Below are 115,343 nucleotides of genomic sequence, written 5' to 3' on the forward strand. Positions count from 1 at the left end.
TAATATACCCAATTGAAATATAAGGCGCTGTGTAAAATATAAGGACGGGCGTACATACCGCGGCAGTTTCCACCAGATCTTTTTAAACCAGGCCTTACGCTCATTGGGCGATCCCCAAAACGCGGGCTTCTCTGCCTGTAATGCTGGCAACTGCATACGTTCTACTTCCTGCTGCGCTACCAGGTCGCTATAACGGTTATGCTTGTCTATCCAAAAGCTGATGTTGTTTTCTTTGAGATTTTCCTCGAGCAGATAACCATCTTTCCAAACCTCGGTTTTCCCCGGTACAACAAAGCGGTGATCCATTTTTTCGGTGGTGTCAGAGTATCCTATGCCATACCTGAACATCTTTAGCAAATAAAACGGGTAATAGCCACCGTGTTTTATCCAACGGCCTTTGAAAAAGTTTTTGCGGTTAAAGTAGATGCCGTTTAGGCTGGCATGGTCCTCGTCTTTAAAATCGAGTAAACGTCGTTTTAATTCGGGGGTTACAATTTGATCAGCATCAAGGCAAATGACCCATGGCGTTTCTACGGGGCAATTTTTTAATGCAAAATCCCATTGCGAGGGGTGGTTCTCAAAGGCGTTGTAAAGAAGCTTCGCGCCAAATTCTTCACCAATTTTAACGGTAGCATCTGTACTGCCCGAGTCTACAATAAATACCTGCGCATTCAGATCTGCTATGGATTGAAGTAGGCGTGGTAAGTGCTGCTCTTCGTTATACGTTAAAATAATAAATGAATAAGTCGCGTTCAATTTAACCGGGCTTTTAGGATCATTGATTTATAAAAATACGGAACTCTTCCGCAGCCAATAAACTCTACATTTGAAAAGCCTGCATCTGTCAGCGCTTTGCTTAACGTCTTTCTCGACCACATTTTTATATGCCCGCCGTGCCACATGGGGTCCATGTGGGTATCCCACTTATTAAACAGGCTAAGCGCCAGGTTTTTTAAATAGCCGTGGTAGGGAGTGGTAATTATAATTTCGCCGCTGCCGGCAAGCTGTTGTTTGCAGAAATTGATAAACCCCTCCGGGTCATACAAATGCTCAATAACTTCTGTTGATATGATGGTATCAAATTGCTGGCCCTGTAATTCGTCGGGCAACTTACCGGTAGACAGATCCTGCAGGAAAAACCTGTCGGGACTGGTTTCGCGGGCTATGGCTATGCCTTCGGTAGATGCATCTGTTCCGAACGCGTTATAACCCATCTTTAACAGCAAATTGGCTAAATATCCGTTGCCGCAGCCCAGATCAAGTATGCACTTGTTTTTACTTTTATCCAATAAGGATAGTATAGGCTGCTGTAAATAGGAAAAAGTATGCGCGGGGTCACTAACGTAGAAACCGTAATCTTTATAATCAGACATGGTTGATAACTTGCTGGTACATATCTATATATTTTTTGATCAGTTGATCTTCATCAAAATCACGGTGAATTATTCCCGGGGCATCAAGGCTGATCTGTGCTAACTGGTCTGTTTTTGTTATGGCGATATCATTAATGGCCCCGCTTATTGATTGCGGCGTTGTTTCACAGACCCAACCCAATTTATTTTTAACCACATAAGCTGCCAGGCCAACCTGTTCGCTGATCAAAACCGGGGTGCCTGAGCTAAGACTCTCGATAACCACGTTGCCAAAATTTTCATTATAGGAAGGTAATACCAACAAGTCGTGATCGGCAAAAACATCAAACTTGTTTTCGTTTTGAAAACCTATCCAACTGATGTTACTTTCGCTTTGGTTATACCGTGCAATGTTCTTTAATAGGTCAATATAAGCATTGTCGCCATCACCGGCAATGGTTAAATGGTAGGGAATGGTCAGCAATGGCAACGCGTGTAACAAAATATCAAGGCCTTTTTTTTCTTCTATCCTTGAAAAGAAAAGCAGTTTCAAAACCTTACCGGCTGTTTTTTGGGGGATTGACGATGGGGCGATCTTAACAAAATTCGGGATGTCAAATATGCCCTTTGGGATAATAATTTTTGACAGGTCCTTCAATTCAGCGTTAGACGTGGCATGCAGGCATGACCGGCTTAACAAGCGTTTTCCCAGCAAATTATGCAGCAACTTTTTGGCGAGATTATTTTTGTTGGTAAATGAATAACTGCTCAATGTCCCCCGTGGTGAAATGATCACCGGTACATTACGGCTTACTGCCACAAATGCTGACAAGACTGAAACTAAATTCCACCAGAACAAGGGGATTAGCATGTCTACCGGAGATATTATCGGAATACTGAACTCTGACGATTATTTTGCGTATAACGATGTAATTAGCAGTGTTGCAGCCGCTTTTGCAGACCCTGATGTGGATATTGTTTACGGCGACCTGGATTATGTAGATCCAAACGGTAGGGTAGTACGCGAGTGGCGATCGGGAGCTTATACAGAGGGGATGTTTAACTACGGATGGATGCCGCCGCATCCGACATTTTATTGCAGGCGGGGATTGTTTGAAAAATTGGGCTACTATGATCTGCAATATGGTACCGCTGCCGATTACGAATTGATGCTAAGGTTTATGCATGCAAATACGGTTAAAGTGCATTACCTTAATAAGATTATGGTGAAGATGACTACAGGCGGGGCGAGTAATAGAAGCTATTCAAATCGGATCAAAGCGTGGCGGTCGGATTTGAAAGCAATGAGGAAAAATGGGGTGTCAATTCCCCTTATGTGCATAATTTTTAAACCCTTACGAAAAATATTTCAGTATATTTAAAAAAGGCAATATTATTGTAACGCGAATGTTACAAATTGACTTCAAACGTTAACGATTATGCTAACAACTTTACTTGTTGCTATTGATGCAGATGCTTTGGGATTAAATTCAATAATGGATTTTTTTTACCACTACCAGGTCGCTTATTATTTGTGTATTCTGGGCTTTGCAACTCTACTTTCGGCCATCGCTATCCCTTCAATTTTACATGTCGCCCGCGCCCGCCATTTATATGACGATATTGGCCATTTCAGAAAACAGCATGATCATGGCATACCCCGTCTTGGCGGCGTAGCCATCTTTGTAAGCTTTGCCGTTACTGCCTTGGCGGTTAGTTTAATTGATAAAAACTTCCCGATAATTTATATCCTGATAGCCAGTATCGTGCTGTTTATCATGGGATTAAAGGATGATCTTTCAGGCGTGAACTTTAGTACCAAATTCCTGGTGCAGTTTATTGTAGCATTGATATTGGTAGTACTTGGCGATATCCGTTTAACAAGTATGTATGGCGTGTTTGGCATCTATGACCTGCCTTTAGTAATGGGCTCTGCATTAACCGTTATAGTCATTATCATGATCATTAACGCGTTTAACCTGATTGATGGTATTGATGGTTTGGCGGGTGTTACCGGCATTATGGTCAACGGCATATTTGCCATCCTGTTTCTGTACACAAAGCATTATGAACTGGCAGTTATTTCTCTGATTTTAGTTGGTGCCATCATCGGCTTTTTACGTTATAACATCAGCCCTGCCCAGATCTTTATGGGCGATACCGGGTCACTATTTATTGGGTTAATATCCGTGGTAATGGCTATTAAGTTTATAGAATTAAATAAGTTTTCCACACCGGGTGTACCGCAAATTTACTCTGCCCCGGCATTGACGGTAGCTATCATGGTAGGGCCTATTTTTGATACTATGCGTGTGTTTTTTGTACGCATTATGAGCGGCTCGTCGCCATTCTCGGCAGATCGTAACCACATTCATCACCGTATTTTAAGGTTGGGTTTTAACCATACCCAAACTACGCTGATACTGGCCGGGCTTAACCTTGTGTCTGTCGCGTTTGCGCTTATGTTCAGCACGCTTGGTAATTTTACGTTGATCATTATCATCTTCACGATATCCATGCTGTTTAACTGGGGCGTAACTTTCATGATCCGCTCAAAAGAGCGCGAAGGGCTTGCCTTGCGTAACTTGTTTATTTAGCACCTAACTCCCTTAGTCTAATCTGAATGTTTGTTTCTGATTAAAGTTTAGACTTACACACCTATTTTAGTTAAATTTGCGTTCTACCTATTTATTGAACGTAATGAGAATAGCTATAAATGGATTTGGCAGGATAGGGCGCATATTTTTACGCAACATTTTAGCTAAACCCGATATTGAGGTTGTAGCCATAAATGATCTGACAGATACACGTACGCTTGCACATCTTTTCAAGTATGATTCTGTACACCATGGCTTTACGGGCACAGCGACTTTTGATGAGGAACACCTTTTCATCAACGATAAAAAAATAAAAATATTAGCGCAACGCGATCCCGAACAACTACCCTGGAAAGCGCTTGACATTGATCTGGTTATCGAATCCACAGGTAAATTTACTTCAAGGGAAGGTGCTGAAAAGCATCTAAAAGCAGGTGCAAAGCAGGTTATTATATCCGCACCATCAACAGATAAAAATGTGCCTACGGTTGTTTTAGGCGTTAATGACGGCAAGGTTGATCTGCGGTCGGCTGTTTTATCAAATGCATCATGTACCACCAATAACGTAGCCGCCATGGTAAAGATCCTGGACGAAAACTGGGGTATTATTGATGGTTATATCACAACCGTACATTCCATGACCGGCGACCAAAGCCTGCACGATACACCGCATAAAGATCTGCGCAGGGCAAGGGCTGCTTCGGCTTCTATCATCCCTACATCTACAGGTGCTGCAAAGGCAATTACTTCTATCTTCCCGCACCTGGATGGCAAATTAGGTGGCGCGGGTATCCGTGTGCCTGTTTTAAACGGCTCGCTGACTGATTTTACCTGTATTTTACGATCACAGCCTACCGTGCAGGATATTAATCACGCCTTTAAACAGGCAGCGCAGGGTGATATGAAAAATATATTGGAATATACCGAAGACCCTATTGTATCCACAGATATTATTGGTAACCCGCACAGTTGCGTGTTTGATGCCCAGTTAACCTCGATAGTGGGCGGATTGGTAAAAGTGGTTGGCTGGTATGATAATGAAATGGGCTATTCAAACCGCCTGGCAGACCTGGTTGAGAAAATACATCTACTACATGATTAAATTTATAACTGTTGAAGAGTTGTTACCCTTACGTAACACCGTGTTGCGCGACGGAAAATTAACAGCGAATGAGTGTCGTTTCCCTACTGATACTATTGATGGTAATTTCCACCTGGGATATTTTATAAAAGGCGAGCTGGCCAGCATCGGTTCATTTCACCCGCAAAGCTATGGGCAGTTTACCGGCACCGGCTACCAGATCCGCGGTATGGCCACGGCCGAAAAATTTCAAGGGCAGGGGGTAGGCACTAAACTACTCAACTTTGCTATTGCCTACCTGCACGGACAAAAGGCCAATTACGTTTGGTGCAACGGCCGTAAAAAGGCTATCAAGTTTTACCAGGATATAGGTTTCGAGATCGTATCGCCCGAGTTTGAAGTTCCGGCTATAGGCCCGCACCACGTTATGTATGCTAAGATCCAGTAGTTATTAACTGTTTTTGCCTTTATATTCAGCTAAAATTACCTACTAAAAAGACCTTTTTTAATTTTTACGTTCGGAAATCAGAATTAAATGCTGATTTTGGCGGACTTTTAAAAAAGACCATAATAGCATGAAAACTATAGATCAAATAAAATTTACCGGTAAAAAAGCGCTTATCCGCGTTGATTTTAACGTCCCGTTAGATGAAAATGGCAAAGTTACAGACGATAACCGTTTAACAGCAGCTATACCAACTATTAAAAAAATATTGACCGATGGTGGCGCTGTGATATTAATGTCGCACCTGGGCAGGCCAAAAAACGGACCTAATGAAAAGGACTCGTTAAAACATGTTATCCCTAATTTGTCAGATCTGTTAGGTCAGCATGTTGAATTTGCTGATGATTGCATTGGCGAACAAGCTGTTGAAAAAGCCAAAGCGCTGTCAAACGGCGAGGTTTTACTGTTAGAGAACCTGCGTTTTTATAAAGAAGAAGAAAAAGGCGATGTTGAATTTGCTAAAAAATTAGCCGCTCTTGGCGATGTCTATGTAAATGACGCGTTTGGCACCGCTCACCGTGCACACGCTTCAACGTCAATTATTGCACAGTTTTTCCCGGACTCCAAATACTTTGGTTATGTAATGGCCGGCGAATTAGCCAATGCCGAAAAAATACTGAACGGTGCAGAAAAACCTTTCACTGCCATTATGGGTGGTTCAAAGGTATCTGATAAGATCGAATTGATCGAGAAGCTATTAGATAAGGTAGATAACCTGATCATTGGCGGTGGTATGGCTTATACTTTTGCCAAAGCCAATGGCGGTAACATCGGTACTTCATTGGTTGAGCTGGATAAACTGCAACTGGCTTTAGACCTGGTGCAGAAAGCAAAAGATAAAGGTGTTAACCTGTTATTGCCTTTAGATAACGTTACTGCCGACGATTTTTCGAACAATGCCAATACCGGTGTTGCTAAAACAGGCCAAATCCCTGATGGCTGGATGGGTTTAGATATCGGCCCTGAAACTGTAGCGCTGTTTAGCAAGGTTGTTGAAGAATCAAAAACTATCCTTTGGAACGGCCCGATGGGGGTGTTTGAAATGGAGAAATTTTTGATAGGTACAAAAGCCATTGCAGAAGCGGTTGTTAAAGCAACCCACAACGGTGCTTTCTCGCTAATAGGTGGCGGTGATTCTGCAGCAGCGGTATCTAAATTCGGCCTTACCAAACAAGTTAGCTACGTATCAACAGGTGGCGGTGCATTGCTTGAGTACATGGAAGGTAAAGAATTGCCGGGTGTTAAAGCGATAAATGACTAAACACTAAGTAAAACATATTATAAAGGCTCCGATGGATCGGGGCCTTTTTTGTGAATTTAGCCCCGCGCGTCATTATGGGCGATAGCATATTGATTTCTACATAAGCCCATCAAACGGTTTTCTTGTCGCTTGGTGTCGCTAATGGCCTAGTTACTTTACCTTAGAGTGAGTGTTGCGCAACACTCACTCAAGGTAAAAAAACAAAGCCTACCTGCGGCTAAGAGCGCTACGAAGTATCACTGATTCGCAAAAAACTCATCAATAGCCTTCACAGCGCTTTCATACCTGTCTTGCCCGGTACCGCTGATAACTATATAATTGGCATTTAACGCATCCAGTTCTTTGTACCATACATCCATAAAATGTTCGCGGAGGTGTGGGAAATCGCGCAGGGGGTCATCCTGCCATGGCAGGTCGATATTAAGCAGTAGGTAAAGATCATATTTATGATGGGGCAACGCGTCCAGTACTTCCTGTGGTGATTTTCCGAACATCTGGTCACTCCAGATCTTCACGGTGATAAATGTAGTGTCGCAGATCAAAATGCCGTTAGCTTTTGGTAAAAGAGTTTTCTCAAGCACTATTTGTCCATGAAACATATTGATCTCATCCTGCCAGGTAGGGGGGGCGGTTAGTTTTTCACAGTATTCACGGGCATACTCAGGTACCCAAACCGTTTGGTAATGTTCGGCCAGGAAAGCCGACATGGTTGATTTTCCCGTTGATTCAGGGCCTACTATGGCGATCTTTTTGATTTCGGATGTCGGATGTTCGATGTCGGATTTTTGAGTTGCAGACATTTAAGAAATGCAATTAATGATTGCTAATTTACGATATAAATAAATTCGAAATTGAACATCCGAAATTTGATATTAAATACCTTGCTTTTTCCAATCTCTTTTCCAGTCAAAATATCCCATTAAAGCTATTGCCACATAAATGGCATACATTACCGCAGTTAAATGCAGGTCCTTATAAATATAAACACCAACGTATACCACATCAACAAACACCCAGATTAGCCAGTTTTCTAATACCTTCCTGGCCAGGAAAAACTGGGCTACCAGGCTACAGGCTGTGCAAAAGCTATCCAAATAGGGGTACGATGCCGTGGTATATTTTAAAACCGAACCCAACAGGAAAGTAAACAAAATTATCGCAGCTACAGACAGCAGGCCTTCTTTTCTTTTGATGCGCATTACCGGAGTTTTATCTTCTGAAGCCGGTTTTTTGCTCCAGTAATACCAGCCATATATATTGGTAGTTAAAAAGTAAAACTGCAGGCCCATATCGGCAAACAGATGGCTGTCAAAAAAGATAAAAATATAGATGACTACGCTGATGATGGCGAACGGCCAGTTCCAGATAATGTTTTTGGCGGCCAGGTAAACGCATAATAAACCGGTAATAACCCCAATTACTTCAAGTATTGATTGTTGTTGCCACCAGGTTTGCAGCGCGTGTATAATTCCCATTGCCAAATATAAAAAAACAGCCATGTTTTAATGTGGCTGTTTGCTATTATGAGTTACCCGCAGGCTATAATTCTTAAAAGTTTTTAGAAAGATGAAATTAATTTCATTTAAGGCAAATAAAAATAGGTTTTGTTGATTAAAAACTTCTAAATTTATGCCTAAGATTTAAACAAGTCCGGCAGATATGCTTTTTTGTGTGAGAAAAAGCAAAGGCCGGGCACAATACTAAAATTTAATTGTTAATTTTTTTTGTGAAAAAAGCCGTTCCTTTCATAGGGGAACGGCTTTTGTTCTTTAGTGCACGTCGGTAGGTACTTTAACGTTCTTCTTAAACGGCTGCAGATAAAGCAGCGGGATAGAGAACAACATTACCAGCCCCGAAATGTAATAGGCGTCATCATAGGTTAATAATAATGACTGTTTGATCACTCTGCCTTCAATTGCCGCATATGCCATATGTAAGGCATCATAAGCCGACTTACCTTTTGCTAAAAAGGTTTGCTCCATAGCGTTTAAATTTTGTATGAAGGCGTTATTATAGGGGTTAACATTACTCAATAAATTGCTACGGTGAAAGCTGGTGCGTATGTGGATAATGGTAGTTAATACCGCTATACCAAACGAACCGCCTAACTGGCGCATCATGTTATTTAAACCCGTACCCTGGCCAAGCTCAGGCCCTTTCAGGTCGGCAATAGCCAGCGTGGTAAGCGGCACAAACAACAACGCCATACCCACACCTCTTATCAGCAGCGGAACCAATACATCAGCCTGCCCGGTGCTTAATGTCGAGTTGCTTAGCATCGTAGTAAATACAAAGAACAAAAACATACCGCCCGTTGCCATAAATTGCGCCGGGATACCTTTGTTAAGCATCTTACCGATAAAAGGCATCATCACAATGGTACATAAACCGCCCGGGAATAAAAGCTCGCCCGTTTGCTGTGCCGAGAAACCGAGCAGGTTTTGACAGAATACCGGGAACACAAACACCGATCCGTACAAACCAAAGCCCAGCACAAATGAGGTAAACATACCTACCGCAAAGCTTCTGTGCCTCAATATGGCAAAGTTTACAATCGGGAAGTCGATACTCAATTCGCGCCAGATAAAAAGCAATACGCCTAATATAGCTGTTATGGTAAGCACCAGGATATAGGTTTTTGCAAACCAATCTTCCGATTCGCCTTTTTCAAGGATGGTTTGTAAACTACCAACCGCAATGGCCAGCAGTATAATGCCCCACCAGTCGACGGGTTTACCCTTGGCCTCCTTGGGTGTTTCATTAATAAATGTGAAAGCACAGAAAGCTGCAAGCGCGCCTACCGGTATGTTTACATAAAATATCCACCGCCATGAAAAGTGGTCGGTAATATAACCACCAATGGTTGGGCCAACAGTAGGCCCAACTACCGCACCTAAACCAAACAGTGCCGTAGCCGTACCAATTTGCTCGCGCGGCCAGGTTTCAACCAATATCGCCTGTGATGTTGAGATCAAACCACCGCCCGCCAGCCCCTGCAGGATCCGGAATATTACCAGTTCATCTAAACTTGTAGCGTTACCGCACAAGAACGAGGCAATGGTGAATACTATAATTGAAGTAATAAAATATTGTTTACGCCCAAAGCGGCTACCCAGCCACCCGGACATGGGCAGCACAATTACGTTTGCTACCGCATAACCGGTAACTACCCAGGCAACATCCTCAAGGGTTGCACCCAGGTTACCCTGGATAACCGGTAAGGATACGTTTACTATCGTGGTATCTATCAGCTCCAATAAAGAGGCTACGATAACCGTAATAGTAATGATCCATTTTTTAAAGCCAGTTTCAGCCATTATTTTTAATATAAATTTTATTTAGTCTTAAGTCTGTAGTCTTTAGCCCTGAGTTATAAGACGAATAATAAACTTTCGACTAAAGACTACAGACTTAAGACTACGGACTAACGACTAATAATTAATCTTTAGTAATAACAGATACGTTCACGCTCATACCCGGGCGCAGTTTATCCAGAACGTCTTTTGACGCGTTTATTTTAATTTTAACAGGGATACGTTGTACTACCTTTACATAGTTACCGGTAGCATTATCCGGAGGCAATAAAGAAAATTTAGCACCTGTAGCAGGAGAGAAGTTGTAAACTGTTCCTTCAATTTTCAGATCAGGATAAGCGTCAGTCTCAATATCAACCTTTAAGCCGTTGTGTATTTTCTCTAATTGTGTCTCTTTAAAGTTTGCAGTGATGTACAGGCTGTTGTCATTAACAATGTTGAACAATGTCTGCCCGGCTTGTACCAACTGGCCCAACTGCACATTCTTTTTTGACGCGATACCGCTTGCTGGCGATTTTACATCAGTATAGCTTAATTGCAGTTTAGCATAATCAACATCAACCTGGCGTTGGTCAACACCCGTGTGGGTAACCTTTAACTGATCGCGGGTGGTACCAATTTGTTGTACCGCTGCTTTGTATTGATCTTTAGCGGCAGCTAAGCTGGCTTGTGCAACTTCAAGATCTGATTTTGACTGATCAAATTGTTGTTGGGTAATAGAACCGTCTTTTACCAGATTTGCATAACGCTGATAATCTTTCTCAACTTTATCTAAACGTGCTTGCGCAGATACTACACCTGCTTTAGCAACTGCCGAGTTTGAAGCAGTAGTGAAAATTTGCGACTGGCTAACACCTATGCCTGCGCTTGCACCAACCTGTGCAGATTGTGCCTGCTCTAATTTGATCTTGTAATCGCGCGGGTCAATTTTAACCAGTACCTGGTCTTTGTTAACGTGCGTGTTTTCTTCAAAATAAATGCTGTCAACGTATCCGCCAACGCGCGCTACAACCGGGCTGATATCGCCATCAACTTGTGCATCGTCCGTATCAACGTGTTTGCCGTAATATATGTATTCTTTTATACCGAAAATTATACCACCTAAAAGTATAACCCCTAAAATTATAGGTAATACTTTATTAGGTTTTTTTGCTGGTGCGTTTTCGTTTGTGTCTTGCTTTGCCATTTTGTGTTGTGTATTATTTGTTAAGTTTTCCGGTTGATTTTAATAAAGTATAATAAGCCAGTCCAGCATCGGCTTTAGCCAATTCTAAATTGATCTGGGCCTGGTATAGTAAAGTTTCCGCATCGGCCTTATCTGTTGCTGACGCGATGTTGCTTTTGTATTTAGAGGCCAGGATATTGTTGTTCTCGCCGGCTTGCTCTATTGATGTTTGCAGCAATTTGATCTTATCTACAGCGGTCACATAGTTGTGATAGTTCTGGTTAACCTCGTTTTTAATATTATCAATGGTGATGCCTTTATTAATATCAACCTGTTCACGCTGTATACGGGCCTCTGCCAGTTTGTTTTTATTGGTCCATAAAGCACCAAAGTTCCATGACGCGGTTAAGCCTACCGTAACAGGGGTTATAAAGTTGCCGCTCTTAGGTAATGGGTTAGCGTTAACATCAACATAATAACCGCCTACAGATGCTGCCAATGTTGGTGTTGTATTTGCGCCAACGGTTTTGATATTGGTTTCAGCATATTTGGTACGCAGATCAAGCTGTTTAAGCTCCTGCCTGTTGTTCATCGCTGTATCGATAAAATAGCTTAGCGGGCCAAGGTCTTTGTTTGCGTCTACTATCTGGTCAATGTTTAACTGCGTAGATTCTGGCAGGCCCAATAAAATGTCAAGGTCATAAGTAATGATCTTACGGTTGCTTTCAAGGTCTATGCCGGTAAGCTCAATGTTTGAGCGTTGCAACTGGAAACGCAGAACGTCATTTTTAGTAACCAAGCCCTGCTCAAAAAAGCGTTGCGACTGGTGGATCTGAGCATCTATAGTTTCCAAATTTTGGTTAACTACCTTTTTGCTTTGCAGTACTTTATACAGGTTATAGTACGCGTTGATGATCTCGTAAGTGATCTGGTCTTTATCCTTATCAGCGTCAAGGCGTGATATGCTGGTCAATATCTGTGTAGATTGTTGCGCGTATCTTAATTTATGACCGCCAAAAATAGTTTCGTTAAGCGACGCGATACCTAAATAAGCATCGGCACCTTTAGGCAGGTGGATATCGCTGCTGCCAAAAGCTAAGGTATTTGCAGGTATTTCTGCACGGTTATAAGCAAAGCTTAAACTACCTGTAGGCAAAGATCTGTCTTTTGCCTGGTTGTATTGCGAAACCGCCTCGTCAATTTTTGACTGCGATAATTTTAAGGTCTTGCTATTATCCAGCCCTAATTTTATGGCTTCGCTTAATGTAATGGTCCTGTCCTGAGCGGCTGCTCTTTTAGACACCAAAGACATCAGCAATATGGATAGCAAAATTGCTAACAGAGGTATCTTGCAAAGATGTAGTTTGTGAGATGTATTCAATTGTATATTCATATTAGTTGTGTAAGTATGCTTTTAATAAGTTTTTCATAAAGCTTTTTATCTGCGGCTTAAGCTTTGTCTCGATCATGTTGTCATCCTGGATATCGTATCCAAGTAATGGCGATGACATCATGGGTGTATTGATGATATAATTTTTTGTGCCATATAACGTGGCTATTACCATCGGGATATCAATATCTGTTTTAAACTCGCCGTTGGCAATGCCTTCAGTCAGGATCTTATTAAGCTCGGTAACGTTCTTCATTAACATATCCCGCAGTTTGTCAGACAGATCCGTCCTTCTATTCATACCCATTTCCTGGTATAATAGTTTTTGAAAACAGTTGTTATTTACAACCTTTTCACCGTACATATCAATGTAGGTTTGCATTTTCTCCCAGGCGCTTATGCTGTCGTCATTGCCCAGGTTTTGTAAAATATCTTGAAACGATGATATTTTACGGTTAAAAATCTCAAGAAACAATCCCTCTTTCGAGCCAAAATAATAGTTCAGCATCGCCATATTCACACCGGCCTCACTCGAAATTAAACGGGTTGATGCGCCGTCAAAACCTTTTTCTGAAAACACGCGTTCTGCTACGTCCAGAATATAGTCTTTCTTGTCTGTCTTTTCTTTCTCCATAATCTTTGATAGGACAAAGTTAATCAAACGATTGATTAAAGTAAAATTATTTTTATGTTAAATTCATAAGTTGTTGATTATCAATTATAAAAAATTAATCAATCGATTAACTAAGTAGGTAGACTTTATTTTATTTGACTGTTTTCCATATCATCAATTATTTGATAACACAAAATTAGGTACGCTATTGACAACGGTATGTCAGCAGGAAATTAAAAGGATTGGTGTTTACTCACCCCGCCCAGCGCAGCGTCGGCGGGGTGAGTCGCTACGCTGATCACCCCCTAAACCCAAGCGGCGTATCCTTAGTCTGTTTCTTAAAATAATTAGAAAAATGAGCAACATCGTCAAAGCCGAGGGTATAGGCAATCTCTGCTACACTCCAGTTGGTTTGTTTAAGCAGGATGCGAGCCTCCTGGATAATTCTGTTACTGATGATCTCTGTAGTGGTATTGCCGGTTGCTTCTTTTAAAACTTTATTGAGGTGATTAACGTGCACGGCAAGGCGGTCGGCATAATCTGCAGGCGACCTGAGCGCCAGCCGTTGGTGCGGCGATTCTAAAGGAAATTGTCTTTCCAGTAACTCAATAAATAAGGATGAGATGCGCTGAGACGCGTTTTGTGCGGTGCTAAGCGCGGACATGGGCTGTAGTTTCTGGCCATAGTGAATCAGTTCCAGCACCAGGTTGCGTATCAGGTCGTATTTATATTTGTAATCGGCGGATAGTTCTTTCAGCATTTTTCTGAAGATGTAGGCTATCTCTGCAACTTCCTGTTCGTCAAGTTGAAAAACGGGTAATTGCCCGGGCTGGAATATCGGCAGATCTTCCAAATGCACGCCTGATTTTGCGGTCGAAAGGAAATCAGGCGTAAAAATGCAGAACATCCCCGTTTGGTTGCTATCCGCGGGTACCCAATGGTAGGGGATCTTGGGCGTTGCAAAAAGCAGCGCGTCCTGTTCAATATCAATTACTTTATCAGCATACTCGGCCCGACTTTTGCCTTTTAACCAGCTGATCTTATAATAAGCCCGGCGGCTATAAGGCATAACCCGGCTGCCGGTTTTCTTATCAAATAACTTTTCGGCTTCAAAGACATTAAAATGGCCTATCTCCTTACTGATATCATGCGGAAGCGTGCCGCCATGCCGCTGGTAGAAATCATCTAAAGAAGAGTTACTGATCATATTGTGTTTGTAAATATCAAATTTAGTAAAAACTAAAAAGGTTGTCACCCTAAACAGAGGATGACAACCTTACCATATTATACCATCATTCCGCCCGAGATCTCTATGCGCTGACCATTAACCCAGCGCGCGTCTTCGGTACATAAAAACGCGACTACCCCGCCGATATCTTCGGCTTCGCCTGGCCTGCCTAACGCTGTGATATCGCTTACGCGTTTTTGCAGTTCTTCATTTGCCCTCAGGTGCCCGCCACCGAAATCGGTTAACACCGCACCCGGTGCAATGGTGTTGGCCCTGATACCTCTAGCCCCCAATTCTTTCGCCAGGTAACGGGTAAATACCTCGACAGCGCCTTTCATAGAGGCATAAGCTGATGAACCGGGAAATGAAACGCGCGTAAGGCCGCTTGATACGTTAACAATGCCGCCGCCATCATTCAATAGCGGGATTGTTTTTTGCGTTAAAAAGTAAACACCTTTAAAGTGGATATTTAACAATTCGTCAAAAAAATCTTCGGTTGCTTCTGTTACCAGTTTATAACCGCCGGTACCGGCATTGTTAATTAAAAAGTCGATATGGTCTGTGCCGAACTTATGGGTTAACGTATCTGTTAACTGATCAATAAAGGCATCGAAGCTTTTAATATCGCCGGTATTTAGTTGTAGTGTTGCCGCTTTTTGGCCGGTTTGTTCAATTTGGCTTACCACATCCTGTGCTTCCTGCGCTTTGCTGTTATAGGTAAGTATTACATCTATCCCTTTTTCGGCAAGCCTTAAAGCCATGTCCTTGCCCAAACCACGACTGCCGCCGGTTACCAGGGCTATTTTATTTTTTTGTTCCATTTGTACTGTGTTTTGATAGTACAAAGATGGTGGCAAAATAAAGGCCAGTGTTTGTAGCAATCAATCCATTATTTGCAAAATTCAAATAATGGATTGATTATTCGGTTCGTTTACAACAGATCCAATACCTGTTGTGACGATGCTTTGGTATCTACCTTGTCAATAACATTTTTGATATTGCCTTCAGGGTCGATGATAAAGGTAGTGCGCACGGTGCCCATATATTTTTTGCCGTACATATTTTTCTCTGCCCATACGCCGTAAGCCTCAACAACGCTGTGGTCGGTGTCTGCAATCAGCGGGAAGGGAAGGTTATGCTTGGTGATAAATTTTTTATGTGATTTTTCATCATCGGTACTTACGCCTATCACTTCAAAGCCTTTACCCAATAATGATTGATAATTATCCCTGAAATCGCAGGCCTCGGCAGTACAGCCCGGGGTGTCATCTTTTGGATAAAAGTACAAGATCACTGTTTTGCCTTTAAAATCTGATAAAGAAACCGTGTTGCCGTTCTGATCTTTTGCGGTAAAGTCCGGGGCTTTGTCGCCTGCTGTAAGTGTTGCCATTATCTGTTAAAATCTGCTGTGAAAGTTGAATAATTGTTTTTAGCGTCGCCAACGATTAGCTCAAATTTATGTTTGCCCGGCGGCACGCTTCCATCAAAGGTATAACTTAGTACTTTAGTTTTAAAATCCCATTCCATTAAAACCCAGCGGCCGTCTATTTTGCCGTTATAGCTTTTTACTCCCGACAGGTTATCGCCGATCCTGAAGAAAATACCCTTGGCGGCCCCCAGGTTGCTGCCATCATGAATGTTTAACGGTACAATCCGCGGTGCTTCGGTATCCAGTTTAATATAAAAATCGCCAAATGCTTTTGCGCGGCCTTTCACATAACCGTCCTGGTAAATACAACTGTCGCATATGCCGCCGGTACCTATAATTACGGCTTTGTCGGCCTGGCTGCCCAGGTCAACATCGGGTTTTATCCAAATATCATATTTATCATGAATAGGGGTGAGCCGGTTATGAATACGGTGTGTAACCGAATACGCGCCGGGCACTATTGGCAAAGTAGCATATTTGAAATCTACATCGTCATATAAATTGCCCGGCTCAATAATAACTTTTACCTTATCGTTACTAAACTCGTTGCGCTGGTTATAGTGGAAAATTGTTTTCGGATAGTCCGGCTTAACAATGGGTAGGCCAAACGCTTTTGATTTTACCTTTAAAGTTATAGTGGAGGCATTGCCGGCGACATCTTTGACCACGTATTCTATTTCATGTTCTTTATTATCAATGAAATTAATAATGCCACGGTTTATAGATTGCGGGTAAAGCGAAATGTTGCTGCCCGGCGGAATAAAACATTTTTGTATGAAACGATGGGAGGTTAAAAAGGTAGGGTAATCTATATAGCTGTTTATAGCATGCGTTTGGTCAAAGCCAAAGCGTTCAGCTGCAAAAGTATAAACTGTTTTACCATCCAGTTTTAATTCTACAGAATATACACCGTTAGGATTGTTTGAGGCGCTGTTTCTATCGGTAGTTGAAATTCCAAAACCCACATTACCACTTAACTCTATAACCTTTGGGATTTTTAAGTGATAATTGCCTGCTGCGCCGACAGCCGCTAAAAATTGGCGGGAAGTATATTCACTGAATGGTTGATCATCTAAAAATTGATAAATACCTACGGCTGTAATAGTAGGCGGCACTTTATCGGGGATGGTTATCCCAAAAAGCTGCGGATTAATGGTTTGTTCTGATTTTGTATCCCTAATCTCAAAATGCAGGTGCGGGCCCGCAACGGCACCCGATTGGCCTGAAATAGCTATCACATCACCCTTACACACATTCACCTGGCCCGGTGGCAGGTTAAAATCTACATCAAATTGCTGGTGTTGGTATTGGTAATCGCGCAGCACCTTGGTTATTTGCGGGCTAAACTGCTTGTTGTGCATATAAACGGTAGTGTAACCATTAGGATGATCGATGTAAACGATATTACCGCCGCCGCCAAATTGTACACGGATGCGCGATACATAGCCATCGGCAGCCGCGTGTACCGGGTAGCCGCTTTGCTGGTTGGTCCTGAAATCTAAGCCCGAGTGAAAATGGCTCGGCCTTAATTCGGCAAAGCCGCCTGCCGTGCTGGGCGCTATATCAAGCGGATAACGGAAATAGCCTTTTGGATATTCCCTGCTTTGGATGGTTTGGGCTTGAGTGATAAACCGACAGCCAATTATAAGTAAGATGGTAACAAAATATTTATTCATTAAGTAGAGTATACAATAGGGGGTTATGGTTTTGTTTAGTTTATCCGGTGACTCACCCGGCCGACGCTTCGCTGGGCCACCCTCTCTTCCGCAAGCGGAAAAGAGGGTTAAAGTGATTTACTAACCTGTATTACCATCTTTCCGCCAAAGGCGAAGAGAGGGTCGACAAGCGTAGCGATGTCGGGGTGAGTTGTCGCCGCCAGGCAAATTATTTCACGTAAAAGTCAATCAATTTTTGATCTTCTAAATAGCCTTCAAGCCGGTCGCCTATATTTACTTTGGCAACACCCTGCGGGGTGCCGGTAAATATCAGGTCGCCTTTTTTCATGGTGATGTATTTAGAAACAAAAGCTATGATATACTCAAACGAAAAAAGCAGGTTTTGCGTATTGCCAACCTGGCGGCTTTGCCCGTTAACATCCAGATGGAAGTTAAGGTTGTAGATATCAGCGAACTGCGTTTTAGGTACAAAATTGCTTACCGGGGCCGAGCTGTCAAAGGCTTTGGCCAGTTCCCAGGGCAGGCCTTTTTCTTTGTGTCGCGATTGGATATCGCGTGCGGTAAAATCAATACCCAATGCAATTTCATCATAATAGTTGGCGGCAAACTTTTCGCTGATATGCTTGCCTTCCTTGCTGACTTTAAGTACTATCTCCAGTTCGTGGTGTACATCTTCAGAAAAATCAGGATGATAAAAAGGCTTGTTGTCTTTTAGCAAAGCGGTATCCGGCTTTAAAAATATTACCGGGAGAGTGGGGACGGGGTTATTCAGTTCTTTGGCATGTTCTGCATAATTGCGGCCAATGGCGATGATTTTCATGTACGAATTATTGAATTATAGAATTACGGAATTGTAAAGTTAAAAGGAATTAAGTCAATAATTCACTCAATCAATAATTCAATAATTATAAAAGAGATATCCGTTTGATCACCGATTCGGTGCCGGCAACAACGCGGATAAAATAGAAGCCCCGGTTTAGCTTGTTGCTTAACGGGCGGTTAAGTACCTGTTCGCCGGGTTCAACACGTTGCGAGAATAAGGTGATTACATCGTTACCCAGTACGTCAACCATTTTTATGGTAACGTTAGAGTTGCGTGACAGCGTATATTTTACGTTGATCTGGTCGGCCATGATAGGGTTTGGATAAACCTCTACGCTGCTCAGCAATTTGTCGTCTGCCCTTGGCACAACCAGTTTTGTGCTTGATATAATGCCCGGATGGATCGGTGGCAGCGTAAAATTAAGCGGGCTCTTCTTTGCTTTTTTCTTTAAAGGAAAATAGTTGATGGTATCGGTTTTGGGTAATCTCTTTGGCGACTTGGGTGATAAGGCAAAGGCACAATTCAGGGATATTGCCATAGCAAGTATTAGTATCCATGAAAAAGTGTAAGTAAAGTTTCGCCTCATGCTTTACAATTAGTTTTATTTCACAAAAGTATAAATAAACAAATCACCAAATCCAATTTCGACCCCATAATTGTACGATTTAACAATTTTTAACAATGAAGATTATTTACCTAACAATTAATTTGACTATACGTTTGCAGATTTTTAATCTGCGAGTCAAATTTTTTAATATTTTTGTGCGTTTAAATAAAGATAGTGTCGCATCATAAAGATCTACAAAAACTGACAGCCGCCGGGCTGCTTATCAGTTTAGGAATTATCTACGGAGATATCGGTACCTCTCCACTTTACGTTTTTAAAGAAATCGTCGGTACCCAACATATTTCAGATATCTTAGTTTTAGGTGGCGTATCCTGTATTTTTTGGACGCTAACAATGCAAACCACGCTAAAATATGTTGTAATAACTTTACGCGCCGATAACAAAGGCGAGGGTGGTATTTTCTCTCTCTTCTCCTTAGTGCGCCGAAAAGCTAAATGGCTCATTGTACCTGCAATTATAGGTGGCTGCGCTTTGCTTGCCGATGGTATTATTACTCCCCCAATTACAATCTCGTCGGCTGTGGAGGGCCTTGTGCCCGAGTTTCCTCACCTGCATACCATGCCGGTAGTTATAGCCATTATAGGCGGTTTGTTTTTGATCCAACAGTTTGGCTCATCAACAGTAGGTAAGGCTTTTGGCCCTATCATGTTTATCTGGTTTACCATGATGGGCGTTTTAGGCATCAGCTTTATCGTTCAGGATCCGTCTGTTATAAGAGCACTAAATCCATATTACGCTTTTAAATTATTAACCAGTAGTAACTATCACGCATTTATTATACTGGGCGCGGTTTTCCTGTGTACCACGGGTGCAGAAGCTTTATACTCAGACCTTGGCCACTGCGGGCGTAAAAACATCCAGGTAAGCTGGGTTTACGTTAAAACCTGCTTAATATTAAATTACCTGGGCCAGGCTGTATGGCTGTTACAACATAACGGACAAGTGCTTGACCTTAACCTGATGAACCCTTTTTACAAGATCATGCCGGATAACTTCTTGATATTTGGTATTGGTATTGCAACAGTTGCGGCGGTTATTGCCAGCCAAGCTTTGATCTCGGGTTCATTTACTTTAATTGCAGAGGCTGTACGCCTAAACCTATGGCCAAAAGTTAAAATTCATTATCCGAGCGAGCAAAAGGGCCAGCTTTACGTATCAAGCGTTAACTGGTTATTGTGTGCCGGTTGTATAGGCGTAGTGTTGATATTTAAGCATTCTGACGCAATGGGTGCTGCATACGGCTTAAGTATTACAGTAGCCATGTTAATGACCACCATTCTGGTTTCACGCTTCCTGCGCAGAAAGAAAGTTCCTTCTTATATTGTAAATGTATTCTTGTTAGTTTACCTGCTTATAGAAGGTACATTCCTTTATGGCAACCTGAACAAATTTGTTGAAGGTGGTTGGTTTACTTTATCTATCGGTGCCATCTTGTTTTCAGTTATGTGGACTTGGCACGTTGCCCGTAAGATCAGGAACCGTTACGTTAAGTTTGTAGAGATAGACGATTATTACAACATCATAAAAGAATTAAGTGACGACGAAACCGTACCTAAATACGCGTCGCAACTGATCTATTTAACCAGTGCCAATTTTAACTCTGAAGTTGAATCAAAGATCATTTACTCTATATTGCAAAAGCAGCCTAAACGCGCCGACGTTTACTGGCTGGTACACGTTGACGTAGTTGATGAGCCTTATAAAAAAGAATATGAAGTTGACATACTGGTACCTAATAAGCTGATCAGGATCGACTTTAAATTAGGGTTCCGTGTTGAACAGCAAATTAATTTACTGTTCAGGCGTGTTGTTGAGGACCTGGTTAAAAATGGCGAGGTGGATATTACCAGCCGTTACCAATCATTGAATAAACATAAGATCGTTGGTGATTTCAGGTTCGTGGTAATTGAGAAAGTGCTTTCACGTTCACATAACCTGTCGCTTTATGAAAAAGGCGTAATGGCTTTCTATACTTATCTTAAAAAGATCAGCTTGTCAGAAGAGCGTGGCTTTGGGCTTGACCTGAGCTTTGTTACCATTGAGAAAGTACCTTTAATGCTGGCTGCTCCTGAAACAGTAGATATCACCCGTGTCATTTAGTATATTAAATAGTTATTAAACTCATATTATTTTAGTATTAATACAGATTGTAAAAAATAATTTGCAATTTGTATTAGTACTAAATGAAGAAGATATTATTAGCCCTTTTTTGCCTTATTTCTGTTGAAGCCGGTGCGCAGCAAATTGTCGACACCAGCAGGAGAAATTTGGGCGACACCATCAAAAAAGATCTTTTTACAGCGCCCGATACGGTAAAGCATCTGCACAGCAAAGCGGCGGCATTTGTGGTACCTGCGGCTTTGATCGGCTATGGCGCGCTATCTTTCGCGGTTCATCCTATCCGGCGGTTTGATTACTTTATTCATGATAATGTTACCGAGCATTATCCAACATTTCATTCGGTTTTAGAGAGCTATTTTCAGTTTTCGCCCATTGCGGCGGTATATGTTTTAAACCTGGCAGGGGTTGAGGGTAAAAACCGCTTTGTGGACAGGAGCGCGTTACTGGTATTGTCTTATGGGATAATGGCCGGTACCACAACCATAACCAAGCACCAGACACACCGGCTGCGGCCCAATAACGGTAATTATTTATCATTTCCGTCGGGCCATACCGCCACAGCATTTACCGGGGCCGAATTTTTGGCGCAGGAGTATTCTGAAAAATCTGTTTGGTATGGTGTCGCGGGCTATACGGTTGCCGCAGCGACAGGCGTTTTCAGGATAGGTAACCGCGACCATTGGTTTAGTGATACCGTTGCAGGGGCAGGTTATGGTATCCTGTCGACCAAATTGTCATACCTGATTTATCCTTATATCAGGGATTTTTTAACACATAAAGGCAAATCAGGTAAAACCGCTATGCTCATGCCGACTTACCAGGACGGTACACCCGGCTTATACTTAACTATGCAGCTATAGTTTTATTTGTACCTGATCTTGTAGACCAAAATGATCCCTGCAAATAAAAAAGTTATCGCGTTAGCAACAGCTACCGGCAGGCTGGGATACATAATGCCGTACATCAGCCATAAAAAAGTACCTATAGTAAACACCACGTACATGGACAGGGAAATACCCGAGGTGTCTTTTGTGCGGATGGTTTTTACCGCTTGCGGCAAAAAAGAAATGGTTGTGCTGAAGGCAGCTAAAAAACCTATGATCTCGATATAGTTCATAACTGATAATTGTGCGGAATATGGTTGCACAAATATAGTGTATTATTTACACTATATCATATTTATCTGTTTGTTTATCAGGCTTCTTTACCTAACTTACTGTTTTTGTAGCTATAGCTGAAATATATTACCAAACCTATTACCAGCCATATTAAAAAGCGCAGCCAGTTGGTGTAGCCTAACTGCGTCATCAGGTAAAAACAGCTCATTAAACCTAATACAGGTATCAATGACAGATTCTTTATAAACGCCAATACAGTTAATACCGCAGCCAGTATAATGAATAAAAACATCGGGAAGTTTTCGTGCGCGTTATCGCCGGAGAATAGCTCGATGATAGGTTTCCAAAATACTACCATGCCAATGATAAAAATCACCGGTACAATGTATTTTGAATTAACGTAAGGCAGGTGAAAACGCCCTTTATGGGCAGATTCTCTTGGCAGTAATAATACCCCCCCACAAACCAGTACAAACGCAAATAAGGTGCCTATACTGGTTAGGTCGGTTACTTCTGTTAAATTCATGAATAGGGCAGGCACCGCAACTACAAAGCCTGTAACAATAGTAGCAAATGATGGTGTATGATATTTGGGATGGATGCGTGAAAAAGCTTTTGGTAACAAGCCATCACGGCTCATACTCATCCAGATACGCGGCTGGCCTAACTGGAATATCAGCAACACGCTGGCGGTAGCCACTACCGCGCTGATGGATATGACATAGCTGATCTTATTTAAATGTACCTTGCCAAACACAAACGCCAATGGATCGGCAACCTGCAGGTCCTTATAATTTACCATGCCGGTAAGTACCAATGCCACCAGGATGTATAACACGGTACAAATAATAAGAGAATAGATCATGCCGCGGGGCAGGTCGCGCTGCGGGCTCTGGCATTCTTCTGCAGTGGTTGATATGGCATCAAAGCCGATATAAGCAAAAAACACACCCGAAACGCCCTTCATCACACCGCTAAAACCATTAGGCATAAAAGGGTGCCAGTTGGCAGGTGTTACGTAAAAGAAACCAATAATGATAACCGCTATAACAATAGCTATTTTTAAATATACCATGACATTAGTAGCTCTTTTTGTTTCACGAATGCCTACATACACCAGGTAGGTGATCAGTATGACAATACCCAAAGCAGGGATATTGGCTATTAATTTAAAATCTCCAAATCCCGGAGCTGTAGCCCAAGCCGCGGCCGATTGTTTCATGGCATCGGTTATTTGCGCTACATTGCCAGCGGCGGTTAGCTGCTGCACGTGTTCATGCGCCCTAAATGCCGAATAATAATCCATGGTTAAATACGCAGGCATGTGTATGCCGAAACCTTCTAACAGGTTTAAAAAATAACCGCTCCATGATATGGCTACTGCTATGTTGCCTATGGCATATTCCATTAACAGATCCCAACCAATTATCCAGGCGATCAGTTCGCCAAAGGAAGCATAGGCGTACGTATAAGCGCTGCCGGCAACCGGTATGCGCGACGCAAATTCGGCATAACATAAGGCAGAAAATCCGCAGGTAATAGCTGTAATAACAAAAAGGATACTGACAGCAGGGCCACCATAAAATGAGGCCTCGCCAATGGTTGAAAAAATCCCCGCGCCAACTACGGCGGCTATCCCCATGAGGGTAAGGTCCCTTACGTTTAGTTCTTTTTTTAGATGAGAGGCCGAGTGTTCGGAGTCGCTGAAACCGCTTGCTACGTCGGCTAATATTTTACTGATGGATTTTTTACGGAATATACTTTTCGACATTCTTTTTTATTTGTGTCCCAAACCCAAACATAACCATTTTTTTGCAGTGATTAAGTATATGCTTACTTTGCACCCATGAATATCGGAATAAAGGCTGTTTTATACAACGTACGTTTCTTTTTTATACCATATCTTATCCTGATAGCCGCCTGTTTGATCATCAAGCTAACCTTTACCCGCGAGGAGATCTACTTTGCGGTCAACGCCCGTTACAGCAACTGGGCGGATTGGCTTGCTCCATACCTTACCGATTTAGGCAACGGCTGGACGACTGTCGCGCTTTCTGCAATTATTCTGCTGTTTAGTTACCGTAAGGCATTTATATTGGCGAGCGCTTACGCGGTAACATCTTTATCGGCACAGGTGCTTAAATTTGCTTTTGACGCACCAAGGCCCAAGTTATATTTCCATGACCAGCTTTCACGTATCCATTTTGTTGCGGGTACGGATCAATTGAGTTTACATAGTTTTCCTTCGGGGCATACGGTTACCGCGTTTTCTACCGCAATACTGATCACCTATTGGTGTAAAAATAAAACCTGGGGATTGCCGCTATTGCTACTTGCCGCATTAGTTGGCTACTCGCGGATGTATTTGAGCCAGCATTTTTTTGAGGACGTAACAGCCGGGTCTGTTGTGGGCGTACTGCTAACCGTGATATGGATCTGGTGGGCAGAGAACTGGAAATTTTTAAAGTCCCCTAAATGGAATAGGGGACTGTTAAGCAATTAATCGTTTTCAACAAGTTCAAGTCTTCTTTTACGTTGTACATAAAGTACACCAAATACTATGACCAAAACACCTCCACCTATCAAGCCAACCATTAACACCGGCGACATGCCTTTGGCGTTTGATATATATTGGTCATGACGCTCTAATTCGGGCGAAAGCTTGATAGAGTTTACAAAAGCCTTATAATCGCCGGCGATCATGTCTTTACGGGCATTTGGGTAAACATACTCAAAAACATAGCTTGCCGCATTAGTGTATAACAGCACAATGTTCCTGAACTGGATATCGCCCTGGCCATTATCAGTTTGGAGCGTAAAAGCTTTGGCTTTTAATTTGCCTATTGTGGTATCACGAACAAACTGCGCGCTGGCGTTGCTTGATTCGTCTTGTATACTTTTTACGTTTTCTTTTAACACGTTATCAAGGTCGCGTTCTTTTTGTAAAGGCGCGGTGTTTTTAGCGTTAGGGGTACGCATTACAACCACATAACCCAATGGCGAATTAGAAGAAAATATCTGCTGGCCCAAAGTATCTGTTTTTTGATACGTTGCGGGTAATGATACAGTAACCTTACTGTCAATTGCTACCGGTTTTAAAGCCTGGCTAAAGCCGGAAACGGCAGCCAATATCAATGTTGCGGAAATTAAAAATATCTTTTTCATACCCATAACTGCCCTAAAACCGTACCAAAAATTGATTTATGGGCGTTTTATGACATTGGTATAGGCAAGCCCTATAAACAAAAATTGCGAAGTTTTTAAAACTTCGCAATTTTGAAAAATATTTATATAAATGTGAATTACAGGTAGTTGTGAATTATAACTTTGCTATTTCGCCTTTAATAAAGTCGGCAAGTTCTTTTACGTAAGCGGCGCTAAAATCAAATTTAATACCCGCGGTTTCGTAAATTTCTTTGATGTTTTTGGTGTAACCTAATTTTAGGGCACTCAGGTATTGCTCAAGCGCTTTCTCCGGGTTTTCTTTGTAGTTTTTATAAACCGCGATAGCACCCAACTGCGCGAAACCGTATTCTATGTAATAGAAAGGGATCTCGAAGATGTGCAGTTGTTTCTGCCATAAATTTGCTTCTGCTTCTTCAAGGCCGCTCCAATCGGCAAAGCCGGCGCCAAATGGCTCATAGATCTTTAGCCATGCTTCGGCACGTTCTGATGCCAGGTGGTCGGGGTTTGTATAGATCCAATGTTGAAACTGGTCGACAACAGCTACCCATGGTAATGTTTTTAATACGTCAACTAACTGGTCGCGTTTGGCGCGTTTCAGATCTTCTTCATTATCAAAAAACACGTTCCAGTTATCCATTGAGATCAGTTCCATCGACATGGAAGCCAGCTCAGCAACTTCCGACGGGCAATGTTTAAAGTCATTCAGTTCAAGGTCGGCAGTTAAAAAGGTATGTACCGCGTGGCCGCCTTCATGAACCATGGTAGTCAAGTCGCGGAAAGTATTGGCCGAGTTCATGAAAATGAAAGGTGCCCCGGTTTCTGAAAGCGGATAGTTATAACCGCCCGGTGCCTTGCCTTTGCGGCTCTCCACATCAAACAAGTTATTATCCTTCATGATCTCTAAACGCTCGCCCAGGTAACTGTTGATGTTGCGGAAACACTGGATAGATTTTTCGATCAGTTCTTCGCTGTTATTAAATGGTTTTAAGGCCGGTTTGCCTGATGTGTTCACATCCAGGTCCCATGGGCGCAAAGTTTCCAGTTTTAAAGCTTCTTTGCGCAGTTCGGCATGTTCGCGCAGGATAGGTACAATTTCAAGCTCAATAGCTTCATGAAAAGCATAGCAATCCTGTGGGGTATAATCAAAACGACCCAATGCCTGGAACATATAATCGCGGTAATTCTCAAAGCCGGCATTTAGGGCTACTTTATGCCTTAACACCCGCAGGTGATCAAACAGGTCATTCAGTTTTTCTTTTTCCTGCAGGCGGCGTGCTGTTATCTTTTCCCAAACTTCCTGGCGTTTGGCACGGTCGGTATCTTTTAAAAATACAGCGGCTTGTTCAAGAGTATATTCCTGCTCGCCCATGTGTACAGACATGCTACCGCTGATAGACTGGTACTTTTGCTGCTCCACCTGGATCTCGGTTTGTATCGGGATATTCTCTTCCCTGAACAGTTCCAGTGATTTTTTAATGCCGCGCAGGTAAACAAAATATTTGGCCTTATCTAATTGGTCAAGGTATGGGCTGTCCACCAGTTTTTTATTAAGTTCGTTACTATATGGGGCCGTTTTTGGCTCAATTTCGGTAGCGAAATATTGAAAGCTTTGCAATTTTTCTTGGCTGTTGGTGTCGCAGGTCATACGGATATAGCGCCAGGCAAAATCTTCTTCCAGGGCGGCTTCCAGTTCGCTGCGGTCATGCAGCCAGTGCTCTAATTCTTCAACAGAATTGATAGAACGTTCAACCAAATCCTTGTATAATGGTTCAAGTGTTTCCCATTTAATTTCAAGGTCGGCCGGAATATATGTTCTTGTTTTTTTGTGGATCATGGTATTTGATTTTAGTCCCGATAGTTATCGGGATGCTGATGTGCAAATGTGCAAATTAGTTGGGATGTGCGGAAACAGGAAGATGTAAAATTAACAGTGTGCGGGATTGTGCGCAGCCACAGGGTCCTCTGTCGAGAGACCCTGTGGGGACGATAAAAATATTTATATTTGGAGTAGGCCACCTTAACAAGTAAATCGAAATGAGTATCATAATCACAATCGTATCCATATTAGCGGGCATCATTGCCTTGATCATGATCATTGCCCTTTTTATGAAAAAAGGATATAAAACCTATAGTGAGATTATCATTAACGCGCCGCTGCCAAAAGCTTTTGACTATATAAAACAGATCAAAAACCAGGACAACTTTAATAAGTGGGTGATGGTAGACCCTGATATGAAAAAAGATTTCAGGGGAACTGACGGAACGGTTGGATTTGTTTACGCATGGAACGGAAATAAACAAGCAGGTGAAGGCGAACAGGAAATTAAAGCAATTACAGAAGGGAAAAATATTGAAATGGAAATTCGGTTTATAAGGCCTTTCGCAGGAATTGCTCAGGCAGAGATGACAACTGAATCCCTGTCGGATAATCAAACGAAAGTAAGCTGGAGTACTGCCAGTACCATGAAATACCCAATAAACATTATGCTACCCATGATAGTAAAAATGCTGGAAAAAGATATGGCTGCAAGCTTGACTATGTTGAAGAATGTTCTTGAAAAATAGTCCCCTCAGGGTCCTCTGCTGAAAGATCTTGAGGGGACCTAAATAACTTACCCCTTATACAAAGTCTCCGACATATGTTTCATACCATCCGTATAGCTGGTTGGTTTAAAGTTGAAAGCCTTTTCAAATTTGCTGCTGTCGAAAATATAGTCATTGCTGTACTGGTAATACATCTCAACAGAGCCCATGATCACTTTGTTAAATAAGCCGAGAAGGAACAGCAGCCATTTTCCTACCCTCATATATTTTGGCTTGGTTTTATAAGTATTGGCAGCTAATTCAATAAACTGTTTCCCGGTCATTACAGGCGCGGTTGGCAGGTGCCATACCTGGTTATCACTTTCAGGGTGCTGACCCAGCAGGTACATGGCCTTGCCCATATCGGGGATATAGCTAAAGTTGTGTAGCTTATTAGGATCGCCAAGCCATTGTGCGCTTTGTTTTTTGGCATATTTGTCTAACACCATCATATCAAAAAAGCTGTTCATGGAGTTGGTGCCGTAAAAATCTGCGGCGCGGGCAATGCTGGCCTGTATATTCCCGGCTTTAACCTCGTTCATTAGCATATCGGCAATGCCTGCGCGGATCTTGCCTTTCTCGCTGACAGGGTTGTAGGGTGTTTCTTCTGTCATTAGGCCTTTAACCAGGCCGTACATGTAAACGTTGTCGAAAAATATCAGTCTTGCCTTATTTGCTTTGGCGATGTTAATTACGTTCTGCATAATTACCGGCCACTGCTCGCGCCAGATATTTTTATCATAAACCAGGCCCGCACACAAGTATATCACTGTCGATCCAGCTGTGGCGGCCTGCAACTCGTTGTAATTAAGCAGGTCGGCTTTTTGCCAGGTGGTGGTTGGTTTGGCTGGAGTGATGGGTTTACGGCTTACAAGGCGTATGGTTTCGTTATTGTTTTCTAATTCGCGGGTTAGTGCGGTTGCTACAGGCCCGCCGGCTCCTAATATAGTATGCATGATCTTTCTTGTTTTAGTGTATAACAAAATTAGATCAGCATTGATGGCCAAAACGTTAACTTAAGATAAGAATTTTTGATATCGGATTTCGGATTTTCGATTTCGGATTTATCCTTACCTGCTTTGTCAATCAATAATTCCGAAATCACAATTCCGAAATCCGATATCACTTAGCCAAGATCAACCGCCTTCTTATCCGCGAAAGCGAAACCGGGGTAATGCCTAAAAAATTGGCTATGTAGTGTTGGGGCATGCGTTGCAATATTTCGCGGCCAGTGCTTAACAGGTTAAGGTATCGTTCTTCAGGGCTTTGGGTAATGAAAGATGCTACACGGTCTTCATAACAGCACAGGTAATGCTCTGCAATAAGGCGGCCAAAGCGTTCCATTTTATAGGCCAGCAAGGGGTTGTTCAGCATGGCATCCATATCTTTTTTGCTGATATTGATAAGGCGGGTATCTTCAAGCGCCTGGATATAGGTTAAGCTGGGCTGATTGGTAAGATAACTTTTATAAGAGCTTACCCACTCGTTCTCAAAGCTGAAATAGCCGGTAATATCCTGCCCGTCCTTAATATGGAAATAGCGTACCGAGCCGGTTACGATGAACGCTACCTTGTCGCATACTTTATCATAAGCGGCAAAATATTGTTTCTTTTTAAGGGTGCTGAAGGTAAGGTGCTGTGTAAAGACTATCCACTCGGCCTCGTTAAATACCACAAACTTTTCAAGAGCTTTTCTGAATATAACTAAGGCGGCCGAGCTATCCATGATCTATAATCTTATCCCCAAAAATAAACCATGCACCAGCAATGTCCTATCCAGTAAAAATAAACTGGCAAATACCACGCTGGCAATACCATTGGTGGTCATAAAGGCAAAGTTTACGCGGCTCAGGTCGTTTGGTTTTACCAGCAGGTGCTGGTAAGTAAGCATCACGCAAAAAAACAATATTCCTACATAATACAGTAAACCAACAGTTGTATAAATAGCGGGCAATACAATAAATACGGCTGATAAAATATGCAGTAATGTAGACAGTCGTAACGCGTTTACTTTACCCAAATAAGCAGGGATAGAGTGCAGGTTTTCATTGCGGTCAAAATCTTCGTCCTGCAGGGCGTAGATAATATCAAAGCCGCTCACCCAGCATAATACAGCTAATGAGAAGAATATCGGCAGCAAAGCAAATTCGCCGGTAACCACCAGATAAGCGCCGATAGGGGCAAGCGATAAACCTAATCCTAACACCAAATGGCAAAGCGCGGTAAAGCGTTTGGTAGCGCTGTAACCCAATACCACCAATAAAGCCACCGGCGACAGGTAAAAACAAATAGAATTGATAAACCAGGTGGTGCCAATAAACAAAAGGCAATTGGTTATAGTAAATATTAATGCCGATGTCGCGCTGATACGGCCCGCAGGTATATCACGTACCTTGGTGCGTGGATTTTTAGCATCAATATCCCTGTCCAAATAACGGTTAAATGCCATGGCCGAGTTACGGGCAAACACCATGCATAAAACCATCATCAGCAGTTTTTGCCATTCAAAAGCATGTTGAGTAGTAGTAATCGCCAAAAAAAAGCCGATAAAGGCAAACGGCATTGCGAAGATGGTGTGTGAGAAGGTTACTAATGATAGATATTTTTTCATTCTGTATGTAATAATGAATATCGAATTTTGAATCACGAATGTCGAAGTAGCACTTCATTATTCGTTATTCAAAATTCGTTGTTCGATATTGTTTTATTATTTAGTCAAATGTCTTATAATCAGGCACTTCAAAATTCTGGTTAACGCTACCGATAAACCCTAAGATCTCATCACGCCCGGTATGTTCTTCGGACGAGGTGATGAATACCTGAGGCACTTCATCAAATGTTTCAAGCAGAGCCCTTTTAAACTTGGCGATACTTTGATCTGTTTTTACGGTCGACTGCTTATCTGCCTTGGTAAATACCAACACAAACGACAGTCCTTTTTCACCCAGCCAGTTGCAAAACTCAATGTCTATTTTTTGTGGATCAAGGCGGCTGTCTACCAATACCATTACGCATTGCAGGCTTTCGCGCTTGTCCAGGTATTGTTGGATAAACTTGTTCCAGTCGGCTTTTTTGGTTTTTGAGGCACGGGCATAACCATAGCCCGGCAGATCGACAATATACCAGTTATCGTTTACCAAAAAATGGTTGATGAGCTGTGTTTTACCCGGTGTTTGCGATGTTTTTGCAAGGCCTTTTTTGCCGGTAAGCATATTGATCAGCGAGGACTTGCCCACATTTGAGCGGCCAATAAAAGCATATTCCGGCTTTACCGGCGGGGGTAGCTTGGAGATCTGGGTGTTGCTGCAAACAAATTCGGCAGATTTAATTACCATTTGGCAAAGGTAGTGAATAGTGATTAGAGGTTAGTGATTAGAGATTAGTTATTTAAAATTGATTTAAAGCTTATCATATAAATGTCAACATTAATCAGATATTTATGAATCAATACAAATGTAACTAAATTTAGATGTTTAAACATTTATTAGGATGTATTTATTACTAATCTCTAATCACTAACCTCTAATCTCTAAAATATGGCAGACTATAAAATCCCCGCACAAACCCGCATAGGACACGTACATTTAAAGGTTAGCGATCTGCAACGGTCAATTGATTTTTACTGCGGCTTGCTTGGTTTTGAAAAGATGCTGATGTACGGCGACCAGGCCGCTTTTATATCAGCCGGAGGTTATCACCACCATATCGGTTTAAATACCTGGCAAAGTAAAGGCGCGTCGCCTGCGCCTGAATATGCGCCGGGGCTGTTTCACACCGCCATATTATATCCTGAGCGTAAGGATTTGGCTGCGATCCTGAAAAGGCTCATCGACACCAAATATCCCATAACCGGCGCGTCAGATCATGGCGTGTCTGAAGCTATTTACCTTGACGACCCCGATCGTAACGGCGTTGAGTTATACTGGGACAGGCCGCACGAGGATTGGCCCCTTGATGCCAATGGCCAGCTGACTATGTACACCCGCAGGTTAGATATTGAAGGGTTGTTGGCACTTAATTCGGAAGCTTAAAATTGTAATTCCCATAAAAGATCAAATAAATTATAAAATATATGTAGTTAACTACATATATTTGTACGTAAATAATTTTTTATGGAAAATATAATAACTATCAGGCCAATTTATAATGAATATTGCGAACAGGTAATAGAGCTGATCTTATCTATTCAGCAAAAAGAATTTGGCTTAAGTATTACTATTGATCAGCAGCCCGACCTGCGTGACCTTGACGCTAATTACCACAACGGAGGCGGCACCTTTTGGGGCGCTTTTGTAGGCGAAGAACTGGCAGGTACCATTGCCTTAATAAATATTGGACATAACGCGGGCTGTATCCGCAAAATGTTTGTTAAAACAGCTTACCGTGGCAAGGAGTGGGGCACCGCGCAAAAACTGCTGGATGTATTATTGCAATTTTGTAAGGATAACCATATAAGCGATGTGCAATTAGGTACTGTTGAACCCCTAAAAGCCGCCCACCGGTTTTATGAACGCAACGGCTTTGAGCGGATAGCTAAAGAAGATCTGCCACCTTATTTCCCGTTGATGTTAACCGATACACTATTTTACCAGTTACATTTAAGCAAATAAAATTATGAGTGTAATAGACGACTTAGGTATATTAGCCATTGCCACCCGCATGCAGCGCCTTGCCGAAAGAATGCGCAAGGACGGCCTGTTGATCTACAAAGCGCACGGTATTGATTTCGAGCCAAAATGGTTCCCGGTTGTTTATACCCTGCATTTAAAATCGGCAATGAGCGTGGTCGAACTGGCTAACGAGATTGGTTACAGCCACCCATCCACCATCAGTTTGTTAAAAGAGCTGGAGAAATTAAAGCTCATCAGATCGGCCAAAGACAAAACTGACGAACGGAAACGTTTACTGCAGCTAACCGACAAGGGTAAGGCCCTGATCACACAAATGGAACCTGTTTGGCAGGTAATGATAGCCGCCACCACCCAGCTTATTGATACCCAAAATAACCTCATGAAAGCCATGGAAGAGGTTGAACAGCAGTTAGAGATACAAAGCTTTTACCAGCGCGCCAAAGTTATTATGGCCACTAACCAGGCTAAAGCCTGATTTTTTGAATATTATATCATGACAATAACCATAAGAAATATACAACCCGGCGATAACGTAGAATTAGCCCGGATCATCCGTGCATCATTAGTTGAATTTGATGTGCCCAAACAAGGGACGGTTTACTCTGATCCTACAACAGACAAATTATTTGAATTATTTGACACCACACCCGGCAGCTGCTATTTTGTAGCCGAAGAAGACGGCGTTTTGCTGGGCGGATGCGGTGTGTACCCTACTGATGGTTTACCAACCGGCTATGCCGAACTGGTAAAGCTATATCTGAACGCAGCCACCCGCGGCAAAGGCATAGGTAAATTGTTAATGGACAAATGTTTTGCCGCCGCTGCAGATCTGGGCTATACGCATTTGTACCTCGAATCTTTCCCCCAATTGTCTAAAGCGGTAAGCCTTTATGAAAAAACAGGCTTTAAAATGCTGGATCATGCTTTGGGTAACTCAGGGCATTTTGCCTGTACGATCTGGATGGTGAAGGATCTCGCCTGACGGCGCAGTGATTAGAGATTAGTTAATTAGAGATTAGTTCCGTCAAGTCAAAATTCAATTATCTGATATGCAATAATTTATAACTATTTTACCTATAAATTTACTAACTTATACGCTGGCTCATTTTGTCCCACTTGTTTTTAATAAAAATCTAATAATCAATAGTTTAAATCAAAATGCTGTCCCACTTGTCTCATCTGTCTCACACTCACGTGGGACAAAACACCACTACAATTTATCCCGAAAATCAACCGGTTACTTAACATCAATCTCTAATCACTAAATAACTATCTTTGCGCAATTACTATGAGCAAAACCGTTATCCCATACACCCAGGAGCAGGGCACCAAAAAAGAGCAGGTGGCCGATATGTTTAATAATATATCAAAAACCTACGATTTTTTAAATCACTTTATGTCGTTGGGTATTGATATTATCTGGCGCAAAAAAGCTATCAACGAGTTAAAGAAAGATCAGCCCAAACTGATCCTTGACGTGGCCACCGGCACAGGTGATTTTGCTTTCGAGGCATTGTCTATCCTTAATCCTGATAAAATTGTAGGGGTTGATATTTCGCAGGGGATGCTGGATATCGCCAAACAAAAAATAGCTAAGCGCAACCTAGGCCATAAGTTTGAAATTAAACTGGGCGACTCTGAAAAACTACCCTTTGATGCCGATGGATTTGACGCGGTAACAGTAGCCTACGGTGTGCGCAATTTCGAAAACTTAGAAAAGGGACTTGCCGATATCAACCGTGTTTTAAAACCGGGCGGTAAAGCGGTGGTGCTCGAGTTCTCAAAACCAAAGGTATTCCCGATAAAACAATTGTATAAATTCTATTTTAACTACATCACCCCGGGCATAGGTAAACTTTTCTCGAAAGATTCAAGGGCGTATTCTTACCTGCCCGAGTCGGTAGCCGCTTTCCCTGATGGCAAAGATTTTATTGCCGTAATGGACAAGGTTGGTTTTAAACATACCAAATGCAGGCCTTTAGCGTTTGGTATTTGTTCAATTTACACGGGCGTTAAATGATAAAACCTAAGTACCTTTTAGCTATACTGATGCTTTTTGCAGGTAACTGCCTGCTTGCGCAATCGGTACCAAGCTGGGGGGGCGGGGCAGATCAGAAAGATCTGAGCTTTGGTTTTAGCTTTAGCTATGTAAGCAACTACTTTAAAATAGATAAATCACCCAACTGGCGCGCGCCTTTTTTTGATACCGATGGTACACAGGTAACCAGCCCTTTAAAAACCATCAGCTCGCCAAACTCGCAGGGTTTCGCGGTGGGCTTCCTGGCCAGATACAGGCTTACAGATCACCTGGAAACACGTGTGGCCCCATCATTTGTATTTGCCGACCGTACCTTGAGCTATACTTTTGAAGATCCCTCACAAAATACCCTCAAAACAGTGCAGGCCACAACGCTTGATGTGCCCTTGTCGCTTAAACTAAAGTCTGACAGGATAGGCGATTTCAGGGCCTATGTATTAGGCGGTATCAAGTACTCGCAAAGCATCGGTTCAAAAGCAAATATCGACGCAAATACCGCGCCTATTGACAAGCATGTAAAAAATATCAGCGGCTATGCATCTTACGAAGCCGGGTTGGGCTGCGATATTTACTTCGAGTTTTTTAAACTATCGCCGGAGATCAAGCTATCCAACTCGCTGGGCAATGTTTTGATGCACGAAAATCACCCGTACTCGGCACCTATCGATAAATTATCGCTGCATACGCTGATGTTTAGCCTGTACTTTGAATAAAGGGCGGTTTTAAACTATAAAATATTTTATTCCCGATGAAAAAAACTAATTTCGCATTGGATACTATCGGATACCTATGGCTAAAATAGCACTGATTACCGGGGCCACCGCAGGAATAGGCGAGGCCTGCGCAGAATTGTTCGCACGCGAGAACTATAACCTGGTACTAACCGGCCGCCGGCTTGACAGGTTGGAAAAATTGGCCGGACGCCTTAATAAAAAACACAATACAGAAGTAGCGGTTTGTGCTTTTGATGTACGAGACCGCGAACAGGTGATCAGCAATTTTGAAAATCTGCCCGCAAAGTGGAAAAAGGTTGACGTACTGATTAACAATGCCGGCCTGAGCCAGGGCCTTGACCCCATACAAAACGGTAACCTTGACGATTGGGACACCATGATTGACACCAACATAAAAGGTTTATTATACGTAAGCAAGGTGGTATCGAACTGGATGATAGCAAACGGCAAGGGCCATATTGTAAACATCGGTTCCATTGCAGGTAAAGAGGTCTATCCAAACGGCAATGTATATTGTGCCAGCAAGCACGCTGTGGATGCATTAAATAAAGGGATGCGTATCGATCTGGTGCAGCATGGTATTAAAGTTACCGCCATACACCCGGGAGCTGTTGAAACAGAGTTTTCTGAAGTGCGTTTTAAAGGTGATAAAGAACGGGCCAAAAAAGTGTATGACGGTTTTGACCCGCTGATGGCCGAAGATATTGCCGAAACCATATGGTTTGTAGTATCGCGCCCAAAGCATGTTAACATAAACGACCTGTTAATTATGCCGACAGCACAAGCAAACGCTACTACGATAGTGAGAAAATAATTTGATGTGCAGATGCGTGGATATGCAGATGTGCAAATAATAAATCCGAAATTGAACATTCGAAATCCGAAATAAAAAGAAGATGTCATTAATTACACAAATAGACCAGGATATAAAATTAGCCATGCTGGCTAAACAGCCCGAGCGTTTGCAGGGCTTACGTGCCATAAAATCGGCACTGTTATTGGCAAAAACAGAAAAAGGCGCCGCCGAAGAATTGACGCAGGAAGCCGAGATCAAGGTATTGCAGAAACTGGTTAAGCAGCGTAAAGAGTCGGCAGATATTTATAAAGCACAGGGCCGTGATGATCTTTACCAGATAGAGATAGGCGAGATGCAGGTTATTGAGCCTTACCTGCCGCAACAAATGACCCGTTTTGAAATTGAAGGCGTAGTGCAGGAAATAATTGAACGCATTGGTGCCACTTCTATACAGGATATGGGCCGCGTGATGGGCCTTGTCAATAAGGAGATGGCCGGCCAGGCAGACGGCAAAACCATTTCAGAAGTTGTGAAACAATTGCTGGGATAATTTATTTGATATTATAGTTGCAGGTAAAGTGCAATAAGCTATTTTTATAGCCGATATACAGGCTCAGGCCTACATTTAGGGTTTACATTTACAAAAAAATATATATGAGTTTCGTGCTTAAAGAGGAACATGATTTTAGTTACATCGATGAGGGCGAAGGACCGGTGCTGTTGTTGTTGCACGGCTTAATGGGCGGGCTAAGTAATTGGGAAGAGGTTATTGAAGAATTTAAGCCAAGGTACAGGGTTTTATTACCCATGCTGCCTGTGTATGACCTGCCGGTAATAACAACAGGGGTAAAAACGTTATCAAAGTACCTGCATAAGTTTATCAAGTATAAAAAGCTTGAAAATATAGTTCTTTTAGGTAATTCACTGGGTGGCCACGTAGGTTTGATCTATGTGCTGGCTCATCCTGAAAAGATCCGAGCGCTGGTATTAAGCGGTAGCTCGGGTTTATATGAAAATGCTTTTGGAGGCTCTTTCCCGCGAAGGGAAAGTATGGATTTTGTAAAAGAAAAGGTTGAATACACTTTTTATGATCCAAAAATTGCTACTCCCGAATTAGTTGACGAAGTTTACAAATTAGTGAACGACAGGCACAGCGTGATCCGGTTGTTAGCAATGGCAAAATCGGCCATACGCCATAATATGAAAAAGGATCTGCATAAAATCAATATGCCGGTTTCTATAATATGGGGTAAGAATGATAAAATAACACCGCCCGAAGTTGCTGAAGAATTTCACCAGCTTTTGCCGGATTCTGAATTACACTGGATAGATAAATGCGGCCATGCTGCCATGATGGAGCATCCGCAGGAGTTTAACCGCTTATTAAAAGGGTTTTTAAGTAAAATAGGAGTATAATATGTTTGCAGGCGAATTGATAGCTGACGCGATACCACCGGTACACACCTCTGATAGTATACAGAAGGTGCTTGACCGTATGGTAGAGTTTCGCGTACGCCATTTGCCTATTGTAAACGAAGAGCAGTTTTTAGGCTTGCTTGCCGAAAGCGATATTTTACCCGAGGTAGATAACCAAACCCCCATAGGCGCTTTGGCATTATCGCTGGTTAACCCCTATGTACGAGAAGATCAGCATGTGTATGATGTTATCCGCTTGTTTTATGAGCAGCAACTTAGCGTGGTACCGGTTCTTGATATTAAGAAGAATTACCTGGGCTTAATACCCATTAATAAAATGAACGAGTATTTTGCTACCATCACATCGGTTTCGCAGCCGGGCGGTATCATTATGCTCGATATCAATAATAAAAACAATTCGCTGGCGCACATGGCGCAGATCGTCGAGTCAGACAATGCCCAGATCCTAAGTTCATACGTGCGCACCTTCCCTGATTCGACCCGCATGGAGGTTACGCTAAAAGTAAACAAGCAGGATATCTCTAATATAATAGCTACTTTTTTACGGTACGAATATGATGTGAAAGCCACATTTAACCACACCGATAATAACGATAACTCGATGGACAGGTATGATTCATTGATGAATTACCTTAATCTTTAGCGTTCATTGGTTCAATGGTTTATTAGTTCGTTAATAATAGCTAATAAATTGTATGGCCTAATAAGCAAGGCACCAATAAACTAATGAACAATTGAACTATTGAACTAAATGAAAATAGCAGTATACGGCAGGCAATTTAATGATCAGGCAGTAATCCCTTTTATACAACAGGTGTTTGACGCGTTATCACTGCATAATGTCGAGATCTATGTCCATCGTCAGCTTAATAATTACCTTGCTGATAAAATCAATACTGTTAATTACAGCGTACTTAATGAAGGTGACCAGATAAAAGGCTTTATAGATGCCTTTATAACTCTTGGCGGCGACGGCACATTGCTGGATATGGTTAGCGTGATCCGCGATTCAGGCGTTCCGGTTATCGGTATCAATTTTGGCCGCCTGGGCTTTTTGGCCAGTGTAAATAAAAATGATATCGCGGCGGCGATATACGCGGTTGTAAACGGCAAGTTTACCCTGGATAAAAGGGGGTTGTTAAGCGTAGAGTCTGAACTGAATATATTGGGTATGGATAATTTCGCGCTTAATGATATTACCATCCATAAGCGCGACGATTCGGCCATGATCACCACCAGCATGTACCTGGATGGCGAGTTTTTAAACTCATATTGGGGCGATGGCCTTATCATCGCGACAGCAACAGGTTCTACAGCTTATTCATTAAGTTGCGGCGGTCCAATTATATTCCCGGAATCTAACAGCATTGTTGTTACCCCCGTTTCCCCGCATAATTTAAATGTGAGGCCAATTATATTACCGGAATGCAGTGTCTTATCCTTCGAGGTTGATTCGCGCGGCGCCAATTATATTTTATCCTGCGATTCAAAAACCGAAGTGATAGACAAACCTATGCGCTTTAAGGTTGAAAAAGCAAGTTTTGAGTTGAATCTTATCCGTTTAAGTAATGAAAGTTATTTATCAACGTTAAGAAACAAACTATTGTGGGGCCTTGATGCCCGCAATTACTAAATTTGTTGAATGTCTAAATCGTTACTTTTTATTGTACTGCTGTTCATCTCCTTTAATTTACGGGCACAAACCTGGGAGTTGGGCGGTTTTTTGGGCGGTGCCGGCTACATGGGCGATTTAAACCAGAACAACCCGCTAAAGGTGTCGGGCTTTGCGGGCGGCGCTTTTGTTAAGCGCAATTTCGACGGATACTTTTCGGCTAAATTAGGATATACTTATGGTGTCATCAGCGGTGCGGACAGTACCTCTAAAAGCCAGCAGGCACGCAACCGCAACCTGAGCTTTACCACACCATTGAGCGAGTTAAGCTTAACCGGAGAGTTTAACTTTATGGAATACATTCCTTCAGTTAGTAAAAGTCTTTACACACCGTATATTTTTGCAGGGATAGCCTACACGGGTTATACGCCGAAAGCCAAATACCAAGGCCAGACTTATGACCTGCGCGAACTACAAACCGAGGGTAATACTTATCCAAATAGTACCATAGCCATACCTTTTGGCCTTGGGATTAAATACAACATAGCCGGCTGCTTAAGTTTAGCTGCCGACCTTGGCTACCGCACCGCTTTAACAGATAGGTTAGACGACGTTAGTGGCCTTTATCCTGATAGAAGTAAGTTGCCGAGTGCCATATCTGTTGCCTTGTCCGATCGATCTGCAGGGCAAACAGCTGTAGCCGGCACGCAACGCGGCGATCTGAGACCAAGGGATACCTATTTATTTGTAGGTTTTTCTTTGTCATATACCTTTATATCACAAAAGTGTTATTACTAATTTCAGGGCTGTAATGCCACAGGCGTTGATCTTTCGGATCGACCGCCAGTTCTTAAAAAAGAAATCAACACAACACCCACACACTCATAACTTAAGCTAAAAGACGCCATTTTTTTGTGTAAACTTTCTTTTTGCCTGCATACTAAAAAAGTACAAAGTAAGTTTTACCTTTGTCACCTGAAAAATTGGGCATTATTTAATAAAAGCATTTATTATAGTGCGTGTTATTAAATCATAATCTTTATGAGAAACACACATTATAGCCTATAGTGGCTTTTATTAACCGGCAAAAGGAAATGAGTTATAAGGATCAGATTGATTTGTTAAAATTACCACAGCATATAGCTATCATAATGGATGGTAATGGCAGATGGGCAAAAGAAAAAGGCAAATTAAGAGTATTTGGTCATCATAATGGTGTGGCTTCTGTACGGGATGTAGTTGAAGGCGGCGTAAACCTTGGGGTAAAATACCTTACGTTATACACCTTTTCTTCAGAGAATTGGAACCGCCCCAAGCTGGAGGTTATGGCCATTATGGAATTGATGGTTAGTACTATCCACAAAGAGATCAAAAATTTCATGGACAAAAATGTTCGCCTTAATGCCATAGGCGATCTGGACATGCTACCCAAAAAATGTTACGAAGAGTTACAAAATGCCATTGAAACCACAGCCGGCAACACCGGGCTTGTATTAACACTGGCATTAAGCTACAGCTCTCGCCGCGAAATTGTATATGCTGCTAAATCAATAGCTGCTAAAGTGCAAAGCGGTGAAATACGACTTGAAGATATAGACGAAAAACTTTTTGAAGACAACTTATATACCGGCAATATACCAGACCCGGAGTTGTTGATCAGAACAAGCGGCGAGTTTCGTATCAGTAATTACCTGCTGTGGCAAATTGCTTATGCAGAGCTATACTTTACTACTAAACTATGGCCCGATTTCAGGAAAGAGGATCTTTATGAAGCCATACTTGATTACCAAAAACGCGAGCGTCGTTTTGGTAAGACAAGTGAGCAGGTTAACTAAATTTTTTCTTTTAACAAATTTTAACAACTGTATAAATTATTTTTAGCCCACTAAAATATCCGAATGAATAAATTTCTTTTTGCTATACTTTTCTCCGTAATAAGTACTTGTGCGCTGGCCCAGGTCAGGAATACCGTCCCGACTTACAGGCCGTCGTCATCATCATCATCTGATACTTTAAGCTATTTGAACCCTAAAGAATATATCATTGGTGGCGTAACTATTACAGGTACTGAGCACCTGGATAAAGAAGTATTGCTTCAAATATCAAAAGTAAACAAGGGCGATAAAATGCTGTTACCCGGCGAAGCCAGTGCAGCCATTGTTAAAAATCTTTATAAAGAGAATTTATTTGACGATGTAAAGTTGTACGTAACCAAGCTAAACCTTGATACCGCTTACATCGAGATAGCCGTAAAAGAATTACCGCGTTTGTCAAACCTGCGTTTATTAGGCATCCGCAAGGGCGAAATAGAGGATATCAATAAGAAATTAGACAGCAAGGGTAAAATTGTAAATACCAATTTAATAAATACCACTACTGCAACCATCAAGCGTTTTTATAATGAAAAAGGCTTTTTGAACGCTACGGTAACTATTAAACAAAGGCCTGATCCCGGAGACGCGAACAGTTTGATATTAGATGTTACTATTAATAAAGGCAGAAAGGTAATGATCAACTCGGTTACCTTTGAGGGTAATAAAGACTTTTCGCAGGCAAAGCTTAGGGGTTTCTTATCTAAAACACGTACCCGTAAATTCTATAACATATTTGGTTCTAAAAAATTCAAGGACGATAAGTACACCGAGGATAAGCAAAACCTAATCGATAAGATGAAAGAGCACGGTTACTTTGATGCTGCTTTAGTAAAAGATACGGTTACCAAACATGATTATGAAACTGTTGACGTAAAGATCAAAATTTACGAAGGACAGAAATATTATTTCGGTAATATTAAATGGTCTGGCAATGCTAAATTTAGTGATGCTTACTTAGCCGCGTATCTGCGTATTAAAAAAGGTGATGTATTTAGTGAAGAGGCATTAACCAAGCGCTTAAGCGGCGGTGGCCCAAGTGGCGACGACATTTCATCATTGTATTTAAATGATGGATACCTGACTTACAATGCCGATCCGGTAATTAACATCCGCCATGATACAGTTGATTTGGATATCAGGGTGTTTGAAGGTCCGCAGTACACCATCAACCGTGTAACGGTTAAAGGTAACGATGTAACCAACGATAAAGTGGTTATACGCGAACTGGAAACATTACCGGGCCAGAAATTCAATAAAGCGGCCCTGATTGAAAGTACGCGTGTAATTGGCCAGTTGGGTAACTTTGATGACACTAAAACTGAACCAAGGCCGGTAAACATTAATCCGGCAGATGGTACGGTCGATCTGATCTATAACGTAGTTGAAAAACCGTCAGACCAGGTTGAGCTTTCAGGTGGTTTTGGTGGCGGCCAGTTTGTGGGTACACTGGGCCTTACCTTCAATAACTTTGCTATAAAAAATATTTTCCACCTTAAAGACTACAAACCACTGCCAAAAGGCGATGGTGAGAAGCTAAGCTTAAGGGGCCAGTCAAGCGGCAGGTCATACCAAAACTATTCGTTTACGTTTTCTGAGCCATGGTTAGGTGGTAAAAAGCCAATTTACTTCGCGGTATCAGCCTACACCCAGTTAAGTTCAACCGGGCAGTATTATGCCAAAACAGACCCTAACTATAACCACTTACGCATAAACGGTGTTGGTGTTACTTTAGGTAAGCGTTTAAAATGGCCTGACAACCACTTCCAGTTAAATTACTCATTAAACTTTGACCACTACGCGTTAGATAATTATCCGGGTTACCTGTTCCAAAACGGTACTTCTTATAATATCAAGTTAACGCAGGAGCTTTCACGTAACTCGTTAGAAGGTTCGCCGGTATTCCCTACAGGTGGTTCAAATATCAAGTTTACATTACAAGGTACGCCGCCTTACTCGCTGTTTAACAGCATCAACTATAAGCTGCCGCCAACACAAGAGCAATTATACCATTTTGTAGAATATTACAAAACCAAGTTTGACGCGCAATGGTACATTGGCCTTGGCGGTAAATTTGTATTGATGAGCCAGGCCCGTTTTGGTTTTCTTGGCGAGTATAACTCTATCGTACCGGGATCGCCGTTTGAGCGTTTTAAATTGGGTGGTGACGGTATGCAGAGCTACCAGTTTTTACAGGGTAGTGATATCATTGGTTTACGCGGTTATCAAAACTTTTCTATCGTGCCGGTTGGGTCACACTACAATGCCGATACCAACCCGGGTAGTGCTATCTACGATAAGTTAACATTTGAAATACGTCACCCTGTTATTACCAGTTCATCTGCAACTATATTCTTACTGGTATTTGCTGAAGGCGGTAACGTTTGGGATAAATTCTCGCAATTTAATCCTTATAACGTTAGAAGATCAACAGGTATTGGCGCACGGATTTTTTTACCTATTTTTGGTTTACTTGGTTTGGATTATGGCTACGGTTACGATCCTATCCCGGGCATACCGTCGGCTAATAAAGGGCAGTTTAGCTTCTCTATTTCACAAAGCCTGAGCGGTGGCTTTAACTAAATAGAAAAAAAATTGATGAAAAAGGTAATTTTAGTATTCGCTTTTACGTTTTTAGCATGCGCAGGCGCATTTGCTCAACGTTTTGGTTATGTTGACTCTGATTACATTTTAAAACACATGCCTGAGTACGTATCGGCACAAAAACAGTTAAGCGCGCTATCAGATCAATGGCAAAAAGAGGTTGACAACCGCTTCCAGGAAATTGACAGGATGTACAAGGCGTACCAGGCAGACCAGGTGTTAATGTCGGCAGATATGAAAAAACGCCGCGAGGACGAAGTGGTTACCAAAGAAAAAGCCGCGAAAGATTTTCAACGTCAAAAATTTGGCCCGGACGGCGAGCTGGAAACAAAAAGCAGCGCCGTGATGAAACCCATACAAGACAGGGTGGCCAAAGCAGTGCAAGCCGTTGCCGAAGACCAGAACCTGGATATGATATTTGATAAAAACAGCGAGGTTATAATGCTGTATGCTAATCCGCGTTACGATAAGAGCGCCGATGTGATAACACGCCTGGGATTAAAGCCCGGAGTATTTGCTAAATAAAATTATTATATATATAATCGCACATTAATTAAATTAAACAGAACAAAAGAACAATGAAAAAACTATTTAAAGTTGCTTTAGTCGCAGTAGGCATGATGTCGATGGGCAACTTTGCCAAGGCACAAACAAAAATTGCATACATCAATACTAACGATTTGATTCAGGCAATGCCCGAACTTAAAACCGTTAACACCCAGATAGACGCTTACAAAAAAACATTTTTAGATGTTTTACAAGGTATGGGCAAAGAGTTGCAGGACAAAAGCGCTGATTACCAGGCTAAACAAGCAACTATGACCGACGCGGTAAAAACTGCTAAACAAAGTGATTTGGCTGACTTACAAAAACGCGCTCAGGATTACCAAAATGACGCGCAACAAAAAGTTGAAGCTAAAGGCCAGGAATTGATGAAACCAATCCTTGATAAAGTTCATAACGCTATTGCTGAAGTAGCTAAAGAAAAAGGATTTACTTATGTATTAGATTCATCACAAACAGCTTTATTGGTGTCTCCACCGGCTGATGATCTGATCGCCCCGGTAAAAGCTAAATTAGGCTTAAGTGCAGGTGCGCCAGCTGCCGGTACAAAATAATTTAAATAACACATTTATAAAAAGCGCCTCATTATACGGGGCGCTTTTTTTATTTTTGGTCATATTTGGGGGATTGCACTGATATAGATCACCAATCTTCAAACTTCAACAACCAATCTTTAACAGAAATGCAGCCCATAGGTATATTTGATTCAGGCATTGGCGGGTTAACCGTTTTTCGTTCTATCGCAGAGCAATTACCGGGGTATGATTATATTTATTTGGGCGATAACAGCCGTGCGCCGTATGGCAACCGCTCGTTTAAAACCATCCATCAATATACCTGGGAATGTGTACAATGGTTATTTAAGCAGGATTGTCCGCTGATCATTCTGGCTTGTAATACCGCATCGGCAAAGGCATTGCGTACCATCCAGCAAAAAGATATGCAGGGCCTTGACCCTTCAAAACGGGTTCTGGGCGTAATAAGGCCTACAGCCGAGGTTATAGGCGATTATTCGGCAACAAAAGAAATAGGCGTATTAGGTACTAGCGGAACGGTACAGTCAGAATCATACCTGATAGAGATCCAGAAATTCTTCCCCAAACTCAAGGTTTACCAGCAAGCCTGCCCCTTATGGGTGCCCTTGGTTGAAAGCGGCGAGTATGAAAAGCCCGGGTCAGACTTTTTTATAAAAGAATACCTTGACCAGATCATGGTGCAGTCTGCCGATATTGATACCCTTTTATTAGCCTGCACCCATTATCCTTTATTGCAGGATCAGATAAAAGCGCATTTACCTGCCAACGTAAATGTGGTAGCCCAGGGCGATATCGTAGCCAAAAGCTTGGCAGATTACCTGCAGCGTCACCCCGAACTGGAACAAAAAATAAGCCGCAGCGGTACCCGTGAATTTTACACAACCGACGACACCACAGACTTTGACCGTCATGCCTCACGCTTCTTTGCCGCGCCGGTAACGTCATCATTTGTATCGGTTACAGAATTTAGTTGTAATAAGTGAAATTGGCTTTAAGACCATACTTTCACCAATTTTAATTAATTCCTACCAGTTTGGTCAACTTTATGGTGGTAATCCAACTCAATCAATTCAAAATTTCTTAAGTTTGCAGCTAAAGCAAACCGGTTGAACTTTTATATTACATATTTCATTATTGCGATAGGCTTATTTGCTTTTGTAGCCGTATTTACATTGTTTGGCGTATATGCCGAACGCAAGCTTTCTGCCTTTATACAAGACAGGCTTGGCCCTACCGAAGTGGGCAAATTTGGTTTGCTGCAAACGCTGGCAGATATCATAAAACTTATTCAAAAAGAACTGATCATACCTGCCCCTGCCGATAAAGTACTTTTCCTGATGGCGCCAGTAATTATTTTTGTGGCAGTTTATCTTGGTTTCGCGGCCCTGCCGTGGGCTCCGGGTCTTGCCCCGGCCAATATCAATATCGGTCTGTATTATATTTTAGCTATTATCTCTATTGAAACATTAGGTATACTGATGGCTGGTTGGGGATCAAACAATAAGTATTCTATTTTAGGTGCCATGCGGTCGGCTGCGCAGATCATCTCTTATGAGATCCCGGCGGGGTTTGCGCTGATATCTGTAGTTATGATAGCGCAAACGCTGAACCTGCAGGATATTTCTTTACAACAGGGAATCTTATCCGCAGAAAAAACAAAATTTTTAGGTTTTTGGGATGTATCAGCGACGGGAGGGATACTGTCATGGAATATTTTCAGGGCACCGCACCTCATCGTCGCCTTCGTGATATATTTTATAGCGTCATTAGCTGAGAGTAACCGTGCACCGTTCGATATTCCGGAAGCAGAATCTGAATTGGTAGCAGGCTTTCATACCGAATTTACCGGGCTGCAGTTCGCGCTGGTGTTCCTAGCAGAATATGCCATGATGTTTTTGGTATCAATGGTTGGGGTGATATTGTTTTTAGGTGCGTGGAATACACCGCTGCCCAACATGGGAGCAGTGCAATTGGCGACATGGACAACCGGAACGGCATGGGGAATATTCTGGATCCTGGCAAAAACCTTAACACTGGTAGTGATACAGATGTGGATAAGGTGGACCTTACCCCGTTTACGCGTTGATCAGTTAATGAATTTATGCTGGAAGGTGCTGACACCCCTGGCGTTTTTATGTATGCTGATATCGGGGATATGGCGGTTATGGTTGATGTAGTGTTGATTTCGAATTTCGGATGTTCGATTTCGAATTTAAAAGTTAAAAATTAGTGAAGTGCAGATCGGTGTAATCAAACAAAGATCGGTGAAATCATAAAATGAATAGAGCAATAAACGGATTTACTACAGCATGGAAGGGCTTAACGCTTACTTTCAGGCACCTGTTTGCGGGTAACGCTAAGCGGGAAGTAATATCTGTGCGCGATGATAATTATTTTAAGCAACTGGACGAACGTACCAATACTATCCAGTACCCGCACCAAAAACTGCCCGTACCCGAAGTGGGCCGTTACCAGCTGGATGTGGAAATGGATGATTGTATTGTATGCGACCTTTGCGCTAAAATTTGCCCGGTTGATTGTATCACTATAGAGTCGATAAAATCTACCACCGGTTCTATTGGCGAAACATCTGATGGTTCAAAGAAACTACTGTATGCCGCTAAGTTTGATATTGATATGGCCAAGTGCATGTATTGCGGCTTATGTACCATAGTTTGCCCCACAGAATGTATTGTAATGACCAATCAGTACGACAAAAGTGTTTTCGAACTGAAGAACCTGAACTACGAGTTTTCTGAAATGTCGCCCGAAGACGCTGCCGAAAAAAGGCAGTTATTAGAAAATCAACTGGCCGAAAGGCAGGCCGCGAAACTGGCTGCCCTAAATAAAAAGGAGGGCAGTGCATGAACATAGCGCAAGTCATTTTCTATGTAATGGCCTTTGTGGTTATAGCATCGGCATTGTTTGTGGCAAGTAGCAAAAATTTGGTGCGTTCTATATTTATGTTCTTTATCACGCTGTTTGGCCTTGCAGGTTTGTATGTACTGGCTTTGGCCGATTTTGTGGCCGTCACCCAGATCGTGATCTATGTAGGCGGGGTATTGGTATTGATACTATTTGCCTTTATGCTGTCTGGCAAAGAAACGCTGGGTATTTTACAACAACAGAAAGGTAAATTTATTAGTGTGAGCAAGTTGCCCGCATTACTATTGGCCGCGCTGTTTTTTGTGGTGATGGTAAATGTAGTGCTTAAAACAGATGTAAATAATTTGCCTTGGATAAAGCAGGTTACCGCGGCAAATGCAGCCATAAAGCCAAATGATCTAATGATAGACAACATCGGCATCAATTTAATGACACGATATCTGCTGCCGTTTGAAGCTATATCCATTTTATTGATGATGGCCCTGGTTGGCGCAGCGCATTTGGCAAGGAAGGAGCGTGGGGCTATATGATCACACTAACTGATTTCCTGATTGTCAGCGCGGCGTTGTTTTGCATTGGTTTATACATGATCATAACCAAGCATAACGCCATACAAATTTTAATAGGAATAGAGTTAATGCTTAACGCCGCTATTTTAAACCTGGTAGCATTTGGCAAATTTGATAAAATAGCCAATGGCGGGCAAGTGTTTGCCTTGTTTGCCATTGTACTGGCAGCAGCCACAACGGCGGTTGCTTTGGCCATTATACTTAACGTTTATAAAAAATACAGAACCATTGATCCGGGTAAGATCGATGGGTTGAAGGATTAGTTATGCGCTCAGGGATAGAAGCAATAAGCAGAAGCACAGGCATGTGCGACTCCCCTCTCAAAAGGGGGAAGGGGTGTGTCCTTTTGCGCGCATCAAGACACCCCTGCAGCCGCACAGTCAAACACGCCCCCTCTCAAGAGGGGAGCTTTATGAATATTATTAAATACAATATTTGAAAACATCCATACCATACCATGATGTATTAACTAATTACTTTGCAGTAGCAACGGTATTGTTGCCGCTGTTTGCCTGTTTGGTAAATTGCTGTTTGCCGGGTAAGCGCAATAAAGTATCGGGTTGGATAGCTACTGCGGCTATTTTGGTAAGTTGCGTGCTGTCTGTAATTGTGTTTACAAAAATATGGAACGGTAATGAGGTTTATGTACAACGGTTGTGGTTTACCATAGGCGATACGCAGTTATACGGCGGTATTTACCTTAATAATTTATCAGTTGTGTTATTGATGCTAGTATCGCTTATTGCATTACCGGTACACATCTATTCGACTGCCTATATGAAGCATGATGAAAATCACGACCGTTATTTCATATACCTCGGCCTGTTTTGTTTTAGTATGCTGGCGCTGGTAGTGGTCAATAACATGATCCTGTTATATGCTTTCTGGGAGCTGGTAGGCTTTTCATCATACCTGCTGATAGGCTTTTGGTTTACGCGCGATAAGGCAGTACAGGCCAATAAAAAGGCATTCCTGATGAACAGGATAGGCGATGTTGGTTTACTTACAGCTATCATGGTCCTGTTTGCACAGTTTCACACGTTTGATATACCTGACCTATTTAGCAATGGCGGCCTGGTTAGTCAATCTACTATACAGAATGGTATATGGGTTACCCAAGGCGGTGGCTTACCGGCCGTTTGGCAATACATTGCTTTCGGCGGGATCTTTTTAGGTTTAGCGGCCAAATCAGCACAGTTCCCGTTACATACCTGGTTGCCTGATGCCATGGAAGGCCCCACATCTGTATCGGCATTGATTCATGCCGCCACTATGGTGGCCGCAGGTGTGTTTTTGTTAGGCCGCTTTTATCCACTGTTTAACACTACCGAATTGGATATACTGGCCGTAGTCGGTTGCTTTACCGCATTTATGGCGGCTACCATCGCGCTTACGCAAAATGATCTGAAACGTATCCTGGCTTACTCAACCATATCGCAATTGGGCTTTATGGTGATGGCCATGGGGATAGGCGCTTACGCATCGTCATTATTCCATTTGGTTACCCACGCGTTTTTTAAATGTGCTTTGTTTTTGGTAGCCGGTATCGTGATCCACGAAATGCAGCATATTAAAGAAGATAACGACCTTGATATTGATCCGCAGAATATTTTATACATGGGCGGCCTGCGTAAAAAACTGCCGCTGACGTTTTGGGTTGCCGTTATTGCCGGTTTCGCGTTGATAGGTTTGCCGTTTACGTCAGGCTATTTATCAAAAGATGGCATTTTGGTCCAGGCGGTCGATTGGTCCGACAGTAAAAGTGCTGTATTCAGGCTTATCCCCATAGGAGCAATTGTTACTACCTGGCTTACCGCTTTTTACGTCATCAGGCTGATAACAAAAGTGTTTTGCGGCGATTTTAGGTTAGAGCAGTTCCATCCCCATGTTAAATACCATGTTAGCGATGGTGGCCTGCAATACAAGTTGCCCTTGGTGTTATTGGCTGCAGCTTCATTGTTCCCCATTTTTTCATTAAACCCGGTGCTTTATGAGCGTGCGTGGTTGTTTGAAGGCTTTGGTTCGATCCATTTAGAGCGGGTAAATATTTACCATACTATTGTGCCTGTAGGTGTAAATATATTGAGCTTGTTTTTAATGTATTGGGCATGGTCGGTTTACTCGGGGCGTAAGTTGATGGTGTTTAAACAGACCGGCTTTTTGTTCCATTTGTCTTACCGCGAGTGGTACATCGATAAATTTTACAATAAAGTAATTGTGGGTGCGGTAATGGCGCTCAGCAGTGCATTATCATGGATAGACCGCAAAGTTATTGATGGATTCATCAATGGTCTGGCAAATTTTATGGTAGCTGTTTCAAAAATAGCCGCCTGGTTTGATTATAACATTATCGACGGAATATCACGGCTGCTTACCTTTATCGTACAAATTACCGGTAATTTTGTGCGCCGTTTTCAGGGCGGTAAAATTCAATATTATTTGTTTAGCATGCTGGCAATTGTGCTGGCGTTGATCATATATTTAACAGTTTAGATTAATAAATGAACATCTTAACCATACTCATATTTATACCATTGCTGTTTGGGCTTATCATTGCTTTGATGCCCTCAAACCTGCGTGGTAGTTTTAAATACATTACTTTACTGGGTACGCTGGTACAGTTGGGTATGAGTATAGTGATGTACCTTAACTTTAAAACCGGCGCGGCATTTGGCGGTATAGCAACCGAGAGCCAGTTTCAATATGTACAGAAAGTACCATGGATAAACCTTGACCTGGGCAGCCTGGGCCATATGCAGATGGATTATTTTGTGGGGATAGACGGTATATCCATTACGCTGTTGGTTATGGCTTCGCTGGTGATGGTTATTGCCGCTTTGGCATCGTGGGAGATAAAGAGTAACTTAAAAGGTTTCTTTGTGCTGTTTCTGATATTAGATATGGCGGTAATGGGCGTGTTTTGTTCATTGGACTTCTTCCTGTTCTATGTTTTTTACGAGCTGATGTTGTTGCCTTTATACTTCCTCATAGGAATGTGGGGCGGCGCAAGGCGCGAATACGCGGCTATCAAATTTTTCCTGTACACACTGTTTGGTTCAGTATTTATGTTGCTGGTGATGATCGGCTTATACCTGTCGGTAACCGATCCTTCAACAGGCAACCATACCTTTAACATGATCCAGATGATGAACCCAGCTAATTACAGCACGGGTTCGATATTTTCGGTGCTGAGCCATTATACTATATTTGGTGTATCCGCGCGTACACTTGGCTTTATCATTCTGTTTATAGCATTCGCCATTAAAGTGCCGGTTGTGCCGCTGCACACCTGGCTACCCGACGCGCACGTTGAAGCGCCAACTCCCGTATCTATTATACTGGCTGCCATATTGTTAAAAATTGGCGGGTACGGAATCATCAGGATCTGCCTGGGTATATTCCCGGAGATAGCCGCCTCAGGTGCTTTCTGGCTGGGATTGCTGGGCGTTGTATCTATTTTATACGGCGCGTTAAACGCCCTTGCGCAGCGCGATCTGAAAAAGATCATTGCCTACTCATCCGTATCGCAAATGGGTTTTGTGTTGTTGGGTATCGCGTCGCAAACAGCCGAAGGTTTAAGCGGGGCGGTGATACAAATGGTAAGCCATGGTTTCTTATCAACCATGTTGTTCTTTTTGGTAGGCGTGGTTTATAATCGTGTGCACGACAGGAATGTTTACCATTTCCGCGGACTGGGTACGTTGATGCCAAAATATACCGTTTTTATCATGATCGCGTTTTTCGCGTCATTAGGTTTACCCGGCTTTTCGGCGTTTATAGCCGAGGCGTTTTCTTTGGCCGGCGCATTTAAATCGCCTACTGTAAACGGACTGCTGCCTTATTGGATGGCGGTTTGCGGCGCGGGAGGGATCTTGCTAAGTGCCTGCTATTTTTTATGGACATTGCAGCGTGTTTTCTTCGGCCAGGTATCCCTGAAAGGTGGCGACATTTGGAAAGCCGCCTTAACCGACCTGAATATCCGCGAGATCATAACTTTATTACCATTAGCTATAGTGGTACTGGCGCTGGGTATAATGCCATCGTTAGTGTTCAGTAAAATCAATGATTCGGTATTGGCATTGGTGCAGTTTTTACATCTAACCAAATAACATGCACGAGTTAATACCCAATATAAGCCAGCAGTTAACCGGTATCCTGGGCGATATTAAATATTTCAATCCCGAGATCTACCTGTCGCTGCTATTTATTGTCGTATTAATTACAGATCTGCTGTTTGGCCGTAACTCCGAACGCTTATGTCGCATTGTTGCTGCCGCGGGGATCTTGCTTATTATCGAAAAAAATATTATCCAGTTGCCACTTGTGGCGGAGCAAGGTAGATTCCTGTTCGGAGGAATGTTGTTGCATACGCATATCTCTGTTATATTCCGGCTGATCATTGATGTATCAGCATTTCTGTTAATATTATATTTTGCCTGGGACGAGCGCCTCAAATCGCACACAAAAAAATTATCCGACCTCTATTCCATCACCATAGCCGCGGTTCTTGGCCTGCATTTAATGACGATGGCTGCAAACCTGCTCTCGGTGTATTTATCTATCGAGATGGTTTCTATCGCTTCCTACCTATTAGTAGCGTACCGTTCAGAAAATGCTTTCAGTACCGAGGCCGGGTTAAAATATGTATTGTTTGGTGCCGCGGCATCGGCAGTTATGCTGTATGGCATCTCGCTGCTTTATGGCTTTACCGGGACGTTAAGCCTGTTTGATCCCGTTTTTATTTCCGGCCTGATGCAGGTTAACGGGGCAGGTGTTGCTTTTGCGCTGATACTGGTGCTGGTTGGTATAGGCTTTAAACTATCATTTGTGCCCATCCATTTTTGGGTGCCTGATGTTTACGAAGGTGCGCCTACACCCATTACGGCATTTTTATCCACTGTACCTAAAATTGCCGCGTTTGCCTTGCTGATCAATTTCCTGACACCTTTTATTAGTTCACAGCAATGGCATAGCTTTAATTTTGAGTTGTGCTTGTCCGTGATCGGCATAATTACCATGATTGCCGGGAACTTTGCGGCCGTTATGCAAAACAATGCCAAACGGATGCTGGCTTATTCAAGCATAGGCCATACCGGCTTTGCGCTGATGGCCGTGGTTACGTTTAGCGCGCAAGGCATAAAAGCTTTGGAGTATTACCTGGCGGTATATGTTCTGGCAAATATTGGCGCGTTGATGCTGGTATCGTATTTTACCCGCATCACCGGTTCTGAAGATGTAAACACTTACCGGGGATTGGGCCTGAAATATCCTGCGGCGTCAATTTGCTTTGTCATTATCATGATTTCGCTGACCGGTTTGCCGGTAACTGCCGGTTTTACCGGTAAATTGTTTGTTTTTTCGGCAGTTTACAGCATCTATCAGCAAAATAACAGCATTTTTTTAATGCTTTTAACCATAACCGGCGCACTTACTACCGTTGTGTCGTTATTTTATTACATCAAGATCCCGCTTAATCTATTTTTAAAACGGACAGAATCTACCGCCGAGCCAATTCCGCAACCAAATTATATACTGATAGGCGCAATTATTATTTCAGTGATGTTGATATTACTTGGAATTTTCCCCAACTGGCTTACGCAGTTTTTGTAAAAACCGCTAATTCGTGCTGTTTTTAGTAAAAATTTAACATTTTTTTCATTTATTTATGATATTAATCATAAATTCAGCCGTTTTTTTAAATTATTCTTTAATTTTTATATGAAGCGCTATTTTCCGTTTTTTCTTATCGTTTTTATTTTAATATTAACCTTTATTTTTCCTTCCGTCGAATTTAAAAATACAGGAACCAGTCATTTTAATACCGGCGACATTGCCTGGATGCTAATGTCAACCGCATTAGTTCTGATCATGACACCAGGCCTGGCATTTTTTTACGGCGGTATGGTTAATAAAAAGAACGTAATATCTACCATGCTGCAAAGCGTGGTTTGTATGGTTATTATTACGGTAATGTGGGGGATATTTGGATTTAGCCTTGCATTTGGCGATAGCTTTCATGGTATTATTGGCAACCCGGCCACCTATTTTATGATGAAAGGCATGCTGGGCGACGCCACCTGGAAATCAGCACCCACTATTCCGCTGTTATTGTTTGCCATGTACCAGCTAAAGTTCGCTATCATCACTCCTGCATTAATAACCGGTGCATTTGCAGAGCGTATCCGTTTTAATTCGTATATCATTTTCCTGGTGCTATTCAGCATATTCATATTTACGCCACTGGCGCACGCAACCTGGCACCCCGATGGCTTGTTGGCTAAATTAGGCGTGCTTGATTTTGCAGGCGGTACAGTAGTACACATGTCTGCCGGATGGGCTGCATTGGCATCGGCCTTGTATTTAAAGAAAAGAAACGAGCCCAGCCATTCACCTGCACGTATCACGTACGTATTAATAGGTACGGGCTTATTATGGTTTGGTTGGTTTGGCTTTAACGCGGGCTCTGCATTTGGTGCAAACCACTTGGCAGTTATCGCATTGGCAACAAGTACTACGGCATCAGCAGCGGCGGGTTTAACCTGGATATTTTTTGATATGCTGCGCGGTCGTAAACCATCGGCAATGGGTACCTGTATAGGTGCTGTTGTTGGCCTGGTAGCTATTACACCTGCAGCTGGTTTCGTTTCTATTCCGCATTCACTAGCAATAGGTATCATATCGGCAGTGATCAGTAATTTAGTTGTCGAGTGGCGCACAGGTACGTCTATCGATGATACTTTAGATGTTTTTCCTTGCCATGGTGTTGGCGGTATGGTAGGTATGCTGCTTACAGGCGTATTTGCTAATCAAAATGTTAACTCGGGTAATACTACCGGCAACGGCTTGTTCTTCGGGCAAACCCATTTGTTTTTGATCCAGTTGTTCGCATTGATACTGGTGTCAATATTCGCTTTTTTTGGTTCATTACTTTTATTAAAGATCACAGATATGATCTCGCCTTTACGTGTATCGGCAGAAGAAGAAGTGATTGGCCTTGACATTAGCCAGCACGGTGAGCGACTTTAAATTTACCACCACTAAACAATCTATAAACCAATAGTTAGAGGGCCGGCTTTTTAGTCGGCCTTTTTTTTGTAGATTTGATTAGAGTACCTGTCTTGTTTTCGCGTTATTTAAAATATCACATTATGGAAAATAACTTTTTCGTTGTTACTGTTAATAATACTGATTATAAAGTTAAGATGAGTTCTGTTATACCGCCGCTTTATGATGTTTTTTGTGGCGAGGCCTATCACCAGATTGGTAAGACCGATGCAGGCTTATGGGTATATGTTGAAACACCTTCGTGTGTACAGCATATGCCGCTACAGGAAATTGGTGAGGCTATAGATATACATTTTAGTCTTGACAGCGAAGAAGTTAATTAGAACAAAGCAGTGCGCGCCTGATTGTTAAATTAATATTATTTTTAATACGATTTAATGACAATTCTCCTGACAACAGTTTAGGATAAAGTTATAACTTTGCCGGCTCATCATCAATCATGAGCGATCAGATTAAACATGAATGCGGTGTGGCATTTATCCGCCTTTTAAAGCCACTGTCTTTTTATCAGAAAAAATACGGCACTGCGCTGTACGGCTTAAACAAGCTCTATCTTTTAATGGAAAAACAACATAACCGCGGCCAGGATGGCGCGGGTGTTGCTACTATTAAATTGGACGTTGCTCCGGGTAAGCGGTACATTAGCAGGCACCGGTCAATGGCATCAAATGCCGTTGCTGATATATTCGAGTATATCCAGAAGAAGTTTGCCGATATACAAAAGGAATCGCCTGAAAAAATGGCTGACACCGAATGGCTCAAAGAGCACGTAAGCTTTACCGGCGAAGTGTTATTGGGCCATTTACGTTATGGCACGCATGGTAAAAACAGCATTGAAAGCTGTCACCCTTTTCTGCGCCAAAACAACTGGATGACCCGTAACCTGGTTATTGCAGGTAACTTTAACATGACCAATGTTGATGAGTTATTGCAACAACTGTATGACCTGGGCCAGCATCCTAAAGAAAAAGCCGATACCGTTACCGTGTTAGAGAAAATGGGCCACTTTATTGATACCGAGGTACAAGGCTTGTTTGACCAGTATAAACGCGAAGGATTGGACGATAACGCCGAGATAAGCAAGCTTATAGCCAAGGATATGGACGTAGCTAAAATTCTGCGTAAGTCTGCCCGTAACTGGGATGGCGGCTACACCATTGCCGGTATGCTTGGCCATGGCGACGCGTTTGTAATGCGCGACCCGGTAGGTATCCGCCCGGCTTATTATTATTATAATGATGAGATCGTAGTCGCTGCTTCAGAACGCCCCGCTATACAAACAGCGTTTAATATCCCTATTGAGGATATCAGGGAGATCCAGCCCGGCCATGCGCTAATCGTTAAGAAAAACGGCAAGGTATCTGAAGATATGTTTAGCGAACCGGTTGAAAAGAAAGCCTGCTCATTTGAGCGGATCTACTTTTCAAGGGGAAGCGACGCGTCTATTTACCGCGAGCGTAAACAATTAGGCAGGCTGCTTTGCCCGCAAATATTGAGCGCGGTTGACAATGATATTAAAAACACAGTATTCTCATACATCCCAAATACTGCCGAGGTGGCTTTTTATGGCATGGTAGAAGGGGTGCATAAATACATAAAAAAATACCAGCAAGACAGGTTGCTTAACCGTGAAGACAAGATAAGTGAAGAGGAATTGACCGAAGTGCTTTGCATGGCACCAAGGGTTGAAAAGATAGCGATCAAAGACGTTAAACTGCGTACGTTTATTACGCAGGATGCTGACCGCAGCGAAATGGTGGCACACGTTTATGACACTACTTACGGCCTGATAAAAAATGGTACCGATACGCTGGTGGTACTGGATGATTCCATCGTTCGTGGTACAACGTTAAAACAGAGTATACTGAAGATCCTGGATCGTTTAGGCCCTAAAAAGGTGGTGGTGGTATCATCTGCGCCGCAAATTCGTTACCCTGATTGTTACGGTATAGATATGTCGCGTATGGGTGAGTTTGTTGCATTTGAAGCTGCTATAAGCCTGCTTAAAGAACAAGGCAAGGAAAATATCATTGCCGATGTTTATAACAAGTGTAAGGCCAGTGCATCACTACCTAAAGAAGAAGTAGTGAATTATGTAAAGGCTATATATGAGCCATTTACAGACCAGGAAGTTTCTGACCGTATAGCGCAGATCATCACGCCAAAAGAAATTAAATGCGAGGTAGCTGTTATTTACCAGACATTAGATAACCTGCATAAAGCCTGCCCGGATCATACCGGCGACTGGTATTTCTCGGGCGATTATCCAACCCCGGGTGGCAACAAGGTGGTTAACCGCGCCTTTGTTAACTGGATGGAAGGAAAGAACCAAAGAGCATATATGTAATTGAGGTTGAAAGGCTAAAGGTAAAAGGCGAAAGGTGTTGAATCTTTCGCCTTTTCTGCTTAAATACATTATCGCTAACATAGTACGGTAACGCACATTTTATTGTATCAAAAGCGAACAATAATTAATTATTTTTTATTTGTAAATAATTGATTATTAATTTTTTAAATCAATGGCATTTAAATGGTTGAACGTACGAGGTGAATTTAATTTATAGCTTATGTTCAAGAATTATATAAAAACGTCATTTCGTTTTTTATTGAAAAACCGTTTCTTCAGCGCACTTAATATTATAGGGCTTGCAACAGGCACTATATGCTGTATGTATATACTATTGTATGTGCAAGATCAGTATAGTTATGACCATCATCATGCAGATGTAAATGATATTTATCGTATCACTACATCAATAACCCATACCGGCGATGTTAAAAATATGGCTACCGCGTCGCCGCCTATAGCAATTGCAATGAAGAATGATTTTCCGGAAGTGTTGCAATATACCCGTTTTATCCCTACCCTGGGCGCAAAGGAACACCTGATAAGCTATAAAGAAAAATCATTCTATGAACAAAACGCGTATTCGGTTGATTCAACTTTTTTTGATGTATTCACCTATCACTTTATTAAAGGTTCGGCAGCAAATGCTTTTAAGGCAGCCAATTCAATAGTGTTATTAAAGCCGGTGGCCGATAAGCTTTTTGGCACCGAAGATCCTATCGGTAAAATAGTTACCATGAATGATGCCGACGGGAAAAATGTTTTCAAAGTTACGGGAGTCGTAGATGAAAGCGCGGGTAAGTCGCAGCTGTCGGCCAATATATTTATCAGAATAAACCGTAGCGGCTATGGTAGTGATTTACTTACTGACAACTCATGGGCGGGTTATAATTTCACCTTATCTTTCGTAAAGTTGCGCCCGGGTGCAAGCGCAGCCGCTCTTGAAAAAAAATTACCCGAATTTTTACGCAAACATGGAGGCGAGCAATTAAAAAGCTCAGGTATGACCAAGATCTTACACCTTCAGCCTGTACAAAACATACATACCACACCGGGTTATGACGCCGAAGGCGGGAAAATAGTAAGCTCAGCCTTTTTATACATGCTGATCTTGATAGCTGTATTGATACAAATTATCGCCTGTATAAACTTCATGAACCTATCAACCGCCAGGGCTTCAAAGCGTGCCAAAGAGGTTGGGGTACGTAAGGTTATTGGTGCCGGTAAATATGATCTGATCATACAATTTTTGGGCGAGTCATTTCTGCTGGCGTTTATCAGTGTGATCATAGCCTTGCCTCTTTTGTGGCTATTGATACCTTATTTAAATCAGATAACGCAGGCCGATATTCATTTGTCACTTTTAAATAATCCGGCATTATTCATCATGCCGGCTGCGCTTATACTGATTACCGGTTTGGCTGCGGGGAGTTACCCGGCATTTTATATGTCGGCATTTATGGCTATTAAAGTCATTAAAGGAAACTTTACCAACCAGGTTTCGGTTTCGGGTATAAGGCGTTCGCTGGTTGTTTTCCAGTTTGTGATATCTATTGTATTGATTACTGGTGTAATTATTATTTATAGCCAGTTAAATTATGTGAAGAATAAAGATCTGGGTTTTGAAAAAGACCAGCAGATTATATTAACCTTTCACACTAATGACACGAAAAGTAAAATGTACGCCCTGGCTTCTGATCTGCAGCAATTACCTGAAATTAAATCAATAAGCAGAACCAGCAATACTTTTGGTGCCGAAGCTTACTTTGACTGGGGTGTGTTTTTATCAGGTACCAACCCGGCCGATGCTGTTGACCAGCAAGACCTTTACGCTGATGAAAACTTTGTGAAAACAATGGGTATTAAAATAATAAGCGGAAGGAACCTGATGCAAAATGATACCGGTAAAGTGATGATCAATGAGGCGCTGGCAAAACGTTTAGGACTAAGCCCCAATAAAGCTATCGGTACCAAATTGTTTACAGATGGTACGCGTAAATATGAAATTGCCGGCGTAATGAAAGAATTTAATTATAAATCGCTTCATGAAGACATATACCCGTTTATGGTAATATATGCGCCAAAAGCTGATGAGGTTAATAACCTGGTTATTAGCGTCAATACAAAAAATTATGCATCGTTCTTAACCAAAGTAGAATCAGTATGGCATAAAAATCTGCCTCAAACCCCGTTTGATTATACTTTTATGAACGACAGGATGCAAAAAGCTTATGAAACAGATACTGTTTTATCGCAGATCATCAACTCATTCACCATCATAGCAATTTTGATCTCGTGCCTCGGTTTATTTGGCTTGGCCGCATTTAGTGCAGAACAGCGTAACAAAGAGATCGGTATCAGAAAAGTATTAGGGGCAAGCGTAACCGGTATTGTGCAACTATTATCAAAAGACTTTTTAAGGCTTGTTTTTATATCTTTTATAATTGCTTCGCCAATTGCCTGGTGGGCAATGAATAAATGGCTGCAGGCCTTTGTATACCGCGTTCCCATTAGCTGGTGGATGTTTGCCATGTCCGGATTTATAGCGTTGTTAATAGCTGTGGTTACGGTAAGCTTCCAGGCAATTAAAGCAGCGTTGATGAACCCGGTTAAAAGTATAAAGTCAGAATGATTTTTTATACATGTAGTTGGCAGTTTTTAGTTGGCAGTTTGCAGTAATGATATAATGCATGCAAACTGCCAACTAAAAACTGCCAACTAAACTACGCCCCAAATTGCCTTAAATGATGGTCCAGGTGTTTCCAGTTAAGCTGGGCCCATTCGCCGCTTTTAAATGTGCCGAAATAGGGGTGAGGGTATTTTACCAACCCGGCTTCGCCTTTTTGAAGCGCGAGTTGTATTATGGTTATAAATTTTCGTTTTTCGGTTTCAAAGTCGCAGTCATCAGTAACCCTTAATGTTACAAATGCAGGCATATGGCGGTCAAGTTGCTTTACTTTAAGTATTCTCCTTTTAGCGATCTGGCCAAATAGTACGCCTATCCAATGCCTTGAGGCCTTGGTATTGCCAAAAGCCATGTTCATGGCAAGCTGGCAATGCGCCATCATTTGTGCGCAGTCCATACTGCCCCATTGGGCCGGGGAGATTGCACTAAGTTGATTTATACGGTTGATGATCTCGGCATTGTTGTCCGTATTAAATATACTTTTCATTTAAAATTAGGGGGAGAATTACTTAAGAACAACTTTGGCTATGCTGTTGGCGCCGAAAAAACATAATGGGTAACTAATTTATCTAACAACACCAGCGATGCAATAATTAACGCTATACCTGCCACCTCGTTTAAGCGGTGCACTAATTTTTCAGAGATCTTATCGCGTAGCTTATTTGCATAAAACGCCTTGGTGGTATCCAGTCCAAATTGTACGATCAATATGGTCATAAACATAATGGCTATTTTAAACGCCCGGTGATGCACGCCGTTGTGGTAAATAGTACTGGCCGTACCGATAACGGTTATCCAGTGGAATAAAATGGCGGGATTAAAAATGCACATCAAAAAACCCTTCAGGAAATAGCCTGTGCGTTTAAGGCCGGTGGGTGCTACGTTGTCGTAGTTAACTTTTGCCTTTTTGAAAATATAACGGATACCTACTGCAAACAATATAATACTGCCTACAACGCCGGCTATAGTTTTAGTTTCGGGGGTTACCTCAAATAGCTGCGAGCCAAATAAAATAGAACCTACAAAGACAATATCGCTGCATACAACGCCGAGAGCTAAAAAAACACCGGCATGAAAACCGCGCTCGATACTGGTTTTAATTAAAGCAAAAAATACAGGGCCAGTCAAAAAAGTCAGCACTATCCCAATCCCAATCCCCGAAATAACAGCTTCTATCATTAATCTGTAACCTTTGGTCAGTTTAAAGTATGCGAAGATGCGATTTTTATCGCTATACAAAGAAATTTAATGTGCCCTGTTATTAAAATTTGGACTGTGGAATTATAAAAATATGGTTATGTTAGTGGTTTAAAACCAATTTTAAACAAATGGAACAAAACAACACCAAAAATTATGGGTCGGCATTGTATACGCTGGTTACCGTATTTTTCTTCTGGGGCTTTTTAGCGGCTTCAAACGGCATTTTCATACCTTTTTGTAAAACACATTTTCAACTTACGCAGTTTGAATCGCAGCTGATCGACTTTACATTTTACGGTGGTTATTTTATCGGTTCATTGATCCTTTATTTTGCTTCGCAGATAACCCGGGTTGATATTCTGAACAAGTTGGGATATAAAAACGGTATAGTATTGGGGTTAGTAATATCGGCGGCCGGTGCACTGGTAATGATCCCGGCGGTGGCTACAGGTTCTTTTGCATTTATATTAAGTTCGTTTTTTATAATCGCTTTGGGTTTCTCGTTACAACAAACGGCCGCTAACCCGTTCGTGGTAGCTTTAGGCCCACCCGAAACCGGTTCAAACCGTTTAAATTTTGCAGGTGCTATAAATAACATTGGCGGTTTGTTAGGCCCTATCGTGGTTAGTATAGTATTATTTGGTACCGCCAAAGGCGCGGCTGATGCAAGCACAGTTAAGTTATCTTCAATTGACACCTTATATTATATTCTTGCAGGTTTATTCCTGGCTGTCGCTATATTTTTCTACATTTCTAAATTGCCGGTAGTAACCAGCGATGAAAAGATCGAAGCCAGCAAGAAACCAACCCTGCCATTAATTATTATGTTCCTGGCATTTTGTTTGATATTGATCGCCGACCAGTTGGCTGGTTTTACAGGTATAGCAAAAGCAACGTTTATTTATGCTGCGCTGGCTATTATTATTTTAACATTAATAAGTTCGTTATTTGCTGCTCAAAAAAGCCAGGAAGGTTGGGGCGCTATGCAATACCCGCAGTTGATTTTGGGTATGATAGCCATTTTTACTTACGTGGGTACAGAAGTTACCATACAAAGTAATATGGGCGCTTTATTAAAACTACCGCTGTTTGGTAATTTTACCGAGTCGCAGATGTCGCCATTTATCTCATTGTACTGGGGCAGCTTGATGATAGGCAGGTGGACAGGTGCCATTGGCGCGTTCGATCTATCTAAAACGACAAAAAATATTCTTACCATTATTGTTCCGTTTGCTGCGTTTGCTGTAATATTATTAGTTAACAGGTCAAGCGGTGTTGATGTAAGCAACTTATACATTTATGCCATAAGCATCGCGGTAATGATAGCCGCCTTTTATATCGGCCAGCAAAAACCGGTGCGTACGCTGGTATCGTTAGGTGTATTAGGTATGATATTTATGCTGATCGGTTTATTTTCGACAGGTATGGTTGCGGTATTCGCGTTTATCAGCGGCGGTTTATGCTGCTCTATCATGTGGCCGTCTATCTTCTCATTAGCGATTACCGGCCTTGGTAAATATACAGGCCAGGGATCAGCATTTTTGATTATGATGATCCTGGGTGGTTCTATTATCCCGCCGGTACAAGGCTTAATGGCCGATACTATGGGCATCCACCAATCATACGTTGTTCCGGTAATTGGTTTTGCTTACATCGTATTCTTCGCCTGGAAAGTACGTGTTGAACTGATCAAACAAGGTATCAACATCGATCACGTACAGGTAGAAAAAAGCGGGGGGCACTAATTAATAACTAGTTCAATGGTTCATTAGTTCATTGGGGCTGAAAAGCGTTTGACCAATGAACTGATGAACAATTGAACCAATAAACTAACATGAAACCATCCTTCGATCATATCTTCATGAAACTGGCTACCGATCTGGCGCTGCGTTCGCATTGCGTTAAGGCTCATGTTGGCGCGGTTTTAACACAGGATACCCGGATCATCTCCATCGGCTACAATGGCCCGCCTGCGGGTACGCATAACTGTGATGAAGAATGGCCCGAAGCAGGTTGCCCGCGCGACTCGAAAGGAAGCTGTTCGCTTGCCCTGCACGCCGAAGAAAACGCCATATTATACGCCGTTAAAAGCGGCGCACGGTTAGAAGGCGCTACATTATACACTACCTTATCCCCATGTATAGCCTGCGCAAGGCTGATCTTTTCTGCCGGAATTAAACAGGTTTATTTTGATAAATCATATGCCAAATACAAAGGCATAGCGAGCGATGAAGGTGTCGATTTTTTGAATAAGTTTGGTGTGCCTACCATACAGTTGCTTGAAGATTAACCGTATAATTTAGCCCTAAAATTCACTAATCCTATAAACTTTAGTTTAGACAATTAACGGCTTAACCAGATCAAGTGCAAACTGCAGTTGCTCTTCGGGGGTCAAATCGGTATTGTCCAAAATGATCGCATCGTCCGCGCGGGTTAGGGGGCTTTCTTCGCGGGTGGTATCGGCATAATCACGATGTGCAAGGTTCTCAAACACATCTTCCAGGGTCATGTCAGGATTGGTTGGTAAAAGCTCTTTATAGCGGCGCTCTGCCCGTATTTTTGGGTCGGCCGTCATAAATAGTTTTACCTGCGCGTTCGGGAAAACCACGGTGCCAATATCACGGCCATCCATCACTATATTTTTTGATTTACCCATGCGCTGCTGCTGGCGCACCATTTCCTGGCGCACTTCGCGGATGGCGGCTACCGCGCTTACTTTATCGGATACGGGCATCTGCCTGATCTCGGCCGATACTTCCTCATCATTTAAAGTAATATGCGTCTGATAATCGCGCGAGTGGAAATTAAGATGGATATGTTCTAATGCCTTAACAACCTGGTCATGGTTATTAAGGTCTACATTATTACGGATAAAATAGAGCGCGACAGCCCGGTACATAGCACCGCTATCAACATATATAAAGTGAAGTTTTTTTGCAAGGGCCTTAGCTAAAGTGCTTTTTCCGCACGAAGAATAGCCATCAATAGCTACTACAATATTGCTGCTCATATTTAGTACTAAGGTAATAAAAAGTTGGCAGTTTTTAGTTTGCAGTTGGCTTGATCAGGATTAATGACTGCAAACTGCCTGCTGTAAACTGCAAACTTCACTATCTTTGGGCATGAATATCTCTAAAGCCGATCTGCAAAAAGAAACCTTTTATAAGACATCACGCAGTGGGGGTAAAGGCGGCCAAAATGTAAATAAAGTATCCAGCAAGGTGGAGTTATTGTTCTCGGTAAACAACTCGGCGCTGTTTACTGATGATGAAAAGCAACGGCTTAACGAAAAATTACAGGCAAGGCTAAATAAAGATGGCTACGTACAAGTTATCTGCGATGAAGAACGCAGCCAGTACTTAAATAAAGAAAAAGCGCTTGAACGTTTAATGGGTTTGTTAACCCGCTCATTACAGGTGCAAAAACCACGTAAAGCTACCAAGCCAAGCAAAAAAGCTAAGGCAGAGCGCTTAGACAATAAAAAGATCCAGTCTGCAAAGAAAGAGGGCCGTAAAAGAAACTTTGATGTTTAGTTAAATTTATAGTATACCGTTGCAGAACCCCATTGATCTGCATGTGCCATTTCTTTGGTGTCTTTTGAATGGAATATAGCGGTAGCATCAAATAACCAGCGGCTGGTAGAATAAGTGAAACCTACCTGGTTACTTAATACAAAACGCTGTGGTGTACCGGTAATTTCAAGGCTGTTTGGGTCATTATGTTTGCTGAATAAACCACCTTGAATAGTTGCGTCATAACCTACAAAATTGGCAGTAGGCCTGTAATAGAAAAAGAACTCGTGTTTATGGGCCAGTACGGCGTTGCCTGCAATTACAGAACTACCTGTACTGGCCGAGTTAAACAATTGGTTGAATAAGCCTATTCTAAACAACAAACCTGCACCCGCGCCGGTTATACCTGTACCCAAATTGCCGTATGATGTAAATGAAAGGTCGACCAAACTATCCCTGCCGATCAGTTTATTATACTCGCCGGATAGGTTAAGCTCTACATCATTCTTTATTTGGTATTGCCAGCCGCTTGTCTTATAAAAACCAAAGTTATTGTGTACAAAATTTTGAGCCGCTTCGCCGCCTGATGCCGGGCCGACAATGGCAACCTGTGCACCTATTTTAAGGTTACTTTCGTTCTTGTATAAATAATTCATGTTAGCGCCTGCGTACAGAAAACCGGCAAAAGGGCGGTCAACAAAATCGGCAGAAGGCACAGAGCCGCTTTGGGGATTAAATATTTTTTGGCCCAGATCAAAGCCCAGCACTTTATTTTGCAGCGTAGCGCTGCCTTTTACGTCAAGCGCGTGTTTGAAAAAGAAATATAAACCATCTGTATAATAACGGTCATTGCCTTGCCCCAGATAAGAGTCATTATCACTCTGGATCCCAAATTCTTCACTATGATTTTGGGCTAAAGCACAGGTAGTCGAGAAAATTAACAGCAGGGGTAAAAATAGTTTCTTCATCAAAGGGTATTAAGCTCTAAAATAAATTGTCATTTCGAACGAGGTACGAGGAGAAATCTTATACAAGCGATCCGTAGCTTGTAGTTTAAGATTTCTCACTCCGTTTCGAAATGACAATGGGTTTAATTCAAAATTGGTTTAACTTCTTCTTTTACAGTCAGATCAAGGGCATCGCTTACTTTTTCATTGAGCAGGGCCAGGTTAATTACCTCGCGCATTTCTGTCACATAATGAAATTGAAGGTCCTTGATATAACTTTCTTTGATGTCTAAGATATCCTTTTGATTTGATTTGCAAAGAATAATCTCTTTAATATTGGCGCGTTTGGCAGCAAGGATCTTCTCTTTGATACCGCCAACAGGTAAAACACGGCCACGCAGGGTGATCTCGCCGGTCATGGCCAGGTGCGGTTTAATTTTACGCTGTGTAAATGCCGATGTTAAAGCGGTTAACATGGTAACCCCCGCCGATGGCCCGTCCTTAGGCGTAGCGCCGGCCGGCACGTGCACGTGGATGTCCCACAACTCAAATAACTTAGGGTCTATATTAAAGTAAGACGCATGCGCGCGCAGATAAGCCAACGCGATGGTTGCCGACTCTTTCATTACATCGCCCAAACTGCCGGTAAGCGTTAAACGTCCTTTACCGGGGCTTAAACTGGCTTCGATAAATAAAATATCACCACCTACAGATGTCCATGCAAGGCCTGTAACCACACCGGCTACGTCATTACCTTCATAAAGGTCCTTATCAAAAATAGGCGCGCCTAATATCGTTTCAACATCTTGTTTGCTGATAACCGGGTTATAAGGCTCGTCCATGGCAATGTTCTTGGCGGTGCCGCGTACAACTGATCCTATTTTTTTCTCCAGTCCGCGCACACCCGACTCGCGGGTATAATCTTCTATCACTTTTTCAAGCACATCGGGCTTAAACGTAATGTCTTTGGTCTTTAAGCCGTGCGCTTCGCGTTGTTTAGGTACCAGGTGTTGTTTGGCTATTTCTATTTTTTCTTCAATAGTATAACCGTTCACCTCTATGATCTCCATACGGTCAAGCAGGGCAGGCTGTATGCTGCTTAATGAATTTGCTGTCGCGATAAACATGACGTTCGACAGATCGAAATCCATCTCCACATAATGGTCATAAAAGCTGCTGTTTTGCTCAGGGTCAAGTACCTCTAACAACGCAGATGACGGGTCGCCCCTGAAATCGTTGCCCACTTTATCTATCTCGTCCAATATAAATACCGGATTAGCGGCGCCTGCTTTTTTAACGGACTGGATGATCCTGCCCGGCATAGCGCCGATGTAGGTTTTGCGGTGCCCGCGGATCTCGGCCTCATCACGGATACCACCCAAGGCCATTCGCACATATTTACGGCCTAAAGCTTTAGCGATAGATTTGCCTAACGATGTTTTGCCTACGCCCGGAGGGCCAACCAAACAAAGTATAGGCGCTTTCATATTGTGTTTAAGCTTCAGTACTGCTAAATATTCTATAATGCGGTGCTTAACTTTATCTAAACCAAAATGGTCCTTATCCAGCACTTTTTGGGCGCGTTTAAGGTCAAAGTTGTCTTTTGTAAACTCGTTCCATGGCAGGTCAAGCATCAACTCCAGGTAATTGATCTGTACCGAATAATCAGCCGCGGCAGGGTTGGTACGCGCTAATTTTTCAACCTCTTTATCAAAATGGGTTTTAACTTCAATATCCCATTTCTTTTTGGCAGCACGCTGGCGCAGGCTTTCAATCTCAAGGTCGGGTGTATTGCCACCTAACTCTTCCTGTATGGTTTTTATCTGCTGATTTAAGAAATAATCGCGCTGTTGCTTGTCCAGGTCTACACGCACACGGGTTTGGATCTGGTTTTTTAACTCAAGCAATTGCAGCTCGGTAGTTAAATGCTCTAAAACCAGGTTAGCCATGTCGCGGCGGTTGGTTACTTCAAGCAATTTTTGCTTGGCCGACATATCGGCATTCATATTTGACGATATAAAATTCATCAAAAACGACGTGCTCTCGATATTGCGGATAGCTATACCGGCCTCGCTGGGGATATTTGGCGAAAGCTGGATGATATTCATAGCCATATCCTTGATAGAGGATATCATGGCTTTAAATTCTTTATCTTCCTTAGCCTTTTTAACTTCTTTAAAAGGCTCGATAGTAGCTTTTATATAAGGTTCTGACTGTACTTCTTCTTTTAAATAAAAACGTTTTTTGCCTTGTAATATAACGGTGGTGTTGCCATCAGGCATTTGCAGCATTTTTATAATGAGCGCTACAGTACCTATGGTGTTTAACTGGCTGAATGTAGGGTCTTCAATAGCCACATCTTTTTGCGATACCACACCTATCATGCGGGTGCCTTTATTGGCATCGCGGATCAACTTAATTGACTTATCGCGGCCAACAGTAATGGGTATAACAACCCCCGGAAACAAAACAGTGTTGCGTAATGGCAGTATCGGTAAAAACTCAGGTACCTCCTCATTATTCATCTCTTCTTCATCCTCTGACGACATCAGGGGAAAAAATTCCGAATCTTCATTAATCACTGGTAAAGCACTTTTAAAATCAAACGGGTCAAAACTCATCAATACCTCTTTTTTATAAAAATAAACGTCATGTTGTCAGGTCCGGGTGTTGGCCGGGTATTCAACAAAGCTAAAATAGCGGCTACTATTTAATGGATTGCTATATTTCAAGACTTATGCCAAGATTGCGCCATGCTACAACAACAATTAACACAGCTGTATACCGGTTTGATTATATGGCGATTACAAAAATAGCGCTTTTTATTAAATGTGATTAAATTTATTGGTAAAGATGAAAAAAAGTCATACTCTTGGGGTTAACATTTAAAGCTGATCACAAACTTTTATAAATAAAAGTTGTATGCGCCTATAATAATTCATAATTAACGGAGTTAATTATATACAATTTGTTTAACTATTGAGTTTTTAATGAGGTTACCGATCTTAGTATCTTTCCTGATCATATCTTCTGTTGAACATGCAGCATCGCAAAATGCCTATATAAAATTGGGGCAACAGGCTTATATTGAAGGCAACTTTAAGGCAGCCATAGCACAATTAGAAAAAGGCAGGCTTATCGACTCAACCAATGCCAATGCTTTGTGGATGCTGGGCTATTCTTATTATCACAGCGATAATTACGTAAAATCAATAACCGCATTTACTAAAGAGATAGCGCTTGAACCTGCCGACGCGCATGCTTACTATTACAGGGCAAGGGCACAATACCATTTAGGCACAGACAGCCAGATCCCTGCCGAAAAAGAAAAATATCTACTGGGCGCAATAATTGACCTTACCAAAGCTATTTCCATTAATCCGTCTGATGCCAAACTCACCGTTTTTTATCAAAACAGGGGCATTGCTTATAAAGATTATGCGCTATTCAGGTTACAGGCTAACCCGCACTTTTATGATAAGGCAAGAGCCATTAACGCATTAAAAGCCTCCATTGCCGACTTGCAAAAAGTTTTAGATACCGACAGATCAAGAGAGGATATAGCTTCTTTGATAGATGTATCGAAAGAGAAATTAAATTTGGCTACAGCTACGGTAGCCCGCCACTAATTCAAAAAGCCTTTTATCAAATACCTGTTGGCTTTCAGCACACGTACCTTCTGATATTTTTGAATGATATAAGCCGAATCAGGGAAATAGCTCAATGTTTCTGAGGTTTGATACAGCATGTTTTTAGTGTAGTTGTAGATCAGGATCCATTTGATCTTGTTGCCGTTTTTGTTGATCGCTATAAACCGTGTTTTCAGATCGGGCGTTTTTGCGCGGTAAAAAATGGCATTGCCGGTATTTTGCACAGTATAACTATCCCGCCAGGCCGGTTTATTAATATCCGACTGGATAAACAAATTCAATTCTAACTCCCAATTGTTAATAATAACCCTTTTGGTTTCGGTAACATCATTATGCGTTACCGATTTAAGGATGGGATGGTTTAGCTTGCTTAAGCGTTTTATATCCTTATCAAAATAACCCTTCAGGTCAAAATAGGTTGCTTTACCATCCTGGATATTGTCAGGTTTGCAGGATGGAAGAAAAAGAATTAATAGTAGCGAAAATAGAAGGGCGGGGATATGTGCGATTCCTTGCCTGGGGAAGGAGGAGGCAGGGGTTTTGACGATCATTTCATTAATACCCCTCCCTGCCAATTCACAGTCCTTTGCACCCCTCCCAAGGGAGGGAATTAAATTTGTATTTATTTTATTATGGATATTACACCAATACATTCCCGCTCATTTCTTCAGGGATAGTTACGCCTAAAATATGCAGCACGGTTGGGGCAACGTCACCTAATTTGCCGTCTTTTACCTGTTTAACATCCTTGTCGATAATGATGCAGGGCACCAGGTTAGTGGTATGCGCGGTATTAGGTGTGCCGTCTTCATTGATCATGAAATCAGCATTGCCATGATCTGCCAGTATAATGAACGAATAGCCATTGGCTAAACCGGCCTCTACAACGTCTTTAGTACACCTGTCGGCAGTTTCTGCGGCGGTAACTACGGCGCTGAATACGCCTGTATGGCCAACCATATCGGTATTGGCAAAGTTTAATACCACAAAATCAGGCCAGCCGCTTTGCAGTTCAGGAATAATAGCATCGCGGATACCCTCGGCACTCATTTCGGGCTGCAGGTCATAAGTAGCCACTTTTGGTGACGGTACCATCAGGCGTTTCTCGTTAACAAATTCCTTTTCGCGGCCACCCGAGAAAAAGAAGGTAACGTGCGGGTATTTTTCAGTCTCAGCTATGCGGATCTGGTTCTTGCCGGCATCCTGCAGGATCTCGCCAAGCGTTTTTGTCAGATCTTCTTTGGTGAATATTACCTTAACATCTTTAAACGTTTCGTCGTAGGTGGTCATGGTAACATAGTACAACGCAAGCGGGTGCAGATTATATTCAGGGAATGCTTTTTGCGTAAGCGCTACGGTAATTTCGCGCCCGCGGTCGGTACGGAAATTAAAGCAGATCACTACATCGCCTTCTTTTATTACCGCCAGGGGCTGGCCTGCATCATTGGTTTTAACAATGGGCGGCATAAACTCGTCGGTAACATCTTTCAGGTAGTTTTCTTTGATCACCTGCTGTACGTTGTCGGTTGGCTCGCCAATACCGTTTACCATAACGTCATAAGCCTGTTTTACGCGCTCCCAGCGATTATCGCGGTCCATAGCGTAATAACGGCCAATGGCCGATGCCAGTTTAACCGGGGTGGCGGCAATATGGTCTTCCAGGTCGGCGATAAAACCTAAACCCGATTTAGGGTCGGTATCGCGCCCATCAAGAAACGCGTGAACAAACACGTTGCTTAAACCCGAATTAACGGCAGCATCGCATAGTCCTTTTAAATGTTTGATATGTGAGTGTACACCACCGTCGGACACAAGGCCGATAAAGTGTACATCTTTATTGTTTTGTTTAGCGTAATCGAAAGCGCCTTTTAATATCGGGTTGCTTACCAGTTCATTATCGTCGACCGCTTTGTTAATGCGGCCAAGTTCCTGGTAAACGGTACGGCCGGCGCCCAGGTTCATGTGGCCAACTTCGCTGTTGCCCATCTGCCCGTCGGGTAGACCAACTGCCATGCCTGATGCTTCAAGCTTTGAATGAGGATATTTCTCTAAAAGCGAATCAAAAAACGGAGTTTTTGCAGCTAAAATAGCGTTCGACTGATCATTACGGCCGTAACCCCAGCCATCTAAAATTATTAATGCGAGTTTCTTTTTGTTTTCCACGACGCAAATATAAAGGTGAAGTTGTTTATTTCCCGACGTCATGCCGAATTTATTTCGGCATCTCACAGATAGTTGTTTAGCGTGGCTATTGCCTTGCATTATTCTTTTCAATAGCTTTAGCCAACCAATTACCCGCATTGTGAAAAAACTTATTCTTGCTATCTGTTTATTATCTGTCACTTTTGCCCATGCCCAAAACAAAGCCGGCCGCCAGCAACTGGCCTCAATAGGCGATTTTAAACTGGAATCGGGCAAAACTATCCTCGATTGCAAAATAGGCTACCGGGCTTTTGGTAAGTTAAATGCCGAAAAGAATAACGCCGTAGTATTTTTAACCTGGTTTGGCGGAGTATCACAAAACAACGAGGGTGGCGATACCTTTAAAGCCATTGATACCACGCGTTTCTGCCTGATCATTATCGATGCTTTGGGCAATGGCATCTCGTCCTCGCCATCAAACAGTGTAAAGCAACATGGCACAAGTTTCCCGGTTTTCAGCATCAGGGATATGGTAAACAGCCAGCATGAGCTGTTGACAAAGAAATTTGGCATTACCCATGTACGCGCAGTTATGGGTATTTCTATGGGTGGCATCCAAACGTTTCAGTGGGCGGTGAGTTATCCTGATTTTATGGACGCGTTGGTGCCCATAGTCGGCAGTCCGCAGCCCACCGGTTTTGATATGATGTTATGTACTACCTTCCGCCGAATTATTGAATCCGACAGCGATTACAACCACGGTAATTATAAAGTGAACCCAAAGATCACCAATGCCAACTTATTGTGGGAGTTGTTTTTAACCACCCCGTCAGAGAAGGCCCGGAGCCGTCCTCATGACAATTTCCCCGACTGGCTTAAAGGCATGGATGCACAGGGCCATGCCGACTGGAACGACACCTGGTACCAGATCACCGCTATTATCGGTCATGATATTACAAAGCCTTTTAATGGTTCTATGCAGCAGGCAGCGGCACACGTCAAAGCTAAAATGCTCATCATATCCTCAAAGCAGGATCATATGGTGAACCCTAATCCGGCTGTTGAATTTTCAAAACTGTTACCCGCAAAATTAATATTGATAGACAGCGATGCAGGCCACCTGGCCGGAAACTTAGGCAATACCGAGGCGAGGAACGCGGTAATTGAATTGCTGGCTAATTGAATTACAATATCCCTTCTAATTCGTTGTCATTTCGAACGATAGAGAGAAATCTATACAAGACAGGCGGCAAAGCAGTGTATGGATTTCTCTCTTGTTCCCTGCCCACCGGCAGGCGGGCTCGTTTCGAAATGACAATCTTTAAAATAATTAATCAAAAAAATATAATTCCACTGTAGCGAAAGTTGCTTGCCCCCCGTTTCATCGGTAAAACAGGTTTAATTAACAATTTAATCAATTACCATTATTCATTTTTATGAAACATTTAAAATTACTTTTTGCAGCAGCTTTGATCACTTTAACAGCGGTAAGCTGTAAAAAAACTACGCCGTACACCCCTCCGCCCGCAATATCTGCCATATCTTTTTATGATGCCATTCCGGATGCGCCCGCTCTAAGCATTTATTTAGACAATAGTAAAATTTCTCCCGATTCTTCAAAATATAAATCAGTTTTACCTTATGCGACCGCTTATTCAGGAAGCAGGCAAATAATAGCTTATAAAGGCAATGATAAAAAGTTCTCACAAGCGGTTACTTTGAAACAAGGATTGTTTTACTCGGCTTTTTTAACCGGCAAGTATGCTACGCCAGAGGTGGTATTATTGGAAGACAGCTTGACCAACCCGCCAACAGCTAAGGCAAATATCAGGTTTGTAAATATGAGCGTTGGCGCGCCTGCGCTTGACCTGGGTGTAAATGACGGAACTACAGTGGTGAGCAACAGACTGTATAAAGCTAACAGCGCTTACACTGCAATAAACGGAAATAAACAATATACCTTTGTGATCAGAACGCATGGCGAAACTGTTGCCAAAGTAACACTGCCGTCTGTAAACATCAGTACAGGCCATAATTACACCATTTGGGCCCGCGGTGTATACACGGCTACAGATGCCACAGCGTTGGGTGCAGATATCGTGCTTAATTATTAATAAGCCCTGCCTAATTTTTTTTAAAGAAAGCCTTAAAAAGTCTCCCCTACCGGGGAAGATTTAGAGGGGGTTAATCTTACTAAAGCCATTGCTCTTTAAATTGGGCAATGGCTATTAATATATTAAAGGTGCTGAAAATAGAGCCGGCTTTAAAACAACTTATTGAAGGGTGCGCAAAAAAGGACAATAAATGCCAGGAGCTTTTATATAAGGGTTTCTATGGCTATTTGTCTGGTGTTGTTTTCAGGTATGTGAAGGAGCGTGAAGTTATAAATGAGCTGATCAATGATGCCTTTTTAAAGATCTTTAAAAAGATAGACAGTTTTGAGTTTAACGGCCCGCCCGATGAACTGGCAAAAGCATTTAAGGGCTGGATAGGCCGTATAGCCGCCAACGGCGCCATTGATAGCATACGAGCTAAAAAAAGCATTTTATATGTTGATGATATAGCCGACGAAGCGATAATGAACATTGCTGTTGAGACCCCTGATAATTTATCCTACAAAGCTATAGTTGAACTGATTGACGGATTGCCGCCCATACAGCAGCTGATATTTAATATGCACCAGGTAGAAGGGTTTTCGCATGAAGAGATAGCGCAGAAATTTAAGATTCCGCCAAGTACAAGCAGGGTGTATTTAACAAGGGCAAGGGTAAAGCTGGTTGAACTTTATCAAAAAAGCATGAAGACGTATTATGAAAAGTGAAGATAAATTTTTTAGCGGAATAGAGGATACGCTGCACTCGTACGAGGATGCGTATGTTCCCGGCGCGTGGGAAGATTTTCAGCAAAAACGGAAACGCAGGCGCATGGGGATCTTGTTTTTAAGGCTGGGCAGCGCCGCGGCTGTTCTGCTGCTGCTTTCATATGTCGCTTTTCAGCTTTCAACCAAAGCGCCGGTAGCCGTGCAAACAGTTTCCACCAAAAAGAAGGTAACGCCAACCGTTCCGCAACAAATTATTCCTGTTCAGCCACAACAACAACAAAATATTACACAACAACCGGCACAAACAGATCCGGGTGTTGACAGGTCATTTACAGCTAAAAACAGTTCAAAGCCAAGCACACAACATAAAGAACAGGTCGATCCATTTAATAACATAGTAAAAGTTCAGCCGTCACAAAATCCGCCTAAGCAGGTAGTTCTATCCGCCTTTAAAAATAGCGACAGCACCGTTAATACCATCGCGGCAGCAGGTAACCCTGTAAAAAATAACAACCAGGTTTATAAGCCGGTACAAAAGCCGGTAATTGATTCGGCATTAGGCAAACCCGCTAAGGGCATAATTCCTTCGGATGGGGTTATGGCCAATACGCATGTCGATAATAAAAAATACACAGTAACAGGCAGATCTGTTTATGATAGCATCATGAACAGCAAAGTAAATAACCGGGTAACCGCCACAACCAAAAAAGAGGGTAAAAATCTGACATACTCAATGGTGGTACAACCTGCATTGGGTAATCAAAAAATTAATTTGGGTACAGGGCTGCAGGTTGCCTATAAGTTGAGCGACAACCTGTATGTAAACAGCGGTATTGGCTACTCGGCATTAAATGGTACTGCGGCCGGTACCACCAGTGCAGATGCTTTCAGCAAGACACAAAATGTAAACCTGGCCGTGTCAGGCTTTGAGGTTCCGCTTGGTTTGCAATACCGTACCGAGGGCGGGTTTTATGTATCTGCCGGTGTGGTTGGCATGGGGGTGGTAAATAACCACTTACAATATGACCAGGTAGTTGAGAGCACCAGCACTTTTGCTACATCTAACTCGCAGGGTTTGGTGCAGCAGGCGGTAAGGTTAACTGCCGAAAAACAAACACAGGACAGTAAAGAAAAGATCAATAATTACCTTGGCTTTTACATGCTGTCCATCGGTCAAAAGAAAACCATTGGTAATAAAAAGATCAACTTCGGCCCTTTCATGCGTGTGCCTTTTGGCGGCGTATCATCACAAAATGTAAAGTTTCTGCAAGGCGGTATCAGTTTGGGCTTTGACTTTTAATAATTAAATAAAGCGTGGGTAAGGTGCGATTCCCTCCCAACGGGAGGGTGCAGGGAGGGGTTTAGACGCCCGGTTAAACCCCTCCCTGCCACCGCGCATTTCAACCGCACCCCTCCCGTGGGGGAGGGATTTACTTTGCTAATACATCTAATTTAAACCCCCATCGCCATAAATGAATATTAAAAAGCCGGGGAACGTGCGATTCCCTCCCAACGGGAGGGTGTAGGGAGGGGGTTAGACGCTTGGTTAACCCCTCCCTGCCACCGCACTTTTCAATCGCACCCCTCCCGTAGGGAGGGGTTTACTTTGCTAATACATCTGATTTAACCCCATCGCCATAAATGAATATTAAAAAGCCGGGGAACGTGCGATTCCCTCCCAATGGGAGGGTGTAGGGAGGGGTTTAGACGCTCGGTTAAACCCCTCCCTGCCACCGCGCATTTCAGCCGCACCCCTCCCGTGGGGAGGGATTTACTCAATTGGTAATTAACGAAAGCGATTTATGATAACTTAAGCATCTCCACATTACTCATCTGCACTTCAAAACTATGACATCCAAAAAATGTTATTACTTTTGAACCTTCTAAAATATACTTGATTTGGATATAGAATTTGTACGCCCTTTTGTAGATAATGCTATAAAAGAAGATGTAGGCGATGGCGACCATACATCATTAGCCACCATCCCGGCAGACACAACCGGCAAAGCTAAATTGCTAGTAAAAGATACAGGCATTATTGCGGGTGTAGAACTGGCCGAATACATTTTTCATCGCGTTGATAAAGATCTTAAAATAGATATTTTTATAAAGGATGGCACCGAAGTAAAACCCAGAGACGTTGTTTTTGAAGTTGAAGGCAGCGCCGTTAGCATCCTGACAGCCGAACGCCTGGTGCTTAACTGCATGCAACGGATGTCGGGCATTGCCACCAGTACCGATCATATTGTCGACCTGTTGAAAGGTACCAACACCCAGGTATTGGATACCCGAAAAACCACGCCGGGCATGCGTTATTTGGAGAAATGGGCTGTGCGCATAGGCGGCGGCGTAAACCATCGTTTTGGATTGTATGACATGATCCTGATCAAGGATAACCACGTAGACTACTCGGGCGGTATTGCCAGAGCTATTGAAAACGCGCACCAGTATATAGCAACTTTAGATAAAAAACTGGCTATTGAAATTGAGGTACGTAACCTTGACGAGCTGGAAGAGGTATTGCAGAGCGGCGGCGTAGACCGCATTTTACTGGACAATTTTAACTTTGTTGATCTTAAACAGGCCGTTAATATTATTGAAGGGCGCTACATTACAGAAGCATCCGGCGGTATTAACATTGATAACGTGCGCGAATTTGCCAATTGCGGGGTTGACTACGTATCAATAGGTGCAATAACACATTCTGTTAAATGCTTAGACCTTAGCCTTAAGGCTGTCAAATAACAAAAAAAGGTCGTTTTTAACTATAAAGCATTATCAATTGCGTTAAATAATGATTAAACTTGTTAGTACAATAATCAATTTATAATATTGCGTTGACATGATCACTCCTTATTCCATTTCAGCGCTCATACTGGCTTATTTATGTGGTTCTATCCCCACCGCGGTGTGGATAGGAATGGCGTTTTATGGGGTGGATGTAAGAGAGTATGGCAGCGGTAACGCGGGCGCAACCAATACTTTCAGGGTGCTTGGTAAAAAAGCCGGTATCCCCGTAATGCTGCTTGATATTTTAAAAGGGTTTACCGCTACCAACCTGGCTTTTTTTATAGGCGTTACCACTACAGGTGGTGTAAACTCTATACCCTATACTAATTATGAACTGGCGCTGGGTATTGCGGCCGTAATGGGCCACCTGTTCCCGGTATTTGCAGGCTTTAGGGGTGGTAAAGGTATAGCTACCTTATTTGGCATGGTACTGGCTATACACTTACACGCGGCTTTGCTGTGTGTTATGGTATTTATATTGGTTTTGCTGGTTTTCAGGTATGTGTCTTTAGGCTCAATCATGGCCGGGTTTACTTACCTTTTGGGCGTTACATTTGTGTTCCCCAGTAACCGTTCTGTAGTAATTTACGGCATGTGTATGTGCCTGCTGATATTGGTTACCCACCAGAAAAATATCGAACGCCTGCTAAAAGGCACCGAATCAAAAGTCAATCTTTTTAAGAAAAAAACCGCTTAATTACGGCTAAACAATATTACCGTAATTGGGTTATTATTATTGATGATCCCCCTAATGGTCATTATTTTTTATGAAGAAATTTAAATTATTATTATCCCTTATTGCGGTAATCGGCGTGATATACTCATGCGCTACCGTACCCTTAACCGGCCGCAGGCAATTAAGCCTTGTTGGCGATGCACAGATCAATCAATCCGCGGCGGCAAGTTATTCGCAATTGCTGTCCGACCCTAAAACTAAAGTAATAGCTACCGGTACCGATGCCCAGCGCGTTAAGCGCATAGGCGCGCAATTATCGGCAGCTATCGAGCGCTATTTACAGCAAAACGGCTATGCCGGCAAATACCAGTTTAAGTGGGAGTTTAACCTGATAGAAAGCAAAGAAGTTAATGCCTGGTGCATGCCGGGCGGTAAAGTAGCCGTTTATAGCGGCATATTGCCCATCACACAAACAGACGCGGGTTTAGCAACCGTAATGGGCCATGAAATTGGCCATGCCATTGCGCGCCACTCGGCCGAGCGGATGTCGCAGCAGATGGCCGCGCAAGCAGGCGGCGCTGTTGTGGGCACGGCTGCAAGTAACCAGTCGGCCACTACACAGGCCTTGATCGGTCAATTATATGGTGTAGGGGGGCAATTAGCCTTGTTAAAATATTCGCGCGACCAGGAATCAGAAGCCGACCGTTTAGGCTTAACCTTTATGGCAATGGCCGGATATGACCCCAATGAAGCCGTAACTTTCTGGAAACGCATGGCAGCGCAAAGCAAAGGCGGTGCGCCCCCCGAGTTTTTAAGCACGCACCCGGCAGATGCCACCCGTATTGCTGCCATACAACGAGAGATACCCGAGGCGATGAAATATTATAAGCAATAGTAGGTTTGGGCAAAGATGTTTTCTTAAACACTGACGGAAAAATCCAATATTTTAAATTGCCAGTTATTTGCCGAATAACCGATGCTGAATTTTTCTTATCAAATTATTTACCTTACTTAGCAGGCAGAATATAATGTTCTGCCTGTGCTATTATAAAAAGTGCTTGGCATAAAAAACCGTATGCCAATTGGGCTTTTACATTAAAAAAAAATGAATTTAGGAATTAAAAAATATGACTGGGTTGATGCTTTAAGAGGGTATGCAATATTAATGGTGATGATGGTCCATACCGGTCAATTATTTGCAGGATCTTCATTTCATTTAACAGGACTCACATATCTGGGAGATTTAGGTGTGCCATTGTTCTTTATAACGAGTTGTTTTACATTATTTAATTGATACAAAAGCAGATCTTTAGTTGATGGCGAAAACACAAATAAATTTTTTTTCATCCGGAGGTTTTTTCGGATAGCGCCATTATATTATTTAGCCGGATTATTTTATATTTTAGTTGTCGTATTTAATAATTATGTGTCATTTCAATCCAAATGGTACCCCATTATTCATCTTTCTCCAATAAAGCTAATTGCTAACTTTACTTTTTTAAATGGGATTTATTTGCCCGCAATAGATTATTTGCCACCCGGTGGTTGGAGCGTTGGCGATGAAATGCTTTTTTACCTGGCAATCCCATTGTTGTTTTCAAAAATAACATCCTTAAAAAAAGCTTTTTTGATTTTAACCGGCTCAATTATTGTTTCTTTTATAGTTCAAACATTACTATATTTCTTTATAATAAAATACACTCATTATTCCTGGGTTACTGTAAGAGGTTGGCAGTTTTATTTTTGGTTGCCTAATCAATTCCCTGTGTTTTGTTTTGGAATCCTTTTGTTTTTTATTATTAGTTCAGATAAAATAAAATACAAGGAATGGATGATATGCTTGTCAATTGTATTAATCGTATTACTGAGTTTTTATAATTACCAGCTAACCTTTCCTAAAGTCCTGATTCAACGGGAATATCTTTATTCGGCAGCCTTTTGTTTTTTTGCATTCTCGTTGTCAAAAACAAAACTGCGTTTTTTAGTTAGCCCGGTAAACAAGTTCGGGAAAGTAAGTTTTAGTATGTATTTGATACATTTTGTCGTTATAGACGTTATTTGGCAGGCGTTTAAACTAATTTTTCATGATGGAGTTAACAGTGATATTAATTTTATAATTGTTTACGGTCTTACCATTTTCATAACGTATTTAATATCACAAATTACTTACAGGTATATTGAAAGAAAAGGTATATCAAAGGGGGAGACCTACATTGAAAAAATCAAACAGAAAACACAGTTAAAAGAAAACGATATTTCACTATCTTAATTGTCAATAATCTTGTTTCATCACTGGTCGAAGTTTAGCGACAGCGTAACTTCGACCTAAAATAGGTTAAGCTTTCAGCTTAACTGAATAACTACGAAGACTAAGAATAAGTTATTGTAACAGCAAGCAGAATGCTTGCTACATAATAGGACGAAGTTACGCTACGCTAAACTTCGACCAGTTGTAGGAAGGTAATAAACAGGCTATAATTTATTAGTATAATTGTATAGGCACAAGTACGCCACCACACCTGCCGTCGCTGCATACTTGCGCCAGCATTGGGATGGCCGGTTATGACCCCAATGAGGCCGTAACTTTCTGGAAACGCATGGCCGCGCAAAACAAAGGCGGTGCGCCACCTGAATTTTTAAGCACGCACCCGGCAGATGCTACCCGTATTGCCGCCATACAGCGCGAAACACCTGAGGCGATGAAGTATTATAAGCAATAATATACCTGCAAAAATTATCACTGGTCGAAGTTTAGCGTAGCGTAACTTCGACCAATGGGAATATTTATTTCATAATTAATTACTATAGTTTATACTTCGTTGACTCATTAAAACGGGTTTTCACCATTTAGAATCTTTTTCAGTCCCGCACTTATATATTCAGATAAAGATTGATTAAGACTTTCGATAAAATCAACTCCATTTTTTACCGGAAGAAAAGCTTCATACACTACAGGGTCATTAAGGTCTTCATCAAGGTATACAAAAAGAAATTGCTCACTTGCATTATAGACATCAATAACAAAAAAGGGACGATCAATGTCGTGTTTTGACTGTTTTAACCAACTTCTGGATTTTTCTTGCATAGCTGCCTGAGATTCAAATAGACCGAAATCCAAAACATAACAATATTTCCCAGCAAGGAAAAGTAATTCTCGCAAAGCAACCGGAAACGGATTTCTTCCATTATAAGTCTGTTCAAGATTGTTAATTTCAGTTATGGTAATCGGTTGCAAAGTTTTAACAAACCCACCCTTAATCTCTTGTATTGAGGGATTGTTATTGAGTAATGTTAAATATTTAATATCCATAATCTTAATGGCTTTAATTATGAAAGTTAGAAATGATTTTGTTAATAAAATGGTGGCACTATTTTGTCATAATTTGTTCCTGATTTATGATCAAAAAATTGACTAAAAGTGTACCAAATTGTATCATGAAACCCGAAATAATAAATCAACTATTTCATTATCAATTTATTGCAAAAACAGGTGTACCAAGTGTTCCAGCTGTATCACACTCGCCGTGGTACACGCGCCCGTCATAAACTCTGGTCCAAAACCTCTAAAATTGCCTTTGCTTTAAGCAGGCATTCTTCGTATTCTTTTTCGGCATCGGCATGGTAGGTTATTGCCCCGCCGGTATGAAAAGAAAGGTATTGCGCCGTCGAGTTATACAGTAAGGTCCTGATCACTACGTTAAAGTCAAAATCGCCATCAGGGCTAAAATAACCTATAGCACCCGAGTACACCCCGCGACGGCTGCGCTCATATTGCTCCATCAACTGCATAGACCGTATTTTAGGCGCGCCTGTCATGCTTCCCATTGGGAAGGTGTTACGTATCGCCTCTACTGCCGAAATGCCGTCTTGCAACTCGCAAACCACTGTCGAGATCATTTGATGCACCTGGTTAAAGGTGTACACACCAAACAGTTCCTCGGTTTTAACAGAGCCCGGCTTAGCCGAGTGGGTAAGGTCGTTCCGTACCAGGTCTACTATCATTACATTCTCTTGTAGTTCCTTGCTGCTGTTGTGTAGTTGCTCTTTGATTAGCTCGTCTTCCTGCCCGGTTTTGCCGCGCCTGGCAGTACCCTTAATGGGCTGTGATACCAGTTTGCTGTCGCGCTTAGCCAAAAAGCGCTCGGGCGAGGCGCAAAGGATGTAGTTATCCTTCCACTTATAAAACGTACCGAATGGGGTAGGCGACACCCGGTTCAGCTGCAAAAACGTAGCCACCGGATCAATACCCGCCTTATCCGCAAAGAACTCCTGGCAGAAGTTGGTAACGTAGATATTGCCACGGGTAATGTGGTTCTTTATCTTATTTACCGTGTCGATATAATCCTCTTTACTAAACCGCGACTGGAGTTTGATGTCGTTGGCTTCATAGGTGGTCAGTACTTGCAGTTCAATGTCCCTTAATATATACTCAGGGTCATCGGCAATGATCTCGATGTTATCCCCGTTGATCAGTATTAAATGCGCTGGCGCAAAGAAATACAGGTCGGGGAAATGCAGGTGGTCAGGGTTAGCAGACGATAGTTGTTCGATCTCATTCTTAAGGTCATAGCCAAAAAAGCCGGTTAGCCAACCCGGGTGCTTATCTCGAAACTTGGCCAGTTCACGAAAGGCAGAACCGGTATTGGTGGTAATGCTATCCTTAACCCCGGCAGCAATCAGCGTATCGAACTTAGAGTAAGGGTCATCAAAACTGTTTGAATCAAGGTAACAGGCAGCATCAAAAGCCGCCGCCCATTGCAGTGCCTTTTGTTTAAATAAGTTAAGGTCTGTTACTTGTATTGTCACGGTGTAAAGTTAAAGCAAAAGGCCCCGTTTACAGCGGAGCCTTTTATATTATTTGTGTCGATGTGCAAATTAGTGTAATACCAAAGTCTGCTTCCTGTCAGGCCCTACAGATAACCATTTAATAGGTACACTCAGTTCCTGCTCCAGGTAATCAATGTATGATTGCAGTTTTGCGGGGATCTCTGATAATTCGGTAATGCCGGTAATGTCTTCGTTCCAGCCGTCAATCTCTTTTAATACCGGCACCGCATCAACAGAGCAAATGTCATAAGGCATATAATCTATCTGCTCACCTAAATAGGTGTAATGGGTACAAGCGTAGATCTTATCAAAACCGCTTAATACATCAGCCTTAGTCATTACCATTTGGGTAACACCGTTAAGCATAATGGCATACTTCAAAGCAGGCAGGTCAATCCAGCCGGTACGGCGCGGGCGGCCTGTGGTTGCGCCAAACTCGTGACCTATTTTACGCAGCTCTTCGCCAGTAGCATCATTTAACTCGGTAGGGAAGGGGCCACCGCCAACACGGGTGCAATAAGCTTTAAAGATGCCTATCACATCGCCTATAGTGCTTGGGGCAATACCCAAACCTGTGCAGGCACCTGCCGTAGTGGTGTTTGATGAGGTAACAAATGGGTATGAACCGAAGTCGATATCCAGCATAGTACCTTGCGCGCCTTCGGCCAGTATTTTTTTACCTTTTTTAAGGTAGTCGTTTACAAAATGTTCAGAATCAACCAGCGGGAATTGTTTGATCAGGTCTATCGCTTCAAAGAAAGCAGCTTCGCGCTCGCTGAAATCGGCAACCTCGCCATATAGCGCCTGCAGCATAGAAGTATGCTTGTCAACCAGTTTCTGGTAGCGTTCTTTAAAATCAGGCAGGGTGATATCGCCAATACGCAAACCGTTACGGCCGGTCTTGTCCATATAGGTTGGGCCAATACCTTTTAAAGTCGATCCGATCTTACCTTCGCCCATTTTCTTTTCAGAAGCGGCGTCAAGCAGTTGGTGGGTAGGTAATATCAGGTGCGCCTTTTTAGCAATCATTAAATTCTTTTTTGCTAAAAGGTCATGCCCGGCATCCTTTAATTTATCGATCTCTCTTTTTAAGGTTATAGGGTCAATAACAACCCCGTTGCCGATAAGGTTAAGGGTGTTATCAAAAAATATACCTGAAGGGATGGTATTCAATACAAACTTCTTACCGTCAAACTCCAATGTGTGGCCGGCATTAGGGCCTCCCTGGAAACGGGCAATCAGGTCATAACCTGCGCTCAGTACATCAACAATTTTACCTTTACCTTCATCGCCCCACTGGAGGCCTAATAATACGTCAACAGCCATTATATTTTTGAAATATTTATTAACAAGGGGGCGAATTTATACTTTTCTATCGCAAAAACCTTCTTTTAGTTTTTCACAATTACCGTAAAGATTCAACGAATGGTGTTTTATCTCGAATTTTAGCAAGCCACCCATCATGCTTTGGATCTGCTGGATCCGCGGATCGCAAAACTCAACCACCTTGCCGCAATCCAGGCAAATAATATGGTCATGTTGCTTGTAACCGTATGATTTTTCAAACTGGGCCATGTTTTTACCAAACTGGTGTTTGGTCACCAGATCACATGATACCAGCAGTTCAAGCGTGTTGTAAACCGTTGCGCGGCTAACACGGTATTTTTTATTTTTCATGTGGATATATAATGATTCCACATCAAAATGGTCGCTTCGCGAGTAGATCTCTTCTAATATAGCAAAGCGTTCAGGGGTTTTACGTAAGGTTTTATTTTCAAGGTAGGCCTCGAAAATCTTTTTTACCATTGCTATAGTTTCCTGTTGGGACATAGTTTATTATTAAATATCAAAAGTATGAATTTAGAATCAAGAAATAAGAGCCAGGAACCAAGAAGTAAATCTGTTGAATGTAAACATCTTAAATCTTGACTCTTAGCTCTTGATTCTTGTATCTTATCACGACGCTTTCTCTACCGCGTCAAAACGGGTTACCGCGGTTACGCCGTTAACCGTTTTTAATCTTTTTATCAGGTTGTCTAAATGTTCCGTATCGTTCACATAAACCATAATGGATCCTTCAAAGATGCCATTATCGCTGTCGACCGTTATGGACCGCATGTTTACCTTAAAGTCATGTGATATAACGGTGGTTAACTTATTGATCAGCCCTACATCATCAATACCTGTAATACGTAACCCGGTTAAAAATGCCAGTTCCTGTTGATTAGTCCAGCGGGCTTTAACAATGCGGTAGCCGTAGTTTGCCATCAGTTTGGCTGCGTTCGGGCAGTTGGTACGGTGTATTTTAATACCGTCGCTAACCGTAACAAAGCCAAAAACATCATCACCAGGGATAGGGTTGCAGCAATTAGCCAGTTTGTAGTCAATTTTTTGCATATCCTCGCCAATTAGCAATATATCGCTGTCTTTAGCTTTGATGTTGCGTAAAAGGCCTTGCAGTTGCTCATTGTCTATTTTGTCCTGCGGCTTGTTCTCAATTACCTTTTCAGATTGCTGGTAATCTTTCAGGTCCTTCATGTCAATAAGGCCTTTGGCGATATTGAAGAACAGGTCCTGTGTTGATGTCAGCTTAAAATAATAGCTTAGCTTGTGGATATTCTCTGAGTTGTAAGTGATCTTTAATGATTTTAGCTTACGCTCCAATATCTCCTTACCATCTTCGGCAACCTTGCGTTTTTCTTCTTTTAAGGCTGATTTTATTTTGGCCTTCGCCTTGGCAGTCACCACGAAGCTTAGCCAATCCTCTTTTGGTACTTGCTTGCTCGAAGTAATTACCTCTACCTGGTCGCCGTTTTGCAGTTTGTAACTAAGCGGAACCAGCTTATGGTTTACTTTGGCACCAATACAACTTGCGCCGACATCGGTATGGATCTCAAAAGCAAAATCAAGTGCTGTAGCGTTTAATGGCAACTGGATAAGCGCCCCCTTTGGGGTGAATATGAAGATCTCGTCAGAGAACAGATTCATTTTAAAATCATCCAGGAACTCGAGCGCGTTCGAATCGGGATTTTTTAGCATATCCCGTACCTTTTGTACCCATTGGTCAAGCCCGCTATCAGTTGACGATTCTTTGTATTTCCAATGCGCGGCAAAACCTTTTTCGGCAATTTCATTCATTCTCTTGGTACGGATCTGCACCTCAACCCATTGCCCGCGCGGACCCATTACGGTAGTGTGTAATGATTCGTACCCGTTTGCCTTTGGCGATGAGATCCAGTCGCGCAGCCTGTCCGGGTTTGGCCTATAAAGGTCTGTAACTATCGAATAAGCTTTCCAGCAATCGGCCTTTTCACTTTCAGGTGTACTGTCCAGTATCACACGGATGGCAAAAAGATCATAAACCTCTTCAAACGGAATAGATTTTTTCTTCATCTTATTCCAGATGGAGTGGATGGATTTTGGCCGCCCGAAGATATCAGCATCCAAACCCTGGCCCTGTAATACTTTTTTTACCGGCTCAATAAAGTCGCGGATAAATTTCTCGCGCTCGGCTTTTTTCTCGTTTAGTTTATTTTTGATGAATTGGTAAGTTTCTCTTTCCATGTATTTCATAGAAAGATCTTCCATTTCAGATTTAATAGCGTACAAACCCAAACGGTGAGCCAACGGTGCGTACAGATATACCGTTTCTGACGATATTTTCAACTGCTTATCGCGTGGCATTGATTCCAGCGTGCGCATGTTATGCAGACGGTCTGCCAGTTTGATCAGGATCACCCTCACGTCATCGGCAAGGGTAAGCAGCATTTTTCTGAAGTTCTCAGCCTGTAACGAGCTATTGGTATCAAATACGCCTGAAATTTTGGTAAGCCCGTCAATGATCTTGGCTACTTTTTTTCCAAATTCTTGCTCAATATCGTCAAGCGTTACATCGGTATCTTCAACAACATCATGCAGCAAGGCACACACAATAGAGGTGGTACCCAGCCCGATCTCTTCGGCGGCTATTTGTGCAACGGCTATAGGGTGGTATATGTAGGGCTCGCCGGATTTGCGGCGCATGTCTTTATGGCTCTCTAAAGCCATATCAAATGCCTTGCGGATCATGCGTTTATCTCCCTTTTGCAAGGTAGATTTACTTGCACGCAGCAACGCGCGATACCTTTTTAATATCTCCGTCTTCTCAACTTCCAGGTCTATAACTAATTCTTTCATTATTAAGGTTATCAGTATTTATATAAAACCCACAATAAACGTTAAAATTGCAGGTTTATATTAAATACCAAAAAAAATTGCATTAATTTTGCATTAGGTAAATTTATGAAATTATTTGGGCTTTTAGTAGTGTTTTGTTGCTTAATGGGTACCGTAAAGGCCCAATCGCAACACCCTGCGCTACCTACATTAGGCAAAAATGATACCATAAAGACTTATGTGACACTCCTGGACAATGAAATGGTGCCATGGATCGTCGTGCCGGAAGTTGTGATACGAGCAGCACGTATATTCAAAACCGAGGCCGACAGACGGGCTTTTAATTTATTAAGGTATAATGTGGTTAAGGTTATACCATATGCACATGAAGCGGGCGATATCTACCGTAAATTACAGCGGGACCTGGCCATGACCGGTGATAAGGATAAACAGAAGCAATTGATTTCTGACTGTAACGATAAAATTAAGGCACTGTTCAAAAAAGATATCGAGAACCTGACAATTAGTCAGGGTGATATATTAATTAAATTGGTTAACCGTGAAACAGATATAACCACCTATAATTTGGTTAAAGACCTGAAAGGATGGGGCACAGCCATGATCTACCAATCAATAGCCAGGATAGTAGGCCATAATCTGAAAGAGACTTACGATAGGGATGAACAACACGATATAGAGGCGATACTGCAGGAAGCGGGTTATGATTCGTACAGGAATTAAAGATGAACAGCATCTACCAGTTTAATGTCCAAAAAATATCGGGTGAAGAAGTAAGTCTATCCGATTATAAAAACAAAGTACTCTTAATAGTTAACACCGCGTCTGAGTGTGGTTTCACACCGCAGTTAAAGGACCTTGTGACTTTAAAAAACGAGTTTGCCGGTCAGGATTTTGAAATACTGAGTTTTCCGTCAAATGATTTCGGCGGACAGGAGCCCCTTGAAGGTGAGGCCATAATCGCTTTCTGCGAGAACTACGGCGCCAATTTTCCGATCTTTGAAAAAATAAGAGTTAGGGGGCCGTATGCTGATCCGTTATATAAATTCTTCTCTGATAAAAAACAGAACGGGCGCTTAAGTTCAGTACCCCGGTGGAATTTCCATAAATTCCTGATCAATCGCAACGGCGAGTTAACTGATTTTTATTATCCTTTTACCAAGCCTACATCTTCAAAGATCAGGAAGAAGATAAATCGCTTATTAACCGCCAAATAAAACTACCTTTAAAACATGCTTAAATTAGATATATTAGTTGTAGCCGCACACCCGGACGACGCAGAGTTGGGTTGTGCAGGTACCATATTAAAACATATTGCTGCCGGTAAAAAAGTTGGCATTGTTGACCTTACCCGTGGCGAGTTAGGCACACGCGGCACGGCAGAGATCCGTGACAAGGAGGCTGAAGCAGCCGGTAAGATCCTGGGTTTAGCCGCAAGGGAAAACCTGGCCATACCCGATGGCTTTTTTGAAAATACAAAAGAATACCAGCTAAAAGTAATAGCTGCCATACGCAAATACCAGCCTGAAATTATTATTACCAACGCGTACCATGACAGGCATCCCGATCATGGCCGTGCCTGCAACCTGGTTAGCGATTCTGTATTTTTATCAGGCTTAAGAAGGATAGAAACCTATGAGAATGGCGAACTACAAGAGCCCTGGCGCGCAGAAATAGTTTTACACTTTATCCAGGATGAATACATAAAACCGGATATTATAGTTGACGTTACCGATCATTGGGATAAAAAGATTGAAAGTATTTATGCTTATGGATCGCAGTTTCATAACCCGGATTGGGCAGACGAGCCGCAAACCTATATTTCATCGCCCGAATTTATTGCCGTGGTTGAAGCGCGGGCACGCGAGCTTGGTAAAGTTATCCATGTGAAATTTGCAGAAGGCTTTACTTCGCGCAGAATTTTGGGTGTGGATAACCTGTTTAATTTAAAATAGGCAGGTTTAATAAACTCCTATATATTCAAAACGGTTATTATCGTTATTCCGCTGGCGCTTCAGCTTGTTCTCTTTGGCAAGCTTTAACAATATGCCTGATAATTCGGATGTTTTAAAATCAGAGTCATAATGCTCTTTGCAATACTCTGCAATGGCCGATATGGAGTGTGACTGCTTAAAGAAATCGGTAGTTAAAAGTTGGTTTAAAACTTTTGTCGCACCGGGTTTTTTACGGCTTGCCGCGTTATCGTAACCTTCGTTATCTGTTTTGTTTTTATGTACTTTTTTGCTTAAAAACTCATACCCCTCAGCATCGCCTCTTTCAAACTCGATCATTGCGTCTAATAACTTGTCTACAACTTTTACCTGAACGGCTTCTGATCGGAATGCGTTAACAACTTCGGATATTTCTATAAGCTGTTTCTTTAACTTTTCAATGGGTTTGCTCATGATATCATATTAGGTTAGACAATATTATTTGTTAAGAATAATTGGCTATAATTAGGGAAATAGCCTGTTAACAGAAATAATACATATAGATGTAACGCAAACATACGATTATAGTATATTTTAAGTATAATAAAGCGTTATGATATCTTAAAAATCGGTGGAGTGTAGCAAAAATATTACATATTATTGCCAGGGTGCTATTTTTTGAAGAATATGCAAACCTTCGTCAATATTATTTTTTTCAATAATAAGTGCCGGCCTGAACCTGATGGTGTTACTACCACAGCCTAAAAACATCACATTATGCTGAATGCCGTCCTGTATAAATTTATCGCGTATGGCTTTATCCGGGAAATCAAAGGCAGTTAATAAACCTTTACCGCGCACGTTACTAATTACCGGGTTATCCTGGGCTATCTTTGTCAATTGGTCCTGTAAATATTGGCCATTTTCTGCTGCTTTGGCGCATAAATTATCTTCATCAATGATATCAAGTATTTTTGATGAGCGCACCATATCTACCAGGCTGCCGCCCCAGGTTGAGTTTATCCTTGACGATACATTGAATACATTATGCTCAATTTCGTCTACCCGCCTGCTTGCCAGTATGCCGCATACCTGCATTTTTTTTCCGAAGGCTATAATATCAGGGCGGGCTTTTTCTCCAAAATGTTCATGGCACCAAAATTTGCCGGTTAAAGCTACACCCGTTTGCACTTCATCATAGATCAATAGCGCTTCATTTTCGTCAGCTAATATGCGCAGTTGTTCCATAAACTCCTTGCGTGCATGGTTGTCGCCGCCTTCTGCCTGTACGGGTTCTACAATAATGGCGCAGATTTCATCCTGGTTGTCAATAAAGGCTTGTTTTATTTGGGCTATCGAGTGCTCTTCTCTTTTTAAAAGATCAGCAAGGTTGCTTTCTGTCTGCGGATATTTAACTGCCGGGAAAGATACCCTTGGCCAGTCGAATTTAGCGTACCATTTGGTTTTAACAGGCAGTGTATTAGTTAAGCTAAGCGTATATCCAGACCTGCCGTGAAAAGCATTTTCAAAATGCAGTACTTTAAAACCTTTTTCGGTAGAATAACCTTTGGCAAAGTTTTTTTGCACTTTCCAGTCCATAGCGGTTTTAAGCGCGTTCTCAATGGCCAGCGTACCGCCCGAAATGAAGAAAGCATGCGGCAGATAATCAGGGATGCCTACCCGGCCAAACGTTTCTAAAAACTGGGCATATTGTGTGGTATATATGTCTGAGTTTGACGGGTTGGTTAAAGCCGCCAGCATCAGGTTTTTTTTGAATGCCTCGTCATTAAGCATTTTGGGGTGATTATAACCTAAAGGCACCGAGGCAAAGCAGGTAAAAAAGTCAAGCAGTGTACGTTTATTCTTTGAATCATATATATGTACGCCATTGCTTTGTTCCATATCAAAGGTAAGGTCAAAGCCATCGGCCAGGACATGCTTTTTTAAAGAATCAATAACGTTTTCGGGTGCTACAGACAGGTTATACATGGTGTAATGCTTTTAACAAATTTACTAAAAAACCCTCTAATTTGATAAATTAAGCACTTTTTGAACCCGCTAAATAAAAAGTAGGTTTAAACAATTTAAAGTTGGTTTTTGTACTGTTAAGCTAACTGGTATAAGCTATTTAAGAAAAAACAAAGCGATAAAAAACGACGAAACCCGCGCAAATAATCCTAAAATCCAATAAGTCCTGTAAATCTTAGTTAAACTTATCTTTCATCCCCAAAAGCCCCCAAATGCCGCCGCTGTGGATGGCTAAGATGCGGCTGCCGGGCTTGAAATAGTTTTTACCGGCAAGGTCATATATAGCATATAGCATTTTTCCGGTATATATGGGATCTATCAGGATGCCCGTATTTGCCACAAAGCTTTTTATAAAGTTTACCAGTTCGGTAGTCACTTTACCGTATCCGCCAAAATGATAATCGGTGTGTAATTGATAATCTGCAGGTTCCAATAAAAGTTTGTCAATTTCGCTGGCCATGAATGCCCCGTTTTTAAATACGGGTATTGAATGTAATATGGTTGGTAGTTTATTGGCTGTAATACCATTGATGATCCCGGCTGCCATAGTGCCTGTGCCGCTGGCACAAAATATATGATCGTATGATTCTGTCAGTTCATTGATCAACTCGCTGCACCCCCGTGCGGCTTCGGGCGATGCCCCACCTTCGTCTATGAAAAAAGCGTTTTCATCACCGGCAAAATATTTGACAAACAATGCCTGTTTATCACGATAGCTTTCACGATCAGTAAAGATCAGTTCCATGCCGTGCAAACGGCACATAAACAGGGTATTGTTATTAACGTCTTCGCCACGGACTATCCCGGTAACCTTAAAGCCGAACCGGGCAGCCGCACCGGCGGTAGCGAGTAAATGGTTTGAATAAGCCCCGCCGAAGGTTACCAGGTGGGTTTTGTTCTGGCTATGCGCTTCTTTTAACAGGTATTTTAGCTTACGCCATTTATTGCCTGATATGATAGGGTGGATCAGGTCATCGCGCTTTATAAAAACGCATAAGCCCCGATCTGCAAATAACGGGTTGTTAATTTGCTGAACGGGGCTAAATATCTTAAGATCAATATCCATTAAAATTATTAAAAGCCGAAGCCTATACCTGCGTTGGCTGAATTATAGCCACCGCCACTGATGCTGTATGACGCATAGATGCGGATGCCTAAATCTATCTGGAAACCTAAATCGCCGCGTAGGCCACTTATGCTGGTTTGGTTTATATGCACAGGGTCTGTTATTACAACATATTTATCATTCTGGCCCTCGTCTGTTGATTGTACCGGATAATTACCCAACACATTTAAGTTAGTACTGGCTGTTTGATAACCAACAGACACAAAAGGGGTAAAGAACAAGAATTTTTTTGATATGATAGCTTGTAAATTAAACCCGCTAAGGGCAGCGTCAATATGCTGCGTTGAAAAGTCTGCTGACGGACCGGTAGTGCCGTCGGGTTGCACATCAAGCGTTTTGGTATACTTTATACGGTTGTAATTTACCGCGAAGGCTAAATCAAATGGCCGTATAGCACCTTTTTTAATCAGGTATTGCGTAAGGTCATGCTTAATACCGAAACCAAATACGCCTACAGAGCCGGCATCATCACTGATCTTAATAGTAGGGGTGGCGCGTATGGTCAGATCGGTATTTCTAACCAACCCAATGGTAAGCTGCACGTTTGGCGCCGGCACATATTTTATAACCCCTTGCGGCAATTGAAATGTCGTACCTGTGCTTTTACCGGTATTATCATTAATACTCATTACCGGCTGCGCAGCGTTTTTATCACCGGCAAATGTCTGTGCGATGTTTGTTGGCGATGAGTTATCGAGCGTTAAATTCTTTGAAAGGCCAAGCTTTGTTACATCAAAAGTTTTATCAGAGGTAGGTGCTTCTGCAACAGCTACCGAGATCCTGACATCAAAATGCAAAAATTTCTTTGTTTTAGCTGTATTGTTCCACCCGCTGTTTAAGCCCACGCCAAAACCTTTAAACAAAGGGGCGCCGTAGGCATTGAATAATTTGGTAGCATCGCCGGGGCTTGATTTGATCAGGGCGCTAAAATCGTCTTGGGCGTTTGCCGTTAGTGCAATGGTTGTTAAGAATAATAAAGTGATAATTGAGTAGATTTTTTTCATATAAATTAAATAAGGTTCAAGAGTTATAAAAGTAAAATATTTTGGATAATAAATGATAGGATAAGCGCTTAGCCATATTATTTAATATTAATCTAATTGATTGAAAAAACAATTAATTTTGCCCGAATGATAAAAGAGCCGGATGTATTTGAGCAGGACGAGCAAGACTTATACGAGCATTTGCGCGTAATTGTTGACAAAGGACAGTCTCTTTTGCGTATTGACAAGTTTTTGATGTACCGCGTCGAGAACGCGTCGCGCAACCGGATCCAGAACGCTATTGATGCCGGTAATGTACTGGTTAACGACAAGGTAATTAAAGCCAGCTACAGGGTTAAACCGCTCGATGTAATATCGGTAGTGCTGCCGCATCCGCCGCGCGATACCGAAGTATATCCTGAAAACTTACCGATCAATATTGTGTATGAGGATGATGATGTGTTGGTAGTGAATAAAGAGGCCGGTATGGTGGTACATCCCGGGTATAATAATTACACAGGTACGCTGGTTAATGCGCTGGTTTATCATTTTCAGCAATTACCTACATTGCCCGGTAATGATGGCAGGCCTGGGTTGGTTCACCGGATTGATAAGGATACCTCTGGGTTATTACTTATAAGCAAGAATGAACGGTCGATGACATACCTGGCGCGCCAGTTTTTTGATCACTCTATTACCCGTAAATATATCGCACTTGTTTGGGGCGACCTGGAGCAGGACGGTGCCGTGACGGGATATATAGGCCGTAGCGTGAACGACAGGCGGGTAATGTCTATTTATGATGATCCTGAAAAAGGCAAATGGTCTGTAACGCATTATAAGGTGTTAGAAAGGTTAAGCTATGTTACGCTTATAGAATGCCAGCTTGAAACCGGCCGCACCCACCAGATCCGCGCACATATGAAGCATATTGGCCATCCGTTGTTTAGTGATGCTACTTACGGCGGCGATAAGATCCTGAAAGGTGCCGTTTACAGCAAATACAAGCAGTTTGTTGAGAATTGTTTTGAGCTGATGCCACGCCAGGCATTACATGCCCAAACGCTGGGTTTTACGCATCCCTCAACAAAAAAATATATTCACTTTGAAGCACCTCTGCCACAGGATTTTGATGCTGTGCTGCAAAAGTGGCGTAAATATATTGGTGCTAATGCCACACAAAATGGTGAAATTAGCGATTAATTGACCATGGCGCTTTACATCAATTTTAACGGAGAAATAGTACCTGCCGACAGCAAATTGTTATCGGTTGCAAACCGGTCATTCAAATATGGCGACGGTTTGTTTGAGAGTATGCGGATGCTAAAGGGCCAGCTAAAGTTTGCCGACCTGCATGCCGACCGCCTGCAACGCGGAATGAAAGCCCTTAAAATTGACGGCTATTCGCAAATGGATACCTATTTTTTAAAGGAGGTTGCCGAGCAACTGGCGGCTCGCAATAAAGCTAAGCATGGCCGCCTAAGGCTAAGTGTTTACAGGGATGCCGAAGGATTGTACACACCGTCGCAAAATAAGGCCGGTTATTGCCTGGAGTTTACACCTGCTGATGAACCTCGTTATTTTTTAAACGAGAAAGGGTTGATCGTTGATATTTTTACTGATCTGCCCAAGCCGTTAAACTTTTTGTCTAACATCAAAACCTGTAATTCGCTTACCTATGTGATGGCGGCGCTTTATCGGTCGCAAAATAATTTGGACGAGGCTTTTTTGCTGAATCAGAACGGTTTTTTATGCGAGGCCACCAGCGCCAATGTGTTTGTATGGTACCAAAATCATTTATACACACCCGCTTTAAGCGAGGGTTGCGTAGAAGGTGTAATGCGGCAGGTTATCATAAACATCGCCAAGAAAAATAATATTCCGATTACCGAAGCACAGATCAATCCAGAGATCTTATACGAAGCCGATGAAGTTTTTGTAACCAATGCCAGCAAAGGTATCCAGAGCGTAATGGGTTATGGTATAAGGCGGTACTTTAACAAGTTGAGCAAGGGGTTAATGGACGAGTTGAATAAGGCTTGATAGTTACTGATAAACCCTCACATAATCTATATAATATTTAGCCGGTAAGGCGGCATCATCCTGTAGACCGCCCCAATCTTCCTTACTGCCGAGCGCAAGGTTCAATAACAAATAAAACTTTTTGCGAAATACGTTTTGATCTGCACCTTTCATATTTTTGTACTCAAAAGTATAATATTTCAGATCTTCATAATAAAAGGTCATGGATTGATCGTTCCATTCTACCGCGTAAACATGGAAATCATCCGCAGGTTTACCTACGACCGGGGCATTTCCCTGCTGGCGGTGTTTGCCTAACGAGTCGGCATAATGAACCGTGGCATGTACCCTGGCGGAGTCGCGGCCCAGGTATTCCATAATATCTATCTCGCCGCAACGCGGCCAGCCATTTGTATGATGATCATCGCCAAGCATCCATATTGCAGGCCATGAGCCATTGCCGCCCGGCACTTTTGCCCGTACCTCAATCCGCCCATATTGCCAGGAATATTTACCATCCGTATTGATCGATGCCGAGGTATAAGGTGCAAATTCTTGTTTTTCTTCGCGATCGTTTGAACCTGCCTTATATTTAGGATTAGGGTACTGCTCTTTAATACCTTCAATTACCAACATACCGTTTTCAACCCGGCAGTTTTTTAATCTTTTTTCTGTGTAATACTGCGGCTCGGCATCTCTTACAAAACCTTTTTCATATCCCCATTTTGCAGGATCAGGTAGGCCGTTATAGTTAAATTCATCATCAAAAACCAATTTTCTTTTTGGCGCGGTTTGTGCCATCGTAAAAAACGACAGGCAGGACAATGCAATTAACAAAACAGCAGGTTTCATACTACAGAAGTAAGCGTTTATAACTTATTGGTTAAACAAGGTACACACTTCCGCGCAGAAATTAAACCAGTGCCTAAATTAACTTAGGCAAAGGCCATTGACTGTATTTTGATTTTATATCAGTTAAAGAGATTAAGTTTAACTCATCTTCACTCTCCTCATAAGCAATCAAGATTTCCTGTTGCTGTTGAAACGTTAGCAATTGCCAAAGTTTTCCTTCGGAGTTATGCTCTTCAATCATCTAACTACAACTTCACTCCCCTCAAAAATTCAGCTATCTCCATGCGTTTTTTGCCTTCCTGTTGTACATCGGTCACGCTGATGAAGCCGTCTTGGGCAGCAAATTTCAGGTAAGTTTTATTGTCGGTTAAAAAAGCGCCCGGTTGTATGCCCGGTTCGGTTTCCTGGTATTCGGCTCTGTATATTTTGAAGGTTTTGCTGTTTAGCTCGGTAAACGCAGCAGGGGTAGGGCTTAACCCGCGTATGAAGTTATAAACTCCGATCACCGATTGATCCCAGTTTATTTTACAATCGTCTTTATAAATTTTTGGTGCAGTTTTTAGTTCAACATGCTCTTCTAACAATGAAGACTGCGGATGCTCATTATATCTGCCGCTTTCAACAGCTTTAACAGTTTTTACCAGCAGGCCCGCGCCTTTATGCATCAGGCGGTCATGTAATTCGCCCGCGGTTTCATGGCCAGTAAGTGTTACTTTTTCTGTAAATAATACGTTGCCGGTATCAATATCGTGTTTTAAGAAGAATGTGGTAACGCCGCTTTCTTTTTCGCCATTTATTAACGCCCAGTTTAACGGGGCCGCGCCACGATAATGCGGCAGTAATGAAGCATGTAAATTAATGGTTCCTTTGTCGGGCATGTTCCAAACCTCCTCGGGCAGCATCCTGAATGCAACTACCACTTGCAGGTCAGCATCCAATGATCTTAGTTCTGCCAAAAAATCAGGGTCTTTTAGGTTGGTAGGCTGCAAAACTCTTAAGCCATGTTCAACTGCATATTGCTTTACGGCAGATTCAGTTACTTTTTGGCCACGGCCTGCAGGTTTATCAGGGGCGGTAATAACACCGGCAATATCGGCACCGGCTTGTATCAATTCATCCAACGATGCTACGGCGAACTGGGGCGTGCCCATAAATACAATTTTCATCAGTATAATTTGTTTTTTAAAGGTGATGAAGCTGTCATAAGTTGTTAATTATTGCACTTTTAAACGAATGCCTGTGACGGTTTCATGCTGATAATATAGTAATTTTATCTTGTAGTTAATATTTACAATCGGCAAAAGCAGTAAAAATTATTTAATTGATAATACTTACCTAAGCCTGTTTATTGATATAATAAATATTTACGTCTCATGGCCTTGTATTTGCCTAATCCCGGCTCCCAGCTTTGTCTTATTTCAGTTTCCGTTTTACCCGCTTCGATCTGTTTCCGCAGATCTGTGGTCCCTGCAAGTTTTGTGAAATAAGCGTTAAAAAAATGCGCCTTATCCGGAAATGCTTTGTACAATTCAATTAACCATGCTAAATTAATTCGCCCGCTGCTCTTAAGGGTAGCGGTATTGTAATTTTTTAGATCGATTCCGTAGCAAACCAAGTTTTTTTGTGGCGGGTCCTCGCTCATACCGGCAATGCTTACCGGGGTAAAATAGTAGCCATATTTATCCTTCAATAAAGGATGCCCTACTTCTAAAAACGGACTCATTGTACCGCGCCCCAAGCTTAAAGTAGTTCCCTCAAACAGGCACACACTTGGGTATAGTAAGATTGACTGACCTGTATTTAAGTTTGGTGACGGGTTAACCGGCAAAACGTATGTATCTGAATGAGTATAATTCGCCACCTTTATAATTTTGAGCTTGCATTGTACATGGTTTTTCAGCCAGCCCTCGCCGTTTATCATTTGGGCGTACTCGGCAATGGTCATGCCGTGCGATATGGGTACCGTGTGCATGCCTACAAACGAACGGTAGCCGGTATCTAATATCGGTCCGTCAATAATAGCCCCGTTAGGGTTGGGTCTGTCCAGTATCATCAATTCGATATTGTTTTCGGCGCAGGCCTCCATCACATAATGCAGGGTTGAAATGTAGGTGTAAAAGCGTGCGCCTACATCCTGTATATCAAATATCACAAGGTTAATGCCCATCAGATCAGCAGGGGTAGGTTTAAAATGTTTGCCATAAAGCGATATTACGGGCAAACCTGTTTGGCTGTCAATGGCGTCATCCACTGTCGCGCCGTTGCTGGCATTTCCCCTGAAACCATGTTCAGGGCCGAAGATCTTTTTAATATTGACACCCAGCTTTAAAAGACTATCAACGACAGGTGTTTTGCGCTCGCCGATAATAGATGTCTGGTTAACAACCATTGCTATATTTTTGCCTTTTAAGTAATTTAAGTACAAGCCGGTTTGATCCGCGCCGGGAATAATTGTTCTGGCAGCTATATAACGCTGCTTAATAGGTGGGTTAGCTTTACCTGATGCAGTTAAAGTGCAGGGTATTAAAACCGACATTATCAAAAACAAATAGCAACATTTTAGCTTAGTCATAAATATTAATACCCTTTAAATTTAAATACCATTTTAGGCAGTAAAACTGCATATTTGCTAAGTTATAAAAAAACATAAGCATTGAATTTCGCATCCTTTATAGCAGGCCGCATATCATTTAAATCTAAACGTACATTTTCAAAACTGATTGTACGCATAGCCATAGTTGGTATCATGTTGGGTCTTAGCGTAATGATCATATCATTAGCCATCATAAGAGGTTTTAAAAACGAGATTCGCGAAAAAATAAGGGGCTTTGACGGTGATATCAAAGTGGTAAAATATGATCTTAATGGATCATATGAGAACTCGCCGTTTGTTAAAGCCGATACTTTTGTAAACAAAGTAAAAAGCAGCCGTGCGATAACTTACGTGGTGCCGTTTGCTACCAAGCCCGGCATTATCAAGGCAAATGGAGAGATTGAAGGCGTAATACTTAAAGGGGTTGATCATACTTACAACTGGGATTTTTTAAAAGCTAACCTGGTTGCGGGTACTGTGATAAACTTCGCCGATACGAGTGCATCAAAAACGCAGATCATGATATCGCAAACTACAGCTAACCGGTTAAAGCTGAAGTTGGGCGACGCCCTGATGATGTATTTTGTACAACAGCCGCTAAGGCGCAGGCCATTTAAGGTAGTGGGTATTTTTGATACCAGTGTTGAAGAGATAGATAAAGCATACGTTATAGGCGATCTTTCATTAATAAAAAGACTAAACAACTGGAACCCCGACGAGATTGGCGGTTATGAACTCAGGGCAGCCGATTTTGATCAATTAGACCAGGTGAGTTACCTTGTCGATAATAATTTACCGTCGCGGCTAAAGTTTACCACCGTTTTTGAAAATTTCCCACTGATATTTGAGTGGCTGCCTTCGCTGGATGTGAACGCCCGCGTTATGCTTGTGCTGATGTTGGCAGTAGCCATTATCAATATGATCTCGGCATTGTTGATCATGATACTGGAACGTACCGCTATGATCGGCATTTTAAAAGCCATGGGCGCAAGTAACTGGAAAATTCAAAGGGTGTTTTTATACAATGCCTCGTACCTTATCGGCATAGGGCTGTTGTTAGGTAACGTATTAGGCCTCGGCTTGTGTTGGATACAGCATGATACCCACTTCTTAAAACTCGACGCGTCATCATACTCTATGACCTTTGTTCCCATACAATTTAACTGGATGGACGTGGTTATGTTAAACATCGGCACTTTAGTTATTTGCCTGCTGGTACTCACTATCCCGTCTATGCTGGTATCAAAGATCTCGCCAGTTAAAGCCATCCAGTATAAATAAAAAAAGCCAATAACTCTTATCAGCACCGGCTCAAATAAATTGGATATTCAAAAAGCAGGGATATCAATATTTCATTTTTGTGAAGTGATATACACACGATAGTGTATCAGACTTTACGGCATTTTCTATCAGTAAATATGACCTGTTGTAGGTGTAAGTATAAGTACCGGACAGGTGTGTTTTCTTTGCCGTATAATTAACCGGCGATGTAACATCATTAAACCAGATCTTAGTAGTGTCTTCTTTAAAGCTGCCATAGCTGCCGGCATGCAGGGTTGTATCGCCCGATATGTAAAATCCTGTGTTGGTAGACAAGATAAGTTTTAAAGCCGCGGTTACGGTATCAGATTTCATTGTAACCGGGTTTTTATGAATGCGGACGAATGTACCGGCAAACATCCCTAAGGGGTAACCGCTATCGTTCGCCCATTTATCGGGGTCGGTGTATTTTTTGGTGCAACCGGTTAACAGCACCAACAGCATGGGCAACAAATAAATGATCTTACTTTTCATGATTTATTAGTGCTGCACCACCTTTTTATTTAATTATTGTTCGTTTAAATCCTTTTGGCCTCCTCCCAAAAAATGTCCATTTCGGCAAGGCTCATGTCATGTAATTTTTTGCCGCTTTCGGCAGCTTTGCTTTCAAGATACTGAAACCGCTTTATAAACTTACGGTTGGTTTTCTCTAAGGCATCCTCGGGGTTAATGTTAATAAACCTTGCATAGTTGATCAATGAGAAAAGCAGGTCGCCAAACTCGCTCTCGGCTTTTTCATGATCTATCGTGGTTTCGTCCTCTGCATTAAATTCGTTTTTAAACTCCTGCAGTTCTTCCTCAACCTTTGCCCATACCTGGCTTTTCTCTTCCCAATCAAAGCCCACCCCGCGTGCTTTTTCCTGTATGCGCGATGCTTTTACCAATGCCGGCAATGATGCAGGTACGCCGCCCAAAACAGATTTGTTACCTTCTTTAAGCTTTATCTGTTCCCAGTTGCGCTTAACATCATTGTCGTCGTTAACCTCAACATCGCCATAAATATGCGGGTGGCGGTTAATTAACTTTTCGCATATACTGTTAAGTACGTCGGTAATATCAAAATGGTTGCCTTCAGATGCTATCCTCGAATAAAAAACCAGGTGCAGCATAATATCGCCTAATTCCTTTTTTATTTCGGGCATATCTGCGCTTAAGATCGAGTCAGACAGTTCGTAAACTTCCTCAATGGTAAGGTGCCTCAGGCTTTCAAGGGTTTGCTTTTTATCCCAGGGGCAGTTAATGCGCAGGTCGTCCATAATGGTTAACAAACGTTCAAAAGCTGTAGCAGGATTATCGGCGTGGATGGGCGGAGTTAAAGGCATGTTTTTAATTTTTTGATGTGCAAATGTGCAGATATACAAATGTGCGGATTTTTACGGATGTGCAGATGTGCCAATATGCAAATGTGTAAATTGTTTGATGGTAATTAGACAAATGATAAGCATTTGCACATCCACGCATCTGCATATCCACACATTACAAAATCGCTCTCAGCATTTCTCGTTTACCGGCAGCGCCCGGTATTTTTTGTATTTGCAGGCCCAAGCCTTTCAGCATCCGTTTTAAGTTGCCGGTAATAGCATAGGTTACAAAAACGCTACCAGGTTTTAAAAATTTGATGGTATGGCTGATGGAATCCTCGTTCCACATTTCGGGTTGATGTGCGGCGGCGAAAGCGTCGAAATAGATTATATCATATTTCTCTGTCGATTCGAAATTGAGTAGTTGGCAGTTTGCAATTTGCAGTTGACTGTGATCATTAAGTTTTGTGGGCGATAGTAAAGCAGATTGGTAATTGGCCAATAGCGCCTGCCACACAGCCGGCGACACATATTGCTCATAGCCTGTTTGGCCAAGCAGATCGCCGGTAAGGGGATAAGCTTCAATACCGGTATAGTTAAGTTCGATTTGGTGTTCGGTGCAATGATCGGCAGTCAGCAAAAAGTTAAGACCCGTACCGAAACCAACTTCTAATACCGAAACTTGTTTAGCAGAGCTTTTATCTAAAAAATATTGCAAACCCGCGTTTAGAAATACGTGCCGACTTTCCTGCAAAGCGCCATTTTTTGAATGGTAATTTTCGCCAACCTGCGGATTGTAAATGGTGTTTGAGCCGTCGGCAGTTTTTACAAGCTCAAGCATTAGTGTTGCGTTAGGCCGAATGATGTGATCGCTTCGCTCAGATCATAAACCGGGACTGTTTTAATTTTACCTGCTACTATACTGGTTCCGGCTGCCGAGCGGTAACCTGCCGCGCAATGTACCACAATGGGTTTTCCTGTAGGGATCTCGTGTAGGCGGTTGTGTAACTCTGATAGGGGGATAGTCAAAGCGTTCTCAAAGACCTTTCCTTCGGCTACTTCGCTGCGGTTGCGTACATCAATTATGGTATAGTTATCCGGTGATGCTTTGAACGTATCCAGGTCAATTTCGGGCGATGTCTGATCCTGGTTTACCGGGGATAATAAAGCAGCTTTAATATTTTGTTCGTAACCGATTTTGGCGGCTTTCTTTATAACTATATCCAGCGCACCATCAGTAGCGGCTATCAAATAAAACTGTTCATGCGGTTCGATGATTGATCCTAACCAGGTTTCAAATTTACCGCCGTCCTGCAGGTTAATAGCTCCGTTTATATGGCCGGCCACAAATTCGGCTTTGGTGCGGGTGTCAATAATTACAATGCCTTCTTCAAACCCGGCGCTGCCTTTTATAACATTTGCCACACTTTGTTTGAATGCAGGCGCGCCCATTTTATTCATGTCCACATCATAACCAAAATAATGCGGTACAAAAGGCTGGTCGGTAGTTATAACTTTTACAAATTCTGTTTCGTCTGCAATTTGCATGGCATAGTTTTCCTGTAATTCACGGCCTATGGTACTGTACAGGTCGGGGCTCATGTTTTTACCGCAAAGCGATCCGGGCCCATGTGCCGGGTAAACTGTAATGTGGTGTGGTAGTAACATCAGTTTATCGCGCAGCGAATGAAACATTTGCCTGGCCAGTTCTTCTTTTTTAGCGGTGATATTGCCAAAGTTTTCGCGCAGGTCAGGCCGGCCCACATCGCCTACAAATAAAGTGTCCCCGGTGAAAACGGCCTTGTCATTACCATCCTCATCCACTAATAAAATACAAATAGAGTCGGGCGAGTGGCCGGGGGTATTGATTGCTTTTAGTTTGATATCGACCAAATGGATCACGTCGCCGTCATCAAAAGTTTCATGCGGATAAGCGGCACCAACCAATTTGCTGCAGTATATAATTGCACCTGTAGTTTGGTGGATCTCTAAATGCGAACTTACAAAATCGGCATGCGGGTGGGTCTCAATAACACCTGTAATATCAGCTTCATGCAAAGCCGCAAAATCATAATACGGCTGCGGATCTCGGGCGGGGTCGATAACAATCATCTTGTTATCCCTTATAATAGCATAGGAGGCGTGGGCTAAACCCTTATCGTAAAACTGGTGGATGATCATTGTTTACAAATATAGCAAACGGCTGTAAATCCTGTATTAAATAACAAGCCCCGACTATTTAAATCGGGGCTTGTTAAATCTTCAGAAATCCTGAAATCAGATAAATCTTAAAAATCTTAGTCTACCACACTTTTATCCTGTCCTCCGGCTTTTTATAAAGCTTATCACCTGGTTTTATGTTAAAAGCTTTGTACCAGGCATCAATATTGGTTAAGGCGGCAAAGGCGCGGTACTGGCCGGGCGAATGCGGATCTACCAATACCAATTGTGCCGCGGTTTCGGGCCTTGCGCTGCCGCGCCATACCTGCGCGAACGACAGGAAGAAACGCTGATCGGGCGTAAAACCATCAATTTTAACTTTTGATTTTCCTTCTTTGGTTTTCTTGAATGCTTCATAAGCCACGTTAAGCCCGCCAAGGTCGGCCAGGTTTTCGCCTAAAGTAAGGCGCCCGTTTACGTGCAGGGTATCATTAACCGTATAGGCATTAAATTGGTCGACCACTTTATCGGCACGTTTTTTAAACTTATCAGCATCGGCTTTGGTCCACCAATCATGCAATGATCCGTCGGCATCATATTGGCGGCCCTGGTCGTCAAAGCCGTGGGTCATTTCGTGCCCTATAACCGCGCCTATCGCGCCATAGTTGATAGCATCATCCGCGTTAAAATCAAAGAAAGGGTATTGCAGTATCCCGGCCGGGAAGGTAATTTCATTTTTGGTTGGGCTGTAATTGGCATTTACAGTCGGCGGGGTCATGTTAAAGCGTGTTTTATCAACAGGTTTACCTAACTGGCTTACGTTAAAATTATAACGCCATTGGGCCATACGGCGTAGGTTGCCAGCATAATCGTCGCGCGCTATTACCAGGCCCTGGTACACTTCCCACTTGTCGGCGTAGCCAACCTTTACGCTAAATGCTGCCAGCTTTTTAAGCGCACGGGCTTTGGTTTCTTCGCTCATCCAGTCAAGGTGTTTAATCCTGTCGCCTAAAACACTTTTAAGGTTATTAACCAGGTTGATCATGTAAACCTTCGCGGCAGGCTTGAAGTATTTTTCGGCATATAGCTGGCCCAGCAGTTCGCCCACGCTTTGATCTATCATTGATGCCATGCGTTCGCTACGCGGTGTTTGTACTTTTTGCCCGCTTAAAACGCTGTTGAAATTAAATGACGCGTTAACAAAAGGCGAGCTTAATGAACCGGCCGATCCTTTTAATATGCCCCAGGTGAGGTAAGTTTTCAGATCGTTAACATCAGTAGCGCCAACCAAGGCATCTTCAGCCTTAAAAAAGTCAGGATTATCAACAATCACGCTGTCCTGCCCGGCAGCTTTCATGGCCGGCATCAACTTAACCCAATCAAAATGCGGGGTGATGTTTTTAAAACCAATTACCGAAAATTTGTTATACCGTTTATTAGCGTCGCGCATCTCGGTACGGCTCAATTGCGCTTTGGCAAGTTTGGTTTCAATATCAAAAATTACATCAGCATTTTTTACAGCTTCTTTAGCGTCGGTACCGGTTAGGGTAAACAGGGTTACAATGTACTGCTTGTAGGTGTTCTGGATTTTAATGGTACGGGCATCATCCTTCAAATAATAATCACGGTCAGGCAGGGTAGTGCCGCCCTGCGAAAAATTCACAATATTAACATTGGGGTGCTTTGCATCGGCGCCTACGCCAAAGCCAAAGAAAGGGTTTGTAAGGGCACGGGTACGCTCATAAACCATCTCGTTAATTACATCATCGGTAGTTTTGATGGCGGCAATACGTTCCAGATCGAGCTTTATAGGGTCATAACCCCGTTTTTCAATAGCAACGCTATCCATCGCGCTGGCGTAAAGATCGCCAACCCGTTGTTTAACGCTCCCTTTAGGCTGGCCAGGGGTACGGCTAACTTCATTCAGGATGCCTACCAGGCGATCGATATTTTCCTGGGCTAAAACGTTGAACGCTCCCCAGCGGGTTTGCTTGGCAGGTATAGGGTTGTTTTTTATCCAGGTACCGTTGGCATATTCAAAGAAATCATCACCGGGCTTAACCGACAGGTCCATATTGGCGCGGTCAATGTATTTTTTCTTGGGTTTTGTTTTGTCAATAACAAATGCACTGGCGGCAATGCATATGCCACCGGCTAAAATTACGTGGCTTAATTTTATTTTCATCAGATCTAATAACGAGTTCAGTTGGTACAATATTAGCAATTAAAAAAATAGCGTAAAAACAGTCCCCGATATTGTTACAATAGTGTTGGAGTGATTCAAGTTTTAAAGTGGATCACTTGCAGGCTATAACCGTTCTGTCAAATCCGGCAATCAATCCCCAAACTTTTAAATCAAAACGCTATTTTTGTGCCCTTATGAGTATTGCTAAAACATATTTGCCTAAAGAAGCCGAAGAGAAATGGTATAAGTACTGGTTAGAAAATGGATTTTTCAAATCAGTACCCGATGACCGTGAACCGTACACCATTGTAATGCCGCCGCCTAACGTTACCGGGGTATTGCACATGGGGCATATGCTAAACAATACCATACAGGATGTACTGATTCGCCGTGCCCGCATGAAAGGCAAAAACGCCTGCTGGGTGCCGGGTACAGACCATGCCAGTATTGCTACCGAGGCCAAAGTTGTTGCCATGCTTAAAGAAAAAGGCATCAGCAAGAAAGACTTGAGCCGCGCAGAGTTCCTGGACTATGCCTGGGAATGGAAAGAGAAGTACGGCGGTATCATCCTTGACCAGTTAAAGAAATTGGGTGCCTCATGCGATTGGGACCGCACCCGTTTTACCATGGACGATGATTTGTCTGAAGCGGTAATAGATACGTTTATACATCTTTATAAAAAAGGCTTGATCTACCGCGGTATCCGTATGGTAAACTGGGATCCGCAAGGCAAGACCGCAGTAAGTGATGAAGAGGTGATGCGTAAGGAAGTTAATCAGAAGCTTTATTATATACGCTATGAGGTAAAAGGTGAAAGGCAAAAGGTTAAAGGCGATGAAGAATCTTTAACTTCTTACCTTACAATTGCTACAACTCGCCCGGAAACCATTATGGCTGATGCTGCAATTTGTGTTAACCCTAATGATGAACGGTATTTGCATCTGCATGGCAAGCAGGTATATATCCCGTTAATTAACCGTGAGATCCCGGTGATATTGGATGAGTATGTTACCATGGATTTTGGAACAGGCGCGTTAAAAGTTACACCTGCGCACGACCTGAACGACTATGAGCTTGGCCAAAAGCATAACCTGCCGGTAATTGATATTTTGAATGACGATGGCACATTAAACGCCAAGGCACAGATATTGTTAGGCGAGGACCGTTTTGCCGCCCGCAAAAAGATTGCGGTAATGCTGGAAGAAGCCGGTGTGCTTGAAAAGGTTGAAGAGTATAAATCGCAGGTTGGTTTTTCAGAACGTACCAATGCCGTTATCGAGCCTAAGTTGTCTATGCAATGGTTTTGCAAGATGGAAGATATGGCTAAACCGGCCTTGGATTATGTGCTGAACGGAGAGATCAAACTGATTCCCGAAAAGTTCATCAACACCTACCGCCATTGGATGGAGAACGTAAAGGATTGGTGCATTAGCCGCCAGCTTTGGTGGGGACAACAGATACCTGCTTACTATTTACCCCACGGGCAATACATTATTGCCAAAACGATAGAAGAGGCGCTTGAACTGGCAAACCAAATCAATACTAACAATTCACCACTCACCATTAACGATCTTACCCAGGAAGAAGATGTTGTTGACACTTGGTTCTCGTCATGGTTGTGGCCGATATCTGTTTTTGATGGCTTTAAAGATCCAAACAATGCTGACATTAACTATTATTATCCAACCAACGACCTGGTAACCGCGCCCGAGATCCTGTTTTTCTGGGTAGCGCGGATGATCATGGCCGGGCATGAGTTTAGAGGAAAGATGCCGTTCGAGAATGTTTACTTAACCGGTATTGTTCGTGATAAACAAGGCCGTAAGATGTCAAAATCATTAGGCAACTCGCCCGACCCTTTAGACCTGATAGATAAATATGGTGCCGATGGTGTGCGTGTAGGTATGCTGTTAAGTTCGCCTGCCGGTAATGACCTGATGTTTGACGAAGGTCACTGCGAACAGGGCCGTAATTTTTACAACAAAGTATGGAACGCTTTCCGATTAGTTAAAGGCTGGGAAGTTGACGACAAATTGGAAAATCCTAATAAGGTAGCTATCGACTGGTTTGAAAGCCGCTTTAACCAGGCTTTAACAGAAATAGAAGATACTTTTGCGCAGTACCGTTTGTCTGAAGCGCTAATGGCTACTTACAAGCTGGTATGGGACGATTTTTGTGCCTGGTACCTTGAAATGATCAAGCCGGTTTACCTGCAACCAATAGACAGAGAGACCCATACTAAGACAATTGAATTTTTTTCAAATATTTTAAAACTGCTGCACCCCTTTATTCCGTTTATTACGGAAGAATTATGGCATGACGATCTTTTTGGGGACCGCAAGGACTCCGATTGCTGTATTGTTGCTCAATTGCCAAATAGTGGGGAAATAAATACCCGTTTATTGGCCGACGTTGAAAATGTTAAACAGGTAATAACACAAATTAGAAATATTCGTAACAATAAACAGATCTCGCCAAAAGAGGCTTTACCGCTTTCTGTCAAAGCAATCTCTGGCGTCTCTTATTTATCGTATAAAGAAATATTGGTGAAACTGGCAAATTTAAGCGAGCTGGTTTTAGTTACTGATAAAATGAGCGGTGCCATTAATTTTTTAGTGTCGACAGATGAGTTTTATGTGCCTTTGAAGGAGACCATAGATCCTGTAGCCGAGAAAGAAAGATTGCAAAAAGAGAAGGATTATTTAACCGGTTTTTTAAAGTCAGTTAACGCTAAATTAACAAACGAAAAATTCATGGCTAATGCCAAGCCCGAGATTATTGAGGCCGAGCAAAAAAAGAGAGCCGACGCAGAGGCTAAACTTAAGATCATTGACGAAGGGCTGTCGGGATTGGCAGGCTAATTGCATAAGTAGTAGTAGCAGTAACTTATGTTATTGCTATTTCGCTGCGCAATGTAATGAACAAAAAAGCCAATTTTTTTAACTTTTCTATTAATAAAATTTTATCGGACGATCTATCTGTACTTGACAATGCAAGGTTAAGGTTGCTTTACTATGGCTTAGCCTTATCGTTTTTTACACTGCTTATCATACTAACAAATGTCGTAGTAAAATACCAGGTTATCCTGAGCATTACTACCGGTGTTATGTTCGTTTCGTCAATAGTTTTATTTAAATACCTTACTTACAGACCACGGTGGACACCTATTGCGCACATGGTGTTGATCATTGCCACCCTGGTTAATTTTGCCGATATTTTTGTAGCCATCCATAACATCAGTATAGTAACAGTCGAAGCCGTTATCATGATAATGCTTTTTGGCTTTTACATGCTCGGCAAAAAATATGGCACATTATACACCCTGCTTAATGTAGTGCCGGTATCCATACTTTTAATATTAAAACATACTAATGGTTACCTGATACCTTTTAAGCCTGAAAGTGTAGACCAATCAACTAATTTAATAGCGATGGTTGCCAGTTTTGTGTTGATTGTTTTTATGCACAGTTACTTTTACACCGCCTTTATACGGACAATAAAGGAACTGGAAATAGGTAACAAAAAACAGCGTGGATTAGCCGCCGAATTTGAATTGGCTGTTGAAAAGGCCGAGCGGTCGTCAGAAGCAAAATCGGAGTTTTTATCTACCATGTCGCATGAGATCAGGACACCACTTAACGCCGTTATAGGTATGAGCAACTTACTGATAAGCGGCAATCCACGACCTGATCAAAAAGAAAACCTGGAAGTATTGAAATTTTCGGCAGGTAACCTTTTATCTATTATTAATGATGTGCTTGATTTTAATAAGATCGAATCAGGCAAACTGGTTTTTGAACACATTAAGTTCAACTTACCCGAGTTAATGCAAAATATCTGTGGCGGACAGGTGATGTCGGCAAAGGTAAAGGGCATATTATTTAAATTGGATGTTGATAGCACGTTAAGCAAAAAAGTTTTGGTAGGCGATCCTACCCGCATTTCACAAATCGTTTTTAACCTAGTAAATAACGCTATTAAATTTACTGCCGATGGGACAGTTACGGTTAAAGCAACCTGTGTAGAAGATAGATCGGACAAAGTAATAGTGAATTTTTGTGTAAAGGATACAGGTATCGGGATTGAGCAGAGCCGGTTAGATGTGATCTTTGAGCCGTTTATACAGGAGTCTTTAAGCACAACCAGGCGCTATGGTGGCACAGGTTTAGGGTTAGCTATAGTTAATCGGCTGCTTGAGTTGCAGGGCATAAAAATAAAAGTATCAAGCGTACCAGGTACAGGATCTGAGTTTTCATTTAATATGGAATTCCCGGTATCGGCAGAAGTTGTTGAAACGCCTGTGGCAAGTCGCTTATTAGATATTGACGAGTTTACAGAATCATTAAGCTCTATCCGCATGCTTATTGCCGAGGATAACCCGGTAAACGTATTGCTGATGCAAAAGCTGCTCTCTAAGTGGGACCTTGTCCCGGCTATTGCAGAAAATGGCGAATGCGCTGTTGAACTGGTACGGGAAAATGATTTTGATATTATATTAATGGACCTGCAAATGCCTATTATGAACGGCTTTGACGCTGCAAAGGCTATCCGCAAAATGGACGATCCGCATAAATCAAATACACCGATCATTGCTTTAACCGCATCGGCATTATTTGACATCCGCGAGCGTGTGGAAGAATCAGGGATGAATGATTATGTGTCAAAACCATTTAAACCCAATGAGTTGTTCGAGAAGATCCAACAACTCGTGGTTCATTCATAATAGCGACTAACTTTCCAAATAAGCCGGTAATTCTTCAATAAACCGGTAGTTTTGTTGCTCGAAATTTATGCGGCAATAAAAGTGCTGCAATCCGTTGGTAACGGCTAACAAACCAATTTTATGTACAATGTTGTACCTTGCTACCTGGTCAAAAACTTTTTGATCGATAGTGACGGATGACGCTTTACACTCAACCAGCAAGATCTTTTCGCCGGCAGAATTGAATGCAATGATGTCTGATCGTTTTTGTTTACCGTGCAGCTTATGGCCGCCCTCCAGTTTTATAAGGCTTTTAGGATAATTTTTTTGCCTGATCAGGTATTGTACAAAATGCTGGCGTACCCATTCTTCGGGGGTAATAATGATAGTGCGTTTTCTTATCTCGTCAAACAAACTTAGCTGCCCGTTCTCATCTGTAATTTTAAAAGGATAGGGAGGTAAGTTTAAGGGTTGAAGCATGTGTTAATTAAAAAGTCAAAAGTAAAAATTCGATTAATTTAAAGTACAAGTCTCGCGCATAAATTAGTAATTTAATTATCTTCATTAAAAACATTATTGTAATGATTAAAAAAATATGGGACGCGTTATTTACAAAGTCCGAGCTTTTGCAAGATATTTATCTGATAGCACAATTGAACGATAAAGTTATGCCTATAGATCGGGGTGAGATTTATGAAGATCCGCTCGATAGCTTTTTAAAGCTAAATTTTTATGGTGAAGTAACCGGAGGTGGTACACAACTTACAGTAAATAACGAAATAGCATACTGCGATGTGGAGATAAAATTGAATAAGGAACCCACCGGTTTAATCATTTCAGATATAATAAGAAAAATAGAAAATCTCGGTGCCCCAAAAGGATCAAAACTAATAATAGAGAAAACGGGAGAAAAAATACCATTTGGCAAATTAGAAGGGTTAGCTATTTATTTGGATGGGATTAATTTATCGGATGAAGTTTACAAAAATTCAGATACCGAAGCCTTAGCTCTGAATATAAGGAAACTAATTGGAATAAATGATGATATTATCAGATACTCGCAAGGTAATACTGAAACCGCTTTATATTTTTATAGTACGTCGTTTGAAGATATGAAAAGCAAGATCAGCAATTTTATTGCTACTGAACCTGAATGTGAAAATTCAAGAATTGTGCAAATAGCTTGAACCATCTTTAAAACCAATCTCCTCTTGAAGTTATTTAAATAAGGAAATAAGCATTTTTGCCTTTTGAATTTTTACTTTTGAATTGAAATGAGCGCTGCCGATATTATAAAAGATCTAAAAAACCGTAAATACAAACCAGTTTACCTTTTACACGGCGAAGAGCCTTATTTTATTGACTTGGTTGGCGGTCATGTTGAGCATAAACTACTGTCCGACGCCGAGAAAGGTTTTAATCAAACTGTACTGTACGGCAAGGACACAGATGTAATGACGGTACTAAACGCGGCCAAACGTTACCCCATGATGGCTGACTACCAGGTGGTATTGGTAAAAGAGGCCCAGGAAATGAAGTGGGGTAGTGATGGCGACGATAAAAAAGGTATTAACCCACTGTTGAGTTACCTTGAAAACCCGCTGCCCAGCACTATACTGGTTTTCTGTTATAAATACGGAAAGTTTGATAAGCGAAAAAAGACCTACAAAGCGATAGAAAAGAACGGCTTGGTATTTGAATCGGCCGCATTATATGATAGTAAGATACCTGCATGGATAGAAACATACCTGACCGACAAAGGTTATAAGATCAACCAGCAGACGTCATTAATGCTGGCGGAATATCTGGGTAATGATCTTTCAAAAATTGTAAACGAACTGGATAAGCTAATGCTTAACGTAGCGGCAGGGCAAGAAATCACGCTTAAACATATTCATGATAATATTGGCATCAGCAAAGAATATAATGTGTTTGAGCTGCAAACCGCGTTGGGTAAAAAGGATGTTTTAAAAGTGAATCAGATCATCAACTATTTTGAGGCCAACCCTAAAGCAAATCCGATAGTGCTGGTATTGGGCAATCTGAATAATTTTTTTACTAAAGTGCTTCTTTATCATTACTCAAAAGATAAGTCGCAACAAAACCTGGCCCGCGAGTTGGGTATTAATCCGTTCTTTGTTAAAGATTACGAGCTGGCGGCCCGTAGCTATCCCTACGGTAAAACCATGCAGATCATCAGTTACCTGCGCGAGTATGATGTGAAAAGTAAAGGTGTGGAGTCAAATACCGATCATGGCGGGTTGATGAAAGAGTTAATGTTTAAGATATTGCATTAAGCTAATCGGCCGCTTTTTATTTTATCCCCTTTTTAATAGCTTTACCGCATAACTAAACAGCAATTATGAATTATTGGTTGGTCAAGTCTGAGCCGCATAAATACAGTTGGGAAAAATTTAACCAGGATGGCCGCACCTTTTGGGACGGCGTACGCAATTACCAGGCGCGTAATAACTTACGTGAAATGAAAGATGGCGACCTGGTATTGTTTTACCACAGTAATGAAGGTAAAGAAGTTGTAGGTATTGCCAAAGTTGTTAAAGAGGCCTACCAGGATCCAACTACCACCGACCCTAACTGGCTGGTGGTCGACCTTTCGCCGGTTGAAACCCTAAAGAACCCTGTTACCCTTGAGCAAATAAAAGCCGATGAGTTTTTAAAAGATGTAGGCCTGGTTAGGCAGGGCCGCCTGTCTGTAATGGGATTAAAACGCGAGGAGTTTGATCGCATTGTAGAGTTGGGTAGTTAATGTATGAAAACGCTTAGCCGGTTATATTTACTGTTATTGTTTTTATTGCCGCTAAGCTTGAAAGCGCAATCGCCTTTTAATGGGTTTGAGAACCTGTTTACCGTACCCAAAAATTACATTATAAATTATGTAAAAGTACCGCCGGTTATTGACGGCGATATCAATGATGCCGTATGGCAGCAGGCACAATGGACAGATAATTTTCTTGACATCGAGGGTGATCTTAAGCCAGAGCCAAAGCTGCAAACTAATGTTAAAATGCTTTGGGGCGATACCTGTATCTACATAGCTGCAAAGATCCATGATCTGCAGGTTTGGGCCTATATTAAAAAGCACGATCAGATAGTTTTCCTGGATAATGACTTCGAGGTGTTTGTTAGCCCCACCAATTCAACCCATCAATATTTCGAGCTTGAATTTAACGCGCGCAATACCGTGTTCGACCTGCTTTTGAACAAGCCTTACCGCAATAACGGAAATCCTTTGTTCGGCTGGAACCCACAGGGCTTACGATCTGCAGTTAAAATACAGGGTACTTTAAATAACCCAAAAGATGTGGATAAGGGCTGGACTATCGAGATCGCTATACCATACCGGTCAATAAGTTTGGGTAATGATATCCAAACACCTGTCGACGGGACTTTATGGCGCATTAACTTTTCCCGGGTAGAATGGGATACAAAAGTAGTTAACGGCAATTACGTTAAGCTAAAAGACGATAAAGGAAACAACCTACCCGAGCATAACTGGGTATGGTCGCCGCAAGGGGTTATCAATATGCATTACCCCGAGCGCTGGGGGTACCTGCAATTCAGAAAAACGACAGATACCGCAGGGTTTAAAATTCCCTATGCCGAGCTGCAAAAACAATATTTATGGCTTGTGTATTACAAAGAAAAAAAATGGTATGACGAACATCATACATACAATACCGACCTACGTTCTCTCAATTTAACGCCGGATCTGTCGGTTAGCAACCGGCAAAATAAATTAGCGTTAGAAGCTACATCGCACCAGTTTATGGCGTTTATAACCGACGAAAATGATCATATCACATGGTCGATAAACCAGGAAGGTTTGATAAGTCGTTAGATCATGTATGCTTGCTAAAACTTACCGAAGAAATTAGAGATATCAAAGTAAGTATCTATTGATTTACCATCGGTAGTTGTAACCTTTATAATATCATAAGGTTTTTTATCGTGGTAGGCAAGTGATTGGCCTGCTCTTTTATTGCCGGGATATTTTTTATATAACCAGGCATATTCGGCGCTTATGCCGGTGCTCTCGCTTGTGGCTGTTATTATAAGGGCTTTTTCAAATGATGAACCATCATTAGTTTCATGAACCGGTGGCGGGATCAATACCACATTTGTTGTTTTTGTCAGTGGTTTTTTAGCAGTGCATGAGCTTAACAAAGCCAAGGCAATTAATAGGAATAAGGTGTTCTTCATGATTGGTTTAGATTGGTTTTTATAAAATTAATATTTTTTTTAAAAAATACCAATCATGAGAAAATCTATTTCTGCTCGCTAAAAAACAAGGCTTTTAGTTCGGTGGCATCGTCGGCTTTCATTTTTCCGCTTAATATCAGGCGTAATTGACGGCGACGAAGGGCGCCGTTATAAAGTTCGGTTTCTTCTGCAGTTTCGGGGATCAGCTCGGGCACGGTTACTTTATGGCCATCATTATCCAAAGCTACAAACGTATAATAAGCCTCATTACTTCTGATCAATGTGCCCGATGGTATATTTTGTGCCCAAATATCCAATCGTACTTCTACAGAGGTGCTGAATGCCCTTGATACCCTTGCTTCAATAGTTACCACATCACCCAGTTTAATGGAATGTTTAAATGAAACGTTATCAACCGATGCCGTTACCACGATACGGTTGCAATGTTTTTGAGCCGATATGGCAGCAGCTATGTCCATCCAATGCAGCAGGCGCCCGCCCATCAGGTTATTTAATGTATTGGTATCATTGGGTAATACCAGTTCGTTCATTATGGTTAGCGAGTCCTTTGGCGTTTTTGATGTCATTAGTGTAGATTTAACGTAAATATACGGCTTAACTGTAACTAATGCCGTATAATTTTGTCCAAACGCGGTAAATGCTTTAGCTTTATCCAAACTGATTTCATGATGAAAAAACTATCCGCACAATACCTGTGCATCGCGCTCTGCTTGAT

112 protein-coding genes and 1 pseudogene (1 of these 113 running past the window's edge) are annotated in these 115,343 nt (G+C 42.2%); 63 read left to right on the plus strand and 50 right to left on the minus strand.

The annotated features are described in order from the left end of the window. The 3 genes from FO440_RS18585 to FO440_RS18595 form a co-directional block, all read right to left on the minus strand. The coding region (locus FO440_RS18585; protein ID WP_144249807.1) for a glycosyltransferase family 2 protein at positions 1–756 on the minus strand (756 nt) is incomplete at its 3' end. Then, a complete protein-coding gene (locus tag FO440_RS18590; RefSeq protein ID WP_144249808.1) occupies positions 753–1,373 on the minus strand; it encodes a class I SAM-dependent methyltransferase in 621 nt (206 codons plus the stop codon). The genes FO440_RS18590 and FO440_RS18585, both read right to left, overlap by 4 nt. Further along, positions 1,366–2,184, minus strand: a complete 819-nt coding sequence (locus tag FO440_RS18595; RefSeq protein WP_246104266.1) for a glycosyltransferase — start codon at positions 2,182–2,184, stop codon at positions 1,366–1,368. The genes FO440_RS18590 and FO440_RS18595 overlap by 8 nt, the downstream gene beginning before the upstream one ends. Between FO440_RS18595 and FO440_RS18600 the strand changes: the two genes are divergently transcribed. The 5 genes from FO440_RS18600 (at position 2,141) to FO440_RS18620 (ending at position 6,796) form a co-directional block, all read left to right on the plus strand. Further along, entirely contained in the window at positions 2,141–2,734 is a 594-nt protein-coding gene (locus FO440_RS18600) for a glycosyltransferase (protein ID WP_144249810.1), read from the plus strand. The two genes, FO440_RS18595 and FO440_RS18600, sit on opposite strands and share 44 nt — an antisense overlap. Positions 2,735–2,791: 57 nt before the next feature. After that, positions 2,792–3,949 carry an MraY family glycosyltransferase gene (locus FO440_RS18605; RefSeq protein WP_246104268.1) on the plus strand — a complete coding sequence of 386 codons (1,158 nt, stop codon included), beginning with the start codon at positions 2,792–2,794 and terminating at the stop codon, positions 3,947–3,949. A 103-nt stretch (positions 3,950–4,052) separates the two neighbouring features. Continuing rightward, positions 4,053–5,051 (plus strand): type I glyceraldehyde-3-phosphate dehydrogenase, encoded by a 999-nt coding sequence (gap, locus tag FO440_RS18610; protein ID WP_144249811.1) that lies wholly within the window; start codon positions 4,053–4,055, stop codon positions 5,049–5,051. Continuing rightward, the gene (locus FO440_RS18615; RefSeq protein ID WP_144249812.1) at positions 5,044–5,478 is read left to right on the plus strand and encodes a GNAT family N-acetyltransferase; all 435 of its coding nucleotides are present in this window, start codon (positions 5,044–5,046) and stop codon (positions 5,476–5,478) included. The genes gap and FO440_RS18615 overlap by 8 nt, the downstream gene beginning before the upstream one ends. A 127-nt stretch (positions 5,479–5,605) precedes the next feature. Beyond that, entirely contained in the window at positions 5,606–6,796 is a 1,191-nt protein-coding gene (locus FO440_RS18620) for a phosphoglycerate kinase (RefSeq protein WP_144249813.1), read from the plus strand. 236 nt (positions 6,797–7,032) lie between these two features. Here FO440_RS18620 and FO440_RS18625 read toward each other — a convergent pair whose 3' ends face one another. The 12 genes from FO440_RS18625 to FO440_RS18680 form a co-directional block, all read right to left on the minus strand. Beyond that, entirely contained in the window at positions 7,033–7,596 is a 564-nt protein-coding gene (locus tag FO440_RS18625) for an AAA family ATPase (RefSeq protein ID WP_144249814.1), read from the minus strand. A 72-nt stretch (positions 7,597–7,668) separates the two neighbouring features. Continuing rightward, entirely contained in the window at positions 7,669–8,295 is a 627-nt protein-coding gene (pnuC, locus tag FO440_RS18630) for a nicotinamide riboside transporter PnuC (RefSeq protein WP_246104269.1), read from the minus strand. A gap of 270 nt (positions 8,296–8,565) precedes the next feature. Continuing rightward, complete coding sequence (locus tag FO440_RS18635; protein WP_144249815.1) at positions 8,566–10,113, minus strand: DHA2 family efflux MFS transporter permease subunit; 1,548 nt, start codon at positions 10,111–10,113, stop codon at positions 8,566–8,568. A gap of 121 nt (positions 10,114–10,234) precedes the next feature. Further along, positions 10,235–11,296 carry an HlyD family secretion protein gene (locus FO440_RS18640; RefSeq protein WP_144249816.1) on the minus strand — a complete coding sequence of 354 codons (1,062 nt, stop codon included), beginning with the start codon at positions 11,294–11,296 and terminating at the stop codon, positions 10,235–10,237. Between the two features lie 13 nt (positions 11,297–11,309). Further along, complete coding sequence (locus FO440_RS18645) at positions 11,310–12,668, minus strand: TolC family protein (RefSeq protein ID WP_144249817.1); 1,359 nt, start codon at positions 12,666–12,668, stop codon at positions 11,310–11,312. Position 12,669: 1 nt separating this feature from the next. Then, positions 12,670–13,299: a TetR/AcrR family transcriptional regulator gene (locus FO440_RS18650; RefSeq protein WP_144249818.1), complete on the minus strand. Its 630-nt coding sequence runs from the start codon at positions 13,297–13,299 to the stop codon at positions 12,670–12,672. A 277-nt stretch (positions 13,300–13,576) separates the two neighbouring features. Then, positions 13,577–14,485, minus strand: a complete 909-nt coding sequence (locus FO440_RS18655) for a helix-turn-helix domain-containing protein (RefSeq protein WP_144249819.1) — start codon at positions 14,483–14,485, stop codon at positions 13,577–13,579. Between the two features lie 77 nt (positions 14,486–14,562). Beyond that, complete coding sequence (locus tag FO440_RS18660; protein ID WP_144249820.1) at positions 14,563–15,327, minus strand: SDR family NAD(P)-dependent oxidoreductase; 765 nt, start codon at positions 15,325–15,327, stop codon at positions 14,563–14,565. A gap of 110 nt (positions 15,328–15,437) precedes the next feature. Next, on the minus strand, positions 15,438–15,896 hold the full coding sequence (gene bcp, locus FO440_RS18665) for a thioredoxin-dependent thiol peroxidase (protein WP_144249821.1): 459 nt from the start codon (positions 15,894–15,896) through the stop codon (positions 15,438–15,440). Further along, a complete protein-coding gene (locus FO440_RS18670; protein ID WP_144249822.1) occupies positions 15,896–17,611 on the minus strand; it encodes a M23 family metallopeptidase in 1,716 nt (571 codons plus the stop codon). Before FO440_RS18670 ends, bcp begins: the two co-directional genes overlap by 1 nt. Positions 17,612–17,819: 208 nt before the next feature. Continuing rightward, positions 17,820–18,431, minus strand: a complete 612-nt coding sequence (locus FO440_RS18675) for a fumarylacetoacetate hydrolase family protein (protein ID WP_144249823.1) — start codon at positions 18,429–18,431, stop codon at positions 17,820–17,822. 85 nt (positions 18,432–18,516) lie between these two features. Continuing rightward, positions 18,517–19,020, minus strand: coding sequence for a T9SS type A sorting domain-containing protein (locus tag FO440_RS18680; protein ID WP_144249824.1), 504 nt, complete (start codon positions 19,018–19,020; stop codon positions 18,517–18,519). A 195-nt stretch (positions 19,021–19,215) separates the two neighbouring features. Between FO440_RS18680 and FO440_RS18685 the strand changes: the two genes are divergently transcribed. Continuing rightward, positions 19,216–21,162: a KUP/HAK/KT family potassium transporter gene (locus FO440_RS18685; protein WP_144249825.1), complete on the plus strand. Its 1,947-nt coding sequence runs from the start codon at positions 19,216–19,218 to the stop codon at positions 21,160–21,162. Between the two features lie 83 nt (positions 21,163–21,245). Further along, entirely contained in the window at positions 21,246–22,043 is a 798-nt protein-coding gene (locus FO440_RS18690; protein ID WP_144249826.1) for a phosphatase PAP2 family protein, read from the plus strand. 2 nt (positions 22,044–22,045) lie between these two features. Here the strand turns inward: FO440_RS18690 and FO440_RS18695 are convergent, their stop codons facing one another. Further along, positions 22,046–22,330 (minus strand): SemiSWEET transporter, encoded by a 285-nt coding sequence (locus FO440_RS18695; protein WP_246104270.1) that lies wholly within the window; start codon positions 22,328–22,330, stop codon positions 22,046–22,048. A gap of 47 nt (positions 22,331–22,377) precedes the next feature. Next, complete coding sequence (locus FO440_RS18700; RefSeq protein WP_144249828.1) at positions 22,378–24,072, minus strand: amino acid permease; 1,695 nt, start codon at positions 24,070–24,072, stop codon at positions 22,378–22,380. Between the two features lie 75 nt (positions 24,073–24,147). Between FO440_RS18700 and FO440_RS18705 the strand changes: the two genes are divergently transcribed. After that, positions 24,148–24,804 carry a phosphatase PAP2 family protein gene (locus FO440_RS18705; RefSeq protein ID WP_144249829.1) on the plus strand — a complete coding sequence of 219 codons (657 nt, stop codon included), beginning with the start codon at positions 24,148–24,150 and terminating at the stop codon, positions 24,802–24,804. Here FO440_RS18705 and FO440_RS18710 read toward each other — a convergent pair. Together FO440_RS18710 and FO440_RS18715 are read right to left on the minus strand one after the other, a co-directional pair. Further along, positions 24,801–25,466: a hypothetical protein gene (locus tag FO440_RS18710; protein ID WP_144249830.1), complete on the minus strand. Its 666-nt coding sequence runs from the start codon at positions 25,464–25,466 to the stop codon at positions 24,801–24,803. The two genes, FO440_RS18705 and FO440_RS18710, sit on opposite strands and share 4 nt — an antisense overlap. 154 nt (positions 25,467–25,620) lie before the next feature. Then, positions 25,621–27,321: a M3 family oligoendopeptidase gene (locus FO440_RS18715; protein ID WP_144249831.1), complete on the minus strand. Its 1,701-nt coding sequence runs from the start codon at positions 27,319–27,321 to the stop codon at positions 25,621–25,623. Positions 27,322–27,521: 200 nt separating this feature from the next. On the opposite strand from FO440_RS18715, the gene FO440_RS18720 reads away from it, so the two are divergent. Next, positions 27,522–28,052, plus strand: coding sequence for an SRPBCC family protein (locus FO440_RS18720; protein ID WP_144249832.1), 531 nt, complete (start codon positions 27,522–27,524; stop codon positions 28,050–28,052). Between the two features lie 47 nt (positions 28,053–28,099). On the opposite strand, the gene FO440_RS18725 is transcribed toward FO440_RS18720, so the two are convergent. The 4 genes from FO440_RS18725 to yihA all read right to left on the minus strand — a co-directional run bounded on the left by FO440_RS18725 (position 28,100) and on the right by yihA (position 31,404). Then, positions 28,100–29,026 carry an NAD-dependent epimerase/dehydratase family protein gene (locus FO440_RS18725; RefSeq protein WP_144249833.1) on the minus strand — a complete coding sequence of 309 codons (927 nt, stop codon included), beginning with the start codon at positions 29,024–29,026 and terminating at the stop codon, positions 28,100–28,102. A gap of 166 nt (positions 29,027–29,192) precedes the next feature. Next, the gene (locus tag FO440_RS18730) at positions 29,193–29,795 is read right to left on the minus strand and encodes a Crp/Fnr family transcriptional regulator (RefSeq protein ID WP_144249834.1); all 603 of its coding nucleotides are present in this window, start codon (positions 29,793–29,795) and stop codon (positions 29,193–29,195) included. Positions 29,796–29,798: 3 nt separating this feature from the next. Beyond that, positions 29,799–30,680 carry a UbiA-like polyprenyltransferase gene (locus FO440_RS18735; protein WP_144249835.1) on the minus strand — a complete coding sequence of 294 codons (882 nt, stop codon included), beginning with the start codon at positions 30,678–30,680 and terminating at the stop codon, positions 29,799–29,801. A 100-nt stretch (positions 30,681–30,780) separates the two neighbouring features. After that, positions 30,781–31,404, minus strand: coding sequence for a ribosome biogenesis GTP-binding protein YihA/YsxC (gene yihA, locus FO440_RS18740; protein ID WP_144249836.1), 624 nt, complete (start codon positions 31,402–31,404; stop codon positions 30,781–30,783). A gap of 201 nt (positions 31,405–31,605) precedes the next feature. Here yihA and FO440_RS18745 point away from each other — a divergent pair, with 201 nt between their 5' ends. From FO440_RS18745 to FO440_RS18880, 28 genes are all read left to right on the plus strand, one after another. Beyond that, positions 31,606–32,100 (plus strand): VOC family protein, encoded by a 495-nt coding sequence (locus tag FO440_RS18745; RefSeq protein ID WP_144249837.1) that lies wholly within the window; start codon positions 31,606–31,608, stop codon positions 32,098–32,100. Between the two features lie 81 nt (positions 32,101–32,181). Continuing rightward, positions 32,182–32,679, plus strand: coding sequence for a GNAT family N-acetyltransferase (locus FO440_RS18750; RefSeq protein WP_144249838.1), 498 nt, complete (start codon positions 32,182–32,184; stop codon positions 32,677–32,679). Between the two features lie 4 nt (positions 32,680–32,683). Further along, complete coding sequence (locus tag FO440_RS18755; protein ID WP_144249839.1) at positions 32,684–33,175, plus strand: MarR family winged helix-turn-helix transcriptional regulator; 492 nt, start codon at positions 32,684–32,686, stop codon at positions 33,173–33,175. 18 nt (positions 33,176–33,193) lie between these two features. Continuing rightward, positions 33,194–33,682: a GNAT family N-acetyltransferase gene (locus FO440_RS18760; RefSeq protein WP_144249840.1), complete on the plus strand. Its 489-nt coding sequence runs from the start codon at positions 33,194–33,196 to the stop codon at positions 33,680–33,682. A 306-nt stretch (positions 33,683–33,988) separates the two neighbouring features. Next, entirely contained in the window at positions 33,989–34,720 is a 732-nt protein-coding gene (gene ubiE, locus FO440_RS18765; RefSeq protein ID WP_144249841.1) for a bifunctional demethylmenaquinone methyltransferase/2-methoxy-6-polyprenyl-1,4-benzoquinol methylase UbiE, read from the plus strand. Continuing rightward, positions 34,717–35,451, plus strand: a complete 735-nt coding sequence (gene porT, locus FO440_RS18770) for a type IX secretion/gliding motility protein PorT/SprT (protein ID WP_144249842.1) — start codon at positions 34,717–34,719, stop codon at positions 35,449–35,451. The genes ubiE and porT overlap by 4 nt, the downstream gene beginning before the upstream one ends. A gap of 76 nt (positions 35,452–35,527) precedes the next feature. Beyond that, on the plus strand, positions 35,528–36,286 hold the full coding sequence (locus tag FO440_RS18775; RefSeq protein ID WP_144249843.1) for an SDR family oxidoreductase: 759 nt from the start codon (positions 35,528–35,530) through the stop codon (positions 36,284–36,286). A gap of 82 nt (positions 36,287–36,368) precedes the next feature. Further along, complete coding sequence (locus FO440_RS18780) at positions 36,369–36,818, plus strand: GatB/YqeY domain-containing protein (protein WP_144249844.1); 450 nt, start codon at positions 36,369–36,371, stop codon at positions 36,816–36,818. 104 nt (positions 36,819–36,922) lie between these two features. Next, positions 36,923–37,684 carry an alpha/beta fold hydrolase gene (locus FO440_RS18785; RefSeq protein WP_144249845.1) on the plus strand — a complete coding sequence of 254 codons (762 nt, stop codon included), beginning with the start codon at positions 36,923–36,925 and terminating at the stop codon, positions 37,682–37,684. A 1-nt stretch (position 37,685) separates the two neighbouring features. After that, complete coding sequence (locus tag FO440_RS18790; protein ID WP_144249846.1) at positions 37,686–38,348, plus strand: CBS domain-containing protein; 663 nt, start codon at positions 37,686–37,688, stop codon at positions 38,346–38,348. Between the two features lie 108 nt (positions 38,349–38,456). Continuing rightward, positions 38,457–39,338, plus strand: coding sequence for an NAD kinase (locus FO440_RS18795; RefSeq protein ID WP_144249847.1), 882 nt, complete (start codon positions 38,457–38,459; stop codon positions 39,336–39,338). Between the two features lie 9 nt (positions 39,339–39,347). Then, a complete protein-coding gene (porG, locus tag FO440_RS18800) occupies positions 39,348–40,115 on the plus strand; it encodes a type IX secretion system protein PorG (protein WP_144249848.1) in 768 nt (255 codons plus the stop codon). Between the two features lie 278 nt (positions 40,116–40,393). Continuing rightward, a complete protein-coding gene (locus FO440_RS18805) occupies positions 40,394–41,152 on the plus strand; it encodes an isoprenyl transferase (RefSeq protein WP_262711502.1) in 759 nt (252 codons plus the stop codon). 63 nt (positions 41,153–41,215) lie between these two features. Then, on the plus strand, positions 41,216–43,771 hold the full coding sequence (bamA, locus tag FO440_RS18810; RefSeq protein ID WP_144249850.1) for an outer membrane protein assembly factor BamA: 2,556 nt from the start codon (positions 41,216–41,218) through the stop codon (positions 43,769–43,771). A gap of 15 nt (positions 43,772–43,786) precedes the next feature. Next, positions 43,787–44,317 carry an OmpH family outer membrane protein gene (locus FO440_RS18815; protein WP_144249851.1) on the plus strand — a complete coding sequence of 177 codons (531 nt, stop codon included), beginning with the start codon at positions 43,787–43,789 and terminating at the stop codon, positions 44,315–44,317. Between the two features lie 53 nt (positions 44,318–44,370). Continuing rightward, positions 44,371–44,910, plus strand: a complete 540-nt coding sequence (locus FO440_RS18820; protein ID WP_144249852.1) for an OmpH family outer membrane protein — start codon at positions 44,371–44,373, stop codon at positions 44,908–44,910. A gap of 128 nt (positions 44,911–45,038) precedes the next feature. Next, positions 45,039–45,875 (plus strand): glutamate racemase, encoded by an 837-nt coding sequence (murI, locus tag FO440_RS18825; protein ID WP_144249853.1) that lies wholly within the window; start codon positions 45,039–45,041, stop codon positions 45,873–45,875. Between the two features lie 123 nt (positions 45,876–45,998). Beyond that, entirely contained in the window at positions 45,999–47,069 is a 1,071-nt protein-coding gene (gene nuoH / locus FO440_RS18830; RefSeq protein ID WP_144249854.1) for an NADH-quinone oxidoreductase subunit NuoH, read from the plus strand. 100 nt (positions 47,070–47,169) lie between these two features. Then, positions 47,170–47,760 carry a NuoI/complex I 23 kDa subunit family protein gene (locus FO440_RS18835; RefSeq protein WP_144249855.1) on the plus strand — a complete coding sequence of 197 codons (591 nt, stop codon included), beginning with the start codon at positions 47,170–47,172 and terminating at the stop codon, positions 47,758–47,760. Next, complete coding sequence (locus FO440_RS18840; RefSeq protein ID WP_144249856.1) at positions 47,757–48,308, plus strand: NADH-quinone oxidoreductase subunit J family protein; 552 nt, start codon at positions 47,757–47,759, stop codon at positions 48,306–48,308. Before FO440_RS18835 ends, FO440_RS18840 begins: the two co-directional genes overlap by 4 nt. Beyond that, a complete protein-coding gene (nuoK, locus tag FO440_RS18845; RefSeq protein WP_144249857.1) occupies positions 48,305–48,610 on the plus strand; it encodes an NADH-quinone oxidoreductase subunit NuoK in 306 nt (101 codons plus the stop codon). Before FO440_RS18840 ends, nuoK begins: the two co-directional genes overlap by 4 nt. A gap of 172 nt (positions 48,611–48,782) precedes the next feature. Continuing rightward, positions 48,783–50,840 carry an NADH-quinone oxidoreductase subunit 5 family protein gene (locus FO440_RS18850; protein WP_246104271.1) on the plus strand — a complete coding sequence of 686 codons (2,058 nt, stop codon included), beginning with the start codon at positions 48,783–48,785 and terminating at the stop codon, positions 50,838–50,840. Between the two features lie 8 nt (positions 50,841–50,848). Then, positions 50,849–52,456, plus strand: a complete 1,608-nt coding sequence (locus tag FO440_RS18855; RefSeq protein WP_144249858.1) for a complex I subunit 4 family protein — start codon at positions 50,849–50,851, stop codon at positions 52,454–52,456. A gap of 1 nt (position 52,457) precedes the next feature. Then, positions 52,458–53,957, plus strand: coding sequence for an NADH-quinone oxidoreductase subunit N (locus FO440_RS18860; RefSeq protein ID WP_144249859.1), 1,500 nt, complete (start codon positions 52,458–52,460; stop codon positions 53,955–53,957). A 108-nt stretch (positions 53,958–54,065) separates the two neighbouring features. Next, entirely contained in the window at positions 54,066–55,373 is a 1,308-nt protein-coding gene (locus FO440_RS18865) for an ammonium transporter (RefSeq protein ID WP_144249860.1), read from the plus strand. 122 nt (positions 55,374–55,495) lie between these two features. Then, complete coding sequence (locus FO440_RS18870) at positions 55,496–55,735, plus strand: hypothetical protein (RefSeq protein ID WP_144249861.1); 240 nt, start codon at positions 55,496–55,498, stop codon at positions 55,733–55,735. A 116-nt stretch (positions 55,736–55,851) separates the two neighbouring features. Next, a complete protein-coding gene (locus tag FO440_RS18875) occupies positions 55,852–57,759 on the plus strand; it encodes an amidophosphoribosyltransferase (RefSeq protein ID WP_144249862.1) in 1,908 nt (635 codons plus the stop codon). A 220-nt stretch (positions 57,760–57,979) separates the two neighbouring features. After that, positions 57,980–60,391 carry an ABC transporter permease gene (locus FO440_RS18880; RefSeq protein WP_144249863.1) on the plus strand — a complete coding sequence of 804 codons (2,412 nt, stop codon included), beginning with the start codon at positions 57,980–57,982 and terminating at the stop codon, positions 60,389–60,391. A gap of 91 nt (positions 60,392–60,482) precedes the next feature. On the opposite strand, the gene FO440_RS18885 is transcribed toward FO440_RS18880, so the two are convergent. Both FO440_RS18885 and FO440_RS18890 read right to left on the minus strand, forming a co-directional pair. Then, positions 60,483–60,932, minus strand: a complete 450-nt coding sequence (locus FO440_RS18885) for a DUF1569 domain-containing protein (RefSeq protein WP_144249864.1) — start codon at positions 60,930–60,932, stop codon at positions 60,483–60,485. A gap of 38 nt (positions 60,933–60,970) precedes the next feature. Further along, on the minus strand, positions 60,971–61,624 hold the full coding sequence (locus FO440_RS18890; protein WP_144249865.1) for a LysE family translocator: 654 nt from the start codon (positions 61,622–61,624) through the stop codon (positions 60,971–60,973). A 149-nt stretch (positions 61,625–61,773) separates the two neighbouring features. Between FO440_RS18890 and FO440_RS18895 the strand changes: the two genes are divergently transcribed. Both FO440_RS18895 and FO440_RS18900 read left to right on the plus strand, forming a co-directional pair. Beyond that, a complete protein-coding gene (locus FO440_RS18895; RefSeq protein WP_144249866.1) occupies positions 61,774–63,390 on the plus strand; it encodes an MFS transporter in 1,617 nt (538 codons plus the stop codon). 89 nt (positions 63,391–63,479) lie between these two features. Beyond that, positions 63,480–63,935 (plus strand): deoxycytidylate deaminase, encoded by a 456-nt coding sequence (locus tag FO440_RS18900; RefSeq protein ID WP_246104272.1) that lies wholly within the window; start codon positions 63,480–63,482, stop codon positions 63,933–63,935. A 45-nt stretch (positions 63,936–63,980) separates the two neighbouring features. Here the strand turns inward: FO440_RS18900 and cmk are convergent, their stop codons facing one another. Continuing rightward, positions 63,981–64,655, minus strand: a complete 675-nt coding sequence (cmk, locus tag FO440_RS18905; RefSeq protein WP_144249867.1) for a (d)CMP kinase — start codon at positions 64,653–64,655, stop codon at positions 63,981–63,983. Between the two features lie 112 nt (positions 64,656–64,767). Between cmk and arfB the strand changes: the two genes are divergently transcribed. Beyond that, on the plus strand, positions 64,768–65,178 hold the full coding sequence (gene arfB, locus FO440_RS18910) for an alternative ribosome rescue aminoacyl-tRNA hydrolase ArfB (RefSeq protein ID WP_144249868.1): 411 nt from the start codon (positions 64,768–64,770) through the stop codon (positions 65,176–65,178). Here arfB and FO440_RS18915 read toward each other — a convergent pair. Both FO440_RS18915 and lon read right to left on the minus strand, forming a co-directional pair. Then, positions 65,175–66,125: a lipid A deacylase LpxR family protein gene (locus tag FO440_RS18915; protein ID WP_144249869.1), complete on the minus strand. Its 951-nt coding sequence runs from the start codon at positions 66,123–66,125 to the stop codon at positions 65,175–65,177. The genes arfB and FO440_RS18915 overlap by 4 nt on opposite strands. Before the next feature lie 122 nt (positions 66,126–66,247). After that, positions 66,248–68,725 (minus strand): endopeptidase La, encoded by a 2,478-nt coding sequence (gene lon / locus FO440_RS18920; RefSeq protein ID WP_144249870.1) that lies wholly within the window; start codon positions 68,723–68,725, stop codon positions 66,248–66,250. 369 nt (positions 68,726–69,094) lie between these two features. Between lon and FO440_RS18925 the strand changes: the two genes are divergently transcribed. Beyond that, on the plus strand, positions 69,095–69,733 hold the full coding sequence (locus FO440_RS18925; RefSeq protein ID WP_144249871.1) for a tetratricopeptide repeat protein: 639 nt from the start codon (positions 69,095–69,097) through the stop codon (positions 69,731–69,733). On the opposite strand, the gene FO440_RS18930 is transcribed toward FO440_RS18925, so the two are convergent. Beyond that, positions 69,730–70,305: a hypothetical protein gene (locus FO440_RS18930; RefSeq protein WP_144249872.1), complete on the minus strand. Its 576-nt coding sequence runs from the start codon at positions 70,303–70,305 to the stop codon at positions 69,730–69,732. The genes FO440_RS18925 and FO440_RS18930 overlap by 4 nt on opposite strands. Positions 70,306–70,393: 88 nt before the next feature. Continuing rightward, positions 70,394–71,959: a 2,3-bisphosphoglycerate-independent phosphoglycerate mutase gene (gene gpmI, locus FO440_RS18935; protein WP_144249873.1), complete on the minus strand. Its 1,566-nt coding sequence runs from the start codon at positions 71,957–71,959 to the stop codon at positions 70,394–70,396. Between the two features lie 97 nt (positions 71,960–72,056). On the opposite strand from gpmI, the gene FO440_RS18940 reads away from it, so the two are divergent. The 9 genes and pseudogenes from FO440_RS18940 (at position 72,057) to FO440_RS18985 (ending at position 80,903) form a co-directional block, all read left to right on the plus strand. After that, positions 72,057–73,079 (plus strand): alpha/beta fold hydrolase, encoded by a 1,023-nt coding sequence (locus FO440_RS18940; RefSeq protein WP_186292724.1) that lies wholly within the window; start codon positions 72,057–72,059, stop codon positions 73,077–73,079. Between the two features lie 253 nt (positions 73,080–73,332). Then, positions 73,333–74,010, plus strand: coding sequence for a DUF4397 domain-containing protein (locus FO440_RS18945; RefSeq protein WP_144249875.1), 678 nt, complete (start codon positions 73,333–73,335; stop codon positions 74,008–74,010). Between the two features lie 107 nt (positions 74,011–74,117). Beyond that, complete coding sequence (locus FO440_RS18950; protein WP_144249876.1) at positions 74,118–74,717, plus strand: RNA polymerase sigma factor; 600 nt, start codon at positions 74,118–74,120, stop codon at positions 74,715–74,717. After that, entirely contained in the window at positions 74,707–76,017 is a 1,311-nt protein-coding gene (locus tag FO440_RS18955) for a hypothetical protein (RefSeq protein WP_144249877.1), read from the plus strand. The genes FO440_RS18950 and FO440_RS18955 overlap by 11 nt, the downstream gene beginning before the upstream one ends. Before the next feature lie 599 nt (positions 76,018–76,616). Beyond that, a complete protein-coding gene (nadC, locus tag FO440_RS18960; RefSeq protein ID WP_144249878.1) occupies positions 76,617–77,462 on the plus strand; it encodes a carboxylating nicotinate-nucleotide diphosphorylase in 846 nt (281 codons plus the stop codon). A gap of 97 nt (positions 77,463–77,559) precedes the next feature. Further along, positions 77,560–78,204, plus strand: coding sequence for a glycerol-3-phosphate 1-O-acyltransferase PlsY (plsY, locus tag FO440_RS18965; RefSeq protein ID WP_144249879.1), 645 nt, complete (start codon positions 77,560–77,562; stop codon positions 78,202–78,204). A gap of 70 nt (positions 78,205–78,274) precedes the next feature. Further along, the gene (locus FO440_RS18970) at positions 78,275–79,078 is read left to right on the plus strand and encodes a M48 family metallopeptidase (RefSeq protein WP_144249880.1); all 804 of its coding nucleotides are present in this window, start codon (positions 78,275–78,277) and stop codon (positions 79,076–79,078) included. A gap of 210 nt (positions 79,079–79,288) precedes the next feature. Further along, a pseudogene (locus FO440_RS18980) lies at positions 79,289–80,452 on the plus strand (acyltransferase family protein). A gap of 283 nt (positions 80,453–80,735) precedes the next feature. Beyond that, positions 80,736–80,903 carry a M48 family metalloprotease gene (locus FO440_RS18985; RefSeq protein WP_144249883.1) on the plus strand — a complete coding sequence of 56 codons (168 nt, stop codon included), beginning with the start codon at positions 80,736–80,738 and terminating at the stop codon, positions 80,901–80,903. Between the two features lie 107 nt (positions 80,904–81,010). On the opposite strand, the gene FO440_RS18990 is transcribed toward FO440_RS18985, so the two are convergent. From FO440_RS18990 to FO440_RS19010, 5 genes are all read right to left on the minus strand, one after another. Then, positions 81,011–81,493, minus strand: coding sequence for a hypothetical protein (locus FO440_RS18990; RefSeq protein WP_144249884.1), 483 nt, complete (start codon positions 81,491–81,493; stop codon positions 81,011–81,013). A 230-nt stretch (positions 81,494–81,723) separates the two neighbouring features. Further along, positions 81,724–82,989, minus strand: a complete 1,266-nt coding sequence (locus FO440_RS18995) for an anthranilate synthase component I family protein (protein ID WP_317129814.1) — start codon at positions 82,987–82,989, stop codon at positions 81,724–81,726. 69 nt (positions 82,990–83,058) lie between these two features. Continuing rightward, positions 83,059–84,336: an adenylosuccinate synthase gene (locus tag FO440_RS19000; protein WP_144249885.1), complete on the minus strand. Its 1,278-nt coding sequence runs from the start codon at positions 84,334–84,336 to the stop codon at positions 83,059–83,061. Between the two features lie 36 nt (positions 84,337–84,372). After that, a complete protein-coding gene (locus tag FO440_RS19005) occupies positions 84,373–84,840 on the minus strand; it encodes a Fur family transcriptional regulator (RefSeq protein ID WP_144249886.1) in 468 nt (155 codons plus the stop codon). Positions 84,841–84,966: 126 nt separating this feature from the next. Then, positions 84,967–87,186 (minus strand): RelA/SpoT family protein, encoded by a 2,220-nt coding sequence (locus tag FO440_RS19010; RefSeq protein ID WP_144249887.1) that lies wholly within the window; start codon positions 87,184–87,186, stop codon positions 84,967–84,969. 144 nt (positions 87,187–87,330) lie between these two features. Here FO440_RS19010 and FO440_RS19015 point away from each other — a divergent pair, with 144 nt between their 5' ends. From FO440_RS19015 to bshB1, 3 genes are read left to right on the plus strand one after another with little or no spacing between them, the layout of a single operon-like run. Further along, on the plus strand, positions 87,331–87,906 hold the full coding sequence (locus tag FO440_RS19015) for a DUF4294 domain-containing protein (protein ID WP_246104273.1): 576 nt from the start codon (positions 87,331–87,333) through the stop codon (positions 87,904–87,906). Positions 87,907–87,908: 2 nt separating this feature from the next. Then, on the plus strand, positions 87,909–88,400 hold the full coding sequence (locus FO440_RS19020) for a glutathione peroxidase (protein ID WP_144249889.1): 492 nt from the start codon (positions 87,909–87,911) through the stop codon (positions 88,398–88,400). A gap of 15 nt (positions 88,401–88,415) precedes the next feature. Then, complete coding sequence (gene bshB1, locus FO440_RS19025) at positions 88,416–89,138, plus strand: bacillithiol biosynthesis deacetylase BshB1 (protein WP_144249890.1); 723 nt, start codon at positions 88,416–88,418, stop codon at positions 89,136–89,138. 6 nt (positions 89,139–89,144) lie between these two features. Here the strand turns inward: bshB1 and FO440_RS19030 are convergent, their stop codons facing one another. From FO440_RS19030 to FO440_RS19045, 4 genes are all read right to left on the minus strand, one after another. Continuing rightward, on the minus strand, positions 89,145–89,588 hold the full coding sequence (locus FO440_RS19030; protein WP_144249891.1) for a hypothetical protein: 444 nt from the start codon (positions 89,586–89,588) through the stop codon (positions 89,145–89,147). Positions 89,589–89,771: 183 nt separating this feature from the next. Beyond that, positions 89,772–91,103 (minus strand): L-lysine 6-transaminase, encoded by a 1,332-nt coding sequence (gene lat / locus FO440_RS19035; protein ID WP_144249892.1) that lies wholly within the window; start codon positions 91,101–91,103, stop codon positions 89,772–89,774. Between the two features lie 214 nt (positions 91,104–91,317). Beyond that, positions 91,318–92,208: a 1-aminocyclopropane-1-carboxylate deaminase/D-cysteine desulfhydrase gene (locus FO440_RS19040; RefSeq protein ID WP_144249893.1), complete on the minus strand. Its 891-nt coding sequence runs from the start codon at positions 92,206–92,208 to the stop codon at positions 91,318–91,320. An 8-nt stretch (positions 92,209–92,216) separates the two neighbouring features. After that, positions 92,217–93,272, minus strand: a complete 1,056-nt coding sequence (locus FO440_RS19045) for a DUF6588 family protein (protein WP_144249894.1) — start codon at positions 93,270–93,272, stop codon at positions 92,217–92,219. A gap of 126 nt (positions 93,273–93,398) precedes the next feature. Here FO440_RS19045 and FO440_RS19050 point away from each other — a divergent pair, with 126 nt between their 5' ends. After that, on the plus strand, positions 93,399–94,454 hold the full coding sequence (locus FO440_RS19050) for an RluA family pseudouridine synthase (RefSeq protein WP_144249895.1): 1,056 nt from the start codon (positions 93,399–93,401) through the stop codon (positions 94,452–94,454). Positions 94,455–94,460: 6 nt separating this feature from the next. Next, positions 94,461–95,294: an aminotransferase class IV gene (locus FO440_RS19055; protein ID WP_144249896.1), complete on the plus strand. Its 834-nt coding sequence runs from the start codon at positions 94,461–94,463 to the stop codon at positions 95,292–95,294. Between the two features lie 3 nt (positions 95,295–95,297). On the opposite strand, the gene FO440_RS19060 is transcribed toward FO440_RS19055, so the two are convergent. The 3 genes from FO440_RS19060 to FO440_RS19070 all read right to left on the minus strand — a co-directional run bounded on the left by FO440_RS19060 (position 95,298) and on the right by FO440_RS19070 (position 98,661). Further along, a complete protein-coding gene (locus FO440_RS19060; RefSeq protein WP_144249897.1) occupies positions 95,298–96,125 on the minus strand; it encodes a glycoside hydrolase family 16 protein in 828 nt (275 codons plus the stop codon). A gap of 245 nt (positions 96,126–96,370) precedes the next feature. Continuing rightward, positions 96,371–97,291 carry a methionyl-tRNA formyltransferase gene (fmt, locus tag FO440_RS19065; protein ID WP_222104016.1) on the minus strand — a complete coding sequence of 307 codons (921 nt, stop codon included), beginning with the start codon at positions 97,289–97,291 and terminating at the stop codon, positions 96,371–96,373. Between the two features lie 179 nt (positions 97,292–97,470). After that, on the minus strand, positions 97,471–98,661 hold the full coding sequence (locus FO440_RS19070) for an exo-beta-N-acetylmuramidase NamZ family protein (protein WP_222104017.1): 1,191 nt from the start codon (positions 98,659–98,661) through the stop codon (positions 97,471–97,473). A 117-nt stretch (positions 98,662–98,778) separates the two neighbouring features. Here FO440_RS19070 and FO440_RS19075 point away from each other — a divergent pair, with 117 nt between their 5' ends. Beyond that, entirely contained in the window at positions 98,779–99,999 is a 1,221-nt protein-coding gene (locus tag FO440_RS19075) for an ABC transporter permease (protein WP_144249899.1), read from the plus strand. 63 nt (positions 100,000–100,062) lie between these two features. Here the strand turns inward: FO440_RS19075 and FO440_RS19080 are convergent, their stop codons facing one another. The 5 genes from FO440_RS19080 to FO440_RS19100 all read right to left on the minus strand — a co-directional run bounded on the left by FO440_RS19080 (position 100,063) and on the right by FO440_RS19100 (position 105,684). Further along, on the minus strand, positions 100,063–100,512 hold the full coding sequence (locus FO440_RS19080) for a hypothetical protein (protein ID WP_144249900.1): 450 nt from the start codon (positions 100,510–100,512) through the stop codon (positions 100,063–100,065). A gap of 44 nt (positions 100,513–100,556) precedes the next feature. Further along, complete coding sequence (gene mazG / locus FO440_RS19085) at positions 100,557–101,360, minus strand: nucleoside triphosphate pyrophosphohydrolase (RefSeq protein WP_144249901.1); 804 nt, start codon at positions 101,358–101,360, stop codon at positions 100,557–100,559. A 154-nt stretch (positions 101,361–101,514) separates the two neighbouring features. Next, positions 101,515–102,180 carry a tRNA (5-methylaminomethyl-2-thiouridine)(34)-methyltransferase MnmD gene (gene mnmD / locus FO440_RS19090; RefSeq protein ID WP_144249902.1) on the minus strand — a complete coding sequence of 222 codons (666 nt, stop codon included), beginning with the start codon at positions 102,178–102,180 and terminating at the stop codon, positions 101,515–101,517. Beyond that, complete coding sequence (locus FO440_RS19095) at positions 102,180–103,520, minus strand: MBL fold metallo-hydrolase (RefSeq protein WP_144249903.1); 1,341 nt, start codon at positions 103,518–103,520, stop codon at positions 102,180–102,182. Before FO440_RS19095 ends, mnmD begins: the two co-directional genes overlap by 1 nt. Before the next feature lie 121 nt (positions 103,521–103,641). After that, a complete protein-coding gene (locus FO440_RS19100; RefSeq protein WP_144249904.1) occupies positions 103,642–105,684 on the minus strand; it encodes a M13 family metallopeptidase in 2,043 nt (680 codons plus the stop codon). Positions 105,685–105,878: 194 nt separating this feature from the next. Between FO440_RS19100 and FO440_RS19105 the strand changes: the two genes are divergently transcribed. After that, complete coding sequence (locus FO440_RS19105) at positions 105,879–108,545, plus strand: valine--tRNA ligase (protein ID WP_144249905.1); 2,667 nt, start codon at positions 105,879–105,881, stop codon at positions 108,543–108,545. A gap of 56 nt (positions 108,546–108,601) precedes the next feature. After that, positions 108,602–110,407, plus strand: coding sequence for a response regulator (locus tag FO440_RS19110; protein ID WP_144249906.1), 1,806 nt, complete (start codon positions 108,602–108,604; stop codon positions 110,405–110,407). Positions 110,408–110,413: 6 nt separating this feature from the next. Here FO440_RS19110 and FO440_RS19115 read toward each other — a convergent pair whose 3' ends face one another. Then, entirely contained in the window at positions 110,414–110,866 is a 453-nt protein-coding gene (locus FO440_RS19115) for a type I restriction enzyme HsdR N-terminal domain-containing protein (protein ID WP_144249907.1), read from the minus strand. 101 nt (positions 110,867–110,967) lie between these two features. Between FO440_RS19115 and FO440_RS19120 the strand changes: the two genes are divergently transcribed. The 4 genes from FO440_RS19120 (at position 110,968) to FO440_RS19135 (ending at position 114,245) form a co-directional block, all read left to right on the plus strand. Beyond that, positions 110,968–111,573, plus strand: coding sequence for a hypothetical protein (locus tag FO440_RS19120; protein ID WP_144249908.1), 606 nt, complete (start codon positions 110,968–110,970; stop codon positions 111,571–111,573). Positions 111,574–111,660: 87 nt separating this feature from the next. Next, entirely contained in the window at positions 111,661–112,683 is a 1,023-nt protein-coding gene (gene holA, locus FO440_RS19125) for a DNA polymerase III subunit delta (RefSeq protein WP_144249909.1), read from the plus strand. A gap of 65 nt (positions 112,684–112,748) precedes the next feature. Next, complete coding sequence (locus FO440_RS19130; protein ID WP_144249910.1) at positions 112,749–113,153, plus strand: EVE domain-containing protein; 405 nt, start codon at positions 112,749–112,751, stop codon at positions 113,151–113,153. Between the two features lie 3 nt (positions 113,154–113,156). Continuing rightward, positions 113,157–114,245 (plus strand): carbohydrate-binding family 9-like protein, encoded by a 1,089-nt coding sequence (locus FO440_RS19135; RefSeq protein ID WP_144249911.1) that lies wholly within the window; start codon positions 113,157–113,159, stop codon positions 114,243–114,245. A 14-nt stretch (positions 114,246–114,259) separates the two neighbouring features. On the opposite strand, the gene FO440_RS19140 is transcribed toward FO440_RS19135, so the two are convergent. Next, positions 114,260–114,607, minus strand: a complete 348-nt coding sequence (locus FO440_RS19140) for a hypothetical protein (RefSeq protein ID WP_144249912.1) — start codon at positions 114,605–114,607, stop codon at positions 114,260–114,262. A gap of 65 nt (positions 114,608–114,672) precedes the next feature. After that, positions 114,673–115,194, minus strand: coding sequence for an acyl-CoA thioesterase (locus FO440_RS19145; protein WP_144249913.1), 522 nt, complete (start codon positions 115,192–115,194; stop codon positions 114,673–114,675). A 99-nt stretch (positions 115,195–115,293) separates the two neighbouring features. Between FO440_RS19145 and FO440_RS19150 the strand changes: the two genes are divergently transcribed. Further along, positions 115,294–115,343, plus strand: partial view of a S9 family peptidase gene (locus FO440_RS19150; RefSeq protein WP_222104018.1) — the start only. It continues 2,212 nt past the right edge of the window; the window shows 50 of its 2,262 coding nt (coding positions 1–50); its start codon is at positions 115,294–115,296; its stop codon lies beyond the right edge, outside the window.

Source organism: Mucilaginibacter corticis (genome assembly GCF_007558865.1).
Taxonomy (GTDB): Bacteria; Bacteroidota; Bacteroidia; order Sphingobacteriales; family Sphingobacteriaceae; genus Mucilaginibacter; species Mucilaginibacter corticis.

Bases quoted from the DNA above. Each gene is read 5' to 3' on its own strand.
- FO440_RS18660 (WP_144249820.1), bottom strand. From the start codon at position 15,327: ATGGAACAAAAAAATAAAATAGCCCTGGTAACCGGCGGCAGTCGTGGT.
- lon (WP_144249870.1), bottom strand. From the start codon at position 68,725: ATGAGTTTTGACCCGTTTGATTTTAAAAGTGCTTTACCAGTGATTAAT.
- nuoK (WP_144249857.1), top strand. From the start codon at position 48,305: ATGATCACACTAACTGATTTCCTGATTGTCAGCGCGGCGTTGTTTTGC.
- FO440_RS18710 (WP_144249830.1), bottom strand. From the start codon at position 25,466: ATGAAAAAGATATTTTTAATTTCCGCAACATTGATATTGGCTGCCGTT.
- FO440_RS18645 (WP_144249817.1), bottom strand. From the start codon at position 12,668: ATGAATATACAATTGAATACATCTCACAAACTACATCTTTGCAAGATA.
- FO440_RS18600 (WP_144249810.1), top strand. From the start codon at position 2,141: ATGATCACCGGTACATTACGGCTTACTGCCACAAATGCTGACAAGACT.
- FO440_RS18590 (WP_144249808.1), bottom strand. From the start codon at position 1,373: ATGTCTGATTATAAAGATTACGGTTTCTACGTTAGTGACCCCGCGCAT.
- FO440_RS18985 (WP_144249883.1), top strand. From the start codon at position 80,736: ATGGCCGGTTATGACCCCAATGAGGCCGTAACTTTCTGGAAACGCATG.
- FO440_RS18615 (WP_144249812.1), top strand. From the start codon at position 5,044: ATGATTAAATTTATAACTGTTGAAGAGTTGTTACCCTTACGTAACACC.
- FO440_RS18755 (WP_144249839.1), top strand. From the start codon at position 32,684: ATGAGTGTAATAGACGACTTAGGTATATTAGCCATTGCCACCCGCATG.
- FO440_RS19130 (WP_144249910.1), top strand. From the start codon at position 112,749: ATGAATTATTGGTTGGTCAAGTCTGAGCCGCATAAATACAGTTGGGAA.
- FO440_RS19030 (WP_144249891.1), bottom strand. From the start codon at position 89,588: ATGAGCAAACCCATTGAAAAGTTAAAGAAACAGCTTATAGAAATATCC.
- FO440_RS18780 (WP_144249844.1), top strand. From the start codon at position 36,369: ATGTCATTAATTACACAAATAGACCAGGATATAAAATTAGCCATGCTG.
- FO440_RS18870 (WP_144249861.1), top strand. From the start codon at position 55,496: ATGGAAAATAACTTTTTCGTTGTTACTGTTAATAATACTGATTATAAA.
- plsY (WP_144249879.1), top strand. From the start codon at position 77,560: ATGATCACTCCTTATTCCATTTCAGCGCTCATACTGGCTTATTTATGT.
- FO440_RS18745 (WP_144249837.1), top strand. From the start codon at position 31,606: ATGGCAGACTATAAAATCCCCGCACAAACCCGCATAGGACACGTACAT.
- FO440_RS19040 (WP_144249893.1), bottom strand. From the start codon at position 92,208: ATGGATATTGATCTTAAGATATTTAGCCCCGTTCAGCAAATTAACAAC.
- FO440_RS18605 (WP_246104268.1), top strand. From the start codon at position 2,792: ATGCTAACAACTTTACTTGTTGCTATTGATGCAGATGCTTTGGGATTA.
- FO440_RS18895 (WP_144249866.1), top strand. From the start codon at position 61,774: ATGGAACAAAACAACACCAAAAATTATGGGTCGGCATTGTATACGCTG.
- FO440_RS19140 (WP_144249912.1), bottom strand. From the start codon at position 114,607: ATGAAGAACACCTTATTCCTATTAATTGCCTTGGCTTTGTTAAGCTCA.
- cmk (WP_144249867.1), bottom strand. From the start codon at position 64,655: ATGAGCAGCAATATTGTAGTAGCTATTGATGGCTATTCTTCGTGCGGA.
- FO440_RS19005 (WP_144249886.1), bottom strand. From the start codon at position 84,840: ATGTCCCAACAGGAAACTATAGCAATGGTAAAAAAGATTTTCGAGGCC.
- FO440_RS18840 (WP_144249856.1), top strand. From the start codon at position 47,757: ATGAACATAGCGCAAGTCATTTTCTATGTAATGGCCTTTGTGGTTATA.
- FO440_RS18875 (WP_144249862.1), top strand. From the start codon at position 55,852: ATGAGCGATCAGATTAAACATGAATGCGGTGTGGCATTTATCCGCCTT.
- mazG (WP_144249901.1), bottom strand. From the start codon at position 101,360: ATGCCTTTAACTCCGCCCATCCACGCCGATAATCCTGCTACAGCTTTT.
- FO440_RS19050 (WP_144249895.1), top strand. From the start codon at position 93,399: ATGATAAAAGAGCCGGATGTATTTGAGCAGGACGAGCAAGACTTATAC.
- porG (WP_144249848.1), top strand. From the start codon at position 39,348: ATGTCTAAATCGTTACTTTTTATTGTACTGCTGTTCATCTCCTTTAAT.
- FO440_RS18855 (WP_144249858.1), top strand. From the start codon at position 50,849: ATGAACATCTTAACCATACTCATATTTATACCATTGCTGTTTGGGCTT.
- FO440_RS18700 (WP_144249828.1), bottom strand. From the start codon at position 24,072: ATGTCGAAAAGTATATTCCGTAAAAAATCCATCAGTAAAATATTAGCC.
- FO440_RS18675 (WP_144249823.1), bottom strand. From the start codon at position 18,431: ATGAAAATCATCGCCATTGGCCGCAATTATGCAGAACATGCCAAAGAA.
- FO440_RS18890 (WP_144249865.1), bottom strand. From the start codon at position 61,624: ATGATAGAAGCTGTTATTTCGGGGATTGGGATTGGGATAGTGCTGACT.
- fmt (WP_222104016.1), bottom strand. From the start codon at position 97,291: ATGAAAATTGTATTTATGGGCACGCCCCAGTTCGCCGTAGCATCGTTG.
- porT (WP_144249842.1), top strand. From the start codon at position 34,717: ATGATAAAACCTAAGTACCTTTTAGCTATACTGATGCTTTTTGCAGGT.
- pnuC (WP_246104269.1), bottom strand. From the start codon at position 8,295: ATGGCTGTTTTTTTATATTTGGCAATGGGAATTATACACGCGCTGCAA.
- FO440_RS19020 (WP_144249889.1), top strand. From the start codon at position 87,909: ATGAACAGCATCTACCAGTTTAATGTCCAAAAAATATCGGGTGAAGAA.
- FO440_RS19100 (WP_144249904.1), bottom strand. From the start codon at position 105,684: ATGAAAATAAAATTAAGCCACGTAATTTTAGCCGGTGGCATATGCATT.
- FO440_RS19120 (WP_144249908.1), top strand. From the start codon at position 110,968: ATGATTAAAAAAATATGGGACGCGTTATTTACAAAGTCCGAGCTTTTG.
- FO440_RS18925 (WP_144249871.1), top strand. From the start codon at position 69,095: ATGAGGTTACCGATCTTAGTATCTTTCCTGATCATATCTTCTGTTGAA.
- FO440_RS18725 (WP_144249833.1), bottom strand. From the start codon at position 29,026: ATGCATACTATATTAGGAGCCGGCGGGCCTGTAGCAACCGCACTAACC.
- FO440_RS18790 (WP_144249846.1), top strand. From the start codon at position 37,686: ATGTTTGCAGGCGAATTGATAGCTGACGCGATACCACCGGTACACACC.
- FO440_RS19010 (WP_144249887.1), bottom strand. From the start codon at position 87,186: ATGAAAGAATTAGTTATAGACCTGGAAGTTGAGAAGACGGAGATATTA.
- FO440_RS18650 (WP_144249818.1), bottom strand. From the start codon at position 13,299: ATGGAGAAAGAAAAGACAGACAAGAAAGACTATATTCTGGACGTAGCA.
- FO440_RS19070 (WP_222104017.1), bottom strand. From the start codon at position 98,661: ATGTCGGTTTTAATACCCTGCACTTTAACTGCATCAGGTAAAGCTAAC.
- lat (WP_144249892.1), bottom strand. From the start codon at position 91,103: ATGTATAACCTGTCTGTAGCACCCGAAAACGTTATTGATTCTTTAAAA.
- FO440_RS18970 (WP_144249880.1), top strand. From the start codon at position 78,275: ATGAAGAAATTTAAATTATTATTATCCCTTATTGCGGTAATCGGCGTG.
- FO440_RS18820 (WP_144249852.1), top strand. From the start codon at position 44,371: ATGAAAAAACTATTTAAAGTTGCTTTAGTCGCAGTAGGCATGATGTCG.
- FO440_RS18730 (WP_144249834.1), bottom strand. From the start codon at position 29,795: ATGGATAGCTCGGCCGCCTTAGTTATATTCAGAAAAGCTCTTGAAAAG.
- FO440_RS19135 (WP_144249911.1), top strand. From the start codon at position 113,157: ATGAAAACGCTTAGCCGGTTATATTTACTGTTATTGTTTTTATTGCCG.
- FO440_RS18815 (WP_144249851.1), top strand. From the start codon at position 43,787: ATGAAAAAGGTAATTTTAGTATTCGCTTTTACGTTTTTAGCATGCGCA.
- bamA (WP_144249850.1), top strand. From the start codon at position 41,216: ATGAATAAATTTCTTTTTGCTATACTTTTCTCCGTAATAAGTACTTGT.
- gap (WP_144249811.1), top strand. From the start codon at position 4,053: ATGAGAATAGCTATAAATGGATTTGGCAGGATAGGGCGCATATTTTTA.
- FO440_RS18785 (WP_144249845.1), top strand. From the start codon at position 36,923: ATGAGTTTCGTGCTTAAAGAGGAACATGATTTTAGTTACATCGATGAG.
- FO440_RS19060 (WP_144249897.1), bottom strand. From the start codon at position 96,125: ATGAAACCTGCTGTTTTGTTAATTGCATTGTCCTGCCTGTCGTTTTTT.
- FO440_RS18775 (WP_144249843.1), top strand. From the start codon at position 35,528: ATGGCTAAAATAGCACTGATTACCGGGGCCACCGCAGGAATAGGCGAG.
- FO440_RS18690 (WP_144249826.1), top strand. From the start codon at position 21,246: ATGAAGAAGATATTATTAGCCCTTTTTTGCCTTATTTCTGTTGAAGCC.
- FO440_RS18990 (WP_144249884.1), bottom strand. From the start codon at position 81,493: ATGGATATTAAATATTTAACATTACTCAATAACAATCCCTCAATACAA.
- FO440_RS19115 (WP_144249907.1), bottom strand. From the start codon at position 110,866: ATGCTTCAACCCTTAAACTTACCTCCCTATCCTTTTAAAATTACAGAT.
- FO440_RS18715 (WP_144249831.1), bottom strand. From the start codon at position 27,321: ATGATCCACAAAAAAACAAGAACATATATTCCGGCCGACCTTGAAATT.
- mnmD (WP_144249902.1), bottom strand. From the start codon at position 102,180: ATGCTTGAGCTTGTAAAAACTGCCGACGGCTCAAACACCATTTACAAT.
- FO440_RS18655 (WP_144249819.1), bottom strand. From the start codon at position 14,485: ATGATCAGTAACTCTTCTTTAGATGATTTCTACCAGCGGCATGGCGGC.
- FO440_RS18945 (WP_144249875.1), top strand. From the start codon at position 73,333: ATGAAACATTTAAAATTACTTTTTGCAGCAGCTTTGATCACTTTAACA.
- FO440_RS18705 (WP_144249829.1), top strand. From the start codon at position 24,148: ATGAATATCGGAATAAAGGCTGTTTTATACAACGTACGTTTCTTTTTT.
- FO440_RS18915 (WP_144249869.1), bottom strand. From the start codon at position 66,125: ATGAAGAAACTATTTTTACCCCTGCTGTTAATTTTCTCGACTACCTGT.
- FO440_RS19045 (WP_144249894.1), bottom strand. From the start codon at position 93,272: ATGAAAAAAATCTACTCAATTATCACTTTATTATTCTTAACAACCATT.
- FO440_RS18760 (WP_144249840.1), top strand. From the start codon at position 33,194: ATGACAATAACCATAAGAAATATACAACCCGGCGATAACGTAGAATTA.
- FO440_RS18880 (WP_144249863.1), top strand. From the start codon at position 57,980: ATGTTCAAGAATTATATAAAAACGTCATTTCGTTTTTTATTGAAAAAC.
- FO440_RS19145 (WP_144249913.1), bottom strand. From the start codon at position 115,194: ATGACATCAAAAACGCCAAAGGACTCGCTAACCATAATGAACGAACTG.
- FO440_RS18955 (WP_144249877.1), top strand. From the start codon at position 74,707: ATGAAAAGTGAAGATAAATTTTTTAGCGGAATAGAGGATACGCTGCAC.
- FO440_RS19105 (WP_144249905.1), top strand. From the start codon at position 105,879: ATGAGTATTGCTAAAACATATTTGCCTAAAGAAGCCGAAGAGAAATGG.
- murI (WP_144249853.1), top strand. From the start codon at position 45,039: ATGCAGCCCATAGGTATATTTGATTCAGGCATTGGCGGGTTAACCGTT.
- FO440_RS18680 (WP_144249824.1), bottom strand. From the start codon at position 19,020: ATGAGGCGAAACTTTACTTACACTTTTTCATGGATACTAATACTTGCT.
- bcp (WP_144249821.1), bottom strand. From the start codon at position 15,896: ATGGCAACACTTACAGCAGGCGACAAAGCCCCGGACTTTACCGCAAAA.
- bshB1 (WP_144249890.1), top strand. From the start codon at position 88,416: ATGCTTAAATTAGATATATTAGTTGTAGCCGCACACCCGGACGACGCA.
- FO440_RS18900 (WP_246104272.1), top strand. From the start codon at position 63,480: ATGAAACCATCCTTCGATCATATCTTCATGAAACTGGCTACCGATCTG.
- FO440_RS19095 (WP_144249903.1), bottom strand. From the start codon at position 103,520: ATGATCATCCACCAGTTTTACGATAAGGGTTTAGCCCACGCCTCCTAT.
- FO440_RS18720 (WP_144249832.1), top strand. From the start codon at position 27,522: ATGAGTATCATAATCACAATCGTATCCATATTAGCGGGCATCATTGCC.
- holA (WP_144249909.1), top strand. From the start codon at position 111,661: ATGAGCGCTGCCGATATTATAAAAGATCTAAAAAACCGTAAATACAAA.
- FO440_RS18750 (WP_144249838.1), top strand. From the start codon at position 32,182: ATGGAAAATATAATAACTATCAGGCCAATTTATAATGAATATTGCGAA.
- FO440_RS19080 (WP_144249900.1), bottom strand. From the start codon at position 100,512: ATGAAAAGTAAGATCATTTATTTGTTGCCCATGCTGTTGGTGCTGTTA.
- FO440_RS18885 (WP_144249864.1), bottom strand. From the start codon at position 60,932: ATGAAAAGTATATTTAATACGGACAACAATGCCGAGATCATCAACCGT.
- FO440_RS19000 (WP_144249885.1), bottom strand. From the start codon at position 84,336: ATGGCTGTTGACGTATTATTAGGCCTCCAGTGGGGCGATGAAGGTAAA.
- FO440_RS19055 (WP_144249896.1), top strand. From the start codon at position 94,461: ATGGCGCTTTACATCAATTTTAACGGAGAAATAGTACCTGCCGACAGC.
- FO440_RS18860 (WP_144249859.1), top strand. From the start codon at position 52,458: ATGCACGAGTTAATACCCAATATAAGCCAGCAGTTAACCGGTATCCTG.
- FO440_RS18950 (WP_144249876.1), top strand. From the start codon at position 74,118: ATGGCTATTAATATATTAAAGGTGCTGAAAATAGAGCCGGCTTTAAAA.
- yihA (WP_144249836.1), bottom strand. From the start codon at position 31,404: ATGGTAATTAAATCTGCCGAATTTGTTTGCAGCAACACCCAGATCTCC.
- FO440_RS18670 (WP_144249822.1), bottom strand. From the start codon at position 17,611: ATGAATAAATATTTTGTTACCATCTTACTTATAATTGGCTGTCGGTTT.
- gpmI (WP_144249873.1), bottom strand. From the start codon at position 71,959: ATGACGTCGGGAAATAAACAACTTCACCTTTATATTTGCGTCGTGGAA.
- FO440_RS18835 (WP_144249855.1), top strand. From the start codon at position 47,170: ATGAATAGAGCAATAAACGGATTTACTACAGCATGGAAGGGCTTAACG.
- FO440_RS19015 (WP_246104273.1), top strand. From the start codon at position 87,331: ATGGGTACCGTAAAGGCCCAATCGCAACACCCTGCGCTACCTACATTA.
- FO440_RS18625 (WP_144249814.1), bottom strand. From the start codon at position 7,596: ATGTCTGCAACTCAAAAATCCGACATCGAACATCCGACATCCGAAATC.
- FO440_RS18620 (WP_144249813.1), top strand. From the start codon at position 5,606: ATGAAAACTATAGATCAAATAAAATTTACCGGTAAAAAAGCGCTTATC.
- arfB (WP_144249868.1), top strand. From the start codon at position 64,768: ATGAATATCTCTAAAGCCGATCTGCAAAAAGAAACCTTTTATAAGACA.
- FO440_RS18930 (WP_144249872.1), bottom strand. From the start codon at position 70,305: ATGATCGTCAAAACCCCTGCCTCCTCCTTCCCCAGGCAAGGAATCGCA.
- FO440_RS18735 (WP_144249835.1), bottom strand. From the start codon at position 30,680: ATGAAAAAATATCTATCATTAGTAACCTTCTCACACACCATCTTCGCA.
- FO440_RS18865 (WP_144249860.1), top strand. From the start codon at position 54,066: ATGAAGCGCTATTTTCCGTTTTTTCTTATCGTTTTTATTTTAATATTA.
- FO440_RS19110 (WP_144249906.1), top strand. From the start codon at position 108,602: ATGAACAAAAAAGCCAATTTTTTTAACTTTTCTATTAATAAAATTTTA.
- ubiE (WP_144249841.1), top strand. From the start codon at position 33,989: ATGAGCAAAACCGTTATCCCATACACCCAGGAGCAGGGCACCAAAAAA.
- FO440_RS18635 (WP_144249815.1), bottom strand. From the start codon at position 10,113: ATGGCTGAAACTGGCTTTAAAAAATGGATCATTACTATTACGGTTATC.
- FO440_RS18795 (WP_144249847.1), top strand. From the start codon at position 38,457: ATGAAAATAGCAGTATACGGCAGGCAATTTAATGATCAGGCAGTAATC.
- FO440_RS18640 (WP_144249816.1), bottom strand. From the start codon at position 11,296: ATGGCAAAGCAAGACACAAACGAAAACGCACCAGCAAAAAAACCTAAT.